We start from the raw sequence: 115,343 nt of genomic DNA, 5'->3' as shown, positions 1-115,343 counted from the left end.
TTGCAAAGGATCGCCGTTCAGAAAATGCCGGCGGTGAAAGGTTCTCGAAACAATCGGCTGTGATTCGATGAATGATGATGAAAAAAGCGTGCTTTCTGCGACGAGGCCTGTGAGGTGGAAACGCTTGGTCTGGGGCGGTGTGCTTTTGCTTTTTTGTTATGCGGGGTCGTACGCCGTCAATACTTGGGGCGGGGGCTACTGGGACAGGCTTGAACGGGATGGGAAGGACCGATATGGCTTCGGGCTGAGCATGCCGACGGCCTTGTTGTGGCAGCCTCGGTTTGGGTATTGGACGCCGTTTTCTTCGGATGCGATCGGGCTGTTTTTTTCGCCGCTGATCCGGCTGGATCGCCGGTTCGTGCATGGGACGCATTATGCGACGGATGCGGGTTTTGAGGCGTGGATGAATAGCCGTGCGGTGGATGAGTGGCATCCGCTTTTTAGGGGGCGACTTTTAGAGATGAGAGGGCGGAATGGGGGCGATGACGGGGGGAATGAGGTAAAATGATGCTGGGTAAAATGATTTGGAGTTTGAGGGCTGGGGGATTTTATTTTTTGTTTTGTTCATATACCACGAAGAACCAGAATGTATTGGGGAAGGTTTTTTGTGGGCGAGGGGCGTGGGCAATGAAATGATTGCGCAATGGATTTTTTGCGTGCGGCTATAATAGGGATGGCCGGTCGAGATTGAAAATATCAATCTGCTTGCTCGCGAAAAGGTCTTCCAGCGCATCGCTGCCGTTTGATTCTGCAAATCGATATTCATTCTCTGAGACAGGCACGACCATGAGCCAAGCCACGGTCTTGTCGCTCAAACGCTGTGTTGTCAGTTTGTCCCAGAGAAAAGGGGAGGAAAAAAGCACGTGCTTCATTTCTGACCTTTTCCGATACATGCTCACGACGTCTGGAAAAATGACGCCTGGTCCAATTTTCCATTTTGAATTGATGACACAAAAGGCTGCTGTGGAGACGATGTTGGCTGCTTCTTCAAAGGCGGATCCGAATGCGGCAACAAACTCGGTGCGAAGGTCAGATCCGCTCCCGTTGTTTACCAATGAGTGGTCTGACAGGCCGATGGTGGCATGGGAGGTGACGCCCTTTTGGGGCGCATTTTCACATGACAGGATATCGACCGCACTGATTTTTTTCTCGTCCCAGTATCGGAAGACTTGAGGAGTTCCTCCAAACACGCCGACGACTGTTTTTGCCAATTGTTTGTTTGATTCAGATATTTTCACGCCTGTTTCGTGGTGAGGTGTAAGTGACCGGGAGGAGGACTTGCCGGAAGAGTAGGAGATAGCGGACGGAGGGTGAGGATGGAAATTTGTGGGGGGCTCACTCGTTCTTCTCCTGCGGATGCTCTTTCTGAAACTCCTTTACAAGTATTCGGGCTTCTTTGATCCGCTTGGAGGCTATGGCTATGGCTATGGCTTTGGCGGAGGTCAGGGCAGCGGAGGCAATGGGGGCTTCGTCTTGGTTTGCGGCTTTCTATTCGGTGTTTTTTGCGTCCTGGACTTTGGGGTAGTACCAGTCGTAAAGCTTCTTTAATTCGGGATTGTCCTGCCAGAAGGCCCAGTGGGCTTCGAGAAGCTTCTTGCACTCCCACTTGCGGTCGAGTTCATAAAGGGTGCGTGCGCGCAGCATGAGGATTCCCGGGCGGATGTTTTTCTCTTCGTTCGCAAGCTCGATGGCGCGGTCGATGGGGGGCAGGGCTTCTGCGGGCTTTTCGATTCCGAAAAGGGTGATGCCTAACAGGGTGAAGGCATCGATGTCCCGGGGGGTGGCTTTGGTGTGTTCCTGAAGCAGGCGCACGATCTCGGGGCCTTTGCTCGGACCTTGCTTGTAAAGCTCGCGCGCTTGCTCGTAGAGCGATGCATCTGCTGCGACCAGATGGGTGGCACAGAGCAGGCAGATCAACAGCAGGGGAAGGTTCATGAGGTGAGGTTGTGGAGGAGGGACGACACGGAATAGGAAGGAAGAGCCGGACCGGTTAAAGCCGGTACCACAATGCGTAGAGGCTGGTGGAGTTGGCGGAGTGGTGGAGTGGTGGAGTGGTGGAGTGGTGGAGTTGCTTGGAGGGGTGAGTTTGTGGCGGGGGGCCTTGGTCGAGGACGAGTTCGAGTAGGAGGACGAGGACGAGCCGGAATAGGGAGGAAGAGGAGGAGTAGGAGGAAGAGGAGGATGAGGAACGCGGAGTGTGAGGAGGGAGGTGTGTGAGGGGCTCACTCGTTTTTCTCCTGCGGATGCTCTTTCTGAAACTCCTTCACGAGCTTTTGGGCTGCTTTGATCTGCTTTTCGGTGAGGGTTTTTTGGAGGGCTTTGGCGGAGGTTTGGGCGGCGGGTTCGGGGTTGTCTCCGGCGGAGGCGAGGAGGTACCAGGAGAGGGCCTGGACGGGGTCTTTTTTGACGCCGGTGCCGTCGCGGTAGGCATCGCCGAGGGCGTTTTGGGAGAGGGCTTTGTTTTGCTGGGCGGCTTTGCGGTACCACTCGATAGCGGCGGCGGGGTCGGCGGGGGTGCCGAAGCCGTCCATGGTGCAGTCGCCGAGGCGATGCTGGGCCCAGGGGTGGCCCTGGGCGGCGGCTTTGCGGAACCACTCGACGGCCTGGGGCGGATCGTCGGGGAGGACTTCGGCGAGGTAGTGGGCCTGGCCGAGCTCGAACTGGGCGTCGGCAAGGCCTTGCTCGGCGGCTTTGCGAAACCAGGGGATGGCCTTGGCGGGATCTTTCGCGATACCTTCGCCGTATTTGTAGCATTCGCCGAGGTGAAACTGGGCGAGCGCGAGGCCCTGCTCGGCGGCTTTGCGGGTCCAGGAGAAGCCTTGCTGCGGATCTTTGGTGAGGCCCTTGGCCTGGCCTTTGGCGGGGCCTTGGAGGTAGGCATCTCCAAGGGCGTCCTGGGCGATGGGGAGACCCTGGTAGGCGGACCTGACGAGCCACTCGATGGCGGTGATTTCGTTTTTCTCGGTGCCCTGGCCAAGGTGGTAGCAGAGGCTGAGCTGGAACTGCGATTCGGCATGGCCTTTTTCGGCGGCTTTGCGATACCACTCGAAGGCTTGGGCGGGGTCCTTCTCAAGGCCTGTGCCGCTGGTGTAGCACTGGCCGAGGGCGAACTGCGCGGGGGCGTGGCCTTGGAGGGCGGATTTGCGATACAGGGCGGCTGCGGCGGCTTGATCGACGGGCATGTGATCGCCTTTGAACTGGGCGTTTCCGAGCTCGTACTGGGCGCCGTAGTGGCCGTGCGCGGAGGCTTTGGTGAGCCAGCGGATGCGGTCGGCGCTGTCTGTGCTGTGGAAGAGGGCCATGCTGTACTCAGCGGTGGGGTAGTCCTGGTCTGCGGACTTGCGGGTCCATTCGGCGGCTTTTTCGGGATCTTTGGCGAGGGCGGTGCCGGAGCCGAGGCGGTAGTAGGAGCCGAGATCGTACTGGGCGATGGCGAGATTTTGTGCGGCGGCTTTTTTGAGCCAGCTGATGCCGGTGGCGGTGTCCCAGGAGGTGCCGCGGCCTTTGAGGAAGCAGTGGGCGACGCGGAACTGCGCGCGGGAGTGGCCCTGCTCTGCGGCGCGGAGCTGCCAGTCATAGTACTCCACCTCCTCCAGGGCGTAGTGCTGGGCGAGGAGGTACTGGGCGTGGGCGGTGCCTTTTTCGGCGGCCTGGAGCAGCCATTTTTCCGCAGCGACGGGATCGGGGGTGTAGTGCGGGCTCTGGAGGTAGCGGGGGTCTGCGGCGCCGAATTCTTCTGCCAGAAGCTGGTATTTCCTAGCAGCGGCGCTGTCCTGCGGGAGGCCCTGGCCGCTCTCATAGAGCTGGCTGAGGGTGCGGAGGGCATTGGCGTCTGCGAATTCGGCGGCATAGCGCAGCCAGAAGGCGGCGGTGGCGGGGTCTTTTTCCACGCCTTCGCCCTGGAGGTAGCAGAGGCCGAGGTGATAGCTGGCGGTGGCATTGCCACGGTCTGCAGCGCGGCGGAACCATGAGGCGGCGGCGGCGGGGTCTTTGTCCACACCGATGCCCTGCTGATACATGAGGCCGAGCTCGAGCTGGGCGGCGTCGCGGCCCTGGGACTCGGTGCTGGTGCTTTCGGCGGCTTTTTGAAACCACTCGATGGCGGTGCCGATGTTTTTGGAGACGCCCTGTCCATTCTGGTAGCAGAGGCCGAGCTGATACATGGCGTGGGTGTAGCCTTGGTCGGCTGATTTGCGCAGCCAGTCGAGCGCGGCGGAGTAGTCGGGCTCGGTGCCGCGGCCGCGGAAGCAGGCGACGCTGAGGTAGTACTGGGCGTAGGACTGGCCCTGGGTGGCGGCGCGGCGGAACCAGGTGACGGCGGTGGCGGGATCGAGCGGGGAGCCGCTGCCTTTCCAGTAGCTGAGGCCAAGGCGGTACTGGGAGTAGGGGAAGCCTTGGTTGGAGGCTTTGAGAAACCACTGCACGGCCTGCTCGGGATCGTAGGGGACGCCTTCTGCGTTCATGTAGCAGAGGCCGAGGCGGTTCTGCGCATAGGCGTCTTCCTGCGCGGCGCCTTTGCGAAACCATTCGATGCCGGCGGCGGGGTCCTTGGTGACGCCGATGCCGTCCAGGTAGCAGATGCCGAGGCGGAACTGCGCGGTGCTGAGATTCTGCTTTGCGGCGAGCTGGAACCAGCGGACGGCGGCGGCGGGGTCTCGCGCGATGCCGACGCCATCGCGAAGGTGCTGGCCGAGGGCGGTCTGGCCGTAGGGCTCGCCCTTTTCGGCGGCTTTGCGATACCATTTGATGGCTTCGGCGAGGTCTTTCGGCACGCCTTCGCCGGTGGCGTAGGCATTGCCGATGCCGTAAAAGCCGAGGGGGTCCTGTTTGTTGGCGGCGAGCTGGAACCACCGCAGCGCCTCCCTGCCATCGCGCGGTGCGTAACGGCCATCGCAGAGGGCGAGGCCGAAGCGGCTCTGGGCCCTGGCATCGCCCTGCTCGGCGGCTTTGCGCAGCCACTGCATGCCGACGGCTGGGTTCTTCTTCACGCCGTCTCCTTTGAAGTAGGCGTCTGCCGCGGCGAGCTGGGCCTGGAGGTGGCCCTGAATGGCGGCTTTGCGATACCACTGCATGGCATCTTCTGGCACTCTGCGGGTGCCTTTGCCTTCGTGGATGCGCTGGGCGAGGGCGAACTGCGCGGCGGCATCGCCCTTTTCAGCGAGCTCTCGGAGTTCGGCGATGGGGGTGGTGTCGGAGGCGGGGGCTGTGGGTGTGGCTGTGGGGACTGGGGTGTCGTGCTTGGATGGCTCGGGCTGCTGCGCCGGGGCTGCTGATGCGGCGAGGAGGAGCAGGCTGAGGAGGAGCGCGCTGAGGGCGAGGGGCTGCGGGGCTTTGGAGTGAGTCATCATGGGGCCGAGGTGATGAGCGAAGCAGGGAGGGGGGAGCAGTGACAAGATTAAAGCTGGAAACGGAGTGGCGGCCTACGGAACACACGGAACAAACGGAAAATCAGACAAAGATCCCCGGGTGTGCAGCGGGCGATTCATTCTCGTTTTTAGGTTAAAGCTAGGCGGAGAGATGGGCGAAAAAATGGGCCGGAGGGGTGGCCGCAAGAAGGCGCAAAAGGGACGCAAAAAGGGGGGGTGGTTTTGGCGGGTGTGTGGATGGATGGGGGGAGGATCGAGGACGAGGCGGACAGGGAGGAAGAGGAAGAGGAAGAGGAAGAGTCGGATGGGCTGCTGCGGAGTCGCGAAGCGAACCCCGAACTACGTACGAAGAGGCTGGCGCAGGGGCGAAGTGGTGAGATGCTTTGAGGCGCGGATTGTGGCGGAGCGAAAGGAGCGAGGACGAGTTCGAGTAGGAGGACGAGACGAGAGGGACCCGTTCTTTGCTCTGCGAGCTGCGAAGGGCTCGCTGCGCGAGGGAGATCACTTGGCGTGGGATTTTTGGAACTCCTGGACCATGCGCTCGGCTTCTTGGATTTGTTCGGGGGTGAGGGATTTTTGGAGAGTGGTGGCGGAGGTGAGGGCGGCGGGTCCTTTTTGGGCGGCGGCGAGGAGATACCAGTGGAGGGCGGTGACGGGGTCTTTCCCGACACCTTTGCCGTCGCGGAAGGCATCGCCGAGACGGTTTTGGGCGAAGGGGTCGTTCTGGTCTGCGGCTTTGCGGAGCCATTTCACGGCTTCGGCTGCGGCGTATTCATTGGCGGCACCGAGGTAGAGGGTTTCGCCGAGGGCATACTGAGCCATGGCATAGCCTTGCTCGGCTGACTTGCCCAGCCAGAGGAGGCCTTGCTTGACGTCTTTCTCCACGACTTCGCCGCGCAGGTAGTCCTGGCTGAGGACGAACTGGGCGTGGGGATGGCCCTGCTCGGCGGCTCTGCGGTTCCACCGATGTCCTTCTTTGAGGGACGTTGGCACGCCATCGCCCGTGGCATAGCATCCGGCGAGGGCGTTTTGGGCGACGGGATAGCCCTGATGGGCGGCTCTGGTCAGCCACTGGATGGCGGTGGGGAGGTCTTTGTCCACGCCGTCTCCCATGCGGTAGTGCAGGGCGAGTTCATACTGGGCTCTGGCCTCGCCCAGTTCGGCGGCCTGGCTGTACCAGTGCACGGCCTGGGCGGGGTCTCTGGGGGCGTCTATGCCATTGGAATAGATGGAGGCGAGGGCGAACTGCGCGACGGTGTTGCCCTGGTTGGCGGCTTTGCGAAACCAGGCGATGGATTGCTCCATGTCCTTGGGAGCGCCTTTGCCTTCATGGTGGGCATTGCCCAAGGTGAACTGTGCCATGAGAGAGCCGTGATCCGCGGCGCGGCGCAGCCAGTTGAGGAAAGCTGCTGCGCTGGTGCTGAAGTGTTTGCTCATGGCGAACTCGGCGGGTGCGTAGCCCTGGAGTGCGGCTTTGTGTTCCCAGTTCCGCGCCTCCTCGAGATCGTTGGCCACGGCATTGCGCTGCCGGAAGTGGCCACCGAGCTCGTGCTGGGCGATGGCGAGGTCCTGGTCTGCGGCTTTGCGCAGCCATTGCAAGCCTGCCTCGCGGTCTCCGGCTGTGCCGCTGGCTTTGAGGCAGCATTGTGCGACCCTGTACTGGGCGTGGCGATGGCCCTGCTCTGCAGCTTTGAGATTCCACGTGTAGTATTCCACATCTTCGAGGGCGAAGTTTTGGGCGAGGGCAAACTGGGCCTGAACCTCTCCCGCCAAAGCGGCTGCGCGGGTGAGCTTTTCGGCGGCGACGGGGTCGGGGGTGTAAGCTGGGCCGTGAAGGGCCTGAGTGTCTGCCAGGCGAAGCTGCGCGGCTTCTAGAGCGAACTTGCTGGCGGCGGCTTCGTCCTGCGGGATGCCATCGCCGCCCTTCGAGTAGAGCTCGCTGAGGGCGAAGAGGGCATCGGAGTTGCCGAGTTCGGCGGCGTAGCGGATCCAGAAGAGGCCGGTGCCGGCGTCTTTGATCACGCCCTTTCCCTGGAGGAAGCAGAGGCCGAACTGGTGGCAGGCGGCCGGGTAGGCGCGGAGGGCGGCTCTGCGGAAATAGCTGGCTGCGAGGGTGGGATCTTTCTCGACAACGATGCCCTGCTGATGGCTGAGGCCGAGCTGGTACTGCGCGTCCTCGCGGCCGTGGCCGTCGGTGCCGGGCTGCTCGGCGGCTTTGATGAACCACTCATGGGCCGTGGCGGCATTCTTCGCCACGCCCTGACCCTGCTGGTAGCGCATGCCGAGGAGGTACTGGGCGGTGACGTAGTCCTGCTCGGCGGCGCTGCGGAGCAGCTCCATGGCGGTGACGCGGTCTTCCTCTGCGCCGCGGCCCTGCCACAAGGCCACGCTGAGGAGGAACTGGGCGAAGGCTTCGCCACGCTTTGCGGAGAGGCGCAACCAGTGGACGGCCTTTTCTGGATCTGCGGGCACGCCATCGCCTTTCCAGTAGCAGAGTCCCAGGAGGTATTCAGCATAGGAGTAGCCCTGCTTCGCGGCTTTGCGATACCACTCCATGCCGGCGGCTTTGTCCTGCGGCACCTGGTCTCCATTCATGTAGAACATGCCCAGCCGGGTCTGCGCGGGGGGATGGTCCAGCTCGGCGGATTTGCGCACCCACTCGAGGGCCTTGGCTTTGTCCTTGGGCACTCCGTTACCGTCCGCATAGCAGAGGCTGAGCTGAAACTGGCCGGTGGCAAAGTTTTGCTGCGCCGAGGCGAGGAGCCAGCGGACGCCCTCGGCGGGGTCTTTTTCGACGCCTTTGCCCTCCAGATAAAGGTAGCCGAGGGAAGTCTGCGCATGGGCATCGTTCTTCTCGGCGGCTTTGCGATACCATTTGAGGGCTTCGGCCATGTCCTGCTTTTCGCCTTCGCCGGTGGAATAGGCGTGGCCGATGCCGAACATGCCGAGGGGATCGCCCTGCGCTGCGGCGAGGCGGAACCACTTCAGGGCTTCGGCGAAGTCTTTCGGACCTGCGCGGCCCTCGGCATAGGCGAGCCCAAATTCGGCCTGCGATCTGGCGTGGCCCTGCTCGGCGGCTTTGCGCATCCATTGAAAGGCGACGGGGAAGTTCTTTTTCACGCCATCGCCGGTGAAGTAGGCGGTGGCTGCGGCGGCCTGGGCGAGGACGTGGCCCTGATTGGCGGCTTTGCGATACCACTGCAAGGCCTCGGCGGGCTCTGCGGGGAGGCCATCTTTACCCTCATGGTAACGCTGGCCGAGGGCGAACTGCGCGGCGGCATCGCCCTTCTCAGCGAGAGTGCGGAGATCGGCGATGGGGGTGGTGGCGAAGGGGGAGGCTGTTGGAGACGTGGGTGTGGGTGTCGGTGTGCCTGGTGCTTCGGCTTTGGCCGTGGGGGCTGATGTTGGTGCTGAGGGCTTTGGTACCTGGGCCGAGACGGGGAGCGCTGAGGGGAGGCTCAGAAGGAGCGCGGTGAGTGCGAAAACCTGCGGGGCTGTGGAGGAGGATGTCGTCATCATAGAGCCGAGGTGAGGAGCGAAGCAGGAAGAGGGGTGAGTTACAAGTTTTTGGTACGAGTTTTGGATGGTGGATGGTGGATGGTGGATGGTGGATGGTGGATGCTGGGGCGCAGGCGTGGGGCGGAGCTTTATGAGGACGCTGCTGGTGAGGTGCAGATGTGGCGAAGCGATGGGTTTGCTTCCCGGTTTGCGTGCGGTGAACCCAGGGGAGCACTCGCTAACGCTCGGCACCCCTGGGCTGAAATACGGAAGGCCGTTGGCCTTCGAGGCAATGGGGGGCACACCGACCGCGTTGCTCAGCTATTTACTTTTAACGCCTTCATCCTTCTTTTTGGCGGCATCCCGATCTGCATTCGCCTTTGCAAAAAGAACGGCCAAGCGCGGAAAAGCGTCAGTGGCGGCTATTTTCATCAGTCCGTCGTACATGAGGACTCCTTTCATCGGCTTCAAGTTTCTGGCATCAATCTTTAAATTTCTGATTACTTCGCGGGCGTCGGCATAAGTATAACCTTCGAAGAAAAACAAACCTGCTTTTTTCTGCTCCTTAAACCAGCAGAGCATTAGGATAGAGTGCTGAAAGTTTTGACCGAACGCGATGTATGACTCCTCCTTCCATAGAGGGTAGGCGTCTTGAGCGTGAGTTCGGACGTATTCATCATCATTTTCCTCCAGCAATTTGAGCAATAACAAATGCTTTTCTAAGGCAAGATTGACCAGTTCCTCTGTGCAGTCGGCTGGAATAAAATCCGCGCATTTATGGCTCACGAAGTCCTCAGCATTCGCCAGTTGCGTCGTCGAACAAAAGCCGATGAAGAGAATTGCTTTGATGATTGAGTTCATGGGTGTGATGCATTCTTCCAAAGGTATGACGCAATGCTCACTCCTTTGCAGAGGCTGGGAGGAGAGGGGCTTTTTGGCGGATCAGGGTCAGGGCCTGCTGGGTGCGGGAGCGAACGGTGGGGCTGGGGTCTTGAAGCAGTGGCCGGAGGGCCGCGACGGCTTCGGCTGCGGTGCCGTGGGCCTGATGTCCAAGAGCGAGAAGGAGGTGGCATTTGACGGCGTCGTCCTTGGAATCGTGGAGCAGCTGCAGCAGGTCGGGGATGACTGCATCGGCGGCCTGCTGGCTGATGCCTCCCAACACATCCACGGCGGCAACCTGCACTTCTCTGCTTGAGTGCTGGAGCAGCGGGAGCACCGCACGGGCCACGGCGGGAGCCTGCTCACTGCCGATGCTGTGGAGAATCTCCACGGCGTTCTTCCGCAGCCCGATGTCGGTGGTTTGAAGCATGGGCAGCAGTTCTGGGATGAAGGGCGCTGCCCGCCCGCCCATGCGGCGCAGCACATCTCCGGCGAGAGATGCCGTCCAGAACTTCGGATGCCTGAGCAGAGGCGGCAGGTCTCTGGCCAGGGTGGGCACGGCTTCCGGGCCGAGTCCGGCCAGCTGGTAGATCGCGACGTGGCCACCGCCTTCGCACAGCAGCTCCAGCAGCGCACTGGTGACCTCGGGGGTGTATTTCGGCCCCATCTTCTGGAAGAGTTCGCACGCGGAGCTAATGTCTGATTGCTCTGCTTCGGGATCCAGGGTCACCAGTGCCTGGAAGCATTCTTCGTAGGTGCCTCCCAGGTCTATCAGCGCTTCGGCTGCGTAGCATCTTGTTGCGAGGCTGCGGTCCTGCAGCAGCCCCCGCATGGCGGAGAGGGCTGCGGGTCTGGCCGTCTCATCCAGCGCCACCACTGCGTATGCGGCACGGTATGCCACGAAGAAGTCGGGATCACGGAGCAGGGGCAGGACGTTCTGGACGGTCCCTGGAGAGGCGGCCTTGCCCTGTAGCCGCAGGGCATGCAATGCATCGCCTCTCACCCCGGCATCAGGGTCGCGGAGCAGGGGCAGGATGGCCTGAATGACCTCTACAGGTGCGAACGGGCCCTGCGCTCCCAGTGCGACTAAAACAGCCCCTCTTACGCCGTCGTCGTTGTCATGGAGCAGGGGCAGCAGCTCCGGCGTGTAGGTGGCTGCGGCGTTGCCGGCAAAGCCCAGCGCTTCTACCACGAGGAATCTCACCCTGTCGTCAGGATCCTTTAGCAGCGGCAGCAGTGCCGGGAGCATCTTGGGAAAGGAAGCGGGCGTCATCACCGCCGAGGCACATAGTGCTCCCCATTTCACGTCTGGATCAGCGTCCTGCAGCAGTGGCAGAAGCTCTTTGTCTGTGATAAAACGTGGACTGACCCAGCTCAGATTTCTCATGGATAAGATCGCCGTGTGGCGCACTTTGGGGTCTGCATCCCGCAGCAGCGGCAGGAGGGCTGGACCCAGTGTGGGGATGGGAGTCTTATCGTTCAGCGTTTCGAGCACTTTGATCACGTCGCACCTGACCTCAGCGGAGGGGGCCTGCAGCAGCGGCAGCAGGGCTGCTGCTACCTGGGGCGTGGCCTGCGTCTTCTCGCCGATCTCCCTCAAAACCTCCACGATGCGGCGCTGGTCAAGGGGGCTGGCTTCTTTGAAAAAGGACAGCACTTCATCGATGAGCGCAGGAGCGTCCACCCTGCTGATCTGCACGAAGGCCTTCATCACCTCCAAATCGGCAACTCTTTGGAAGGTGTAATGGCCCAAACTCAGCGACGGCAGCAGCTTGTGAACATGGGGGATGGCGGCCCGGCCCAGTTGCCCCAATGCCATTCTTGCGCTCGCTTGAAGGTGCATGTTGCGATTCTGCAACAGTGGCAGAAGCAAGCCCAGAACGTGAGGGGCGTCCTCCTCACGGGAGATTTTTACCAGCGCTTCCACCACCGCTACACACACTTCGTTGTTCGTGTCTTTCAGCAGCGGCTCCAGCGCCGGGATGAAGGGCGCGGCCCCCGGACCCATGCGGCCCAACGCCTTTACGGCGCGATACCTCGTCAAATGATGGGAGCCTTGGAGCATTGGAATCAGCTCGCCGGCATGCGCCTGAGACTCCGGGCCGATTTTGTCCAGCGCCTCTGCAGCACTGCCTTGCAGGGTCAGGTGGGTTATGTCGGAATAGATGTAAAGATCAGAAACCCGGGCACTGTACTCCTGCCGCAGGTATGGCAGCACGGCCTGGAACACCGCGGGAGGGCAGCCCTGCACCACTTCTCCGAGTGCGGCTGCGGCGGTGCCGCGCAGGTCTGCATCTGCATGGTGCAGCAGCGGCAGGAGGTCCTCCATTTTCAGGCAGTGACGCGCCCAATGCTTCTGCAGGCAGGACTCAAGCGCCTGGAGACGCACCGGAGTGGAGGCACCTGCCAATGCTGCACGGATGGCCGCGATCTGCTCAGGCTCCGGCTGCGATGAGTCTGCTGCTTTCTTTTTTTCCGCCGTGGCTTCTGGGGCTGCAGCTCCGCACAGCGTGCCTGCAGTACCGAGCGAGAGGAGGCTCAGCAGCCACACGCGGCGCAAGAACAGGTGAAATGCCATGCGTGGCATTCGAGCAGAAGTTGCCGGGCCAAGGCAATCACTAAGATGAAGAATGTGGGTGCGTGAGGTGGCGGGGGCCTTTGACTCCTGAAGAGATTCGTGGGCGGAGGATGTGGTGCGGGCTGCTGCGCTGGGGCTGTGAGCGGCAGGGCGATGAGGACGCTTTCTCTATGAGTACAGAGCCGTCACGAGCTGCTGGGCGGCCTGCTGGGGGAGGGTTTGAATGGTGGCGTGGAAACGGGTGCCGCTGTCTTTGACCCATTCGCGCAGGGTGTGGGCTTCGCGGGACTTGGTGTCGAAGCTGGCCTCCCACAGAATTTGCGGCGCTCCGGGACGGAGGACTTTGCAGTGAGTGTGAAGGACGGGGCGCAAGGTGTGGGTGCCTTCGAGGAGGCAGCTGAGGTGCAGTTCGATCACGGAGTCCACTCCGGTGCCGGCCAGATCGGGGTAGGCATAGGTGCGGGAGTAGGCGGGGGCGTTCTGGGGTGGAGAGGGCGGGACGAGGCGGACGGGGGAGGCTCCGTGCTGCCGGGCTGCGAGGTTAAACGCGGAGAGATATTGGTCTGTCCACTCGGTTTCGCCGTGGCGGCCGCGGGAGATGACGCGGGCTTTTTGGAGGTCGGCAGCGGAGGGCTGCTTGTGGGCGGCTCTGCCGGCGGTGGCACGCAGCAAAACGAAGGGAAAGAGCGCCAGCCCGACCAACTGCCAGGGGCCGGTGCCCTGGCCGTCGAATGTGGATTCATATTTTTCCATGGTATCGCCCTCCCAGATTGAGTCATCGCCGTCCTGCAGGATCCAGGCGCAGCCGCTGCCAGAAGGGAGGCTCATGGAGAGCGCGGGGCGCCGGAGCAGTTTCTGAAAGCCGTTCTTCGGGGGTGCGGGGATATACCCGTCGGTTTTCTTTGAGGCGCACTGGCAGAGCAGGCTGCCGGCCAGGGAGGCGATGAGGCTGCGGAGCGTGACGCGCCCGTCGCGATGACTCGAAGGAACCTTGGCGTGGAGCGGCATCCTTCCTTTTACGTGGAAAGATGGTGCGGTTTTCATGGTGCTTGCTGTTAAAAAAGAGTGGGAAAGGCGGGATAGTCTAGCTGCGGCTTTGCCACGCTTCATTCGGAAATTGGGCCGATGGGGGCCCTGGAGCGTGAGGTGGATTTTCAGCGGGCGTAGAGCGAGGCCACGAGCTGTTGCGCGGCCTGCTGCGGGAGTGTTTGCACTGTCGCACGGAATCGCGTGCCGCCGTCTTTGACCCATTCCCGGAGGGTGTGCGCCTCCTGGGACTTGGTGTCGAATGCGGTCTCCCACAAGGTGCGCGCGTCTCCCGGGCGGCGGACGTGGCAGTAGGTGTGTAGCACTGGCCGCAGGGTGCGGGAGCCTTCAAACCGGCAGCTGAGCTGCAGATCGATCACGGCACCCACGCCTGTGCCTGCGAGATCGGGGTAGGTGTAGAGATCCACGAAACCTGGGGACGCGGTCTGGGATGTACGCGGCGGTACGATGCGGACGGAGGTGGCTCCGTGCTGAGCGGCAGCGGCCTTGAATCCGGACTGGTAATGTTTGACCCAGTCTGCGGCGTTGTGGCGGTCCTGGCAAATGTCCCTGGCCTGACCGCGCTCGTCTTCGGAAGGTTTTTTGTAGGTGGCATTGTAGGTCATGACACCCAAAAAGAGTGCGGGAGCGGCCATCAGACAGGCGACCAGTTCCTGCCCGGATCCTGCACGGCTTAAATCCAGATCATAGTCTGCCAGCGCATCGCTGTCCGAGAGGATCCACGAAGAGCCGGAGCCGGTGGGGCGGCTGATGGACAGAGCAGGACGTGTGAGCAGCTTTCGAAGGCTTTTGTCTGGGGCGACGGGCAGGTACACATCGTTTTTTTTGAAGGCGCACTGGGACAGCAAGGGGCCGGCGAGCGAGGCCATGAAGCCGCGGCGCGTGAGGCGCGTGGCGCGGCCGGTGGGAGGAGTGGAACAAGCCGTGGCTTCGTGTGTACTGAGTGCTTCGGACAAGGATGGGATGGTCTTCATGGCGGCTGCGATTTGATTTTTTGGGAAGGGCATTGCACATGCGCCTTCACCTTCACCACGCTTCATCCGGATGTGCGGAGGGATGGTTACATGAAGAGTGGAACAATCTGCGGGGCCGGTTATCCTGACGATCCTATGATGTGGTGGAGACGGACGCCGGCGAAGATTTTGGAGCAGCCTGAGGCGCGTGGGCGGTGAATGAGCTGTACTCGCGCATCAAGGGGGATCGCACGTTTGCGCAACTTTCACGGGCGGAGCAGGTGCTGGTGCTGACGGTGAGGCTGGAGCGTGAGGTGCTGAATGGGACGGTGTGGCAGTACATGAGCAACTCGTCCGGGGATCTGTTTGATAATGCGGTGCGGGCGCTGGATGAGATCGGCGCGGATGAATGCAGCGGTGCTTTGAGTGAGATCGCCACGTGGTTTGAGGAGGGGGTGGTGCCGAGGGAACGTGCGGCGCGGAATGTGCAGATGGCGGGGATCGAGGATGGGACGACGGAGATGGAGCTGGAGAGGCGTGTGAGGGAAGTGAACGACAAGCTGAGTGAGGGGTTTCCGAAGATGACCAGGCTGCTGGTGGAGTATTTGAAGGGGAGGGTGGAGGAGATCAGGTGAGGGGCGTTGGGTGGTAGTTTGTGGTATGGGGAGTGTGGAGGGGCCCGCTGTTTGTCTGGCGAATGCTCGAAGGACGGCGAACCTTTTAGACCATGGGGCAGGCTTTTTCAGAACTGAGCTACCTCCAAAACGGCGGCGGCTTGCTTGGGGCTGGAGGCGAGGGTGAGGGAGTCGCGGAGAAGCTGGCGCTCGGCGGTGGTGGGGAGGTGGGCGTCGAGCTGGGAACGCCAGGTTTCCGCAGCGGATTGGCCGGAAGACGCTTCTGGAAGACGGGATGTGCGAAGCGGGCGATGGGTTCGCTTTCCGGATTGGATGCGGGAACCCAGGGGAGCACTCGCTAACGCTCGGCACCCCTGGGCTGCATGACGGAAGGCCGTTGGCCTTCAGGACAGAGGCATGGGTCTAAAGGGCGATGAACTTTTTCAGGGGAGCCGCAGACCGGTGGAGCCAATGACGATTCGTCTTAACGAAGAGGCGTTCATGGCTGGGAGCACTTTCGGAAACTTAGTGATTCGAATGAACGTTGTAAGGGGATTCTGTCACTCCGTGAAACGATGAACCGCAGGCGATTACTTGTCATTGGAGGGTTGATTTATCTCCTGGTTTCGGGCGCGGCTTATTTGCTCGTTTCGAATCGGTGGCGTGGTTTAATGAACGCCAAGCCGATGGAATTGACCACCAATCAAATTGTGCAGCTTCGTAGTGAGGGAAGAGTTTTGCCGGGGATGACCAAGGCGCGGGTGATTGAGCTGGCCGGGCTGCCTTACAACCCGGTGGAGGAGGACGTTTGGATCTGGTCGTTCGACATGCGCCGGCCTTCGGCACCGAGTTCGTGGAGAAAATATGGAGACGGTGGTGCGTTGTTTTTGGTTTTTGAGGATGGGAAGACGATTTCAACCTTTTGTGCCTCGGGCTCGGCATCGCCCCAGGAATTGTATGCGGCGAAACGGGGCGTTGAGGAGGGGAGGGTGCCTGAGCGTTATTGTCTGGAGGTCGGACGGAAATGAGGGGAGTGCTGTGGTAGGTTATGGTTGTTCGTGGTATGCGGTGGGCTGGGTTCCGGAGGGTGGGAACACGGATGGCACGGATTGACACGGATGCCGGAGGCTGGGGGAAAGAGGGAGGATCTTGGCTGGGGAAGGGCCGGAGATTTTCAACGCAGAGCACCCGAACTCGAGGCGGCTGGATCGTGAAATGGGGAGAAGCTTGTGCGAGCTTTTTTGTGAACCGCTCGCACGAAGGAAGCTTCCAGATTCCGGCTAAAGCCGGTACTACAAAACGAAGAACCAGAGCCGGACGGGCTAAAGCCCGAGCCGAGTGAAACGAGACAGACGAACGTAGTGAGTCCGAGGGGTGGGCAAAGCGAATCAACTACGTACTAAGAAGCAGGTGCAAGTGGCGAGTTAGTTTATAACTTATAACTTATAACTTACAACTCCGAGCGTGGCGTTGGGATCGAGGACAGTCGAGCGACGCGAATCAACTGAGAGTAGGAGGACGAGAACGAACAAGAGGAGCCGAAAAAGGGAAGAAGAGGGGGCAAGTTTATGCCTTCCGTCCTCAAGGAAAGAACGGCGGGGAAAATCCAAAGCTTCTTTCAAATGGATCTTTTTCGCCACAGCTTGCATTCCATAGCATGGCAGCCACCCCAAGGATTATTCGAAGATAGGATGACGTAGGTTGCGTTGGGGTGAAAAGGCTCTGATTCGAGCCTGTTTTTTCTGTGCTACATCAATCTACTGCGGCGTTTTTTTTGAAAAATGGGTTATTCTTTCCATGGCAAATCTGGCTTAGTGTCATCGGACCAGCCACGGATTCGGTCTAATGTACTCTTGATCTCAGACCGCAACCGAATGTTTTTCACCAACGGGTATTTGTAATGAATATCCCTCAGCCCGGGAGGATGTCCAGCCTCACCAATCCAGAAGGTCGCTGGGTTTAAAACGTCTATGGCGAGGTATGGCTTCATTTGGTTTAGTTTGGCAAGCAAATGTTCAACGCCTTGATCACCCGCCCCTAGAAAAACCCCATCGAAATAATATTCGAACGACTCATACCCCTCTAACACGATCTCACCCCCTGCAATATCATGATTCGGGTACACTCCAACGGTGATTGTCGATTTACTTTTTGAATCAGCGACACCTTTCCCCTCCGTGAATGTGCATGTTTTTACCCAATCCCAAACCATGATGGGAAGAAGAACGGCAATCAAAAGAATGGAAAATATTTTCAGGGTTCGTTGCATGCCGATTTAATCAATGCCGTTAGCGTTCTATCATTTTGACTGGATCTGGTGCTGAGGTCGGTGCAACGCAGCATAAGAAGGTGCCAGGCGTTCTGCGCCCAGTTGGAAGACTTAAAAGTCATCTGCAATCTGGTCTTCAGTGCAATAGGCGAAGAGGGCTAGTAGTAGGCGGACGAGGACGAAGAAGTCGAGCCCGAAAAGGGAGGAAGAGGAAGAGGAAGAGGAAGAGGAAGAGGAAGATTACTTGGCGTGTTGTTTCTGGTACTCCTGGAAGAGGTGATGGGCTTGGGCGAGTTGCTTGGGGGTGAGTTCTTTTTTGAGGGTGGCGATGGCGCTGGTGGTGGCGGTGGTGATGGTGGCGGTGGTGATGGTGGCGGGGGGGGCTTTGGCTTTTCCTTTGGCTTTGTCCTTTGGCTCTTCCTTGTCTTTGTCCTTTTCCTTTTCTTTGTCTGGATCTTTGGCGTTGTTTTTGGCGGTTTCTTTGACGGGGTGGGTGGTGGCGAGGATGAGGTACCACTTGAGGGAGAGGACGGGATCGCGGGGGAGGTGGGTGCCGGTTTGGAGGTTCTGGGCGAGGGTGAACTGGGCGCGGCGGTGGCCCTGATTGGCGGCTTTTTGGAGCCAGTCGATGCCGGTCTCTGTGTTCTGCATGGTGCCGCTGCCTTCGAGGTAGCACTGGCTGAGGTGGTACTGGGCGGAGGGATCGTCCTGCTGGGCGGCTTTGTGAAACCAGCTGGCGGCGGTGGTGGCGCTCCTGAGCACGCCCTGGCCGGTGAGGTAGCAGAGGCCGAGGGCGTCCTGCGCGGGGGCGTAGCCTTGCTCGGCGGCTTTGCGGCACCACTGGGCGGCTTCGGCTTCGTTTTTGGCGACGCCTGCGCCGCTGCGGTAGGCGAGGCTGAGGGAGTACTGCGCGGCGGGGAAATCCTGCTCGGCTGCTTTGCGATACCAGCGAATGGCAGCGGCGGGATCCCGCGGAATGCCCTGGCCTTCGGTGTAGTAGTAGCCGAGTTCGTACTGCGCGATGGCGGAGTCCTGCTCGGCGGCTTTGCTCATCCACCGGACGGCTTCGGCGGGGTCTTTTTTGACGCCTTTCCCCTGGTAGAGGGCGCGCGCGAGGTCGATCTGGGCGCGGGCTTCGCCGCCGGCGGCGGACTGCCGCCACCAGCGCACGCCTTCGGACTGGTCCTGGGGGACGCCTTCGCCGTGGTAGTAGGCGCGACCGAGGTAGAGGCTGGCGCCGGCTTCTCCCTGCGCGGCGGCTTTGCGGAACCAGGGGAGGGCGGCGGCGGGGTCCGGCTCCATGCCGATGCCGAGGTAGTAGGCGCTGCCGAGCCAGACCTGCCCGGCGGGGTCTCCCTGGTCGGCGGCTTTGCGCCACCAGGCGAGGGCGGCGTCTTTGTCCGGGGAGACGCCGTTGCCGTGGTAGTAGCTGAGGCCGAGGAGGACCTGCGCGGCGGCGTGGCCCTGGTCTGCGGCGGTGGTGAAGTACTTCATGGCTTCGGCGGGGTCTGCCTCCACGCCGATGCCGTCCTGATAGAAGCGGCCGAGCTCGGTCTGGGCGAGGGCGTCTCCCTGCTCGGCGGCGGCGGTGAGCCAGCGGGTGGTGGCGGCGATGTCCTGCTCCGCGAGCTCGCTCTGGGAGTGGGCTTTGCGAAACCATTGGATGGCTGCGGCGAGGTCTTTTGGAGTACCGGTGCCGGTGAAGCAGGCGCGGGAAAGGGCGAGCTGGGCGGTGGGGTCTCCCTGGTCTGCGGCTTGGCGGTACCAGCTGACAGCGGCTGCTTCATCGTGCGGGAGGCCGGTGCCGTTTTGATAGGCCTGCGCGAGCTGGATCTGGGCCTGGATGTGCTGCTGGTCGGCGGCCTGCCGGAGCCATTTGACATAAGCGGCGGGGTCGGGCTCCACGCCGGTGCCGTTGTGGTAGCACTGGGCCAGGTGATACTGGGCTTCGGGGTCGTTTTTGGCGGCGGCTTTCTGAAACCACTGCACGGCGGCTGCGGGGCTCTTCTGGATGCCGACGCCTTTGAGGTAATGGAGGCCGAGGCGGTACTGGGACTTCGCGTCTCCTTTGTCTGCGGCGAGGCGGAGCTTTTTGACGGTGGCGACGGCGTCTGGTGCGGTGGCGGTGGCGGGAGTGGAGGTGGTGGGGGAGGATGGACCGGTGCCGGAGGGGGAGGAAGAGGAGGAGGAAGAGGAAGATGAAGCGGCGGCTAGTGCTTTTGCGGCGAGTGCGGATTTGGCATCGGCATCTCCCTGGGCGGCGGCTTTGCGGTACCAGTCCTCGGCGGTGGTGGCGTCCGGGGCGAAGAACTTGCCCATGGCGTACTGGGCGGAGGCGAGGCCCTGGTCTGCGGCTCGGCGCACCCAGCGCTCGGCGGCGGCATCGTCCTTGTGAGTGCCGATGCCCTGAAAGTAGGCGTGGCCGAGCTCGAGCTGGGCGGGGGCGAAGCCCTGCTGGGCGGCTTCTTTGAACAGCGTGAAGGCGGTGTGGATGTCCTTCGGCACGAGGGTGCCCGATGCATAGGCGTGGCCGAGGGCGAGGAGGGCGTGGGGATGATTCTGCGCGGCTGCTTTTTGATACCAGAGCATGGCATCCGCCGGGTCGCGGGCAAAGTAGCGGCCCATGGCGTCCTGCGCGCCGGCGTCTCCCTGCACGGCGGCTTTGCGCGCCCATTTTTCAGACTCCACTTTGTCCTCAGGGACGCCGGTGCCGCGGAAGTAGGCGCCGGAGAGCTCCGCCTGCGCGCCGGCGTGGCCCTGCTCTGCGGCTTTGCGGATCCACTGCATGGCGGTGGCGGGGTCCTGCTCCACGCCGGTGCCGCCGCGCAGGTAGAGGGTGCCGAGCACGGCCTGCGCGGTGGCATCGCCAGAGTCTGCGGCTTTGTGGTACCACTGCATGGCGGCGGGGAGGTCTTTGGCCGTGCCCTGGCCGCCGAAGCAGGCGTGGCCCATCTCCAGCTGGGCGAGCGCGAGGCCCTGGTCCGCGGCTTTGCGCAGCCAGAGGAGGGCGTCTTTTTTGTCCTGTGCGAGATCGGCGGCCTGGGTGGGGTCTGTGATGTGGGCGGGGTCCGTGATCTGCGCGACTGCTTTATGATACCATTCAATGGCATGAGCTGTGTCCTGCGCCATGCCGGTGCCTTCAAAGCAGGCGCGGGCGAGCGCAAACTGGGCGCCGGGGTGGCCTTTTTCGGCGGCGTTGCGCAGCCACTCGACGGCACTGTCGACGTCCTGCGGCGCGCCGTTTCCGGTGAGCAGGGCGCGGCCGATCTCATACTGCGCGTGGGCTTCTCCCTTGCTGGCGGCTTTGTGAAACCAGAGGAGGGCGGCGGGGGGATTGACCTCCACGCCCTGGCCGCGGGAGTAGCAGCGGCCGAGGCAGTACTGCGCGTAGGGCAGGCCCTGCTCTGCGGCTTTGCGGTACCAGCGCGCGGCGGCGGCGGGATTTTTCGGGATGCCGACGCCCTGCAGGGAGGCGCTGCCGAGCGCGAGCTGCGCGGTGGCGCTGCCCTGGAGGGCGGCCTTCTCAAACCACACGGCGGCTTCGGCATCGTCCTTCGGCAGGCCGATGCCCCGGAAGAGCGCGGTGGCGAGCGCGAGCTGGGCCTCCATGTGGCCCTGCTGCGCGGCTTTGCGGTACCACTCGGCGGCTTCGGTGGCATCGGTGGGGAGCCCGCCGCCGGCGGAGAGGCTGAGGGCGAGGGTGTACTGCGTGGCGGGGTCTCCCTGCGCGGCGGCTTTGCGGTACCAGCGCAGGGAGTCGTCATAGTCCCGCTCCACGCCAAGGCCGACGGCGTAGATGTTTCCGAGCGCGAGCTGCGCGACATCGTCTCCCGTTTCTGCGGCGATGAGGAGCCACCTGAGGCCTTCGGCTTGGTCCCGCTTCATGCCGGCACCCTGGTAGCAGGCGCGGCCGAGCTGGGTCTGAGCCATGAGATCGCCCTGCTCTGCGGCGTCGCGAAAGGCCTGGAGCGCGGCTTTGGACTCGGGAGTCGTCGGGTCGGCGTCTTCGTCGGCGTTTTTGGCGGCTTCAAAGAACCAGTGCAGGGCATCGTAGGTGCTTTTTGGCATGCCTTCGCCATGGAAGCTGGCGGTGCTGAGCGCGAACTGCGCGGCGGGCTCGTCCTGCTCTGCGGCCTGGCGATACCAGCCGATGGCTGTTTCGAGGTCTTTCTTCACGCCGGTGCCGGTGGTGTAGAAGCGGGCCATTTTTACCTGGGCGGAGGCATCGCCATTGCGGGCCTCCACGAGCAGGCACTCGGCGGCGGGGGCATCGCCGGCGGCACCGGCTCTGCGGAAGCAGCGGAGGGCCTCTGCGGTGTCTTTGGAGACGGCGTCTGTGTCGCGAAAAAACTGGTAGCCGAGGGCGATGTCTGCCTGCGGGATGCCTTTGCGCGAGGCTTCGCGGAACCAGTACACGGCGGCCTTTTCATCCTTGGCCGTGCCTTCGCCGAGGGCGTGGGCGCGGCCATAGCTGTACTGCGCGAGGGCGTCTTCCTGATTGGCGGAACGGCGCAGCCAGACGAGGGCTTCTTTGGCGTCCTTTTCCACGCCGCCTGTGCCCTGGACGTAGCGCAGGCCGAGCAGGCGCTGCGCGGTGGCGTCTCCTTTCTCCGCGCGCGTGCGCAGGTCTTTCAGCGGGGCGGTGTCTGGCTCTGCGCCGGGAAAGCTGCCGGGGAGCGGCGGAGCGGGCAGGGGCGTGAGCTCGTGGTGGGGCTTCGGACGCGGGGCCGTGGGGGCGGGGACGGTGAGTGGGACGCTGGGGGCAGGCGCGGGCTTGGTCTCGGTGGGCGGGGGCGTGGTGATGGCCGGTGCGGCGGGCGGTGCGGCGGGGCGGATGAGATCTGTGAGCGGGGACTTGGGAAGCTCCAGCGACTTGGGGAGCGGCTTGTCGGGAGAGAAAGGATTGGGCTTCTGCGCAGGCGCGGTGGCGGGGGCAAGCAGGAACGCGACGAGAGTGAGCGCGAGGCTGAGCTGGGGGATGCGCCGCTGAGGGGAGAGAGGGGGCGCGACGGGTGCGGTGAGCGGATGGGCTTTTTCCCTATTTTCGAGGCGTGGAGGGGACGTGTCCGAAGAGGCCAGCGAAGCTTTGAGGGAGGGCATAGAACCGTGAGTGTGCAGCGAAGCGTGTAGGAAACGCGCAGTGCTGCCGGGTGTTGCATTTTGGGTGTTTTTCGGTGCGGGGCAAGTGAGGCGGGGGTGGTGGAGAAGGGAAGGTGTGGCTGCGGGTGGGAATGGAATGGCAGACCTGGCGGAGGGTTGCGGGACCAGGATGGTCCCGCTCCGGGCGGAGCTTTGCTAAGCGCGGGACTTGGAGGAGAGGGGGGCGTGCGGCGGAGACACATGCTGCCTGCTTCGGCGTGGCGGGAGGACGCTGCAGGGGGACGCGGAGTGTGAAGAAGGTGCTGGGTTTGCTGCGATGCTGCTGCTGGTGCTGAACCCAGGGCGGCGCTCGCATAGGCTCGCTTTGCCCAGGGCTACGCTAGGCCGCACCTTTGGTGCTAAAAGCTGGAGGCAAAGCCGACGATAACCCAGATTAATCAAGTGCCACGTCAGTCGATTGTGCAGCTCTCAAGAAGTGTTCCATTCGTGTGCGACGGGGTGGTTCAAGGATCCGGCCGCTCAACGCTGCATGAGTGCCCAGCGGGCCGTGTTGGTGCACGGTGTGGGTGTTGGAATGCTTCGTGCTGCTTTGTGCTTTTTCATGCTTCTTTGTGCTGATTTGTGCTGATTTGTGCTTTGCACGGCTGCATTTGAGGCCGTGATTTAAAACCGCGTGGTGAACTGGTGGACGATGACGGGCGGGGCGGATGCGTCGGTGAGGGCGCGGAGGATGCCGGCTTCGGTGTGGTGTTTGGGAACGAGAAGCCAGAGGATGATGCGGGTGTCTCTGAACTGGATGAAGACGCGGTGTTCGGTGCTGCTGGCAGCGAGCGGGAAGTTGCTGCCGGAATGCACGATGCCGCCGAACAAGTTGTTCCTGTCGTGAGTCAGGACGGGCAGGGGCTTGTTGCGATGGAGCCGATGGCGGAGCGCAAAGGCTGTCCTGGCGATTTCGAGCCTCGATCTGAAAAGGAGCAGCCGCTGATGGGCGGCGGCAGCAGGGGCAGCGGTGTGTGCGTGCCTGGGTGTGGCGGAGATGTGTTTGCCGGGAGGCGCGGGAGGCGAGGGGGACTGAGGATTTCGCTGAAGCTCGCGATCGCACAGGGCGATCAACGCAGGAAGGTCCTGCTCTGTGAAGACACGGTTGAAAATGCGTGCGTCCGCGGGCAGGGAAAACGGATCGTCCTCGGCAGAATGGAGGGGCGGGGAATAGACGTCTCCCAAGGAGGGCGCCCAAAGCCATACGAGAGTGGAGTCGTCCGCCAGCGCCTTCATGAGGGCGGGCTGGTCTGACTTTTTGAGGGTGGGAATGCCTTGCAGGGGAGACAGCGCCGGCAGTGTGAATTTGAGAGAGGACGTTCCTGAATGCGAGGTGCTGCATGAGGCCAGAACAAGGCTGAGCAGGAGCAGGCGGAGGAGTGGCATGGGGGCGGGAGGGATGGAAGCGGACGGCGCTAGTATGGCAGCGGAGGTGGGCTTTTATAACACGATCCTTTGAAAATGGCTGCGCCGTGGGGGTAAGATGGCGCTGAGAGGCGGGTGCTTTCGAAAAGGGAGAGGGCGCTTAGGCTGCAGGTTGCGCTGGGACGAGAATTCCAGGGACGCGCGCAGCGCATCCCTACCAGCGCTGGGTGGCGAGGGGGGCATGACCCAGAGGTGAGCGCGGTGGGTTTGTGCCTTGATGGCGCTGGGAGGGCTGTTTTTTTTGGGGGATCATCCCCCCAAGGCCCCCCCCAAATGAGGAGGGTGAAGGATGTGGGGGCTGCGGCGAGTTTTAGGGAGGGTTGGGGGGCGCTTTCTGCTCAGGAGTGCCTCCAGCCTGCACTGCACTTTATCCGCCTCTATTTATCCCTCTTTTTTTTCATGTACGGACTCGTCAACAAAGCTATCGAAGAACTGGTGATCTCCAATTATGGGGAGGAGAAGTGGCGGGTGATCAAACAGAAGGCGGGGGTGGATGTGGAGGTGTTCATCAGCAATGAGGGGTATTCGGACGAGATCACGTACAAGCTGGTGGGTGCGGCGTCCGAGGTGCTGGGGGTCACGGTGCGGGAGGTGCTGGTGGCTTTTGGCGAGCACTGGGTGCTGAAGACGGCGCTGCACGGCTACGGGGTGATGATGCGCTCCGGCGGGACTTCGCTGAAGGAGTTTCTGATCAATCTGCCGAACCTGCACACGCGGGTGCAGATGATCTACCCCAACCTGATGCCGCCGCGCTTCGAGTGCCATGATGTGACGGACACCTCCATGAGCCTGCACTACCACACGCACCGGCCGGGTCTGACGGACTTCGTGGTGGGGCTGGTGCAGGGGCTGGGCAAGATGTACCAAACGCCGGTGACGACGGAGGTGGTGGCGCTGAAGACAGAAGGGGCGGACCATGACGTCTTCGCCATCAACTGGAGCCTGCCCGCGGCATGAGCACGGGCGCCAGCAGCAGCCGGTTGACGGGCAGGATTCCCAGCGAGGAGTTTCTGCGGGCCTTTCCGTTTTATTTTGTGTGGGATGAGCATGACCGCCTGGTGGAGACGGGGCCGTCCCTGGCGAAGGCGTGCCCGAAGGCGGTGCCGGGCGCGCGGATGCAGGAGGTCTTCACGGCGGTGCGTCCGGCGGGGGAGTTTACCGATGCGCTGGCGAGATCTCTTTCAGACCACCTGCTGCTGCTGATCTGCCGGGAGACGCAGTGCACACTGCGCGGGCAGGTGATCATTCTGGACGAGCCGCGCATGGGCATCATGCTGGCGACGCCGTGGCTGACGGACCCGGACCAGGTGGAGCAGCTGGGGCTGACGATGGGGGACTTTGCGGTGCATGACCAGACGATGGACCTGCTGCAGGTGCTGCAGGTGCAGCGCATGGCATCGGAAGACCTGATGGAGCTGAACAAACGGCTGACGGAGCAGCGGGCGCTGCTGCGGCAGCAGGAGGCGAACTCGCGCAAGCTGGCGCTGGTGGCGGCACGCACGGACAATGCCGTGGTGGTGACGGACGAGCAGGGCCGCATCGAGTGGGTGAACGAGGGCTTCACGCGCATGACGGGCTGGAAGATGGCGGAGGTGCTGGGGCGGAAGCCGGGCTCCTTTCTCCAGGGGCCGGGCACGAGCGCGGAGACGGTGCGGCTGATAAGCAGCTCGCTGAAGGAGAACTCGGGGGTGAAGACGGAGATCCTGAACTACCACCGCTCCGGCCGCAGCTACTGGACGGCGCTGGAGATCCAGCCCATCCGCGATGAGGACGGGGAGGTGGTGAACTTCATGGCGATCGAGAGCGATGTGACGCAGCGGAAGCTGGATGAAAAACGCCGTCGGCTGGAGTTTGGCGCCAGCCGCATCCTGGCGGAGTCCGGCTCCATGCGGCAGGTCTGCGCCAGGGTGATCCAGAAGATCTGCCAGCAGCTGGGATGGCCCGCGGGCTTTCTCTGGATGCTGGAGGAGGACGGCCGCACGCTGCGGCTGGCGGAGCTGTGGCATGATCCGCTGAAGGACATCTCCGAGCTGGTGGTGCTGAAGCAGGCGGCGTCCTTTGCGCCGGGGGAGGGCATGCCGGGCCTGGTGCTGGTAAAAGGGCAGAGCAGCTGGTGCCAGGATCTGGCACATCATACCGACAATGCACGCGCGGTGGCGGCGCTGACCGCCGGGCTGCGAGGGTCCATCGGCTTTCCCATCATCGCCGGCGGGGAGACGCTGGGCGTGGTGGAGCTCTTTGCCGGGGAGGTGATGGACCCGGACGAGGCGCTGCTGCAGGCGCTGGCGGGCATCGGCAACCAGATGGGGCAGTTCATCGTGCGCAAGAGCTCCGAGGAGCAGCTGTGGCGCTCCAATGCGTTCATGAATGCGGTGCTGAACGGCGCGGCGCACACCATCATCTCCGCCGCGCCGGACGGGACCATCGTCACATTCAACAGGGCCGCGGAGCAGCAGCTGGGCTACTCGGCGGCGGAGATCATCGGCCGTACGACGCCGGCGATTTTCCACCTGCCGGAGGAGGTGGAGGCGCGGGCGCGGGTGCTGAGCCAGGAGCTGGGGCGCGAGGTGGAGGCGGGCTTTGAGACCTTCGTGGCCAAGTCCCGCCTGGGCGCGCCGGACGAGTGCGAGTGGACGTATGTGCGCAAGGACGGCTCCCGCTACCCGGTGCTGCTGAGCGTGACCACGCTGCATGATCTGCATGGAGAGGTGATCGGCTACCTCGGCATCGGCTCAGACATCACGGAGCGGAAGCGCGCGGCGCAGGAGCTGCTGAAGGCGAAGGAGATAGCCGAGGCGGCAAACCAGGCGAAGAGCGATTTCCTGGCGACGATGAGCCATGAAATACGCACGCCGATGAACGGCATCATCGGCATGTCCTGCCTGCTGCTGGACACGGACCTGGCGCCGAAGCAGCGGGAGATGGTGGACGCGGTGCGGCTGAGCGGAGACGCGCTCATGTCCATCATCGAGGACATTCTGGACTTCTCGAAGATCGAGGCGCGGAAGCTGGAGCTGGTGGAGGAGGCGTTCCGGCTGGACTCGGTGATCAGCGGCGTGGTGGACCTGCTGCAGCACAAGGCGGCCTCGCGCGCGATCGAGCTGATCGTGCGGATAGCGCCTGACGTGCCGGATTCCTTCCTGGGAGATCCGGGGCGGATGCGGCAGATTTTGATGAATCTGGTAGGAAATGGTATCAAGTTCACCGATGAAGGCAGCATCCGCGTGCAGGTAAAGCGCGTGGGTGGCAGCGCAGCGGTGAGTGGTGCAGAAGCGACCGCGGCTTCCGCAGCGGAGGGCGTGGCGCAGGTGGAGATCAGCGTGACGGACACGGGCATCGGCATGACGGAGGAGCAGCAGCGGCAGCTCTTCCAGGCCTTCACGCAGGTGGACAGCTCCAGCAAGCGGCGCTTTGGCGGCACGGGCCTGGGGCTGGCGATCAGCAAACGGCTGGTGGAGCTGATGGGCGGGTGCATCGGCGTGGAAAGCCGGCGCGGGGAGGGCTCGCGCTTCTGGGTGCGGCTGCCGCTGCGCATCGTGGAAGGCCAGAAGATACCAGCGAAGGATATGATGGAGGCCGGGCGCGAGGAGGCGGCGCACGCTCCGCATGCCGCGAACGGCGTGCGGCCGCGCCTTCTGCTGGTGGAGGACAATGAGGTCAATGCCCGCATGGCCATGATGATGCTGGAGAAAAACGGCTGCCCCGGCGAGGTGGCGCGCGATGGCGAGGAGGCCGTGGAGCGCTTCGCCAGCGGGGTGTATGACGGCATCCTGATGGACTGCCACATGCCGAACATGGACGGCTACGAGGCCACCCGTGCCATCCGCGTGCTGGAGGCCAGCGCGGCGTGGACGCGGCCGCGCTGCCGCATCATCGCCATGACGGCGAATGTGCAGGCCGGGGAGCGGGAGCGCTGCCTGGAGGCGGGCATGGACGACTACCTTTCCAAACCGCTGCGCGCCAAGCCGCTGCTGGAGGCGCTGAGCCGCGTGCAGGTGCTGGCCGGAAACGCGGTGGATGCCGCCTGCGCCGCGGCCCTGTGGACTGACACGGACCTTTCCTCCACGCAGGAGGCGATACGCCAGCTGGCGGAGGATCTGAGCGCGGCAGATGCCGTGGAGCTGATGGAGAACTGGTGCAAGGACACGCCCGCGCGGATTCTCGAACTGGAAAAACTGGCCGGCACGGAGGAACAGCCCGCGCTGCGCCGAACCGCGCATGCGCTGAAGGGCAGCAGCAGCCTCTTTGGCCTCAGCACCTTTCACGCGCTGAGCCGGGAGCTGGAAAAGAGCGCGGAGAAGGACCAGCGCGCCGGGCAGGGCGTGCTGACCGCGCGGCTGAAGCAAAGCTACGAAACGGCGCGCCAGGAGCTGAAGAAGCACATGGCGGCGCTGCGGGAGGGCGGAGAGATTTCGCCAGACAATTCTGACCGGTGATCCGGCAAAGGATGCAGAAGAATGCCCATTGCCTAGCGCGGTTTTCATGCGTTATGGTAATTCTATGGATGAATCCGCACCCGCCAGTCCTGAAGCAGCCCCTGCCGTAGCCGCACCCGCCGCCGTGAAGACGCTGCGTGTGGCGGTGGTGGAAGACGATCCCACGCTGCGGCTTTTCATGCAGAAGCTGCTGCAAAAGAATGGGAACGGTTTTGAGCTGGCCGGTGCCTGGGCCACGGCGGAGGAGGCGGTGCAGCCGGTGGTGGAGAGCGCGCCGCAGGTGGTGGTGGTGGACCTGGAGCTGCCGAAGACCTCGGGCATCGAGTTCATCCGCCAGCTCTCGCCGCGCATGCTCAACACCGCCTTTGTGGTGCTGACGATTCATGACGATCCGGAGAAGGTGTTTGAAGCGCTGCGCGCGGGCGCGAACGGCTACCTGCTGAAAAGCTCGAAGCCCGCCGAGATCGTGGCCGGCATCCGCCAGGCGAGCGAAGGCGGCGCGCCGCTGAGCCAGGAGATCGCGCGGCTGTTGATTCAGTCTTTTCACACGCCCGCCGCGCCGAAGAAAAAGAACATCCCGAGCCTGACGCCGCGCGAGAGCCAGATCCTGGAACGCCTGGCGCAGGGCATGGTGCCAAAGGAGCTGGCCTACGAACTGGGCATCAGCTACGAGACCGTGCGCGAGTACATCAAGTCTGTGTACGCGAAGCTCCATGTGCGGTCACGCACGGAGGCGGTGATCAAGTATTTGGAGCATCAGGGGTAGGGGGGGACTATGCCATGGCACCTTCGCCAAAGCGCTTTTGGAGCGCGGGTCTCCGAACCCGCAGCACTCCGCAAGCACACAGTCGTGCCGCTCCTACCTTTCACCCTCTTCCTGCACGCCGCCACCGCTGCTCAGGACGCTCGTGCTTGCCGCCCGTGGGCAGCCACGCTTCGGCCTGGAGGTGATTGCCACCCGCTGCGGGCTCGGAGGCCCGCGCTCCTGGGGCTGCATGCGGGGGGACGAGTCTCGCACTGCTGAGATGACGCTCTGACATTACAGTCGCGTGCGAGACTTGTATTTGCCAAGGCATCCCCGGGTACGCTTGATTGAGACACTGACCATGGAAGTTCAAGACATACCCATCAAGACGCCGGAGGATGCGAAGCGGTACTTTCAGGCGATGGGCTGCTCGGGTTTTCACATGTGCCGGGAGTGCCCGGAACGGTATGAGGAGTTTTGCCGGCTGAACATTCCCAAAGACCAGCAGCGGCAGTGGGCCGAGGAGTCTGTCTCAAATGCTCTGGCGGAGCTGAGGAGCGGGAGTATCTGTGGTCGGTGCATTCCAGAATGACCGACATCGTGAAGGGATGGGAGCTGACGCCGTTTTTGGAGGAGGTGCAAGAGGTGACCTGCGTGATCGAGAATGCGATGTCTCAGCGGGATCGCCTGCTGGTGGCGGAGACGATCATGGGCAGGCAGGAGCTGAGATACCGGCCCGGCTATGTTTTTCAAAGCCTCGATGCTGGCAAGGCGGCGCTGGCAGGGAAGTTCGCCGCACAGGTGCGCCGTCTGGTGGAGCAGCCGTTTCCGAAGGAAAACCCGGAGCCGCTTTACCCCGGCGAAGATCTGGAGCAGCGGCGGCAGTGTCTGCTGAGTGCTTTGGCGGCCACGGAGCAGGCGTGTGGGATTGCGTGAGCGTGGGATGGAGCAGGGAGCGCTGATCCTTCGCTCCCGGAGGGAGCAGAGAAAATAGCCGGTGGTGAAGCGGAACCGCGAAGCGGTGCAGCGGGAACCACCGGACCCGAGAGCGCCACATGCCTCCTGCAATGGGCGCATGCCGGAGGTATGCGAGAAGCCTTCAGCCGCTCTGCGGGAACGAAGAAACTGCGCCCACCTCTCGCATGCCTCCAGCATGCGGCCTTGGGCTTGAACCCATCGTGTGGGCTGGTCCGGTGGTTCCCGCTCGCCAAGCCTCGCTTCACCACCGGCTAATCTCTCTGCTCCCTCCGGGAGCGGGTGCAAAGGGGTCGTGGTGGGATGGACGCGATGGAATGGAACAGCGCCATGCCTCGATTGAGGGCTGGCTGAGAGGTTTGGCGGAGAAGCCGTTCCCGAAGGAGATTCCGGAGCCGCTTTACCCCCGACGAAGATCTGGAGAAACGGCGGCTGTGCGTCCTGGCCAATCTGGCGGCCACGGAGAGGGCGTGTGGGATTGCGTGAGCGGGGACGGGGGCTGGCATCCTCCGCATGGACTGGGGGGGGGCGCTCGTCATAAGGGTGCTGCCTGCGCGGGGTCCTGCTTTGCTGCGAGCGGCGTCGGCGTAAAAATGTCACGGTGGGCCGGGTCCATGCCGCACCGCCAATTCAAGATAGTGAAGACCTACTTTCTTAAATGACTTCGCGTGAAATGAACCGTTCCGCAGGACGCTTCGAGAATTCTCCTTTTTTCGTCAAATAGAACGCTGAGGCCTGACACGCCAGCCCGAGCTGATTTGTCCCGGAAGATCAGGGACACACCCAGGAACTCCTCGTCATCACGCATGAGCAAAACGGGTTGGGGAATTTCAGCTTTGCCTTTCCAACGTGCTTTGATCTGAGCGCCGCTTGTGATTTCGCACTCAAGCCATGAAAAGCTCAGTGGAAAGAGAAGGACCGGCTTTTGCAGGACGATTTTCAACCAGACTTGCCGGATTCTCTTGTCCGCCACCACTTTCCAGAGCGAACGTAGATAGCCGTGAAAGCCAATCATTTCATTCATGGGCAGTTTGGGAAGGTGGGCGGTCCGTTTTCTCCTTTTGATACATCTATGCTGGATTGGACGGCGGCGTGTAAAGTTTTAGGTAGCGGGGTGCTTTCATTTTTACCATTGGAACGATATACGCCGGGCTATGGGCTGGATCGCAGGTTCAATATTTCCGCGAGCTTGTCGATTTCAGATCTTCCAAATTCAGGTGGATCGCCAATAGATACAAGTTCGCTAAAATCATTTACCTCGTTGAATTCAGCTACTACCGACTTAAATTTTTCCAGTTCGTCATCATTTAACACTAGAAGCACTTCACTAGGTTCTTGAAATTTGACGCAGTGAATCAACCCACAGAAATATTCATGGGTCGAGTAATATCCTTTTCTGTAATATTGATCCCACTTTTTGGCTGATTGAATACGGGTCATGACAGAACGCTTATGCTGAGAATTAATCGATTGTTTGGCGCCTGATGCTAGTTCGTCGGCGGAGCGCAGCGCTCGACTTTCAATACCTCCTTCACGCGGAATGCATTTCCGATCAACGAGCCGACGATCCAAGGTGCTCCGAGAAGGGCGGTGATTTGATATGGGTAAGGGGCAGACATGACTTCATGCCAGCGCGCGCCGGAGTGGATGCTTGTGCCGATAAAGATGACCAGGATGAGCACGGCCAAGGTCCACAGCGCCGTTTCCATGCCCCATCGCAGGCGTCTCTGAGCGTAAAAGCCCCATGCTCCTTCAGCCAGGGGAACGAACAGAATTCCTGCTCCCGCCAAGGATGAGAGCAGCAGTCCCGGGGGAATCAGGGCGATGATGCCAAGGAGCGAGGCGAGGATTCGCAACTGTTTGTTCTTCAACTGCATGGTCGATCATTCAATGGCGGGCATTCTTTCTCCTCGTCAATTTCCAAGGCCAACTAATTCAATGAGTAAATGCTTGGCATGAATGGCGTCTTTTCATTTTGTCCGCTACATTTCACTGCCGGCTGGCTCGTGAGTTCCTTGATCGACTCATGCCCAATAGTTTTGGCCAGTTTATCTACCTCAGTTTTATCAAATACTGGAGGATCGCCGATACGCAGCAGCCTGCTGTAATCTTTTATGGCAGCATATCGAGCCAGGAGAGATTTGAATTCTTCCATGTCATCAGCCGGTAAAAATGAAATGACTATGGCTGGATCATGAAATTTGACATAGCGGATGAGTCCATCAAAAAAGGTCTCTCGTGAGAAAAGGCCTTCCCTGTAAAATCCAAGCCAAGCTTCAGGGGTGTATATTTCTACATTCATTGACCTCTCAGTTTCGGCCTTAAATTTTTTGAAACCCTGCTCGCCTGCGAAAGATGCCCTCAATTCCAGGCCAACTCGATTTTAAAACGAGTGCATGAAAGCCCTGCCCAGCCCCCATCAGCGGAAAGCATGAAAGCCGCGCAGGCCCTCGTGCACGATGCTCTGGGGCTGGTCGGGCGGGTAGGTGAGGGCGGGGCTGCGGCGGGCGAGGGCGTCGTCCCAGCCTTGCTGGAGGAGCTTGAGGTCGGCGCTGCTGAGATCGGTGTCTGCCTTGATGTTGAGGGTGGCGAGCACGGGGAGGAGGCGGCGGCTGAGGTCGTCCTCCGGGATCTCCATCACGCTGTAGGAGGGGAGCGCCTCCTGCGCCATGCGGTAGCCGACGGCATACCACTCGCCCTGCGGATGGATCTTGGGTGCGTTGGCGGCGCGTACGCTCGGCGGGGGGGCATAGGGATTGCGCGGGGTGCGGGGGCTCTCGAGCGCGTTCAGGCTGCCGGGCTGTAGGAACTGCGCGAGGATGAGCAAAAAAAGGAGCGCGAGTGTGGGGCGGGCGCTGGTGCGGAGTGGGGATGGGTGCATGGGGCGCTGGTCCTGAGGGTGGGGAAGGAAAGGGGAGGAACTGGAGCGGGAAGGGCTAAAGCCCGCACGACGTACCTGGGGCTGGAACTGGCGGGGCGCTTTGATCGAGTAGGAGGAAGAGGAAGAGGAAGAGGAAGAGGAAGAGTGGGCTGGCTGCTGCGAAGACGCGATGCGAAACCGGTACTGCAGCACCCATGCGGGGTGGCTAGGCTTTCGGGGGGCGGATCTGGAGGACGAGGAGCTGCTGGCGCTGCGGTGCGGAACCGGACGTGGCCGTGCCGGTGGGAACGTACTCCACGGTGTGGCCGACGAGGTAGTTCACGGTGAACTTGGGGAGGTCGAGAACGGTGACGGAGAGGGCGGAGGGATCGGTTTTGTTATCGAGCGCGATACGTATGCGGTCGGCGGCGAGGACGTCCGGAAGGACGGTCATGATTTGGGGGTCAAACTTGCCGAGGAACCGTTTCAGGGCGCTGATTTCCGGGGCATTGACCGGGGTGCTCTTGGCGGCATCCGAGATGAGGAAGATGACGATGTCCGCGGCGAGAAGCTGGGAGCGGTCATTGAAGGCGCAGATCATGGCGGCCTCAGTCACTGAGCCGCCACCGCCACCGAGCTGCAGGAGCATTGGGGCGGCATCGCGGTATTGGGGGAGTTCAATGAGGCCCGGGTAGTCGGTGCCGAGCACGGGTGGCAGCGTGCCGCCGGCCTTGGCGACGGCCATGGCCTCGGCGGCGAATTGTTCAAAGCTGTCCTTTCCGACGAGGTACTGGCTGGAGGCGCTGACGTATTCGCGGGTGAGGTTGTCCTGGCGGACTTTGCTGGCGGCGGCGTTCTTGGCCATGCTGGCGCGCATTTCCTCCTCGGCGGCTTTTTGCGCGGCGTCCTGGGCCATGCGGGCCTTCTGCATGGAGGCGAGATTGGCCTCGTACTTGTCGCGGTCCACCCAGGCGCCATTGAGGCGGATGAAGCCTTTTTCATAGCGGTCCACCTCCACCTGGATGGCGGCCACGGCGGCCTTTACGGCGCTGACCATGGCGGGGGACTGCTTGGCGGCGGCATTGAGCTGGGCAATGACGTTTTTGCAAAACTCGAGGTGCTTGGGCGTGGTGAAGTCCGCCTCAAACATGGAGCCGAAATTGATCTCGGAGACGAAGAGGTCCACGGCGAGAAAGAAGGGCTTGTCCTGGCCGATGTCGTACTCATACCACACGGGGCCGGGCTTTGAGGAGATGAAGAGCATGCCGCCGTAATGCACGGGCTGGTCGCTGGGCACCTTCTTGAAGATGACAAACCCGCGCGCAAATTTCTGCCCCGCAGCCTGGGAGGTGCCGGGGAGCAGGCAGACTAGGAAAAGAGCCAGCAGGGGGAGGAGGCACGCGCGCATGCGCGGTATGTAGGTAGCGGGGATTTTTTGTCTAGAGAAGAATGGCGGGAAGGGGCCACGGTGGCTGAGGGGAGGAGCCACTGCGCCAACAGGGCGGAGACTTCCGTCTGGCTTTGATTGGCAATGCGATGCAGGACAACGGGAATGAACACGGAGGCTCAGAGAATTCTGTTTCCCGGAAGTCCTCATTCATTGGCCGGATGAAAAAGCTCACGCTGCCGGGAGGTCTTTTCACGTCTGTGACGGCGTCAAGGTGTGACTTCTGTGGCGAACGCAGTGTGCGGTTGCAGTCGGAGGCAATTACTTGATCTCCAGCGTGGTCTGCGTGTCGAGATTGACGACGCGCCTGGCGAGCGTCTGCGGGATGGTGAACTCGGAGGGAGGCACGTTGTCGGCGTGCGTGGCGTGGGCGGGATCGACGCGGATCTCGAAGACGGGTTTCGTGACGCCGCTCTCCAGCAGCGTGACTGTCTGCCGCGTGTGCAGGGGATAGATGAAGGCCGGCGCCTGATTCAACGGCCAGGGCTTGCTCCACTGCGTGACCTCCAGCAGCGTCTGCTTTTTCTCCGGGAGCACTTCGGTGAAAACACGTGCGGGCAGTCGTGCCGCGGCGTCCAGCGTGATGTGGACCCTGCTGCCATACGGTGAAGTGCGCTGCAGCTGCAACGCCGTGCCGCCGGCCTCGCGTGCCAGATCCGGCGCGGCTTTGAAGACACTCTCCGCCGTGGAAATGCCCGGCAGGCAAAACAGCTCCGCGCCGCCCACATAAAACGCCTGCCAGCTGGGGCAGAACCACGGATGAAAGGCCAGGAGCGACGGCACAAACGGTCGCAGACTGGGGGCCGTGGCGTCCTTGCCCATCACGATCAGTCTTGCATCGCGGTGGTAGAGCTGGAAGACCTCGCCGTCGAAGGCCAGCCACTCCACAAGCAGTTCCGGAGTGAAGGCGGGCTGGTTGGCGGAATGGCGGTAGCGCTTGATGTAAAACGATCCTCCACAGTGGCAGAATGCATAATCGGTCGTGGTAGGTGCTGGTAGGTCGCTTTGGTGGTAGAGGACGGTGTAGCGAAGGGAGGCATTGGGCAGGTGAGTGAGGCCGTTGACGAGGGGGAGGAGGGCGGGGTCTTGGGCGGGGAGGGCAGGGGAGCAAAAAAGGGCGCAGAGCAGCAGTGGGAAGAGGGGCCGGAGTTTGTGGGTCATGGCTATGTCACTGTCTGCTTGGTAATGGAGCTGCTATGGGAGGAGCAGGGGAACCGAGCGGAGGATTGCGGATGAGTTCGGCAAGACGCTCGTTATAGGCCCTGACATAGTTTGAGACGATGGTTTGGATCTGTTCATCCGCAAAGCTCCGAATGACACAGTTTGAATATGGCAGGAACTTGACGGGCTGGTCTGCGGGGAATTGAGGGTCTGGAGGACTGCGGGGAAAACTGATCCTTCTGAAATCTTTGGAATAAAACGCCAGCAGGGCGTCCTCGCGGGGATCGGCCATGATGAACGCGAGGATCTGTTCTTCCACAGGCGTGGTGGGCAGTGCTTCATCGTCCATGTAGAGCACCTGCAAGGGCCTGCTCTTTTGTGCGCTAGCCAGCTTGTAGCCCGCGAGAAAAACAAGAGCCAGAGCCAGCAGAAGGAGGACGGGCTTGAAGAATTTCATGAGGCAGGAGTGTTGAGGCTGCGTGGCATGATGGGCTTATAGCGCAGCAGCGGCATAGGCGTCAATGCGCCGCGAGGGGGCTGGAGCGTAGCGAGCCGGGTCATGGTTTTGGGTGAATCGCTGCTTGTCAGACCCGCGCCTTCAAGCCAGCATGCGAGTGCGCGGCAGTAACTGCCGAGGACTCTCTAGCGCTGCGACGCATGAACAAGCCATTCTACCTCTCCAGCGCTGCTATCCTGCTCATGGTGTTTGTGGCATCAGGCTGCGTTCCCGTGGGGTCATTGACCAAGCGCCTGGCCAAAGGCCCTCCGCCGGTGTTGGCGGAGGTGCGGAATGATGGGGGCATGAGGGTGGAAGTCTGGCAGATCAAAGGCAGGCCTTACAAAAAGACCTACATCAAAGACGGGAAAAAAGTGCGGGAGGAAATCTTCACCGAAGATGGCAGGTTGTCCGTTGAACGAGTGAACCTCGCCAGTGGCATTAAGATAAGTAAAATGTTTGATGAGAAGGGCAGGCTGAAGAGTCTTTCCAAAGATGTGCCGGGAAGCCCCGTGTGGCACTTTTTTGAAGTCTATAAACCGGATGGGTCGGTCCAGGTTCCCGGCAGGTGGCGTCCTTCGATCAGTCCGAAGCAGGCGAAAGAGGCTGGAATTTTTGAGCAAGTGAGTCGTGGCTTTGATGAGATGCCGCCGAATGGGGCTGTGCCGATCGCCTCGCAAAACTGGTGAGCACATGGCAAGTGCCCATCTTAACGGCAACAGGGTGCAAACAAGGTGTTTGCAATGGGGAAAGGTATATCCAATAGAGGCATGGCATGATCGTCAATTGTTTGAAGTCTGGCCATGGGGCTGCGGTCCGCATGGATCTTCCAAGTAGGAAGGCATTTCTTGCCATTTCTCTCCGACACCGATTTGAAGAACTATGAACGACGATTTGATATCGGATAAACTAAAGCAGGCGTTGCATTACGTTCAAACGGGTGAAGGTGGTTTTGACACCCCTTTGGACCTGCCAGGCATCACCTTTCAACGGCTTGTTTCAAAGCTGGGAGGTCGCGTTCGTGTTACGGGTCCAACTGGACCAACATCATCTCTTTTAGTAATCTCTGTGGATGGGGTGGAAGATGCAATTTGGTTGAGTTACAATCTAAAACTAGCCGCAATTATTTACTCTGATCAGATTGAAGATTGGGTGCGCAACGAAATTCAGAGTATCTTGTCAGAAGACGGTTGGACCATTGTTCCAGAGTCGGTGGCTTTTTCTGAAATCCCTGGTCATCCTTCTCGAGAAGATTGGTTTTCAGTGCTTTTTGGCTATGATTAAATGAAGCTGCGTAGCTGTCTTCCCAGGTAAACTGGGGGCAAGAATTGGTGTTTTACACGCTCCTTTCAGTGAGGGCTTCGTGAGGGGCGACCAGCGGAGCGAGGGCCATGCGCAGATTCCTCTTGAGCGCTGGGCGTTTGAGGGTTTCTCGCATACCTTCGGCATGCGATCCAGAATGTTTCGTGTGGTTTTGCGCTGAGTCCGGTGGTTCTCGCTGCACCGCTGCGCGGTTTCGCTTCACCACCGGCTAAGTTTCTCGGCTCCTTCCAGGAGCCAATGCGGGGGGGGGCTTGAGGGAGGTGTGGCAGGTGTGAGGCGAAATGAGTGGGGGCTATACCTTCATCCCTGCACAAGGCTCACCAGTCCATTCTCCCCTTCGCAGACAGGCACCACTCTGGCACGAGGCTCACGGGCTTGCTGCCCTGCGGGCGCATTTGTTCGAGGAGGGTGAGGGCGGTTTTGGCTTGTTCGCGGACGAGGTTTTGGGCGTCTTCGTTGTGGGGACCGGGGGTGTCGTAGTTGGTGAAGCTGGGTTTGCTGAAGAAGAGATCCGTGGCGACGGGGAGGAAGATGGACTCCACAAAGGCGGCGGGCACGGGCACGGGCGTGCCGGGATCGCTGCCGTCTTCGTTTTTGACGTCGGCGGTGGTGAGCGTGCGCAGGGCGGTGCGGGCCTGAAACTCGAAGACGGTGTCTGCGAGCACGTAGCCGGAGAGCATCATGCGCAGACGCACCTGGCCGTTGTTTTGCGCGGACTCGATGAAGTAGCGCGGCTCATTGCAGGCGTGGGCGCTGAGGTCTTCGCGGCTGTTTGCCGCAAGCAGTTTGCGCAGGCTGCCGCGGTAGCGCACGGGATCGAGCACGGTGATGATGTCGGCATCCAGCTCAACGGTGTCCACATTGATGGTGGCGGTGCCGCTGGTGTCGGTGGAAAGGTGCGGGAACTGCAGCGTGGCGGTGGTGCCGCTGAGGGAGAGGATGCGGTTCATGGCGCTGTCTCCGGGCAGCTGCACCCAGCAGCCGGCGGACCACGCGGGGAAGCTGCCGGTGGCCGTGGTGCCGCCATGGGTGAGGCCGCTCACGGCGAGCGTGGATGGCGCGCGGAAGTACGCGCTGCGCTGCTGCTTCACGGCGAACAAGGGCGAGAGGGCCGCGAGCTGCTGCAGCGCGGCATTGCACGCATCCAGCGCATCGGGCAGCGGATCCGGGTAGAGCGTGCCGGTGAAGGGGATGGTCTGCTGCTCCGGACGAAGGTAGCGGAGCATGGCGTTGATGGCCTGGCGGAGAGTCATGGCTAGAGTGGGGTGAAGGGCTTGATGCAGGGTTTGAGCGTGTGTGAAGCGGCCTAGTCGAGGATGGCGATGACGTCCGCCTCGACGGCGAGTTTGTAGCTGCGCTCTCCGCGTGGGAGATCGCCGCTGGCGTAACGGCTGACATAGACCCGGGTGCCTGCGCTGAGGTCCGTGCGTGCGCAGTCCGGTCCGCGCGCGACGATGGTGCCCTCCATGCGGGTGCTGGCGCCCTGCACGGCGGTGGGCAGCACGATGCCGGCGGCGGTGGTCTGCTCCTGCGGCGTGACATCGAGCAAGAGGTGGTTGCTGAGAGGATGGATTTTAGGAGTGTTCATAGGGATGTCTGGGCGTGGTAGTTTGTGGTAGAGATGGAAAATAGACGGGGAAAGGTTGACGTTGGATTGCCAGTGATGGATCGGACGCTGCTGGCGAAAGCGGAGCTGCGGGATCGAGGACGATCGCCAGGCTCTACGAAGCTGAATTGCGGGATTCGGTGGTGGACGGTGCACCTGCGGAATCACCGGCCTTCCGGCGCACCCAGCCTGCCATGGCCAGCTGAATGCGGGAGCGTGGGTGGTCGATGGCGGCGCGCAGCGAGGCTTCGGCCACGTCCAGAAGAGCGGCCAGGGCCTTGAGCCGCTTGGGTGGCTCGGCGAGATCATAGGCGGCCTCGTACAAGGGCCTGCCATCGGCGGTTTGCAGCTCTGGGGAACCACTGTCAACGATCGTCAACGACTGCTCAGCCTCCGTTTTCCCCCCGTGAGGGGAGGTGGGCGCAACGGTCGGCTCTGCACCCGGCCCAACCACGATACGGGTGTCTGTGCTCGTGTCCGTTGCGCCCATTTGGGCGGAAATGGTAGAATGTGGTATCCATGGCGGCGCATCTTCGGGCGGTGTCCGCTGCTCCAGGGTCACGACCATGGAGTGCGCCATGTGGCGCTGGTCCATGATGTCGTGCGCCAGGCGGGCCCTGTTTTCCTGCCACAGATGAAGTGGGATGCGCAGCACGTGCCCCTCCAGTGCGGAGTCAAAGCGGAAGATGTAGGAGCGCGTGCCTTTGTCCCGGAAATCATACGGGGCGGTGTTGCCCACGCCGATGAGTTTGACGAGCACGACGGGTTCGCCGTCTTGAAGGAATTTGGCAAGCGTGGAGGAATCGACGCGGTTTGGGAGTGTGGAGGGTGTTTTCATGGAAAGGGGAAGGAGTTACAAGTTTAAGGTTTCAAGTTTGAAGCTGGCTTCGCCTGCTGCGTCGGCGGGTGGTTCTGAAATCTTCCTCTTCCTCCTGCTCCTCCTCTTACTCCCTTGGATTGGAGTCTGGAGAGAGGAGCCCGAGCCGGTGCTACAAAACGAAGAGGCTGGCGCAGGGAAGGTGGCGGCTGGTTACTTGAGACTTCAAACCTGTTACTTAGCGCCACATTTAAAGACGAGCCGGAAAGAGAGGAGGAGTAGGAGTAAGAGGAGGAGGAAGATTGAGGGGGAGGAAGATTGAGGGGGAGATGTGGCCCGCACGGCACGGGATGCGCCGTGCGGGTCACGGGTTTCATCAGGCGCTCAGCGTTGGCACTTCAAGGCCGGGGTGCTGGCCTGCGTGGCGCAGCAGCGAGTAGCCGCTGGTCTTGCCATCCGTGCGGATGCACGGGGCCTGGCCGAAGACGGTCTCATAGCCGCCGCCATCCACGAAGGAGTAGTCGTCCTTGTCGCCCACGAGGAGGTCGTCTCCCACGTAGGCGCGCACGGCGCTGTCCTGGCCGAGGATGAGGCTGCACATGTCCACCGCACCATTCGCATTGCAGGGAATGATGTAGGCGCCGGCGTCGAACTCCGAAGTCCACACGAAGTCGGCGGAGCAGTTGGAGCTGCCGCCGGTGCCACCTGCGGCGCGGGTGTAGGCGGTGCCGCCGTGGTTCAGGCCCCAGGCATCGCCCGTGGCCACGAAGTTCCCCAGCGTGGACACACCGAGGCCGGAGGTGTCCGCGTTGTTGTCCGGATTCAGGATGTGCGTGAGCAGGATCTGGTTGCCGTTGTTGTTCGGCGTGCCGCCATTGCTGCCGGCCCAGCTCACAAAGCCCACGGAGCCGTCCGGATTGATGATCCACGCATAATACGTGGCATCCGCGCTGGTGATGGCGTTGTAGAAGGTCGTCCACGCGACACCGCCGGGAGCGGTGGTGGCGCTGCTGGCGGACTGGCCTTCGTACCACTCATACTTGTAGCCGCCGAGCCAGGCCATGTAGGGCGTCTTGGTGTCGGTGGCATGGCTTTTCAGCACGCAGGCGTTCGCGGCGGAGTTCACGCCGAAACCGGCGGAAAGCATCGCACGCGGGGCCAGCGGATCGGCGCACTGATCGTTCTCAGGATCGACCGACGCATGCTCAAAGAGGCCCACGCCATTCCAGTCCAGCAGCTTGCCGGAGAAGAGCGGGTTTTCCTCATTGCCACGCGCGCCACCATGCATGGCCGCCTGCTCATAGCTCGATGAGTTCTTGATGCTGGCGATCGCCGCATCAGGAATGTACACCATCGGCTTGTAAACCGGGCTGCCGTGCTTGCTCGTCACCACGATGCTGCGTCCGCCGAGGCGGCGCCACTGCGGGATCGCATTGGTGATGCCGGAGGGCGTCAGCGTGTCCAGCGCATTGAGGCTGGCGATGGTCTTGCGGCCATTGGGAAAGATGGTGTTGCCCACGCCCTGGAGTTTGAGCGCCATCTTCATGTCATTCATGCGGCGGCGGCCCAGCTTCTCGCGCAGGGCCAGCAGCACGGCGGACTTCACCCCGCCGCCACCGGCCATGAACTTGAGCTGCTTCTTGGTGAACTTGAAGGCATCGCGCCAGAAGTCCACCACACAGCCGAAGGTCTTGAAGTCCACGCTGGACTCATTGCCGCGCAGAGGCTGCTCGCCACGCGCACCCGGGCCGCGCGGCTGGCTCATGACGGTGAATTTGACCTCGTCGCCCGCATGGGCGTTGGCCAGGTCTTTGCGCACGATGAAAGGCTTGCCGCTGCCTTCGCCGCCCTCAAACATCGCAAAGTCATCCACCGAGCGCGCCCCTTTGCGGAGCTGCTGGGAATAGACCTTGGCGACGACGGACGGATCAGCCGCGACGGCGGCTGCCAGTGTGGATACGATGGATTCTGCGTGATATGCACTCATAGGATTTGTCTCTGAAACGATTGTTCTGGTTTGATTGCCTGTTTGGCTTTGTCTGATTTGAATCTGGCGCCACTTGCGTGGTAGAAAGTAGCCGGACCTAATATTCAGCGGCACGGATCATGGCAGAGAGCTAGTGGCGTGAATGCCTCGAGGTCAGATGATCCAGACTTTGAATGAAAGCGTCCTGCTGCTCAGGAGTCAGCTTGTCGATCTCCGCCATCGCCGTCTCGGGAGACAGCGAGCCGGCGGAGAAGCCGGGGCCGACGGGGGAGCCGGGCAGCCGCACCGAATGTCTCGGCACAGGCGGCACCCAGGACAGGCTTCCCGCGGAGTTTGGGCTGTGCGCCGCGCCTCCGCTGAAAAACTTGTCCATCACCCGCCGGCCGATTTTCTCGGGCCAGTCAGGCTGGTTGAGAATTGGGTCGTTCTTTGCCTCTGCAAGCAAAATTTCATCATCGCACAGCGGCAGAAAACCCGAGCGCTCATCCGCGATGAGGCCGCCGAAGGATTCCATCGCGCGCGCATGGCTCTCGGACTGTTCGCCCGTCCAGGCGTGGCTCGCGGCCGCCTCCTCGCGCCTCGCCTCGCGCAGGTCCAGCTTCACATCCTGCATCTGCTCCAAAATGTCCGTGGCTGCGGGGTCATACGACTCCTTCGCCTGCTGATACTGCTGCTGCAGATAGGTCAGGTGATCCTCCAGCTCCGTCACCTGCGAGTAAAGGCCCTGCTCCTGCGCTGCTGCAGGCGCGGCTTCCACCTCAGGCTCCGAAACCGCCGCCGCCATGGACTGCGGCAGCGCCGAGATGCCAAACACCTGCGCAAAAGCATCCGCCGGAGACTGCCCGGCGCGGATGAGGTCCAGCGCCTGCACCGTGCGCGTGCGATCCTCCGGCTTCAGCGCCTTCAGGGAGATGCGCGAAGGCCCTTCGTCCTGCCGTGCATGCGGCGTCAGCTGTTTCGCCAGCGCCGAGTGCACACGCTCCGGGTCCCCGCTTTCAAAATCCGCCACCTCCGCATCGCTCATCTTCGTGATGTCCGCGCTCTCCAGCACCTGCTCCAGCGTGGGCGGTGCGGCAGAGTCGTCAGGGCCTGAGCCCAGGGCAGGGGATGCCACCGCAAAATCTGCGGCAGAGTCGTGGCTGGCAATCGTGTCGTCTGGCATGGTAGTATGTGGTTGTTGGTGGTATTGGTATCAAAAAAGCGTGGCGGCAGGTGGAGTAGGAGGCGGAGGAAAAGGTCAGCCCAGCCTCAGGCGCTGGCATCGTCCCAGGAGACCGGCGTCCGCCATCATTGAGCGGCTGCGCGGATTCATCCTCTTCATCATGCGGTGGTCAGGCATGGGAAAAGCCTTGGGCCCGTTTTTCAGGAGTCAAGCGGTGATGCGAGATTTTTTTCTTGCGCCTGCGTGATGGTTGAATTGATGGCGCGGCGCCCTCTTCACCTGCAATAGCACTGACACTCGCTCGCAGCTATGGCCGATTGCATGCTGTGCCCGCGCTGAAGTGCCGGTTGCCGCCATGGCAGTTGAGAAAGCTTCTGGAAAAGAATGCGACAAGACCGGAGCGCGAAGCCGCTGCGAATAGGTGGCGAACTTTAACCCCACTCGCCTTATGACGTTTCTTTGGACCCTGCTCATCGGATTAATTGTCGGAGTAATAGCCAAGGCTGTAACCCCCGGAAAAGATCCCGGTGGCTGCCTTGTCACCATTATTCTCGGCATCGTCGGCGCCAGCGTGGCCGGTTATCTTGGTCGAGCTGCCGGATGGTACACCGAAGGGCAGCCCGTGGGCTTCCTCGCCTCCGTGCTCGGGGCCGTGCTGGTGCTGCTCATTTATCGGATGATCACAGGCCGGCGTTCATAATATGATCCAATGTTTCTCTGATACCTCGCGGCATTCCCAGAAGTCTTTCGCTGCTTGCTAAACCACAAGCGTCCTCACGATTTTATTGAGGATTGCGCAATCGACTGACACGCATGGAGCGCAAGTGCATGGAGGAGCCGGGGCGTTGCGTACGGCGGAGACACATGCAGCCTGCTTCGGCGTGGCGGGAGGACGCTGCTGGGGGACGCGGTGTATGAAGAAGGCGCTGGCTTTGCTGCCCTGCTGCGGGTGCTGAACCCAGGGCGGCGCTCGCCAAGGCTCGCTGGCCCTGGGCTGCGCTAGGCCGCACCTTCGGTGCTAACCTGCATTTCTCACACCACTGGGAATCTGCGAACAGCGTGTTGCAAGCTTGGATGTAGCTCGGTATTCCGATACCGAGTCGGCACCTTCGCGGAATCGGAATTGCCTTCGGCTGTCTGACGGCTCCGCGCTACATCGCCGCGTGTCAATGTTGGGAGTGTGAGAAGTGCAGGCTAAAAGCTGGAGGCAAAGCCGACGATAATCCAACTTATTGAGGCTTGCGCAATAAGCTGACACGATCGGAATTCGATTGAGGGGGATGATGCGGGGAGGCAGCGACTGCGTGGCGGAATGGCGAGGCAGACGCTGCTGGAGGGCGCGGTGTGTAAAGAAGGCGCTGGGTTTGCTTTCCTGAAGGATGCACCACGTACCAGGGTAGCCTCGCCGAGGCTCGGCAACCCTTCGCTATGATACGGAAGGCCCTTGGCCTTCAAGGCAGAGGTGTCAGTCTATTGCGCAAGTCTCAATAGTTGCACCCTGCCCCCATTTACGCTCTGACCCCAATTTACGCTAACCCCATTTACGTTCTCCTCCTGCCCGGTGGGTGTTCTTCAACAGCAGTCGGCGCTCCCGTCTTGCCACTGAGGCTGCGACGCTCGTCGGTTCAAAACGTGCATCTTTTCGAGAACGGGCCTGCCAAATACCCGGAAGCACTTGATGGCATCTATTTATCCCTTCGCTTCGGTAATGGCGGACGGCATGTCTTTCTTCCACCCTCACGGGTCGCTCACGAGCACCCGGTAGAACCAGGCGCTGGGCACGGGTGGAAGGAGGGTTGTCTGGAAGGTGTGGCTCCCGTTGGAGCCGAGGTGGCTGTCTCCGCTGGTCCAGTCCGCGAGATTGGGGGAGGTTTGCAGGGTGTAGCGGCGGCCGGTCACGGTGGGGATGGTGATCTGCCACATCCCCCCGCTGAAGGCCGCCTGCGTGACGCGGAAGCAGCTGTTCGCGCTGCCGGGATCTGTGCGGGCCACCCATTCCTTTTCGTTGGTCTGGCCGTCGCCGTCGAAATCAAACGCCGCGGCGCGTTGCTGCGGGCTGGCGGCGGCGGGCAGCGTTTCGTAAACCCAGGCGTCGTAGTCGGTGAACGTCCCCGTCTCATACGCGCCGATGTCCGGCAAGGCGCCGGAGATGGGAAAGCCGCGCTGGTCGGCGATGACGGCGGGATCGAGGATGGCGGCGGCGTTGCGCGCGGGGCTGCCGGGCAGCAGGGCGCGCGTCTGCGTGGGGCCGCCGTAGTCGCCCAGGGGGGCGAGCAGCGGATCGCCGGTGCGGAGCGTGGGCCCGGCGCTGAGGCCGGAGCCGGTGAGGTCGCCGACGAGGTTCTTCCCGGCGGTGGTGTAAACGCCTGTGCTCTCGCTTCCCAGGTTCGGGCTGCTCCCGCTCGTGTTGGTATTGCCGGCCACCACGCAGTTTGTGAGCGTGACCACGCTGGTGGAGGAAGCCAGCACGCCCCCGCCGATGTTTCCGGCGCTGTTGTCGCTCAGCGTGCAATGGATCAGGTTGGTGAGGCTGAAGCTGTCCACGGCTCCGCCCAGAGAGGCGGCGTTGCCGTGGAAGGTGCAGCGCGTCAGCGTGGGGTGTCCGGGCGGGCTGTCCGCGTCATTCTCCAGCACCGCGCCACCGCGGCCGGCGAGGGCGGTGTTCATGAGGAAGGTGGTGTCCGCCACGGCGAGCAGGCCGTTGCCCGTGCTGTGGATGCCTCCGCCAAAGGTGGCGTTGTTTTGCTGGAAGGTGCTGCGCCCCACGGTCAGCACGCCGGTGCTGTTGATGGCGCCGCCGCGCTTTGACCGGCAGGCGGAAAGGGTGCAGAGGTCCAGGGTGAGCTGCCCGCTGTTGCGGATGGCCCCGCCCTCGCCCGAGGGAAGGTCGCTGGCGGGGTCCGCCATGCCGTTGGTCAGGCGCAGCCCGCGCAGCGTCACGGCCAGCCCGGCGGGGATTTCAAAGAGGCGGCTCTCGCCCGCCTCCAGCACATTGTCGCCGTCGGAATTCCCGGAGATCGTGATGCCACCGGGCAAGGCGCTGGCGTCGATGCCCAAACTGCGGCCGGGTGTGAGCTGGCCGGAGGTGAGGGTAATGGTCTGGCCGCCAAGTGCCGGGTCGAAAAGGACGACGTCCGCCGAGGGGGCCGACAGCGCCGCGCGGAGTGAGCCAGCGCCCGAATCTGCGGTGCTGGTGACGATGGCGGGGATCGCCTCCACCGCGCCGAGGTCCACGAATGCACTGCCATTGCCATCGCCATCCACCACGCGGGGCGCGCCGCGCTGGTCGGTCGTGCCCGAGGTGCTGCCGCCCGTGTCAATCGCGGGGCTGCCGGACAGCGGCGGCATCGTCTGCGTGGGGCCGCCGTAGTTCCCCAGCGGGGCCAGCAGCGGATTGCCGCTGGTCAGGTTGCCGGAGCCGGAGAACGTGCCGTAGATTTCTGCAGAGGAAGGTGACGCATTCCCGGCGACGATGCTGAGATTCATAGTCAACGTGCCGGCGTTCTCAATCCCTGCGGCGCGCAAGCCGGCAGAATTGCCCGAGAGGGTGCTCTGGGTAAGAGTCAGTGTGCCGAAGTTGAAAATCCCGCCGCCGCGGCTGGCGGAATTTCCCGAGAGGGTGTTCTGGGTGAGAGTCAGTGTGCCGGTGTTGTAAATCCCGCCGCCGTCGCTGGCGGAATTGCCCGAGAGGGTGCTCTGGGTGAGAGTCAGAGTTCCTGAATTGGAAATCCCACCGCCGCTGTCGATGGCGGAATTGCCCGAGAGGGTGCTCTGGGTGAGGGTGGCGCTGCCGGCGGTGACGGCCAGCCCCGCGCCCTCAAATGCCCGGCAGGCGGAAAGGGTGCACTGATCCACGCTGAGCTGGCCGCTGCTGCGGATGGCCCCGCCTAGGCCATTGTCCGAGACGTCCGTAGGATCAGCAGTGCCATTGATGAGATTCAGCCGGCGGAGCACCACGGTGACGCCCGACGGGATGTCAAAGATGCGGCTCTCCCCCGCCTCCAGCGTGCTGTCGCCGTCCGAGTTGCCGGAGATCGTCATGCCGCCCGCGCCGGAGGCGTCGATGGCCACGCTGCGGCTCAGGGTGAGGTGGCCGCTGGTGAGGGTGATGGTGCCGCCGCCCAGAGGCGGGGCAAAGAAGACGGTGCTGGTGAAGGCATCAGCCAGTACGGCCCGCAGGGAGCCTGCGCCATCATCCGCCAGGCTGGTGACGACGGCCGGGGTGACCTCCACTGCGCCGATGTCCACGAGGGCGCTGCCATTGCCATCGCCATCTGCCACGCGGGGCGCGCCGCGCTGGTCGGTGGGATCGCTGCTCGCGGCTCCACCTGCGTCAATGGCCGGGCTGCCGGGCAGCGGCGGCATCGTCTGCGTGGGGCCGCCGTAATTTCCCAGCGGGGCCAGCAGTGGATCGCCGTCGGTCAGGTTGTTGGAGCCGGAGAACGTGCCGAAGATGTTTGCAGTGAAAGAGGCCGTGTTTCCGGCGACGATAGTGCGGGTGAGGGTCAGTGTGTCGTAGTTTGAAATCCCGCCGCCGTCGCTGGCGGAATTTCCCGAGAGGGTGCTCTGGGTGAGGGTCAGTGTGCCGGTGTTCAAAATCCCGCCGCCTTGGCCGTAGGCGGAATTGCCCGAGAGGGTGCTCTGGGTGAGGGTCAGTGTGCCGGAGTTGTAAATCCCGCCGCCGTAATAGGTGGAATTGCCCGAGAGGGTGCACCGTTCCAGGGTGGCCGTTCCCTGGTTGTAAATGCCACCGCCAGAAACTGGATCGCCGCCGCCCTGTCCACCGCCACTGGCAACACGCAAGGCACGAAAGACAACCGTCCTTCCAGCACTCACATTAAACACGCGGTAGTTGCCGTTTCCAGAAAGTGTGACGCTGTTTGCCAGCGCGGAGGCGTCGATGGTCACGTCCTGGCCGGGGATGAGCTCACTGGAGAGGGTGATGGTCTGGCCGCTGAGCGCGGGCGCAAAGGTGATCACGCGTGTGAGCACGCCGCCGGGCACGAAGGCCGCATCGGCGATGGTCTGGCGCAGGGAGCCGGAGCCGGAGTCGGCGTTGTTTTGCACGATGAGGCTGGCCACCTCCGCCGCGCCGATGTCCGCCGCGCTGCCCTGCGGGCGGGAGAGGCCGCGCTGGTCTGCGGTGCTGCTGCTGCCCACGGCGGCATCGATGGCCGGGCTGCCGGCGTTCGGCAGCAGCGTCTGCGTGGGGCCGCCATTGCTGGCGAGCGCGGAGAGGTTCGGCGCGGCATTGGTGAAAGCCGGGCCGCTCTGCGTGGTGCCGCCGAAGTCCGCATAGTCCTGCACCAGATTCGCGCCCTGCCGGGTCACGGAACCGAGGTCGCAGAGAATGTCCTTTCCATTCGGCACGCCGGAGCCGGCGGTGTTGCCGGCGACGATGCTGTTGCTCAGCGTGAGCGCGGCAAACTCATCGTAAATGCCGCCGCCGCCGCTGTTGATCGCATCGGTCGATGTGGTGCCGTTGAGCGTGACGGTGGCATGCGTGAGGGAGAGCGTGCCCTTGGTGAAAATGGCGCCGCCGCGGAAGCCGGCGCTGTTGCCCGTGAGCGTGCAGTTGGTCAGTGAGACGCTGCCGAAGTTCGCAAAGAGCGCGCCACCATCGCCCGCGGCGCCCGCAGCCGCATTGCCCCGCAGGGTGCAGCGCTCCAGCGTGAGGGTGGCCTGATTGCTGTAAAGGGCGCCGCCGCGGCCGGTGTCAAAGCTGCCGGCGCCGTTGCCAGCGGTGAAGGTGAGGGCCCTGAACGTGGCGATGGTGCCGCTGTGGAGCAGGAAGAGACGCCTGGCTCCCCCGCCGGAGATGGTGACGCCCGCCGCCAGCGCCGTGGCATCGATCGTCACGCCGCCGGTGTCGCTGGTGGCGATCTCGGCGGAGGTGAGCGCGATGGTCTGCCCGGAGAGGGCGGCATCGAAGACGATGGTGTCCGCGCCGCCCGCCGCAGCGGCATCCGCCACAGCCTGGCGCAGGGAGCCGGTGCCCGCATCGTTCGCATTCGTGACGGTGAAGGTGGCGGCGTGTGCGGCGGTGGCGAAGAGGAGGATGAGGGCGGTGAGCAGAGCGTGGCGGACGGTCGTTTTCATGGCGCGTGGAAAATCACGGATCTCGAAGCATTCAGACCCCACCCGCAGAGCACACCGCATGACCTGAACCAGAGTGGAGGATGGCACGACAGCGCGGATTTGGCGAGGCCAAAAATAGAGCCCACGACCCGCCTGGGCGCGCCGGATGCCTACGCAAAAAAACGGTCCGCCACCCTGAGAAAAGCCCCCCGCCATCACTCCCTGCTCGCACCCGGGAAATCCAGCTTCCCATCCGCCCTCGGATCAGATCGCGAGTCCGAGTGAGCATCCGCCTGCGTTTCCGTGCGTGGGTCTGCTCGGTCGTTCACTCGTGGCGATGTCTCGTCGGAGCAGGCATCGCGGCGTGGTGAATCGGTTTCGGTATCGGAGGTGCTCTCGGTGTCGGTGGTGGTGTTTGCAAGATGGTGGCTGATTGCCATCTGACCCCGTTTACCCGTGCTTTAGCGAATGAATGATGCAGTGCCTGCACTGCCAGGAAACTGCCTGACTCTGAATCTGCCCTGCTACATTTCAGGCAGTTTGTCCGCTTCGATCGATGGCTCCCTCTGGCAATTCTTCGATCCACCTATCGGACCAGCTCGAAATTTGCTGCCATTGTCCCTGAAACAACGTGTAGAGCACATCACGACCGAATTCATACACGGCGATGTGATTTCCTTGATGGCGAGGCGTCTCAAGGGTCAGCATCGAGACCAGTGGACCAACATGATCGCCAGATCCGGTCAAGGTTTCACCATCAAAACGAGGGGCCAGTCGAACATGCGTGCTTCGAAATGGCCCGTGTTGGGAACGCAAATGGCTTTTTGAGTGGGAATGACAGAATTGTATCAATGTTCAAAGGGCACGAAGGTGAATTGTGTCGCATTTGTAGCGCAGTCCATGCTTATGAGCGGCTGCGCGAAAATAGACCCCCAGCATATCTCCTGAGGCTGGATTTTTGCACCAATCCAACAGGCTGGTGTCACCCTTGTAAACCACTGGGCCAAAGTGAATCCAGCTTTTGCCAACCTCTTTTATATCAGCGGAAAGCACTAGCTCGTCCTGGGTGTTGAAAAGTTCAAACTTCATTTTTTATCTCCCAATATACTCATTACCAGTTCGAATGTCGAATTGGCTCCTTTATGATCACTCCACTTCGCAGGTCCTGCTCCGCCTTGCGCGAATAACTCCATATACACGGTGGCCAGTTCTTGAGGTGCCAGACTTTGCCCCGTGCCTGTAGGCGGCCTGAAATTCGAGACTTTTCCTGCATATTCATCGATGAAGCTATCGCGCAGAAACCAAAATCCCCGTTGATCGAACTCCGGCTTATCGTTGGCTGTTACTTCGCGAAAGTGCTGCTCCAGATCCCGGCGCCATTGGGCTAGGCGGGGCGGCGCGTCCGGGCGGCCAGCTTCATCCCAGAGCCAGTGGGTCATCTCATGCCATACAGTGGTTCGCAAACGTGTTTCGTCTCCCGCGAGGTCGTGAGAGAGGTAAATGTAGGCTGGAACAATCAGGTCCTTGTCCACACCCAGCACGCGCTGTTTTTTCTTAACATGGCGGGGAAACCACACTCCTAATGCGTCTTGATCTACTTTCGCTCTCAAATCAGCCGCTGATGCCCCGCACATGTAAAAGCGGGTCAGATTGCGCGTGATATCTCCTGGAAGTAGGTCGAGGAAGCTTTGAACGGCCCGATAAGCATGCAGTCGGCCGATGGGGCCCAGATTTTCCATGCGCTCAAGGATCTCGGTCTGGTCAGCGGGATCGCGTACACGTGCGGCGGCCAGCTTGGCATCCCAGGCAGCTACTAAACTAGGGCTGATCCAGCCCGGCTTCTGTGGCAGGTTTCCGGGCGGAGGAATTGCTCCCTGACCCTGAGGTTCATGCACGTCTGATAAAGTCTCCTCAGAAGCTGCTGCCGCCGTGATGTTATTCGACTCCGCAGCCACCACCCTCCGTGCCTGCGCCAGATCTGCCTGCACCTGCGGGTGCCGCTGCTGCTCGGGGCTCATGCGTGAAACATTCTCAATGAGCCGCTGCGACTGGTCCACGCTCTTGGGCGGAGTGGAGGGGGCGACGGTGGGGCGGGCTGACGAGGAAGTCCCAGCATTGGCCTGCGCGCTTGGGGAGGGACCTTGTCGGATGTTGTCCGCGGCTGATGCCTGCGGGTTCCTCATCCCGGGCGCTGCGGCTCTCTCTGACTGGGCGTCTGGCCGCGTGTCCGAACGAGTATCCGGCTGTGCGTCTGTGCGCAGGCTTGGTTGCGTGCCTGAACGGGTGTCCGACTCTGCGTCTGACCGTGTATCTGATGGCGCATCTGCCCGTGCATCTGACTGCGGCTTCGAACGAGTCCGTGCTTGAGGCTCCGCCTGCAGGTCTGATCGAGAATCCGAATGAGCATCGGTCTGCGCATCTGCGTTTTGGTCTGACTGCGTGTCGAACTTCGCATCCGCCTCCGGATCAGATCGCGAGTCCGAGTGAGCATCCGCCTGCGTGTCCGTGCGTGGGTCTGCTCGTTCGGTCGCCCGTGGCAATGTCTCGTCCGAGCTGGAATCACTGCGCGGTGAATCGGTTGCCGTATCGGCGGTGCTGTCGGTGTCCGTGGTGGTGTTCGTAGCGGAGGGGGCGGCTTGCGGTTTCTTGCCGACTTGCGCACCGGGCGCGGCAGTGTCTCCGCGGTTGTTGGCGGCGGATGCAGCGCTGTCCTTGGGCTGCAGGCGGTCGAGTGCGGCCTTGGCATCAGCGAGTGCCTGCTGCTGGGCCTGGCTGGGCGGACCGGGCTGGTTTTCGAGCTGGCGCACGTGGTCCTGCACGACATGCCGGGCCTGGTCGAGGTCTGCCTGCGTGGTGGGGTGCTGCCGCGCCGCGGGCGGGCGGTCCATGATGTTGTGGATGCGCGCCTGCGCCGTGGGCAGGCTGGGCGGCGGCCCGGAGGGCGGGGAAGGGGTGGCGGCATCCTGCGCCACGACCTTCTGCGCCTGCGCCAGATCTGCCTGCTCCACGGGGTTCAGCGGCCGGTGCTCCTGGATGGCGCTGACGTTTTCGATGAGCTTCCGGGACGTGGCGAGGTCCTTGGGCGGGCTGGAGGGCGCGGCGGTGGGCTGCGAAGGACTGCCGGCCTTCCCGGCGGCGGAAACAGCAGCACCCGCAGAGCCAGCAACACCTGTAGCAGCAGAAGACGGCAGCTGGCCCGAGGCGGAGGCGACCTTGGACGAATCTGTGGTAGAAGATGGTATGCCAGAGGGTGGTATTCCGGCCTGCCCCTGCGGCCGGGACTGCGGCGTCGATTGCGGAGATGACGGCGGCGACTGCGACTGCGACTGCGACTGCGACTGCGACTGCGACTGCGACTGCGACTGCGACTGCGACTGCGACTGCGACTGCGACTGCGACTGCGACTGCTGCGGCGTGTCTGCCGCCTGGGGCGTCGCTTGCTGCTGGGACTGGGGCTGAGACGGCGACTGCTGCGGCGCTGCCTCCCGCATCTGCTGCTTTTCATGGGAGCGGCCGATGTGCTCGCCGCCCGCGCATCAGCCAGACGCCGGCGGTTCTTTTAAATAATGACAGGCAGCTTTTTCCGAGTCAGCCGTCAACAGACCGTTCCGGCGGTGGGTCGGACTGAGGGGGGCCTGGATCCAAAAAGCGCATAGCCCATGATGATGACGCATAATGATATGGCGCCGCCATAAGCTCCTCAATGCATTCTTTTGCAGAGCGTTTACCTGAACGGTAGTCATTCTTTATCGCCAACGATTTGATAAAAAGATCACGCTTTTCTTCAGGTGTTAAGGGTCGGGTATTCATATCATTGTAGTCTATTTATTGCCTCGGTGATTTTATCTTTCACTTTTTCCAACGCGGGGCCGCTAAATTGCTCGTGGTAATGTGCGGATCCCAGTATTTTTTGCAATTCTTCCTTGGCTGCCATCGATTCCGGGGAAACGGGGTCAGGGTGGAAAAAATAGACAAATATCCTTAATCCGGGAAGCCGTATTTTATGGCAGAAAGTTGCACCATGACCCCGGTTTCACTTCGCACTCAGCGGCGCGTCTTTGGCCTTGGTCTTGAGGCGGTCGATGGTTTGGAGCGCTTTGCCGCCGTCCTTTTCCCAGGCTTCGCGTGCGGCCCTGGCTGTCTCAGTGGTATGTACTGGTATTCCAGGCTGCGCGGAATCTGGTGGCTGCTAACCCGTCCTGTTCATCAGACTAGCCGCCAGAGGGCGGGCGCAAAGCCGCCTTGCGGGAGTGGCGCAGCAGTTCGTGCAAATGGGTGTCCAGATGGCTTTCGGATGTGTCCTTCCAGTTGTTGCTCATTTTCCTGAGCTGCCATTTGAAGTTTTCCCACATGTCTTGCAGCACGCCGGGCTGCTTGAGCAGGTGGGGGGACTTCTCGGCCTGGCGGGCAAACCATTCGTGCGCCAGTGCGTTGCGGTCGTCCTTCAGGTGCTGGTAGCCTTCCTGTCTGGCGATGCTGTCGAGTTCTTTCTGCGGAATGCGTTGCGTCAATCCCTCCCAATGTTTCTGGGCCTTGCTGTCCTTGGAGCCGAGGAGGGTTTGCAATCCATCGTGCCCCACACGCTCATGGAGGATGACGCGTGTCAGCGCATCGTGCGGTGTTTCACCATGCCGCATCTCCACATTGCCGGCGATGATGGCGCTGTGGCCGGTTTTCGGATCGTGGAAGCCTTCGGCGTTTTGCAGGCCAGCAATATCTTCCTTCGAAAAAGGATGCTGCTTGGCATAGTCGGACTTTAGGAGGTCTTCGACGCTGTGGAAGACGTGGGTCTTGTCGTGGAGAAGACCGGGGACACTTTGATTTAGCGTGTCCACAGTCTGCGCTGTCGCGCCAGCTAGCTGTTTTGAGTCGCTGCCGAAGTGGCCGGCGAGTTTGCGGCCGCTACCTCCGTCTCCGCTCCCTTCATTTGCTCCCCTGGCATCGGGACTGTCGGGCTGCGAGTAAAAGAGTTGTTTATTTTTTCCACGTAGTCTGAATGGCTGATCGCCATGTACATCAACTTCTCCTCGTCCTTGTCCACGAGATTCCTCATGCAACTGATGTCCCACACGACCGCTCTCAGGGGCTTCCACGAGTAACGCGTGTCGTGCAACAAGGGCCCGAGAAAGTGTCGTCGTACCAATTCCGCTTCCTCCGGGGTCCAGTCCCGATACGATTTGTTTAAAATCTCCTTCGGATAGCCTGCGCCCGGTAGGTTCATGAGTGACGGTATCATCCTCAGGGTTCCATTTCAAGTCTGCAAGGCGGATGTTCTCCAGCGGATGAGACTCTGGAAGAGGCGCGCCTCGCTTTGCGGCATCCTCACGTAGGGAGTCGGCCCGATCCGCCCGCTGTCGCATGATATCTTCAACCTTGAAAAGGGTCCGGGGTGCAAATTTCTGACAAAACAGAATTTTTCCCCAGTAAGCCAGAAGTTCTGCAAAGCGGAGGCCCTGACCCATTTACCTGCGCTTTAACTCGCAATAGTCTCGCCTGGAAAACACATCTTCCAGATCTCGTTGAGATGATTTTGCAGCATCCCTTGTGTAGGGTAGTCATCATCACCAGTCCATCTTTCGTACGTCTTGGGAGAAACTGTGCCTGGGACTCGAATTGCACTGCGTAGTTGTTCCCTGAACAATCTGCAATATTCCACAGCGGGGTAGTTTTTTTTGCACCATTCGGCCAATCGCTCTGGGGCATAAATGTCCGCCGTCAAATATGTGGTAAAATTTTCTTTTAACGTCGTTGTAGTAAGTTCAGTCTGGTTCATGGGTGAGTGAAGGTTTGGCATACATGGTGTGGGGTTCGAATTTGCCCGTGGTTGGGTCCTTTCTAAAAACAACAAAGATTGTCCCGTCCCTAAAATTAGTGGAGTGCACGCCTGTAGGAAGAGTGAACGGTCCTTCACGGGTACGTCCTTTTACATGCGACAAATAGTTCGGACCAAAAATCGACTCCAACGAAATGTTTTCCACAACAAAATCGTCTTTTCCTATGGCCTCTGCGTTGGCCCGCGCGGCCCTGTATTCGGCACTGCTTTCCACGGATTTTACGGCCTGCGTCATAGCACGATCACTGGTGAACTGCGATGCAGTCCTTGAACTTTTGTGGTTACTACCCGGATGTTCTCCATTTTCTTTTGTTTGACTAATGGGATCCACTTTATACATGGCCCTGTCACTGAGTTGGCCTTCGGTCACTTCGGGGCCATGACGGCTATGTGCATGGCCACTGGCTTTCAATCGGGCGGTATTCGTCTTGATCTCCTCATCGGAAAGCGCCAGCGCTGTGGGTGTAAAGTCGTGATCTACAGGATGCTCAGCCTTGTCGCCTTCAGGAGGATACCACTCTCGGTGCGCGGCATTGGGTGCGTGCGGGTCATAACCCGCCGGCGGTCCCTTCGGCAGTTCGGTGCCATAAGGAGAGGCTGCCAGGATTGCGCGGAACCGATCAAGCTGCCTTCTTTGCGGGGCGGTAAGTGTGCCGGAGGCTTCGGCCGCTTGAAGATCGTTGACGCGCTGCTGGGCGATGGAGCGCTGTGCGTGGGCAAATTGATGGGCCTCGTCGGCGCTGAGAGTTCCCGCGGTGGCCTTGTCCGAGAGATCCTGAATGGTCCTGCGTGCGTCAGGAACCGGAGGAAGAGGGCCGCGGTCGCGTGGTGCATCTCGTGCGAGGACGGCATTTGCCTTGGCCAGCTCCTGGGCCTGCTGCGCGGTAAGTTTCCCGTTCTTTCTCAGCTGGTCCTCAAGGTCTGCTTTGAGCTTTCCTGCGTCGTGTTTTTCCGCCTGGTCGATCTCATGTGCTTCATCCAATGTTCCCGGTTTCGGACGGGTGAACTTCTTCGTTGACTCAGGAGAGCCGTCTCCGGCGCCATTAGATGGCTGCTCTGGGCCTTGAGGTGGCGGTGGCGGTGATTCTCCGCCGCCCTTGCCGCCATTACCGGCGCCACCATTCATCGGCTGGGGTGGGTATGCGTCCTGGCCGGCGGGCACTGCGGCGGGTTCACCTGCGCCGCCTCCTGGCGGCTGCTCGCCGGAGGAGGGCCTTTGCAAAATGGCCCGCTCTGTTTCCAGCGCCTGGGCTTTGACCGGGTCCAGCCCTTGCGGCCGGTTCTGCTGCTCGGTTTCCAGGTTGGCCACTCGCACGTTGGCCTGCAATTTTTCAGCCTTGTCGAGCTCGTGCTGCTCCTCCGCACTCAGCGGCGCGTCTTTGGCCTTGGTCTTGAGGCGGTCGATGGTTTGGAGCGCTTTGCCGCCGTCTTTTTCCCAGGCTTCGCGTGCGGCCCTGGCTGTCTCAGTGGTATGTACTGGTATTCCAGGCTGTGCAGCAGGCGCCTGCGCGGCCGCCTGCTTGGGGATCTGCATGCCTCCTTGCTCAATCTTATGACGTTCTTCAAAGCTCTGGCCACCCGGCGGATCCGCATCGCCGCGGGGACCGTAATTTGCGCCAGGGGAGACATTGTTTGCCCCTGATCGGTTCTGGAGCGTGTCCGTGACCTTCTGTCCTACCATGCCCTTTGCATGATCCAGCGGCTTCAGGCCGAGGGAGGTGGCGTAGTCTGCGATGACGGCGTTCTTGTGATCCTCAAAATCGGCGTCGGGGTTTTCGATGGTATTTTGTGCCACGGTGCCGCCGATATTCGCGGCGATGCCGGCCCCCCTGCGGAACCATCTGCTCGCGCGGCTGCTGCTTCTGCTGGCACCGCCGATGCCGGGCACGAAGTGGCCTGCGACGGCGCCGTTCGCGCCTTTCATGTCCTCGCTCCAGTCGGTGCCCGTGGCATTGTTGAGGACACGGACGATGGGGTCGTTTTTGAGGCTGCTGGCCCGCTCCTCCTCGGTCTGGGCACGCTGCGGGGTTTTCTTGAGGTTGTGCTTCAGCTCATCCCAGCGCTCTTCATTGCCGGTGCGGATGTAGTCCAGAATCTTGGCGCGGTTCTCCGGGTGGGCGAGCGTGTAGTCCTGCGTGTGGGCGAGGTGTTTTTTCCCCTCGGGCGTGGTGGGGTCCGCAGGGCCCTGCACGGCATCAAACCAATCCTTTCGCTCAGGATTGAACTTGGCGGAGAGTGCGTCGATCCACTTCTCCTGCTCCTCGCCCGGGGCCAGGGGGAAGTTGCCGTTGCGGATGTCCTGATGGATGGCCGCGAGGGCGTCATCGATCTTTTTCTCCGCGGTGGGCTGGGCGAGGCGCTGGGCGGTGTCCTTGGCATTTCTCGCATCGAAGCCGCTCTGAGCCGCCATGTTGCCAGCGGGCCAGCGCGGTTTGCCCTCTCCATCCAAGAAGGAAAGGTCTGCGGCAGCGGCCACATGGGTGGTGGCTTCGCTCTTGGCGGCTTCTTTGACCATGTCCACGCCTTCACCGGCGGTGTCCTTCAGCGTCTTGAGCTCGGCCACACGGTCACGCAGCTGGTGAGCGGTCTCGCGGAACTTGCGATGGTCCTCACCCGAGAAGCCGGGCTGGGAGGAGAGCTGCGCGTAGTGGTCCTGCAGCAGGGTGTCCACGGCAGCCTCGCGCTCTGCGTGGGGGAGATTGCGGATGTCCGGGTGCTGGTCCAGCGTCTCGTAGTCCTCGCGCGTCCACGTGCCGGTGGGAATGTGCGCGGCACCACCGCCCTGGAGGGGAATGCGCAGCAGCCCCGCGGGGCCGTCCTTCGGTTCGCGGCCGGGGGAGACAGCGCCGGGCTTGCCCCATTCGGGATTACCTCCGGGGATCTCGCCGAGCGCGCGGCGCCGGAGCTGCTCCATTCGTTCGGGAGTGGTCAGCAGGTTGTTTTCCGCACGCCTGCTGGTTTGATCGAAGTATTGGTTGATGGCATAGGCGCGCTGCTCCGGCGTGCCCGAATGCAGCCATGAGCCCATCTCCTTGTTCTGCGGCTGAAGCCCCCAGTCATTCAGGGCCATCTGGGCTCCGCCGAGAGTGGCGTTGTGCTCCAGCACATGGTTGAAGTGGCCATTGAGCGCCAGCGCCTGCTGAAAGGAGATCTGGCCTGCCTCCATCTGCTGCCTAATGCCAGCAGGGGAGAGGCCCAGCTTTTCCAGTGCGGCGGCACGCTCCTCCGGCGTGCGGGCGGTTTCATACGCCTGCTGTCCTGCCTGGCTGAGCGCGCCAAACTCCTCCGCCGTCTTGCGTCGGCCATTGCCAAAGTAAACGGGCAGCCCTTCGCTGGCGCGGGGCTTTACTCCGGGACGGCCAGGTGGCACGGCGATGTTTTGCAGCATCTGACGTGTGTCCTCGCTGAGAGTGCCGCCCGCTGCATTTACGGTGAGGGAATTCTGCTTGGGATCATAGATGGCGGTGGGCGCGCCGTCGCCATTGCGTTTCGAGTGCAGGGCAAACGTCCCGTCAGGCTGAGGATGCAGATTGACGTGATTCACATCGGCAATGCCCATGCTTTTCAAGAAAAGTTCGCGCGCGGCCTTGGCGTCCGCCAGTGAAGCCTTGACGCCGCTGCCTGGGGTGCCGCCGGTCGCCGCATCCAGCAGGCTCATGGGGGTGCCGGGAGCGGCCTTGCTGAGCTTTTCTTGAAGCTGGCTCGCGGCTGCTGAGGCTGGCGGCTTTGCGTTTGGCGCTGCACCCTGCGCTGAAGCATCGGCCGTTGCAGAGGCTCCTGGCTGGCGGGGAGGGGCCGGACTTTGGCTCTGGCCCCGCGGTGCAGGTCCAGCCTGCTTGGATGGGGACTGTCCCTTCTGCTCAGGAGGCACCGCTTGCGCCTGCGCTGCCGCGTTGTTTGCCGTGGAGGACACTGACTGCGCATTGGGAGCCGCACCCTTCTGCGGCGTCACTGCGCCCTGCGCTGCGGCGTTGTTTGCCGTGGAGGCAATGGATTGCAGAGGAGGAGCCGCGCCCTTCTGCGGGCTGCCTGCTGGCGGCGGAGGGACCGCCGCGCTGCTGCTGCTACCGGGCGGCGGCTGGGCCGGGGGAGAGCTCAGGAGCTGGTAGGTCGGGGTAGTTTGTGGTAGTCCGCTGCCTGAAGAAGCACCCGCCGCCTGCTGGCCGCCCGAGCGGGCGCGGTGGCGGTCGATCATTTCCTGCAGGGAAAACGACGGAGTCGCAGCATGCGGCTCGTAAGACCGCACGGAGCGCAGGGGCACCGGCGCGGCCTGCGGAGCTTGCGGCTCCGGCTGCGGCATCATCAGCGGCGGCCTCGCTGGTGCGGCGGCGGGACTGAGCGGCTGGCTGCGTGGCAGAGTCGCATTCGGCTGCCCCAGATTCACCCGCTGCTGATTCTGCACCTGCGGCGGCTGAGGCTGAGGCTGAGGCTGAGGCTGAGGCTGAGGAGGCGCAGGTTGGGGCTGCGGTTGCTTCTGTGGAATCTGTGGAGGCAGCGGCTGCGCGGTGCCAGCGGGGAGCTTGCGCGGCGGGCTGCCGGGAGGCGGCGGGGCGGTCTCGGACGCATGCTGGTGCGCGGCGGTCTTCTGGCGCAGGAGCAGGCGGGCGATGGCGGCGGGCGGGGGACGGCGTGGGTGAAGGTAGGAAGACATGACGGATGCGTGGCCGCAGCGCGGCGGTGGCTCCTTCCGTGTTCTTCACAGCGTCCGGTTCGGGTTCTGGTTCTATCAGCCACGACTTGGGCCGTGGCGGACGAATGCAACGAAAAAGAACCACGTAATACCACTCCATGCCATGTCAGTCCGGGATCGCTTCAAACTTGAAACCTGAAACCTGAAACTTATAACACAAAAAACAGGCGCGCTCACAGCCTGGTCGCGCCCTGCTGCACCTTTTCCAGCAGCCGCCGGGAGGCCTGCGTGTCCGCTGCATCCCTGCCCAGCAGCCTGGTGCGGCCCTCCAGCGCACGCTGGGCGTAGGGCAGCGCCTCGGCGTCTTTCTCCTGCTCCCAAAGGCAGCCCGCCAGGCTGTGGCAGATGCGCAGCGTGTTCCCATGCGCAGCCCCAAAAGCATGCTCGTTCGCTGTCAGCAGCGCGCGGTATTCCTTCTCGGCCTCCGCCTTTTTTCCCTGCTCAGACAGTACACGCGCCAGATTGCGGCGTGAGCTCAAAGTCTCCGCGTTCTCAGCGCCGAGCACCTGGGCCTGCGTCGGGATGAGGCTGCGGTACCGTTTCTCTGCTTCGGGATATGTGCCCTGCGCGGCGAGCGTCAGCGCCAGATCGCTCTGGTAGCGCAGCGTTTCGGGGTGCTTCCTGCCATGCACCTTCTCCAGCAGGGGCACCAGCGCGCGCAGCTGCGCCTCCGTCTCGTCCAGCTTGTGCTGAGCGTACAAGATCTCGGTCAGCGTGCCGCGGGTGTACAAAGTGGCCGGACTTTCAGCGCCAAAGAGGCGCGTCTTCGTGTCCAGCAGGGCACGGCAGCGCTTCTCCGCCTCCTCCTTCTGCCCCCGCCTGTGCAGAGTCAGGATCAGCAGATCCTCGCAGCCGAGTGCGTTGCGGCTCTCCGGGCCGAAGCACCGCCTGCTGATGCCCAGCACCTCGCGGATTTCCTCCTCCGCAGCCGCGGGTTTCCCCGCCTCACTCAGAGCTCCAGCCAGGTTCTCGCGCGCTTGCAGAGTGTGGCGATCCTCCGCGCCGAGCACCCGTGTCATGGTGGCGATGAGGGGGCGGAACTGCTCAACGGCCTGCGCGGACCTGCCATTGGAAGCCATGGCATGCAGCAGTGTGGACTGGCATGTCAGCGGCTCACGCTGTTCCGGGCCGAAGACCTTCGTGAGCACCGGCAGCAGCTCGCGCATTCGCATTTCCACCTCGGGTAGGGTGCTGCGGTTGTTCATCGCCGCCGCCAGCAGCAGCCGCGCGCGCAGCGTCTCCTTGTCCTCCGCGCCGAGCGCCTGCGTGCGGGACTTCACCAGCTTCTGCAGGATCTTCTCCGCCTCAGGATATCTGGCCTCCCGGCTCAGTGCCAGGGCCGTCTCATAAGCCTTCGTCCCCGCATCCTCCGCTGCATGCGCCGTGACCGGACCGAGGGTGAGAAGCAGTGCGGCAAAGGTGAATGCGGAGGCGTTTGTGAATGGCGGTTTCATGGCAGGCAGGGACCCTCAAGCCCCCTCCATTAAGCAGAATGGGCATGCCCATTGCAAGCGCGAACGGCAAAACTCCTCTCGGGGAGGCATGGGTAAAGCGCCTAATGAAAGAATCCGCGCAATTCCCTGCGCCGACGGCTCTCTTCACCGCTCGAGCATCGCCTGCGCAGGGTGCCTCAGCCATGAAACGCATGCAGCTCCCCGCCGGAGGAGCTGCAGGGTGGGGTTCCGCGTATGAAAGAGCAAGAGCCTGAAGTCCTCTTCGCCAAACCGTGCCGTTCGACTGGCTGGCCGGTCTCAGCGAAATCCGTTCATTCCAGATCCCGGAAATTCATGGCCAGGATGTGTTGCCTCCCAGTTTTCCTGGTCTTCCTTCACACGTTTGTTGGTGGAAGCCCCCACTTCAACGGTTGCGTCGAAACGTTCACTCCCCTTCTTGCTGCCTTCCGCGCTCACAGTGCCATGTTCTTTGCCCCAGTGAAACAGCTTGCCGATCGCTTTTCCCGCCCGTTTCAGAAAGGGCGGACGCTGCCCCTGGGCATCTTCAGATCCTTGCATGTGATGCCGCGCACGGGCTGTGAGGCGCCTGCCATGGGGAGCGCGTGGAGTAAGGAGGAGGCTGCCAGGTGTATAGGATGGGTTCATGAAGGCACCCCTTGGGTCCGCTTTTCAGTGCGCAAATGATTTCATGCCTTTTCGTGGTAGGAAGTAATACAAAGAGGGGAGGTCTCAAGCCTTGGCGGCATTCTCCACGCATTCCCCCACCATCGCCTTCGCCGCCAGCAGGTCCGGGCCCCCGTTGGCAGGCTCTTTGGCGCAGCCGGCCAGCGCGCGCTTGGCGCCGTGCTTGTACAACAGGGCGCTGGCAAACATTCCGCGCGTGCCTGGCGTGGTTCTGCGGCAAAACGCCAGACGCTTATTCCGTCTTCACCGCCTGCTTAGGCTGCGCTCCCCCGAGCTGCGCCAGCCGCGTGAGCAATGGAAGGGTCTCGCTTCCCGCCACAGCGGGATCTGTCGAGAAGACGTCCTGCGTCGCGGTGAACAGCAGCCGGTTTTCACCCTCCAGCACCACGTGCGCCAGTTCCTTTCCCTGGGCATCCGTCCAGAAGCAGTGCAGGCTTGAAATCCCACGGCTGCCGGAGACGGCCTCGCTGCTGAGGCCGAGGTAGCGGGGCTTTTCTGCGAGGAAGATCTGCCTGAGTGCCTGCAGCGCGGCGCTGTCAGACGCGGTGAAGTCCACATCGTGCGTGGTGTCGGTCTTTACATCCGTGCAATAGCCTTTCATCCTGCATGCGACGGCCTTGGCGAAGAGACCCTGCACCAGATCCTGGTAGTTCGGAGGGGCGGGAGTTTTAAAGTAGCGCGGCAGTGCGAAGCGGGCCGCACGTGTGAGGAGTGTGATGTTGTGCTGGCCTCTCGCCTGGCTGACGAGCTGGAAAACGTCATGCGTGGACTTGAACTCCAGCCTGTCGTCATTCAGCAGGGAGACGCTGCCCAGTTCCTTTCCCTGCGCGTCCTTCCAGATGAAATTTAAGTGTGAGGGGCTGGTGATGTGGATGGGATCCCCGTTGGTGCGCTCCTTGTAGCGGGGTTTTTCAAAGAGAAAAATCTCCTTCAGCGCCAGCAGCGCGGCGGTGTCTGAGGCTGTGAATTTCACATCATAAGGAAGGATCTTCTCGATGGCATAGCTGCCCTCGATGCTGCAGGAGGCGGCCTTGGAGAAGAGATCCTGGATCATGGCCTGGTAGTCCGGCTGCCGCAGATTGAAGGCCTCCGGATCGACCAGACGGGTGATGCTCCGCCACAGGGTGATGTTGGCACCATCACGTCCCTTTGAGTTGGTGCTGAAATAATGGCGGCCATTGAGACCGATCAGTTCTCTGTCCACCAGCTCCGCATAGGCCACCGGAGCACCCTTCGCGTCCAGCCAGGTGAACTTGTAATGGCTGATCCCGTGGGAAGTACTTGTGGCGGCGTCGGTCGCTTTGTCAGGGTCGATCTCTTTGTCAGAGTCGGTCCCATAGCTAAAGAGGGCTTTTTCATGCAGGAAGCTGCGCTCCAGCTCCCGCAGCGCCGCGACATCCGGCGTGATGTAGTCGATCATATGCATGCCTTCCTTTGACATGGTATGATAGCCCTTGATTTTGCACGAGGCCGCCTTCTCAAAGAAACCTCTGACGATGCGGCGGTAGTTCGGTGTGTCGGCAGGGGTGTCGAAGGTCAGGTCGGTGGCAAAGTTCGCCGCCTTCCTGAGGAACCTTAGATTTTTCTCCCCCGGCACCGGGCTGAGGCTGAAGAGCAGACTGCCATTGATGAGGAGCCTGTCTCCCTCCAGCAGCGCGGCGCGGCCCACCTCTTTTTGCTCCACATCCACCCAGATAAAGTTCAGCCTGCTCGATGAATACTCGCCGAGGTGCGGAGGAATCTCCTTGCCGAGATAGAGCGGCTTCTCGGTGAGAAACAGGTACTCCAGCTCCTCCCGGGACGAAACATCCGCCGCAATGGATTCGATGTCGTACCGGATGCCATCCACCACGTAACCGGAGATCTTGACGACGTCCGCCTTTTGAAAAAGCGCCATGATCACGGCCTGGCAGTCCGGCGCAGGCGCAGGCGCGTCATCCGCTGCGTGCAGCGCCGCGGCGGGCAGCAAAAGCAGGGCCAGAAGCCATGCGAAGCGGGATGAGCTAAGAGCGTGCTTCATGGCTTGATGTGTCTGCATTGGAATCAATGACGGGTGCTGGAAGGTTGGTTACTGCTTCTTTCCCTCGACGTACTTCCACCACAGCTGTCATGCTGCTGGATGTCGAAACGCATTGGGGCGGCATGATAATTCAGATGCGATGTTCAGCGCCCCTGCTTCTCAGCCTCTATCGCGGCCGCTGCATCGGCTTTCCCGTAGATCTGGGGAAGAGTCATGAAACCAATGCGGTGGAAGAGCGTGGTATTGCTTTGCCCATTGCCCACCCACTCGGGAGGGCTGGTGTTGAAAATGTCCAGGGTGTCCGCAAAAAACAGGTAACTGTGTTCGAGCAGGGCTACGCGGCAGAGCGTCTTTCCCTGCGCATCAAACCAGGTGAAGTACAGATTGGTATCGCAGTTGGAGCCGAGGCTCCCCCTCTTTTCGTTCACGACGAAATGCGGCTTTTCCCAGAGAAACATTTCCCGCAGCTTCAGCATCTGCGCGGCCTCGGAGGTGGCAAAATTCACGGGGTGAAGCTGCGTGTTCCAGGGCCTGTACCCGGCATAGTGACCGGTGATCTTGCATGAGGCGGCCCTGGAAAAGACGTCTTTCATCCGCTGCTCATAGTCGGGTTTTGGCAGCTTGCGTTCAGCGGCTATTTGTTGGCATGCAAAGTCCGCCGCGCTCGTTTCCAGTGTCACACTTTTGCCGCCGGGCGGGCTGGTGGTGAAGAGCATCCGGTCATTGATGACGAGCATGTCTCCCTCCAGCAACAGCACGCGCCCGAGCTCTTTCCCCTGCGCGTTTTTCCAGGAAAAGCAAAGGTTGTTCGTATGTCTCCGGCCCAGCGATGGCGGGATGTCAGGGCCAAGATAGCGCGGTTTTTCCCGCAGAAACATCTCACGCAGTTTGCCCAGTGACTGCGCATCCGGCGTGGTGAAATCAATGATGTGGGCACGATAGTCCACATAATGGCCCGAGATCCCACAGGAGGCAGCCTGATCAAACAGGCCATTGATTAGAGCCCCATAGTCCGGCGGGGCCTCCGTCGCTGCACTGCGGCAGACTGTCGGGAATGCATTCAACGCTGCAAACAGGCACGCCGCGAGAAAAGGGTGAAGAAAGTGCTTCATGGTCATTGCCCGTTGCAATGCGGGCATGAGAATGCTGCACCTGTTTTCACTAGGGTCAAATCATCTCATTTTGGCTCTGGCCCTGGCGGTGGCCGGTAGCCTTCCGGCTCAAGCACTTGATAGCCCTCAGTCTCATAAGAATGCTCTCTGCCTGCCGTCACCGCATGTTTAAAATGCCCCTCCCGATAGCGCACGTTTTCATCATAGGCATGGATGGTGGGGGCTCTTGTGCCATCAGCATTGTAGTACAGATCGCTCAAGTATTTTATGCCGTCGTAGGCCAGGTAGCGCCCTTCCTTGTTAGTATCAGGGTTCCGATTATTCCATTCCTGCTTTGCGACCTCGCAACCTACAAGTACGATATGACCTTTCGGTCTTACCGAGGAGGTGATGGACTTCCACGCCTGAGAGTGAGGGTCCAGAGCGCCTTTTACAGGGCTGCCAAATTCCTGGTGTGCAGCACCGCCATGATCGAAAATCAATAAAAGGATGCCAGGCATTCTGCACTCGGTTTGGATTCGCTGCGCAGCTGTGGTGCGTTCATTGCTCGGAAACAGATCGAAAGAGGGCCTTAAGTAAGTGCCATTTCACGTTGATCCCGTTTATGCCCCCATTTACCCACGATTTCCCGTCATCGGCATTACGCGCTTTCACGGCACACCGGTCCGCTTCACCTGCCGGAAGAATTGGCCGCCTTGATTGTAGAGGATTTGTTCGTCCGTCAGGCGGGCCCAGGTCCGCCGGTGCAGTGCATCCAGGTCGGGCTGCACCGGCAGCGCCTGGCAGATCGCGTGGGCTCTTCTCACGTGCTCGGCGTGCCGGGCTGCGCTGCGCCCCTTGCCCCAGCGGCCCAGCAGGGAGGCATGCGCCAGCAGAGCCTCTGCAGGCAGGCATTTTCCAGCAGCGGCTGCCTCCACAAGCTGCCACCCTGGTTCCCTGGTATAATATACGGCGCCCTTGATGCGCCGTGCTCCTCACTCGGCGGCTTGCGCGCGATCTCCAGTGCCACCGCAGCGCTGCCCTGCGGTCTCCCCCTGCTCATGACGCACGATCACCTGGCGTTCAGCAGCATGGGTTTTTTGTTCTGATAAACAAACGGCAGGTTGAAGCGCTCAGTTAATAATTTGACGGTCTCTGTAGAGAGCGTCTCTGGTGCCACCCCGTCAAGCAAGCGCCGCCTGGTCGCCTCGTGCAAACTTTCAAAGCATGAAACAAAATCGGCCCTGAAGCTGGTTTCCAAAGATGAAAGCGTTCCCGCCGTCTCTGCATGTCCGGCATCAGTCTTTTGCGCATCCAGATACTCTCGGTAGCGCTGGCGATATTCCACGTCAGGAATCGTTTCCGGCTTCGTTTTGCCTGGTGTGATGAAAGGCTGATCCGTGCGGGTCCGCATTTCATCCGCGAATGCTTCAAGGATTTTGGCCACAGGCCGCCGTTCTTCGTTTAGGCGCATGCGCCTGCTCCCGATGGCCAGGAGAATCCGCAAATAGAACCCGGCCTTCTTCTCAACGGCCTCCTGAGTGAGCACGTCATGGCTTGCTTGAATCGTGGGACTGCCCGGCAGGCTGGGATGGTTTTCCCTCCATAATTGGGCAAGTGCCTGCACATCCCCTGATTGTTCGAAATTTGCCAGCAGTCGTGAACTGTTTTTTTGCAACTCCACATTTTGTGCGAAACAGCACCCGTGTACGAGCAGGACGCATGAGAGCCGGACAAGAAATTTCACACAGGGTTTCATGGGCGTGCGCTGCTCAAGATTCGACGAATGGCATGTCCTGCGGCTCCGCCTCTGCCCGGCCTCACTTCTCCGGCTGGGCCAGCTTCTGGATCTTCGCGGCGCTGCTCAGCTTCTCCATGGCGGCTTCAATCTTCTCCTCGTACTTTTGTTTCTCGAGCAGCTTCACGATGTCCTCCTGCACTTTCTCAAACGGCGGGGTGGGGGTGGGAGTGCGGTAGTCGTCCAGACGCAGGATGATGAAGGTGTCGGCTTGATCAATGAGCTCGCTGAACTTTCCCGTCGCAGTCTTGTCCACCGCTTCACGCAAAGGATCGGTCAGGTCCGCGACCGCCATCCAGTCCCAGGTGCCACCGTATTCCGCACGGCTGTCGCTGCTCCACTTGCGCGCCACAGCTCCGAAGTCCTCTCCTTTGATCAGCTTCGCAAGCAATTCCTCCGCCTCGCGTCGAACCTCCGCGACCGGCTTCCTTGAGGCCTTTGGGATGGAGACGGTGTGAAACTTCACGGACGCATCGCCAGACCAGCGGTCCTTGCGCTTGTCATAGTACTCCCGCGCCTCCTGCGGCGTGACCGCCACCTCACCCGCCAGACGCATCCGCATGACGGCGATGGTCATCATGCGGCCCTGCAGTTTGCGAAAGGACTCGATCGTCTGCCCGCGCGTCTTCAGCTCCGCCAGAAAGGCGGCGTGGTCTCCTTTGAAAGTCTCCTCGACGATGCGCTCCAGCTCCTCCTCCACCACCTCCGGCTTCAGCACGCCGCCCAGGTGCTTGAACTCATTGAGCAGCAGCTGCTGGTCGATGAGCCTGTCCAGCACGCGGTCCCTCAGCTCCGCCAGAGCCTGCGGCAGCCGCGCCGGGGAGTCTGCGTACCGTTTGCGGATCACGTCCTCCTCAGCCTGCGAGGCAAAGCGGAGGTCCGAAGTCCGGATCACCGCGCCATCCACCGTGGCCACGGGCGGGTCGGCCTCCTGCGGAGACGCCACGGCCTTCGCGCCGTTGTCCGGCGCAGCCTCGGCCGCCAGCGCAGCCGAATGAAAAGTAAAAACGAGCGGCAGGCAGGCGCGGAGCAGTTTCATGGAGGGGTGCATGGGCTGAGCCGCCACGATGCTGCGTCCACGTGAGGCGGCAAGTCCAATCCAATCAGTCTGCCATAGGCGGAGCGCTGAGTGGGGAAAGACCACCGGTCTGCTCGTGTGACTCAGGAAACATGCGCTGCACCGTTTCTGGCGCGACTGAAGTTAGGCGCAATGGTGTTAGAACAGGGTATGCAGGGAGCTCCTGCCAGTGAGTCGTCACGCCTGAGGCCGAATCACGCCTTGGCATTTTCTGCGGCAAGCTCATCCACCATCTGCTGAGACCTTTGGGTGGGCGGGTGCTCCCTGCCCGGCGCCTCAAAATTCACGAATTCAACCAAGAGCCGGAACAGGGTGCCACAAAAATGGACGGCACGAGCTTCCTTAGGATGCGGCAGATCATTCGCGATTTCAGTCTGTCAATGGGTCAGCCATCTGCACCCAGGCCCCACATGCAGATGATTTGATACCACTGGGTAAAAGATCGTGGTATGCAGCTGCCACCTGGCATTCTCCAGGCGCACCGTGACGTGCCCGCCGCATGCTCCAGTCATCACGCCCTTGCCTCCGGCTTCGTCAGCCGGTCCACCTGCTCCCGGGACTTATGCGTGTCAGGATGTTCGCTGCCCAGCAGTTTCAGCCGGCCCTCATAGGCACGCTGCGCGTAGCGCAGGGCATCCGCCATCTGGCGGTTTTCAGCGAGACTCCAGGCCAGGCTGTAGCAGGCACCCAGAGCGGCCGGATGATCTGCACCCAGCACCCGCTCCATCACACCCAGCACAGACTGGTGTTCCTGCACCGCAGCCTCCTTCTGGCCCAGCCTGCCCAGCAGTTCGGCGCGGCCCGCCCTGCTTCTCAGCGTTGCCTCATCCTCCGGTCCGAGCAGCCGCGAGCTGATGGCGATGACGCTGCTCAGCTCCTTCTCCGCCTCGGCATATTTCTTTTCCGCTTTGAGGACGACAGCCAGGCTGTTGCGGGTGTTCAGGGTGTCCTCGTGTTCGGCGCCGATGACCCGCACCTGAGTGGCCAGCACGGCGCGCAGCAGCACCTCCGCCTCCGCGTATTCTTCCTCCTGCGCCAGCAGGGTCGCCAGATTGTGCCGGGCCATCAGCGTCTCTTTCCCGTCGGTGCCTTGCAGCCGTTCGTAAATGCCCAGCACCTGGCGCAGGGCGGGCTCGGCTTCGTCGAATTTCCCCAGGTCGCTCAAGGCATCTGCCAGAGCCCCCCGCAGGACCAGGGTCATCGCATCTTCCGGACCCAGCACACGCGCCATCGCGGGGATCAGGGTGCGGCATTCCTTTTCCACTTCGGCCTGCTTGCCCTGCTCCCACATGGCGCAGACCAGGATGCCCCGGCACTGCAGCGTTCGCGGATCCTCCTCACCCAGCACACGCTTCAGCACCGGCAGCAGCGCCTGCGCCTCGGCTTCAGCGGCGGCGTTGTGGTCACGTTTGATCAGCACCACCACCCACTGCATTCTCGCCAGCAAGGTCTCACGATGCTCCGCGCCCCGCGCCTTCGTTCGTGCTTCCACCAGCGTACGGAGCGCCTGCTCCGCCTCAGTGTATTTGCCCGCCTCTCGCAGCGTCACGGCGGCATCATAGGCTTTTTCGCTGATGTCCGCCTCTGCTCCCGCCGCACCTCCGCCTGCCGAAAGGAGAAACAGAAAGGCTGCAGCGGAGAGAGTCTTCATGGGGACGGGAAATGAACCGCACAAAATGAAGGACGCCAGGCAGGTGGCAAGATGAATGTCACTCCAACACCGCCGCGGCCTCCGGCGCAGAAGCAGCCGGAATTCGGAGGCGCCCTGCGTGGCAGGCAGGCCTGGCAATCTCGTGGCCCCGCCTATTTTCCAAAGATCTTTTCCCAGGGAACGGACTTCTTCAGCGAGCCTCCCTCAATCTTCCCGCGTTTGAATTCAAACTCAGGCTCGAGCGGCAGTTCCAAATTTCCCTTCTCGGGCATTTGAATGGCGCCTTTCGCGCCGCCTGCTCGCTCGATTCTACGCCTCTCTTCCTCGGTCGGCGCACGTCGGATCGTGTTCGTATCATCCACAGCGGGAGGGGCGAATTTAGGAATGCTCAGAAGATCGCCATCCACTCCTTTCCATCGTGGATCATGTGGCTCCAGCTGGGAAGACATGGAGCCTCTCGGATTTTGTGGCTGACCCATCGGAGGCGTCGGGCCGCCCGGGCGTGCCGGGTACACCTCTGTCATCTGTCCGCGCAACCCCTGCATCTCCCTGGGAGCGGCACCCTCAGGCTTCTTGTCCTCAGACCCCCGCATGTGGTGCCGTGCGCGGGCTGGGAGGCGCTTGCCATTGGGAGCGCGTGGAGTGAGGAAGAGACTGCCGGGGGGGCGTTTGGGTTCATGAAGAAAAGCCTTGGGTCCATTTCCGCGGCCGCAAATGATTTTACGCTATTAAGTCATACATCACAGCACCCGCCGCAGCCCCGCCCCAGTCGCGCACTTCACGTCTTCGGCACGATCATAGGCCAGGCATGAACAGCACTCGGTCAAGCCCATTCAGCGCCGTCTGACCACCGCAGCACCAAAACAACACCGCACCTTCCGTACTGGATCGGGTGGCCCCGACGGGATTAGACCCGTCGAGGCTCCCACACCACCGGACGTGCGGTTTTCCGCATCCGGCGGTTGGAGACGACGCGGGGCTTGTCCCGCGAGGCCAGGTCGGCTGGCGTGATCAGCCCATATCTCTTCAAGGTGCGGTTGTTGAGCGCTTCCTGTATCACGGGGTGCCTCCCCATTTCCCGCCTTCCGGCTTCTTCTCTGGGAAAAAGTCTTCCAGGGAGTGTCTTTCGATGATTTTGTTGATTCGCTCCTCGTCCGTGGGCGGGGGGAGCAGCACACCCGCGCCGGGCACAGCCGGAGGGACGTATGCGGGATTGCGAACAATGTCTTTATCTGCCGGAGTCCATTTTGGGGGGGTGGGCAAAGTCGGAGGCTTAGCTTAAAAAGCTTCAGCTTACGGTTCACCCTCTGCCTCCTGCCTTGGCCTGTGCCGTCCTATGTTATACCACACGGTTCAGTGTGCAAAAAAATGACAAAGGCCTCTGGTCGGCGAGGTCAAATTTCCTGTCATGAATGGCATTCAGTTAAGACAGCTTTTCGTTGGTTCACAATGCCCGCAACTCTGCGTTTTCCTGCGGTGGTGAAGCACTCTTTGTTCACCCCGCTCCGCGACACACCAGCCCTGAATGGGCTGCGGATTACAGCCCAGGGTCAGCCGAGCCTCAGCGAGGCGACCCTGGGCAGGGCAGCAAGCAAGCGGAAAGCAAACCCAAGACTCCGCCACGGCCCCCGCCCACCAGCAGCGTCTGCAAAGTGCTCCGCCACGAGCCGAACGTGCCGAAGCTCCAAAGCCATCGAACTTCGTCCTTAACTGGGTGCCATTCTTTCCTGTCATATATTTGCACCCTGATCCCGTTTGACACCTCACCTCACCTCACCGCGCTTCCGTCTTCTCAATCACAGCAGCCTTGCGCAGTTTCTGGATTTCTTGCGCCACAATCTGGCGGGCCTTCTCCACCTGCGCCATGGCTTGCAGGCCCTCCTTCAAAGCATCAAAGTCTGGCACCAGCATGTCCTTGTAGTCTGTCAGACGCACGATGACCCATGCCCCCGGCTGCTCGAGCAGGCCGCTCACCTCGCCCTTCTTCATCTTCGCCACCACCGGGTACAAATCTTCGGCAAGATCATTCAGCTGCATCCAGCCCCAGTCGCCGCCGTCCTTGGCGTAGCTGTCCTCGCTATAAGCGCGCGCGATCGCGGCAAAGTCCGCGCCTTCGAGAATCCTCTTGCGCAGATCCTCCGCCACACTGCGGGCGTCTGGAGTGGGCTTGCGCACCATCACCGTCTGGATCTTCACCTGTGACGGCCTGGTGAGCCCCTGCTTCTCCCTCTCAAAGTAGGCCCGCACCTCTTCATCCGTGACCCGGCTTTTTTCTCCGATGATTCTCTGGCGCATGAAGACGAGCCTGATCTTGCGTTCTGTCTCCGCACGGAACGCGGACAAAGGCACGCCGTCTCTCTCAAGCGAGGCCATGAAGGCATTGCGGTCTCCTTTGAAAGTGGTCTTGATGATCTTGCTCACATCCTCGTCCACCCATTCCGGCTTGATGACGCCGCCGAGACGCTTGAATTCGTTCAGCAGCAGTTGCTGATCGATGACCGTGTCGAGCACGGTGCGCTTCACGGCAGCGATTTCTTCCGCCCGCTTGTCCGGCTCCATCGGATGGTCCAGGAGGATCTGCGCCTCCTGCTCGCGGATTTCCGCCCGAAGGTCCGCCGGCATGATCGGCGCTCCATCCACCGTGGCCACGGGCCGCTCCTCGGCCAGGGCCAGGGTGGAGGAAAGCCAAAGGAGGCAGGCGAAGGCGCGAATCATGGCGTGAGAAAGCAGAGGTTTCATGAATGAAAAGCGGCGGTTGCAGGCCCACGCTAGCGGCGTGCGGTTCCGCGGGCAAGCGTGAATCACCCGGGGCATCGCGGCCATAGTGCGATGCCACACCGCCCAGCCCGCAACCGCCAGCATCGGCATGCATCAATCAGAACGGGCGGCGGCCTTGGATCAGCCTGCCGTCACTTTTCCATTTTGCCCCAGCTTCGTTTGATAAAGGCGTCTCTGGCATCTTTTTCGTCAAACGGTTCGAACGGCATGTGTGGGTTTGTTTTGAAAATGATGCCGGCACCCAGCTCGCCCCGCTCATCCATGCCAAACAGTTTCGAGTATTCTCCGCCGACCGCCATGTGGTTGTTCATCTGGCCGTCCCCTCTTTCCTGCGTCTGCTTTGGAAGTGTGCTGTTATAGCGGTTTCGTTCATTCCATGTCATTGAGCCGGGGTCTTGATATCCTGCCTGCCTGGCTTTTTCGCTTCTCTGCCTCATCTCTTCAAGATGTCTCGCCGTGGCAAGGTCCTGCTGGGTGACCAGTGGTTTCTTATCCGGCGCAGGCACTTGGCCGGAAAGCTCTTTCGGAGCACCCGGCTGTTGCAGGGGGTGCTGGCTGCTCAAGTCGCGCGGCACATCATTTTTGAATGCTGGCTTCCCGGCGGGTCCCGCTGCGTCAGGCCGATTCGCCATCATCTGTCCGCCAATGCCCATCTGTTCCCTGCCTGAAAGCTTGGGTTTGTCATTGCCATCCTCAGACCCCCGCATGTGGTGCCGTGCGCGGGCTGGGAGACGTTTGCCATTGGGAGCGCGTGGAGTGAGGAAGAGACTGCCGGGGGTGTAGTTTGGGTTCATGGAGAAAAGCCTTGGGTCCGTTTTTTGGAGTGCAAATCATTTCATGCTACTTTGTAAAAGAACATGGTATGAACCTGCCGCCATGGCATTCTCCACGCCCACCGGGGCGTGCCCGCCGCTCCTCACGCCTTCGTTTCCGGATTCGTCAGCTCGTCCACCAGCCGCCGGGACTTCTGCGTGTCAGGGTGTTCTTTGCCCAGCACCTTCAGCCGGCCGGTGTAGCTGCGCTGCGCGTAGGGCAGGGCTTCCTTGTGCCTGCCCATTTGTTCCAGGCACTGGCTCAGGCTTAAGCAGGTGAAAAGAGTAAACGGGTGTTCCGGACCGAGCACCCGCTCCTCAATGCTCAGCACGGCAAGGTGTTCCTGCAATGCCTCCTTCGTCTGGCCCAGCATTCGCAGTTCCCCGGCCACATTATCCCGGGTGATCAGGGTGCGAGGATGTTCCGGCCCGTGAATGCGCGTCTCAGCCGCCAGCACCGCGCGCAGCTCCTGCACAGCCTCGGCATATTGCTTTTTATTGTGAAGCACATTCACCAGATTGTGGCGGCTCGACAGTGTGTCCGGATGTTCGGGGCCGAGCACCTGCTTTCTTTTGGCGATCACTTCGCGCAACAGGCGCTCCGCTGCCTGCTCATTTTCCTGCTCCATCAGCACCAAAGCCAGATTGTGCTGGATCATCAGGGTCTTCGGAGAAGCTTCGCCATTCACTCGCTTGCTGATCTCTAGAAGCTGACGGTATTCCGTTTCGCACTCCTCCAGTTTTCCCAGGACGGACAGGGTGCAGGCCAGGCCCGCGCGCGACTTCAAAGTCACGGGGTCCTCCGGGCCAAGCGCCCGGCTCATGACCGGGATCAGACTCCGGCTGTCCTGCTCAGCCTCAGCCCAGAGGCCCTTCTCATATTTGGCCACAATGATCAGCTCGCGGCAGTCCAGCGTCTCCTTGTCCTCCTTTCCCAGCACACGCTCCATCACCGGCAGCAGGGCCAGCAGTCGGGACTCCGCCGCGGCATCTTTGTGCCTTAGTATCTCCATCAAAAGAAGGGCCTTTCTGGGCAGCAATGTGTCACGATGCTCCGGCCCCAGCTTCTGCGTGTGTGCCTTCACCAGTTCCGCAAAGGCCAGCTCCGCCTCAAGGTTCTTGCCCGCATCCATCAGCGCCACCGCCGCATCATAGGCCTTCTGGTTGATGTCCGGCGCAGGCTCTGCCGCACTGCACCAGGCGGCGAGAAGGCAGAAAAGCATGGCAGCCAGGACTTTCATAGGCACAGAGTTTGTTTCCCCATGGAATGCATGAGACAAGCAGCGGCGGCAAGCCCGATGCACCCCCTCAGCCTGCACCCGCCATGCAGCGGAGCCATGGGGCCATCGTCTGGTACTCTGCACACGCTGGCTGCGCATAGATCGCCGCCATGTACTCCGCCCCCGTGCAGGTTTGGCTATTTTGGCTTTCCGAGTTGATGGCCGCCTTGCAGCCCAGCTCCCTACAAGTCCGCGCCGCGCTACATCACCACTTCAGCTTTTTGCAGAGTTTCCGTCAGCTGCCTCAGCAGAGCCTCCGCTTTTTCCGGGGCTTTCTTGAGAGCCTCCTGCGCAAGACCGATTGCGGCCTGAATTTTTGGAGAGGCCAGTCTTGGATCCTTCTGCATCTTCTCCAAAACCTCGCGCACATCCTCCAGAGAGACCTTCCATCCTGAAACCTCTTTCGGCGTGAGCACTGGGGATTTGAAAACGATTGCTGGCAATTTTTTCGCGTAAGCCTGGGCATAGGCCTCGCTGGCGGCATCGTCCTCATCGTCAATGAGGTCAGTGATGCGCTTGAGTTCCTGAAGCTGCTGGATTTGTTTTGAAGAGAGAGCCGCTTTCAAAAGAGACTCGCGCCGCTCCTCGGCCTCCTCCACCCGCTTGTCATTCGGATCTTTCCGATCCCGCTCATTGTACGCTTTTCGGATCGGATACTCGCACTCCGCCTCAGCTTGCGCGGCCTTGGTGATGGACCCGACATCCCAGCCGGCATCAGCGCACAAAGGCAGCAGGTCCATGGTCATTTGCAGAACGTCCTGGCAGCGATACATCTCGATCGTTGCAGGGGCAAATTTGGGATCTTCTGCAATCGCGGAGCTCAGGCAAAAACAAGCAGCACTCAACAGCAAGGCCTGGAGAAATGAAAAGGTTTTCATGGTTTGATAAGATGCCACAGATGTTGCACGGCAGCGACCAGCACGTCACGCGGTATCTGGAATGAAACAAGCTTTCTGAAGCTTTGCGAAGCTTTCGCGCTCAATTGAACAATCGCCATGGTCGTGATTGCCTGGCTTCGCTACCTCTCATGAAAAGCGGGACAAGGAGCTAAAAAATGACAAAAATGCGGTGCGCTTTGAAGCAGCAGCTCATGCCCGAGTGCAGACTATCGATGGACCAGAAGTTTGAACCCTGACCCGATAGGACCCTCGATTTTGTCATGCCGGAAACGTTAGCTTAGTCACGAAGGAAACTCAAAATCACGGCAGCCACCGCGTCATTTCTGCTTCTCACCGCGGCTCACTCTTTGGCCTGCGCTGCAGCCTGCGCCTTGCTCAGGTCATCCACCAGCTGCTGGCTGGCCTTGGTCCTCACATCGTCCTTCCCATACACCTTGGTGCGGCCGGTCAGGGCGCGCTGCGCATAGGGCAGGGCCTCGGCTTTTTTTCCCTGGGCGCGCAGCACCTCGGCCAGCTGGTGGCACAGGCGCAGCGTGTCCGCGTCTGCAGCACCCAGCGCGCTCTCGGCAGCAGCCAGTGTCTTGCGGAAATCGTTCTCCGCCTCCACGTAGCGGCCGTCCATCATCACCGCCCGCGCCAGCTCCCGCCGCGCGGAGATCGTCAGGCGGTTCTTCGCGCCATACACCTCGGAGATCCGCGGTATCTCCGCGCGAAACTGCGCCTCGGCCTCGGCATATTTTTTCTGCTGGTACAGCGACTCCGCCAGCATCATGCCCACATGCAGCGTCAGCTTGTCCTTCGGGCCCAGCGCGCTCTCCGCCGCCGGCAGCAGGGCGCGGCACTCCTTGGCGCAATCCTTCTCCTTGCCCAGGTGGTGCAGGAGCTGCGCCTCATTGCTCCGCGCCAGCAGCGTGTCCCGGTCCGCCGCGCCGATCGTCCTGGCATACGCGGCGATCAGCCTGCGGTTCAGCTTTTCAGCCGCGGAATGTTTGCCCTGCTCAGACAGCGCCGCCACCAGCGTGGTCTGGCAGTTCAGCGTCTCCCGGTCCTCCGCGCCGAAGGCCTTCGTAAAGAGCGGCAGCAGCGCGCGCGCCTGCACCTCCGCCTCAGCACTGCGCCCCTCCGAGTAGAGGATCTGGGCCAGCAGGTGCCGCGCCTGCAGCGTGCCTTTTTCCTCCGCGCCCTGCGCTTCCGTGCGAGCCTCCACCAGCGCCGTCGCAGCCTTCTCCGCCTGCGGCAGTTTGCCCGCCCTTTGCAGCAGCACCACCGCGTCCCAGGCCTTCTCGTCCGGCGTCGCCTTCGCCTTCGCCGCAGCCTTGGCCTCCCCCACGCGCGCCACACCGCAGCACGCAAACAAAAGAACAAGGAAACAAACCAGACCAAAAGGGCGGAGCAACTTCATGCGGGGGCAAGGGGCGATGTTAGGCTTCCGGACTAATGAGAGCGCCCAGAGGCAAAGCAAGTTTTTTGAAGGCCTCCACTGCCACCAGCCGCGGCAAATCCGGGCACCCGCAGCACGAGTGAAAACGGGGCAGGGGAGAGCATGGACTGCGAGACCCAGATCATGCCAAAAAATGCAGTCGCGCAGATCCTTCCATGTGCGTAGTCTTGCATGTCACCGCGCTCCGGAGCGCCAGACACTTTCCTTCTCTCATGTGCGGACGCCTGAATCAGAACCAGCTGCTTTCTCTGGAGAAAAAGGAGCTCAAAATGGAGCGCCGGCTCAAGAAAGCGAAGGAGGACAAAAAGTCCGGCCTGCTGGTGCTCAACAACATCTGCCCCACGGATTACGCCGATGTGCTGAGGCTGGAGGACGGCGTGCTCTGCGGCGAGCGCATGCGTTTTGGCCTGGTGCCCGGCTGGGCCAAAGGCACCAAGGCGGAGGCCGGCAAAAAATTCGTCCACACCTTCAATGCGCGCTGCGAGAGCATCTTTGAGCTGGCATCCTTTCGCGGCCCCATCCTGCGCCAGCGCTGCCTTGTCCCTGTGCGCGGCTGGCATGAGTGGCCGGACCGCAAAACGCCCTACTTCATACACCGGACAGACGATGCACCCGTTCTGCTCGCGGGCATCTGGGATGTCTGGGAGAGCCCCTTCCCGGAGGATGTTGAAAGCGGTCCCGTCATCACCTCCATGAGCGTGGTCACCACGCCCCCCGGGCGCTACATGGCGAAGTTTCACGACCGCAGCCCGCTGATTCTCGATGACGAAGCAGCCCTCGCGTGGCTGCAGCCCGGCCTGAAAGCCGAAGACCTCCGCGCCCTCTTCACCCCCAGCGAGAGCGAATACCTCGAAGCCTACCGCGTCTCCACCGCCGCCAATCAGGCCCGCAACAAGAGCGAAGAAGTGCTCCAGCCGATCGCTCCCCCCGTGCCCCAGCATGGCACCGAACCCCTCGCACCGCTGCCTGCAGAAGATCCAGTCCACCCCCTCCTCCCCGGCCTCTCCTCATAAAACCCCACGTGCAGGAAAAACGGGGTCAGGCAAAAAATGGAGCATCCGACAGCCCGCCCTTGTGGGAAAACATGCCCGGCATCTTTGGTTTGCCAGCGAGTGGCCCGATGTCTCCCCTATTGGGTGATTTTCTCGGCAGTCATGTCCTCGTTCTTATAGCTCTTGCCTTTCATTTTCCCTTCCTTGGCGGGCAGGTCGAACTCTGCCCAAGCTCCGTTCGAATAATCGACACGAAGGGTGTTCCCGACAATTTTCCATTTACCGGGAATTTGGGGTGAGACGACAGTTCCATCGCGCAGAAGTTCTTTATTCATGGCGAAATCCCCGGCTTTGAATATCCACCGTCCGACCAAGGCGTTCTCCCATTCCATGTTCCGCGGGCTGGACGTGCCAGCATCTGCCGCCTCTTGCTTCTTCGGTTCCGTGGCAGTGGTGGCATCGGTCATCTTCACCAGCCCTTCGCGTAGTTGCTTCACCTGGAGGGCGCCCTCCACATTCTGGGCTGCGGTCAGTTCATCCTGAATCTGCCCCAGTCCTTTGTCATAACGCAGCTTGGCGTCTGCCAGGCTCCTCTTCATGGCTGGCTCGATCTTGGCCAGTTCGCTCTTGTAGGCGCTATAGACGTTTTTGAGGGAGTCAGGTGGTGGTGATTCCGCACCTGTCAGCAAGAGCCCTTTCTCGATGCGTTCCAAGTCTGCCTTGATTCGCACCAGGGTATCCAAATCCTTCTTCTTTGCCGCCATGGTGCTCTCTCGCTCCAGGGCTGGTTTGACTTTGGCATTCAGCGCTTTGAGACCTTCTTCATACGGAGTCTTCACATTTTTGAGCACAAAGGAATCAAAGCCCGACTTCAGAGCCTCCAGGCGCTGTTGGATATCCAGAGGCAGGGCTGCAGGTTCCGCTGCATGCACTCCCCATGCCGCTGCCAGGGCATGGATCGCGAGAAGGGCCGGGCGAAGCATATTTCTCAAATGGCTCATGGGCCTAAGAAGCTCAATCCAAGCCTCTAGTCAAAGACGCTTTGGAACTTCCTGTATCATCGCGTTTCCGCCGTCTCTTGGGAAAACATGCCCGACATGAAAGGCACTCAATAAGACAGCTTTTCGTTGGTTCACAATGCCCGCAACACTGCGTTTTCTTGCGGTGGTGAACCACTCTTTGCTCACCCCGCACCGCGACACACCAGCCCTGAATGGGCTGCGGATTACAGCCCAGGGTCAGCCGAGCCTCAGCGAGGCGACCCTGGGTATTGCAGCAAGCCAGCGGAAAGCAAACCCAAGACTCCGCCACGGCCCACGCCCACCAGCAGCGTCTGCAAAGTGCTCCGCCACGAGCCGGACGTGCCGAAGCTCCAAAACCAACGAACTTCGTCCTTAACTGAATGCCATTCATGCCCGGCATCCTTTCTCCATATCGCGGGCCGTAACTTATAACTTTAAACCTGTCACTTCAAACTAGCTTCCCCCGTCACGCCTTGGCCTCCGTCTTCACCAGCTCATCGCACAGCGCCTGGGAGGCCCGTGTGTCGGCATGGCTCCTGCCCAGGACCTTCTTCCGGCCTTCCAGGGCGCGTCTGGCATGGGAGAGCGCATCGGAGATTTTGTTTTGAGCGGCCAGGCATTTCGCCAGGCTGTGGCATGCGCTCAGAGTGTCCGGATCTTCAGCGCCCAGCGCATGCTCGCATGCCGGAAGCACCGCACGGCACTCCTTTTCAGCCTCAGCCAGTTTTTCTTGATCACGCAGGAAGGAGACCAGCCGCCTGCGTGCCCGCAGAGTGGCGCGGTCCGTCGCGCCGAGCACGCGTGTCCGCAGCAGAATCAGACTGCGGCATTCCTTTTCCGCCTCCGCGTATTTGGCCTGATCACTCAGCGCTTCCATGAGTTCTGCCTTGGCGCTCAGAGTCTCGAGGCTCTCCTTGCCAAAGGCTTTCGCCACATGGGGCAGCGCCGCCCTTGTCTGCGTTTCAGCCTCCGCATGCCTGCCCTGTTTAGTGAGGATCTCGGCCAGCATCATTCCAACCTCCGCCGCAAGCCGATCGTCAGGTCCCAGCGCGTGCTCGAGCCGCGGCAGCAGCACGCGGCATTCCCTTTCTGCCTCCTTCACTTTCCCCAGACGCCACAGCGCCTTGACGTAATTGCTGCGCGACTGCAGCGTGAGTTGATCTTCAGCCCCGAGCACGCGCTCCTCCACTGGGATCAGTCCGCGCAGCAGCTTCTCGGCCTCCGCGTCCTTGCCTTGTGCATCCAGTGCCGCACCGATGGAGTTTTGACAATTCAGCGTGCGGGGATGTTCAGCGCCGAAGACCTTGGCCATGGCGGGTTGCAGCTTGCGCAGAAAAGCCTCCGCCTCCGCGCTTCTCCCGTTCTGGCAGGTGATGGCCTGTCCCTGCAGCAGGCGTGCGTTGAGAGTTTTCTTGTCCTCCGCGCCGAACTTCTGCGTCCACTCCGCCACCAGCGCCTGTGCCGCCTTTTCCGCCTCGGCATCTTTGCCCGCATCCATCAGAGCCACCACGCCCTCGTAAGCTTTGTCCTCAGCACTTTTCTTCTCCCCATGGGCCGCACCACAGCAGGCAAAAAAAATCATCAGGAGGCAGGCAGGAGCAAAAGGCGTCTTCATAGTCAGTCAGCGCACAGGCACAAAGGTTGGGCGGCCCGAATAAACGAAGCACTCGATGGCCTGTCGATCAAAAAAATAGATCAAAAGGAGCATGGCTTGTTCTCCGCCACGTCGAGGTCTTTGACCACGGCGGCATAAGCCTTCTCGCCGATGTCCCCCGCCGAATCCTCTGCGCCCAATCGATGTGCGCTGTTAGTGGAAAGGAAGAACAAGGCCACGCTAACGAGAGAGACAAAAAGGCTGTATGGCAGCGGTGCCAGCGCGGTCTCCGCCGAAACTTTCAGCGAGGGATAAAGAATCCCCAGAGTGCAAGCGGCCCCTCTTTGCAGCCGCCTCTTCTCAAACAGCCACGATCTGCTCCCTCAGCCCCCTGCGAGTCACGCTACAAACCCCGGGGGCTGAAACAGCAGAGACCGTCAGTCCTCAGCGCGAGGGCTGTTTATAAGGCACATGCTCGATGGAATAATGAGTCTGCCCGTTCTTTTGTTCCTTGATCAGTTTGCCCAGCTTAAAGGGGCCGTTGCTTCCATGATACACACGGTTTGCGGGGTCCGACGTGGGGGGGCGACGCTCAGAGTTGTCATTGCCTCCTTCAAGCTGGGCATCCCTCATGCTGCGTGCCACATTCGTGCCTCTATGTGCATCTATAAATTTTGTCCTGGCCGCTTGCTCATCATCTCCTGTGGATGCCTCATCGCCTCCCATGTGCCAGCCTAACTCCACACTGCTGGAGGGTTTTTCCCCCCTGTTTTTTTCCCCTTCAATGTTGCCAAACAGGTGGCCGCCAGCGATGGCTTGCCCCATCCGTTTAAAAAAGCCAGGAGGCTTCGGGGCATCTTCCGAGCCGTGCATGTGATGCCGCGCGCGGGCTGGGAGACGCTTGCCATTGGGAGCGCGTGGAGTGAGGAAGAGACTGCCGGGTGTATAGTGCGGGTTCATGAAAACACACCTTGGGTCCGGTTTTCAGAGCGCAAGACATTTCATGCTATTTATTGCTAGTTCCTCCCATGAAGCAGCACCCTGGCCCCCTTCGTCACCGCCACCTCCGCCGCTCACGCCTTCGCTTTCGCTTTCGCCGTCAGTTTCACAAGTTCATCCACCATGTCCTGGGCCGACTGCAAATCCGCATTGCCTTTTCCAAGCACTTTCCGATAGCCCGCCAGCGCACGCTGCGCGTAGGGCAGGGCCTCGGCGTACTTGCCCTGCTTGCTCAGCGCCACCGCCAGGCCGTGGCAGGCGCGGAGGGTTTTGAGGTCCTTCGGGCCGTGCACACGCTCGCAGAGCGGCAGCATCTCGCGGTATTCCTTCTCCGCCTCAGCCGTTTTTCCCTGCCGGGAGAGGAGAGCGCCAAAGTTTCCGCGTGCCGTCAGCGTGTAGGGATGCTCCGGCCCTAGCGCGCGCGTCTCTGTGGCGATGAGGCGGCGCAGATTCTTCTCCGCCTCCGCATACCGGCCCTGCGCACTCACGGCCAGAATCAGTTCCAGCTCAAACTCCAGCGTGTCCTGGTGCTCCCTGCCAGAGGCCTTCGCCAGCCTGGACAGCACCTTGCGCATCAGCGGCTCCGCCTCCGCATCCCGGCCCTCCGCCTGGAGCCACTCCGCCAGCGTGATGCCAGCATCCAGTGCCGTCTCATTGCCAGCGCCCAGCACACGCTCGGTGGTGGTCATCACCTCGCGGATCTCCTTTTCGGCCTCCGCCTTTTTCCCCTCCTTGTACAAAACGATGGCAAAGTAATAGCGCTTCACCAGCGCCCCCTCAGACTCCGCGCCGTATACCCGCGCATAGGCTGGCAGCAGCGCGCGATATTCCTTTTCCGCCTCTGCCAGCTTCCCCTGCTCAGTCAGCGCACGGGCCAGGCGACCGCGTGTCTCCAGTGTGGCGAGGTCTTCAGCGCCCAGCACCTTGGTCTGCAGCGGGATGAGGCGGCGGCACTCCTTTTCGGCCTCCGCGTTTTTGTCCAGCGTGATCAGTGTGGCGATGATGCCGGCCCGGCAGCGCAGCGTCTCACGATCCTCAGCGCCGCAGATCTTGGTCAGCACCGGCAGCAGCGCGCGCAGCTGTGTTTGCGCTTCAGTCTCCTGGTCCAGCAACATCAGGGACTCCGCCAGCAGCAGGCGCGCCCGCAGCGTCTCCCTGTCCTCCGCGCCCAGTGCCTGCGTGCGTGCCTCCACCAGGGCCTGCGCGGCCTTGATGGCCTTGCTTTCCTTGCCCGTCGTCTGCAGTGCCGCGGCAGCATCGTAGGCTTTCGCGCTGATGTCCGCCGCCGCCTCCAAGGCGCCGAGAGTGGAAAAAAAGACGACACAGACAAGCAGTGGCTTCATGCAGGGCAGAAAAAGGTTAGGTTCCCGGAGTAAAGGAAGCGACGAGGCAGGTGGCAAGCTCCATCGCATAGGTCCCTGTCCTATTCTTGGGCTGCTGCCGCTGCTGTTGCCCTGGTTCCGCTTTTCAGAACACAAATGATCGGATACCACTTTATATCACATCACATGACTGCCAGGAGCGGGACCATCCTGAATCCTTGGTTTCGCGAAGGATGTGAAGCCAGACTCGGAAACCACTTGTCGAACACTGATGAAAGAAAAATGAGGTCAGAAAAATGGGAAAAACGGGGTGCAAAAAATGGACGAAATGCAGTGCGCTTTGAAGCAGCAACTCATCCACGAGTTAAGTCTGTCAATGTGACAAAAATTGCCTGGCCCCGGTTTCCCGCAGTTCCCTAATAATTCTTGTAGAAGTAGTACAGCACACCGCTTTTGCCGTCGGCATTGGGAGAAAGCATGTAAAGGCGTGTGCTATGCATATCTGGCCGGTGAAGGATCACGGCCTTGTCGTTCATTTTCAGCCGCGTTGCATCCACCTTTCTTCCACGAGGGGGGGCACCGGAACCGTGAATGGGCGCGCCTTTCATGAACTCGTCAATGTTGAATGGCTTGGCCTTCGGGTCTGCATCCGCCTTGTCTTCAGCTTCAAGTATAAGATCAACGGTGCCTTTCCAGGTCTTTTCATCAATTTTGCCTGTCGTCCATGGGTTCAGCATGGGATGGCCGCCGGATTCGAGCCGGGTCCACTCTTCAGGAGTCAGTTGAATGGATGCCTGGATCACGTCGAAGTACCCCCGGATGCCATCATAAATCCCATCGACCTGATACTCTTTAAGTGTTTTGAATTTGAGGCCCGTCAGCCCGGCATGCGCCGCCAGCTCTTCCCAGCTCAGAAGGTTCTCCGACTGCTGGCGCTGGGTGGCCGGGTGCTCCTCGGCTGGCGCAGGAAAGACTGCGCAAAAAATAACTGCGACTGCGATGATACTGCAGTATGGGAGACTCGTTTTCATCACCACAGTGTAAGGGCGGCACCCCTCACAGCAAAGCCAAAAGTACAAGGCGATCTTGCGGGGCAGGCGCGGCTATGGGACTGGTTCGGCTGTGGGGCTTGGCGCGGCTATGGGACTTGGCGTAATCTTTCTAACCTTAAAAGGGCCGCCGGGCTTTTCCTGATAAAATTCAAGCGTCATAGTCTCGTAGGGGGCTTCAACATCAAGGTAAACGGGGTCAGGGTGGAATGCCACTTACTTAAGGCCACTTATCGACGTGTTTTCGTCTGTATTTACCAGGACGAAGTCAACCATTGGCTCCGTCATTGAGGATTGCGCAATCGACTGACACGCATGGAGAGCACGTGCTTGCAGGAGCCGGGGCGTTGCGTGCGGCGGAGACACATGCTGCCTGCTTCGGCGTGGCGGGAGGACGCTGCTGGGGGGACGCGGTGTGTGAAGAAGGCGCTGGATTTGCTGCCCTGCTGCTGGTGCTGAACCCAGGGCGGCGCTCGCCAAGGCTCGCTGGCCCTGGGCTACGCTAGGCCGCACCTTCGGTGCTAAAAGCTGGAGGCAAAGCTGACGACAACCCAACTTAATCACGTGCCACGTCAGTCGATTGTGCAACTCTCAATAAGTAAGTGCCATTTGGGTCTGGGTGCAAAGGATTGACAAACAAAGAATTTCATAACCAGTGCTCTACTGTCAAGTATCTGCACCCTGACACTGTTTCCCCCTTCAGTTAAGACAGCTTTTCGTTGGTTCACAATGCCAGCAACTCTGCGTTTTCTTGCGGTGGTGAAGCACTCTTTGATCACCCCGCTCCGCGACACACCAGCCCTGAATGGGCTGCGGATTACAGCCCAGGGTCAGCCGAGCCTCAGCGAGTCGACCCTGGGTACGGCAGCAAGCCAGCGGAAAGCAAACCCAAGACTCCGCCACGGCCCACGCCCACCAGCAGCGTCTGCAAAGAGCTCCGCCACGAGCCGAACGTGCCGAAGCTCCAAAACCAACGAACTTCGTCCTTAACAGAGTGCCATTCATGCCCGGCATCTTTTCTGGAAGCTGCCGCCGTGCTGTCCCGCTCACGCCTTTGCCTTCGCTTTCAGCTTCACGAGTTCATCCACCATCTCCCGGGCCGCACTACATCGCCACTTCAGCCTTCGGCACGGTTTCTGTCAGCTGTTTGACCAAGGCAGACGCCTTTTCAGGGGAACTCTTGAGGGCTTTTTGCGCAACACCGATGGCGGACTGAATTTTAGGTGTGGCCAGATTTGGATTCTTCTTCATCTCCTCCAAAACCTCGCTCACATGCTCCAGGGAGACCTTCCATCCTGAAACCTCCTTCGGCGTGCTTTCGCGCTCAATCGAACATTCGCCATGGCTGTGGTTGCATGGCTCCGTTACCTCTCAAGCTATCGATAAGTAATGTCCTGCCACTCGATCACCAGTCCACGCGACCTGATCCCGAACACTGGACGTGCCTCAAAGCTCCAGACGTCCTCAGCCAGCACCTTTCTAATGTCAGCTTCATCCACGCCAGCCAGTAAGACAGCGACCCTATTTATGTTACGACTATGAGTATGACTATGAATTGTAAGTGCATTGCAACGTCTGGCATATGATATCCTCCGGATATTTATTTGAGAATGCCAGGTGCCTTTAATCTCGGGGAACAGCAAAATAGGTGGAGGTTCTGCTGAAGCAGGCTTTCTCTCGACCAGTAGTTTTTTGAGCGAGTCAGCCTCCGTGGGATACACGCCCAAAAAGTCTGCCACTCCCCATCCGAAGACGGTGTTGCGCACACTTGATGGCAGGATGCAGTATGAAGTAACACCCATGACCAGCACCGCTGTCAGCGTGATAACATGATAAAACAGAGGCAAGACCACATCCGGGATATCCGTGGGCTTTTTCTTGCGGAAAACAGGGGTCGCGCTCAATGCCGCCACCAGCGTTGTAAAAGCCAGCACGGCATAGCTTTGAGCGTCGGTGAATTCGAGCGCTAGATCGGCCTCTCCAAATTTCCACCCGTGAAAATAATCCATCAAAAAACCCAGGGCCAAGCCTGAACCCAGGGCTGCCAGAAGCAACCCGCCGAAAAGAAGTTTGGCACCCGGTTTTATCATGCCGGAAACCTTAGTTTCATCATGACGAGAACGTCAAACTTTAGTTTGAAGGATCACGGCGGCGTTCTGGAGCCGCTCCTCATGAAGAAGAGTTTTGAATGCGGGGTCTTCCTCCACTGCTTTCGTGGCTTTGCGGCAGGGGCGGGTGTCATGAGATTCCAGCCCTTTTGGCGCGCATCTGCATATTTGTAGCCGACCCAAAACCAGATTTGCCGGTCTAAGTTTAAAGTTTTCATTTTCGAGGGGATCTCCGCGAACCAGGCGATTAGAAATAGCCGCGCATGAAGCTCGATATACCCCGCAATTCGAATCCACTGTCCAACGACATAATAATTGATCTCCCATCCAAAATAGGGGTCAGAACGGCCCCTCGCCATGAAATCTAAAAAGGGATTTTTAAACTTATTGAGGCTTGCGCAATAAGCTGACACGATCGGAATTCGATTGAGGGGGATGATGCGGGGAGGCAGCGACTGCGTGGCGGAATGGCGAGGCAGACGCTGCTGGAGGGTGCGGTGTGTAAAGAAGGCGCTGGGTTTGCTTTCCTGAAGGATGCACCACGTACCAGGGTAGCCTCGCCGAGGCTCGGCAACCCTTCGCTATGATACGGAAGGCCCTTGGCCTTCAAGGCAGAGGTGTCAGTCTATTGCGCAAGTCTCAATAGGTTTCGAGCTTTTCTCGAGAGAAAAACCAAAACCTCGAAACCCCTCATAGCCCTTATGGTATTCCCTGTTGAAAACATGTCCGGCATGATTGGCAGTCAGTTATTGAGAGTTGCACAATCGACTGACGTGGCACCCGATTAAGTCGGGTTATCGTCGGCTTTGCCTCCAGGATTTAGCACCGAAGGTGCGGCCTAGCGTAGCCCTGGGCAAAGCGAGCCTTGGCGAGCGCCGCCCAGGGTTCAGCACCAGCAGCAGCAGGGCAGCAAAGCCAGCGCCTTCTTCACACACCGCGTCCCCCAGCAGCGTCCTCCCGCCACGCCGAAGCAGGCAGCCTGTGTCTCCGCCGCACGCAGCGTCCCGGCTCCTCCATGCACATGTGCTCCATGCGTGTCAGTCTATTGCGCACTCCTCAATAAGTAAGTGCCATTCCACCCTGACACTGTTGCCCCCTCCGTTAAGACAGCTTTTCGTTGGTTCACAATACCAGCAACTCTGCGTTTTCTTGCGGTGGTGAACCACTCTTTGCTCACCCCGCTCCGCGACACACCAGCCCTGAAGGGGCTGCGGAATACAGCCCAGGGTCAGCCGAGCCTCAGCGAGGCAACCCTGGGTAGGGCAGCACGCAAGCGGAAAGCAAACCCAAGACTTCGCCACGGCCCACGCCCACCAGCAGCGTCTGCAAAGAGCTCCGCCACGAGCCGGACGTGCCGAAGCTCCAAAACCAACGAACTTCGTCCTTAACTGAGTGCCATTCATGCCAGGCATTCCTTGGCTTTCCGGGATCATCCAAACTCCATGTCGATGTATTGTGGAACGGGAGTGACGACGAGGGGGAGGTAGCGCGGGCAATCCTGCCCGCGAAGGGCGCGCACGCCACGGTCAGGATGGCCCGTGCTGCTGCCGGCTTGCGATGGGAGTCCGCCGTCTCACCAGGAAACGCTTCTTTTAAACCCGAACTCCGCCTCGTCCTTCGGGCGTTTGAAGTAAGGTTTCAGCCAGGGGCTCAGCCATTTGGGCGGTCTTGAAGTCCTCTCCACGGGGCTTGCGGCCTCGTCAAATCCCAGGGAAACCGGCGTTGCCGCCTCAGGCCGAAGCACACGCGCACCCGCCGCTTTTTCAGCGACCGGTTCCGCATCCGAAGAGCGGGGAAAAGGGAGGAGGCTGGGGGAATGGCCGGGACGTTTCATGACGCACCCCTTGGGCCGCTCCCTGAGAGCGCAAATGGTTTCATGCTATTTAATAGCATGCCATGGCACCAAGAAAAAACAGCATGGAAGAAGCCCCAACTACAAACTTTTAACGCCGGAAACGGAAATGACGACCTGCGAAGCCGGTGAGACGAGGCAGACGAACGAAGCGAGCCCGCAGGGGGATTGATCGCTAACCAATCCACGGAACAATCCGAAAATGAGACAAGAAACCCAGTCCCTTGGACCGCTCTTTTGAGCGAGCGGTTTGCACAGATCCCTTTCCGGGTATTCCGCAGTCCACCCATCCCGGTTTCAGGTTAACCTCTCGCTTTAAACTCTAAACTTTAAACTTTAAACTTTAAACTTTAAACCTGGAACCACTACGCCCTCTTCGCGCCCTTCATCAGCTCATCCACCAGCTTCTGCGCGGCCTGGGTTTCGGAGTCATTCTGGCCAAGAGTTTTGAGTCTTCCGGCCAGGGCACGTTTCGCGTAGGGCAGGGCTTCGGCGGTCTTGTCCTGGTCCCGCAGGATCACAGCCAGGGTGAAGCAGGTGTCCAGCGTGTCCGCATGCTCCGGGCCGCGGGACCGCTCCTGCGCCGTCAGCAGGGCACGGTACTCCTTCACCGCTTCATCCTTCTTTCCCAGTTGCAGCAGCGTATCGGCCAGATTGCCATGAATGCGCAGCGTGTCCGCATCCTCCGCGCCCAGCATGCGCACCGCGGTGGGCAGCAGGCGGCGCAGTTGCGTCTCAGCCTCCGCATCTTTGCCCTGATAGTGCAGCGCCGCCAGCAGCTCAGACTCGCAGCGCAGCGTCACGCCGTCCTCCGCGCCAAACACGCTCGCGATCACCGGCAGCAGCGGGCGCAGCACCGCCTCCGCCTCCGGTTCCTTGTCCTCGCTGTTTAAAATGCTGCCCAGCAGCAGCCGCGCATGCAGCGTGGCGCGCGGCTCGGAGGCAGCGGGCTCTGCCACCGGCAGCGCCAGGCGCAGCTCCTTCTCTGCCTCCGCCGCGCGGCCCAGGGCCTGCAGCGGATAGGCCATCTTTCGGCGCGCGTCCCGCAGCATCTCGGTCTGCGGCGGGCTCATGCCCTGCAGGTCTGCTACCAGCTCGTGGTAGGCTTTCACGGACTCCTCCAGGCTGCCGCGCTCGCACAGCAGATCCGCAAAATGCAGGCGCGCCAGCAGCGTCTTGGGGCTTTCCGCGCCATGCACACGGGCGCACAGCGGCAGCACCGCGCGATACTCCGCCTCCGCCTCCTCTCGCTTGCCCGCGGCAAAGAGGATCTCCGCAAAATTCAGCCGCGCGCTCAGCGTCACCGTGCTCTCCGCACCCAGCGCCTTGGCGCACAGCGGCAGCAGCGCCCGGCTCTCCTTTTCCGCCTCCGCCTGCTTTGCCGGGCCGTCCTGATTCGTCAGCGCCAGCGCCAGATTGATCCGTGCCGAAAGAGTGGCCCGGTCCTCCGGTCCCAGCACCCGTGCCAGCGTCGGGATCAGGCGGCAGTACTCCTGCTCCGCCTCCGCATGGCGCCCCTGCGCGGAGTAGGTGAAGAGAAGGTACCTGTGGCAGTCCAGAGTCTCCGGATCCTCCGCGCCAGCCACACGCGAAAGCAGCGGCAGCAGCGCGTGCAGCTCCTTCTCAGCCTCCGCATACTGCCCCAGGTCAAACGTGGCCCGCGCCAGCAGAAACCGCGCGCTCAGCGTCCGCCTGTCCTCCGCGCCCAGCGCCTTGGTGCGCGACTGCACCAGCGCCCGCGCCGCCTTCGCAGCCTCCTCCGGCTTTCCCGCCTTCAGCAGGTCCATGGCCTCACCCTCAGCCTTATCATCGGCGCCCGCCGCCTTGCCCTCGGCCTTCGCCGTGGCAGCCTCCTTCGCGCCCTTTTCCGCCCCCATCAGACGCGACATTCCTCCTCCTACCATGAAATGCCAGATGACAGTAGCGACAAAAAAACGAGCGGCGGGGTGTTTCATACGCGGTGCAGAGGTGGTCAGTCAGCCAAAGTAAATAGGCGTCGTAGGGCCGACGCAAGATGAAAGGAAAAAACAAGAAGCCCGCATGCTCCATCACGTGCAGCAGAGCCCGCGCCTCGGTTTCCGCCCCGGCGTCCTTGTTCCGCCGGATCCCCATCTCCAGGAGTTTCATTCTGGCCAGCAACGTCTCACGATGCTCCGCACCCAGCTTTTGCGTGCGTGCCTCCACCAACTCCTGCAGGGCCATCTCCGCCTCGGAAAGCCTGCCCGCATCCTTCAGCTCCATCGCCGCATCATACGCCCTCTGGCTGATGTCCGGCGCGGGCTCTGCCGCGATGCACCAGGCACCGAAAAGGCAGACAAGCATGGCAGTCAGGGCTTTCACAGGAGCAGAGTTTGATTCCCTCCCGGAATGCATGAGACAAGGCGCGTCGGCAAGCCCAATGCCCCCTCAGTCAGCACCGCCATGCAGCCAAGCCATGGGATCATTGCCTGGCATTCTGAGCATGCCGCTGCGCACCGGCGGGTATCCGCCGCCGCCTCACGCGCGGCCGTCAGGAGGTTGCTGCTGCAGTGTCTCCAGGATTTCCGCGATGGAATAGGACCGCAGAGACAGAGTCTTGTAGAAGCAGTCCACCTCATTGGCCACGGGGAGCCAGCGCAGGATCCCGCACCCGCTCTCCACACAGGCCCGCAGCTCCGCGAATTCTTGGCGCAGAGCCGTCAATTCCGCGACGCTAGGCGGCACCCGCACGAAACGAAGCTCCATGAACCTCCTCAGCGCCCTCTCCGCCGCGCTCAGCAGCGAGAGCCGGAAGTGACACCGCTCAGGAGCCCGCCCGCTCAACCGCGCAACCAGCCGCCCCCGCAGCAGCTTGAGCGCTCCCACACTCCCACCCTGTGCCGGCGCCGAAATCCACTCGCGCAGATTCTCCACGAATCTCCGCATGCCGGCCATCTCCTTCGCGGAATAGTATTCCATGAACTGAATCCACAGGCCCTCTTCCAGGCTGAACAGACTCCTCTCGCAAGCCCTCAAGTGGCAGTACAGCAGCACCGTCTGCTCCCCGGACAAAGCCACCACGGCATCCCACCTGAAATCCCGCCATCGTTGCATCAGACTCGCGGGATGATAAAAATGCCCGCTCCGCACCGTCTGCCTGGCATCCGCCGCCGACGATGCCGTCTTTGTGTGGGCAAACAGCCTCATGCTATCGTCAATCCTTTCCTTCAGCTCCTCGATCGAAGGATACCACCCTGGGCTCGTTGAAATCTGCAGGCATCCAGGATGCTGCTTGATGGTCCTGTGTTGCTCCCACTCGTCAGGCTGTTCCTTGTAACGATAAACCGCCACCACCTGCCCGTCACGATCAAACAGCAGCAGCCCGTGCCGCGAAGCATACCGCCGGTGCGACTCCTTGAAGTCAAGGTTGTTGATCAGAATGACAGCGTCTTCCAAAGTCATAAATACAGAAGCGCCCAAGAGGCCGCCCTCGCCACCGAGCTTTCCCGAAAACCCGCCTCGGTGCAAAGCCAGACCGGTGGAAAAAATAGATTTGCCGCCGCTGCCCCCCTGCGTGGCGCACTTCATCGTCGCATCCCCATCAATGTTGCACCGTCATGACAACGTCGCCGTCCTTGAACTCGACCCACGCTTCCCTTTGATCGTCTGCCTGCATCCGGGTCAGAGTGCCGGCAGTGTTGGTGTCATGCCTGGCAAAGCCACATTTCGCCAGCCAGTCCACACACCTTTGCATCATGGCCGGATCGTATTCTGAAACTCGAATCACGAGAGTGTTGGCACTCCTGCCCGAAGGCTCGCCATTGCAGTAAAAATAGCGTTTCTCACCGTCAATGAGGCTGGCAGGAAACGAGCGGATGGGACCACTGGTCAGCAGCAGCTCCCCGAGAATCGTGCCACGTTTCAGCTCCTGGGCCCCGTCAATCCCGAACGTCGCATACCCGAGCAGCAAGCCGTAGGCGGCCACAGCCGTCGCCACCAGCCAGCCTGCCATCCGAATGATCCGTCTCATCATGATCCCGCCATCCATGCGTCTCCACATCCGTCATGCAATTCGTTTCCCACTCCGCATCCACTCCTCCCGCCTCCCTGCCAGCCACCACGACCGCATCGCTTGAAACTTTATTTATGGCGATGGAGAGCCATGCCGAATCTTCTTGCGGCTCTGCGCCGCAGCGTATCTTCGCGCAGCCTCAACCACACCATGAAAAAAGCTCTCCTCGCGCTCCTGCTCGCCACCGCAGCACTCACCTCGACCTCATTTGCAGACAGCCCCGCACAAATCGCCACAGACTACCGCAAGCAGGCCGCCCAGGCCGTCGAGCGCCTCAATCAGTCCCTCGAAAAAGCCACCACCCCTCTCATCACCAAACTCGTCTCCAGCGGCGATACCGATGGAGCGAAACAGCTCACTGAGCAGCTTAAAGTCAAACTCACCGGCGAACCCGTCGCCGATCCCCAGCCCAGCGCCGCACAGCTCTTCACCATGTACGATGAAGCCCGCGCCAAAGCCCTCGCCCCCGTCCAAAAGTCCAGCATCGCCCGCATCGACAGCATGCTCAAATCCGCCGCTGGCTCCAAGCTGGAAACCGTGAACGAACTCACCAAGGTGCGCGCGGAGATCGAGGCCGGGAAAGTGGGGCAGCGGCTGGCGCCTGCCATCGTGCCGCAGCTCTGGACCTACCACATGCAGCCAGGGGACAACAATTCGCTCGCCAACATCGAGCTGAAATCAAACGGTGACTTCACCATGAGCAACACCGCACCCGGAAAATGGAAACGGGCCAAGGGCACCGACACAATCAACATCACCTTTGCTGACAAAACCACCTGGATCATGACGCTCAACGGCGACGGCACAGCCATGCTCGACCGTCCGGACACAGGCCGCCGCTACATGAAGGCCGTGGCCGAAAAGCGCTGAGCGCGCTCTTTTTACCGCGACTCTGTTCCGCTGAACTGGCCGGCGCGAATGGCTAGACAGGTGGCATCCACAAAAGCCTTTCCCAGATGGCTGCGGAAGTGCTCGATCATCGGCTCAGGATCCAGCCCCAGCTCCGCATGGCCAAGCAGGTAGTTGTGAATGCGGTCGTCCCAGCGGTTGGGGTAGGGGATGCCTCCCGGCCTTGCGAACCGGTGTAGCCAGCGCAAGAAAGGCAGGCACAGAGTTTTGCGGCCTGCCCGGCGGAATTTTTCATGGATGTAGCATTCCTCTCCGCCGAATCCGTGAAAGTCTTTGTTAAATCCCAGCCACGACTCTTTGCGGCAGGCAAACAGCCCCATGCCGTGCGCAGGAATTTCAAACGGCGGAGCTTCGATGTCATCGCCACGCCTGTCATGCCCCCAGATGCCCCACATCCCCTCCCGCCACACCGGGTCCATGTGCGTCTGCAACTGGTCCAGATTGTCCATGATCAGCGGGCCTTGCAGCAGGTTTCCTTCATCCAGGCCGGCATTCATAAAGTCGATCAGCTTTGCCAGCGCTCCTGGGGCCAGCATTACATGCGAGTCCAGGCACAGGACATACGGCGTCTTTGCCTGCTCAAAGAGTGCGTCGCGCAGTGCGGTGCCCGTGCGTCCGGTCATCGGCACATAGCGCACTGGCTGGCGCACCCAGGCCGTCAGATCACGCACCGCCTGTCCATGCGCGCTTTCACTGTGGTTGTCGAGTATGAGAAACTCCACCTGCTCCATCGCTTCGGGGTGGTGCAGTCGCAGGCTTTGCACGGTGAAGTACACGCCGTCAAAGTCGTCATAAGTCAGCATGCCAATGGTCAGGGATCGTTTCATAGAAAATGCAGCCGTCCTTCCGCGGTCAGTCGCTTGATGCAGTCACGCTCCAGTTCAGGCCTGTGCAGCGTGCCGCGGATTTCCTGGTCATTGTAGTGATGCTGGGTCCTTTCCCACCAGTCGAAGCCCGTGATCGTCACATCAGCATGCTCCTGCAGCATCATCCAGATGGCGAGAAGTCCGGTGGACCAGTAGGTGAACCCCGCTTCGAAATAGTCCGAGATTTCGGTCAGGATTTTGTGATCGATCTTTTCCACGGCATAACCTGCCTCAGATGTGCGGTGGCTTTGAAACACCTCGCACTTTTCTGCCTTCGGCTCCCATGAGTGGCACCATACCTTTTTCCATGGGTGCCGGGACTGAACGGCCGACAGACATACTGGACGCACCGTAAACCAGACATCGCAGCGCGACCCGGTATGCCGGGCGAAATCCCCAAGCGTGAACCGGTTGAACCGCACCACCTGTTCATGGGAGTCGATCTCTATTCCGCGTGCCGAGTCGAGCACGCTGGGGCCATTTCCGACGAGAATACAGGTGCTTTTCATGGAATGAGCGTGGTGGTCGGTGGTGGTGTGGTGGTCGGCTCCGGAGTCGTGGTAGTTGGTGGTGGCGTGGTAGTTGGTGGTGGCGTGGTAGTTGGTGGTGGCGTGGTAGTTGGCGGTGGCGTGGTAGTTGGCGGCACTGTCGTCGTCGTCGGAGGAACGGTGGTGGTAGTCGTCGTCGGAGGAACGGTGGTGGTAGTCGTCGTCGGAGGCACAGTGGTGGTCGTAGTCGTCGGCGGCACAGTGGTGGTCGTTGTCGTCGGAGGCACAGTGGTGGTCGTTGTCGTCGGAGGCACAGTGGTGGTCGTTGTCGTCGGAAGCACGGGGGTGGTCGTTGTCGTCGGAGGCACAGTGGTGGTCGTTGTCGTCGGAGGCACAGTGGTGGTCGTTGTCGTCGGAAGCACGGGGGTGGTCGTTGTCGTCGGAGGAACGGTGGTGGTGGTCGTTGTCGTCGGAGGCACGGTGGTGGTAGTCGTTGTTGGAGGCACGGTGGTGGTCGTTGTCGTCGGAGGCACGGTGGTGGTCGTTGTCGTCGGAGGAACGGTGGTGGTGGTCGTTGTTGGAGGAACGGTGGTGGTAGTCGTCGTCGGAGGAACGGTGGTGGTAGTCGTCGTCGGAGGCACAGTGGTGGTAGTCGTCGTCGGAGGCACAGTGGTGGTCGTAGTCGTCGGAGGCACAGTGGTGGTCGTAGTCGTCGGCGGCACAGTGGTGGTCGTAGTCGTCGGCGGCACAGTGGTGGTCGTAGTCGTCGGCGGCACAGTGGTGGTGGTCGTTGTCGTCGGAGGCGGAGTGGTTGGAGTGGGCGTCCCCCCATCAGCTCCCAGATCCACCCCCAGGCTGATCAAAAACCCCGACCACAGTCCTCGCGTCGCCCCCGTAGCCGGTGGCGGCACGCTGACCTGCATGGAGTCAGAGCCGCTTTCGTAGTTCACCTCATGCTGCGCAGGCTGGCGCAGCACCATCCCGTTCTGGCCGATGCCAGACACGCTCTGGATGCCATCCTGCCCGACGATGCTCTGCCTGGCCAGCCAGTGGCCTTCGGGCGGTGTTGGACGGTCGGGAATCATAAAAACTCAGAAGGGAAGGGGATCAGTGCTCGGACGTGGTAGAAAATGGTATTAACAGCAGAAACAATCTGCGGCGCTCCTTTGACCTCAGCCCGTGCTCTCCCGGTCATCGATCGGCGGGTAGGCCTCCACCAGCTGGCGGTAGTACATGCCGCTCACCTGGTAGCGGTTGTCCTCGATGGCATGCTTCTCCCAGTCCGTCATCGCCGTGGGAGGGAACTCCTGCGCCACGATGTCGCTGCCCACCTCCACCGAAGGCGTGCCCGCGCCAAACACCACCTTCCCGCTCGTCTGAAACTGCGGAAAACGGCAGCCCGGGTGCAGGCAGTCCGGAAAGCTCCCGCTGATCCCGTCGAACGAATAGTTGATCGTGTCCGTGATGGGAATGATCGAGTGCACCTTCGCAAACGGCCGCTCCGCCAGAAAGTGGCTGATCTTGTGCCACGTCGGGTAGATCGCTCCGCGCCGATACTTTGAGCGCTCATACACCCGCTTCGCACTCTCGATGCTCCCGCTCGCATCCACCGCCGTCAGCGGCAGGTTCCCCTCCTCAAACCACAGCTTGTACAGCACCGTCGGCCAGTCCTTCGGCCGCTTCACCCACTCCACCTGGTAGGGCGTGTTTCGCTCCTCCACCGTGCGCGTCCTGCCAAAGATGAAAGTGCGCTGCTGGTAGCCCGCCTTCACCGCATGCACCAGCGTGTAACCCTGCAGCGCCGCCGGCACCACCTCCGCACGTTTGATCCACGCCGGGCAGTCGCTCCACAGCACCACGCCATTGATGAAGTCCGGAATCTCGCACCCCGCATCCTCCTTCGCAGTGATGGAAAAGCACCGCTCAGCAGGATTGGGCGTGTCCACCCAGTCAAAGTTTTGATCGAGCAAAGGCATGATGATCTTGAGTGCGCGTTGTTGGATTATTCAGACCGTGGTTTGGCCCCCCAGCCCAGCACCAGATCCTTGCGGAACTTGTACGGCAGGCCGTTTTGAGAAGTGAAGATCAGCCACGTGGAGACCCGCGTGTACTGCCGCGGCTTCACGTGTGCCACCTCATCGGAGAGGCGTCCCTTGCCACTGTTGGCCACAGTGCCCGCTTCATCAGGATAGAAGGCGGACCCCGTGCCACCGGACACAAACGGGATCATGTAAAACCCCACGCCATAGCTGCCGTAGTTTTGCGTCACCGTCGAAGAAGTGAAGATGTCCCGATACGGCTCGCTCACCTCCTTGCCCGCCGTGCCCAGGATCGCGCCGCCATCGCCCACCATGCCCTCCTCCGTCAGCGTCCCCGTCCACAGCGGCACAAAGCCATCCCCGCGTCCGCCTTTGAGATAAACGTACGTGTCCGCCGGCACACCCTCCACATACAGGTACAGGTTGTTCTCCGCGCTCGCGCCCGCCGTCGCAGTCACCACCACGCTCGCCGTTCCCGCAAGTCCCGCTGGCGCGATGCACGTCAGCGTCGTGTCATTGATCACCGTCACACCCGTCGCTGGCATGCCGCCAATGCTCACACCCGTGGCCCCCGTCAAATACGTGCCCGTGATCGTCACACTCGTCCCTCCGGCCGCCGTGCCGATGGGCGGAGCCACGCTCACCACCGTCGGCAGCGCCAGCACATACGTGAAGAGCAGATTGTCCGCGTTGTGTCCGTTCGGCGTCGTCACCACCACGCTCTTCGCGGTCCCCGCGCTGCCCGCAGGCGTGATGCACGTGATCGTCGTATCATTCACCACCACCACCCGCGTCGCCGCCGCGCCGCCGATCGTCACGCTCGTGGCCCCGGTGAAATTCGCACCCGTGAGCGTCACACTCGTGCCTCCGGCGGAAGTCCCCAGCGCCGGAGAAATGGCGCTCATCACCGGCGGCGTCAGCGCATACGTGAAGAGGCTGTTGTCAGCATTCGTGCCGCCAGCCGTCGTCACCACCACACTCGCCGTGCCCACACTCCCCGCGGGAGAAATGCAGGTCAGGCTCGTGTCACTGTTCACCACCACATTCGTCGCCGGCACACCGCCGATCGTCACTCCCCCCGCACCGGTGAAATGCGTTCCCGTCAGCGTCACACTCGTGCCTCCCAGCGTCGATCCGGAAGTCGGCGAAACACTGCTCACCGTCGGCGGCAGCGGCACATAGGTAAAAAGTCCGTTCGCCGCATTCGCACCGCTCGGCGTCGTCACCACCACACTCGCAGCACCCAGGCTGCCCGCCGGAGTGGTGCACGTGATGCTCGTGCTGCTCACCACCGTCACACCCGTGGCCGCCACGCCGCGAAACGTCACGCCTGTCGCCGCCGTGAAATTCGTGCCCGTCAGCGTCACCGCCGTGCCACCCGAGTTCACTCCGCTGGTGGGAGAAATCCCCGTCACCGTCGGCGCCGCCTGGTAGGTATAAAGCGTGTTCGCCGCATTCGTGCCGTCCGGCGTTGTCACCAGCACGCTCGCCGTTCCCACGCTGCCCGCCGGCGTGGTGCACGTGATGCTCGCGCTGCTCACCACCGTGAGGCTCGTCGCAGCCGCCCCCCCGATGGTCACGCCCGTGGCCCCGGTAAAATTCGTTCCGGTGATCGTCACACTCGCTCCCCCGGAAAGCGGGCCGCTGGCTGGTAAGATGCTGGTTACAGTAGGTGCAGGCATGGGTTCTGATTCAGTTGAGGTTCAGTATTGAAAAAAATTCGTGAAAAAGTGCTATAAAGTAAAAGGAACTACCACGGGTGCTTCAGTCGAAATCAAAATCCTCAGGTTCCTCCGCAGCATCCCGAGACACATCCCGCGCCTTCCGGTCCCCCAGCAGCCTCAGTCCCCACAGAAACAAGGCCCCCGCCGCGATTCCGAGCAGCACATTCATGGCCTCACCTCCCGTCCCGCATTCTTCGCGCTGGCCACGCCCCGCTGCTGGTCCAGCACCCGCTGCAGCTCGGGGATGTTCCTCACCTCCTGCGCCGTCATCGCCGCCACTGCCGCATCGCCATCGCCTCCGGACATCAGCAGAGCCCCGCCGCCCGCCAGCAGCACCTTCTCCACATCCCCGATCACCTGCGCCCGCACCGCCGGCGTGTTGATCTTCATCGCCGGATCCGCGCAGCCCGTCAGCCCCGCCATCGCCAGCACCAGCGCTGCCAGAGGCATTAGTCTCATCTTTTTCATGGTGTCTTGCCTGTTCATGGTTTGTTCAAAAGTCTGAATGCCTGATGCCCGGCCCGCGCCGCCATGGACCATTCCATCCCTCATCACCAGACCTCCCCCGCCGGAGACAGCATCGTGGTATGAACTGGTATTCGTTGATCCAGAAGATCGTTCAGCTTGATCGCCTGCATCAGGTCCTCAAACCGCTGCCCGCGCCGCAGCCAGGTGCTGTGCCCGCAGGCATCATCGCTGTGGTCCTTCACCACCTCCGGAAACAGCGCCTCAAACTCCCGCCCCCGCAGTCCCAGGCTCCCATAGCCCAGCCCCAGCCAGCCGATGAGCCGCCGCGTCACACACGCAAACCTCAGCGCCCCGTCATTGCGCGAGCCATAGAGGTGAATGCGCCGGATCAGCCCCTCACGAATCGCCTCCGCAAAATCCTCCTCATCCGCCGCCGGAGAAATCAGATGCGCCGCATCGATCTCCGCCCCGCACGCCTCCAGCACCCGCGCGATCAGGTCGCACCCGTTCGAATGTCCCACCAGCACGATGCGATAACCCGCCCTGCGGTAATAGCCCACCTTCTTGCTGATCGCATCCGCCCGCTCCCTCTGCCGCAGCCTCCGCAGCAGCGCCGAGCAGTAATACTCAAACTTCTCCGCCACCACCCCGTCCGGCAGCCGCGTGTTGATCCACGTCACAAACCGGTCCGTCCACCCCTCCGCATCACCCGGCCGTGTCCGAATCCCATTGATCGCGATGTAGCACGTCCGGTTCATGATTTTGCACCTCCCGTTGAACTCGCCAGCGTCTTGTCCCGCAGCGCATCAAAACTCAGCGCCTCCAGCTTCTCCACCCGCTTCGTTTGCAGATCGATCAGCCTTGCGATGTGGTTCGCCTGATTCTCCAGCGCATCGCTGAACCGGTTCACCGTCTCAATCCCCTTGCCCCACACCGCCCGCAAAATCAGCACAATAAACATCGCCAGCGCAATGATGAACCCGATCAGCACCACATGCAGCGGCTGGATCGCCAGCTCCTGCGGATCAATGCTCGCAAACCTCACCATCCACCCCGCCAGTGTCGCCCCCACCACCCCCAGCGCACTCAGCGCCGCACCAATGATGCAGGTGCACAGAGACCACGGCATCTCAAACTGGGCAGGATCAAAAGTAAATTTCATATCGGTTATTTCAGATGGTCCAGCAGCACCTCCAGCACCGCCGGCGGCACCGGATTGTCATCATGCACAAACTCCGCCATCGGCAGCGCGATCACCGGCACCCCCTCCACCATCACCGCCTCCAGAGCTCGGATCTCTTCAATCGCCCTCGCTCTGTTTTCACACACCACCTGCTCCTCCCACGGCCCGCCCATCTGCTTCACAATCCCGCTCACCGCCGTCTTGTGATCCTCCACAAACGGCGTCAGCACCCGCACCGCCTTCGCGATCGCCATCCGCGTCGCCCCCGTAAATCTAAAATGCGCCTGCACCGGCCTCCCCTCATGCATATGAGTGACCGCCCCCGACAAGCTCGACAAAGCCGCATGCAGCTGAAGTATTTTCACGAGTTTCATAAGCAGTTAATAGAAAAATGAAGCTTTTACATCCGCACCATCACACTACCGTCAGTACACCCCCATTGGAATAAAGGTCCCCCGCAGACAGTCCCGTCGCCGAAGTCGGAATCCCCGCCACATTGATCACCCCGCTCGCCTTGACGGTCAGCCGCGCCACCGCCGCCCCATCAGTCGCCGAAGTCCCCAAAATCACCTCCCCACCCGCCACACTCCCCTTGCCCCCCGCAATTGTCAGACTAGCCCCTGTGCCAGTCGTCACGTCATGGGCCTGGATGCACTGGTTCGTTGCTGCCGTTGCATGGTTTTTCCCTAGCTGCAAGGTGGCAGAAGACGACCTGCATAAAAACAAATCAGGAGCATCATATGAAGGACCTGTTGAACTCCACCCAAGGTACCACGACTGTGCCAGATTGATGCCACTTTGGAAGTATCCAAGATTGATGGAATGGTTGGCAATGTCCATTCCTGCGTAGGTGATAATTCCATACGCTCCAGCGATATAGGAAATGTTGAAAATGTCTGTGGTGCCTGAAGATCCGGATCTCACTCGGAACAGGCTGGAGCCTGATCCCAAGTTCGAATGAATCAACTGCAGGTCAAAAACGTTCACAGCGCTGGTGGTATTGAGCGTGCCTGCCAGAGATACCATGCTTGCATCCTCCGCCCCCGTCACCTCATACCCCGTTGACGCCAGCACATTCGCATTCGCACCACCCGCAATGAACGCAGACTTCCCCGCCTCCGTCGAGATCGCCCCCAGCCCCAGCGCCGTTCTCTGCTCCGCCGCCGTCGCCGCCTCCACCAGCGCCGCGCCCTGGCCCGACAGCGTAAATTTCCGATCAGCGCCCGATTGCGTTCCATAGATCAAACCTCCCGTGGCAGGAGTGGCGGCAGTCAGAGAAGCAAGAGTTTTGTCAGACATAAAGAGAGGAAAGGTAGAAGGTTTAGTAATTCAGAAGCACAAAGCCGGAGCCATCCGCCAGCCGCAGTCCACCCGGACCATCCGCCAGCAGCAGCACATCATCCGCCCCACCAGGCGTGGTATCACCTGGTAGGCAGCCAGAACACAGCGTCAGTCCAAGTCCAAGAGCGATCATAAAATCAAAGCGCCACAATGTTCGTTGCCGTCGTCCCCGTCGCATTCACCCGTCGTGTCACGATCGGCAGCACGCACCCCGCCGGCACCGCCGCGAAGGTCACCGCCGCCCCGTTCTCGTTCACCGCCGTCACGTCCCCCGCGCCCCCCACATACAGCGCACGCGCAGGCCCGCCCTTCATCGGCACAGTGTCAGACGGCGTCACAGCGCGGAAAGAATCATTCGGTACCATCTCCTGCAGCGCACCCGGCGTGCTTTGCGGATCCAGAGTCATTCGGCGTTTAGTCGTAGGCATAGGGTTTTTAGGTTAGTTAGTTGTTGTTATAAAAAATGGCCCGCAAAAGACGTTTATGTTAAACTACCATAAAGAAGCAAAACATGGTATCCATGAAGATCAGCCTCGCATCGAGTTAGGATCCGCAGCCCCCGAGCCCGCGATACCAGCCGCAGCCGCAGCCCCAGTCGCATCAGCACCCGCGGCCCCCGGCGCACCAGCAGCCGCGCCCAGGGCAGGGGACCCACCCGCCGCCTGCTGCCCAGGCTCAGCCTGCTGCCCAGGCTCAGCCTGCTGCCCAGGGTCAGCCTGCTGCCCAGGCTCAGCCTGCTGGCCCTGCTGCGCATTCGCCAGCATCCCCTTCAGCTTCTCCGCCTCATCCGGCGGCAATATCGAAAGGCAGCTCTCCACCGTCAGCATCGGCTTGCGCACCATCTCCTCCGCGTTGGAAAACTCCAGCGCCTTCAGCGCCTGCACCATCCCCACACGTACCCCAGCCTTGTCCACCTCCGGCAGCGCCGAATACGTCTGCTCCATCTGCATCATCGCCTTCGCACCCTCCAGCTTCGTCTGGTTCTGCTCCTGCGTCAGCAGCATCACCACATCAATGTCCAGGTCACGCACATGCTCCGGCGTTATCCGCACCAGCTCCTTGTTGTGCCCCTCACCCCACACGAAGGCCTCCTCACGGTCAAAGTTCGCGTAATACAGCTTCACCGCATAGCTAAAGCCCCGCCCCTTCGCACGCCGCAGCCTGCGCACCGGCTTCTTCAGCAGCACCGCCGCACGGCTTATCAGCGATCTTATCCCTGTCGCCGTATTACTCTCCGGCACAGTTGATAAATCCCCCTGGCTCGCACTCGTGATCCCGCTCCGCAGCTGCGCCAGCTGCATCCCCACCTGAAACAGCTCCATGCTTCGCGAATCCGCATCCGGCAGCTGCGCAAACTCCACGCAATCCCCCAGCCGCTTCCCCGCCTTCGGCTTCAGCGTCCTTCCGGGCCCGATCACCACATCCCCCCCGTCCTCATCCATCAGCAAGTTCTCCTCGTGGATCGCCGTCAGCGGATTCGCATGCATCTCATTCCGGAAGTGCACCTGATTCCACAGATTATCCGTCCCCGTTTGCAGATACGCATACTTCGAGAAAAAACCCCGCCCGTAAAGCCTGTGCGGCACCGGCTCCCACACCTCACACTTGATCGGCAGCTCCGCATTCGGCGACACATTTGCCAGGTAATCCGCCCACACAATCCAGTCCTCATGCAGCGGCGGAAACACAATGCACATCCGCGCCTCCCTCCCCGTCCCCGTCACATCCGCCCGTATGTATCCCTCGATCAGCCTCACCCGCGTGTTAATGAGTTTGTCCGCCTCCTCCTCACCCAGCGCAGTCTCCTCCGGCGCACCCACCGCACACGCATCCGCAGACCTCTCACGCTGCACCTCCTCATCCGTCCGCGTCCCCGCCACCGCGCACCGCGCCAGCCTTATCGCATCCTCCTTCGAAAGGTCAAACCTCCGCATCGCCTCAAACGTGCTCATCTCCACGCTCACATACACATTCGTATGCCGCAGATCCAGCTCCGGCGCATCCTCACGAAAAGAAATGTCATTAAAGTGGATCGGCATCGCCTCCACCCCCTCACGCAAGATCACCCTCCGCGTCTCATACGCATCCTTCCACTCCAGCCTGCCACGCATCTTCCCCAGCCCCGCCACCTGCGCATCCGTCGTCACATGTTCGCCACGCCCGTCCATCACCGGCTTCCCATCCGCATGCAGGCACGGCGTCACCGCCTCATACACATCCACATCCACCGCATACAGCGTCTTCATAAAGCACTCCCCCAGCGTCACCGCCTGGTCGATCCCCAGGCACTGCGCATCCACATATCGTCCATCGCGAAACACCCACTGCAGGTGGTGTTGAATGTCATCCGCCAGCTTCCCATCCGTCCTCCCCACAGGATTCGCCGCGAACCACGGCTCCCCGCCATAGATGTCCTGCTCCGCCTGCGCCGCCGCAAACTCCGCCAGAGACGCCACCACATTCACCGACTCATTCGCCACCTCAAACACGCTACCCGCCTCCTCCACATCCATCCTCTCCCTCCGCGCCCGTGCCCGATGCTCAAACACATCCTGCGCCTCCTGCGCCCACTTCACCCTGTTCGCCCGCCACTGCACCAGCCCCGCATCATAGTTCGCCTTCTGCGTCCGCGCCCACTGCACCAGTCGCACAGCACGCGAGCCACCGCCAGCCGCCAGTGCATCCTCCAGTGGCGTCTTCCTCCGCTTCCTCACCAGCGCCGCCTTCGCCCGCAGCGCAGCCAGGATGTCCGCCGAAGCAGAACCATTCACCGAAGGATGTGGAATCAAAGGCATGCGAGAGAAAGAAGAGGAGAAGAGTTCAAATCGAAAGTGGACAAGCCCAAAAGCCCGCCGGCAGTCCCCACGCCCCCGTTCATCAGCCCACCATCCCCGCACCACCCCCGGAAAAAATCGGGAACAGCACATCGAGGAACAGAGCGCAAAGAACAGCGAACCGGGAACTCAAAGCCATCTCCCTCCGAGTTTTCCACTCCGTCAGGCTGACACCTCCCACTCCTTGGGTCTCCATTTCACACCGCAACAACTTTCTTTTCCGCCCCAGAAAAAAACTTCGCGCCATCGCAAATCTCGTTCGTTGTTTTCAAAATGCGTCTGCGCCTTTGTCCTCGCGGTTGACTCGCCACGCTCACTCTCAGCGCATCCTGCCGCCGTCTGCCTCGCATCATGCGGCCGTCTGCCTCGCCTCACTCGGCTGGCCTCGCTCACAGCGTCAGCCTCTTCGTCTTCAGTCTTGTTCACTCACCCTTCGGCCTCACTTCGTTCATCTCTCTCGTTTCGCTCGCCCCGTGCTCGCATGTTCTTCGTAGTTTTCAGCGCCAGAGAGTCGCAGCTCGCCAGCATGGCATCGATGCGCGCTATCGCGGTTTTTTGGGCGGGATCAAGCGCCTTGCTTCGGGCTGCATCGTAATTTTTGAACAAAGCAATCGCGCTGCTCTGCGGCTCCATTGTCCGTCGGCCCCCAGCCATGCTCGGTTTATGCGTTTCCGTGCATCAAAAACGTCTTTCCATTCCTGCTTTCTTCCACCTCTGCTCTCCAAGAGAGTACAGTGTTTGAAAAGAATACCAGCCAATACCACAAAAGATTATGGAGAGCCATAAATCGGCCTGCACCATTCGGGCCATCTCCCTTCACGCCCGGATCCCGCAGCTGGCATTGCTCGCAGCACCGGGGATGGGATGCGCACATGCCACGCACTTTTATACCTCAATGCAGGTGCCCTCTAAATTTTTATTTAGGGGAGCGGAATAAGATTGGAAAAATGAAGGAAACATCCAAAGATGTAAAAAAGAATACATAACAAAATAGCGAAACGCTTATGCAAAACAAATAAACGCTTAAGAAACAAACTATTACAGAGTGGCATTCAATTTTCATAGTTTGTGGTCGAGTCCACTGTCTGTAGCAGACCTGCATCTCCCCTTCGGGATCATCCCATCGCACGCCGTCACCGCCCGTTCATCTCATCCTGAATGCGCGAGCGCCAGATCCATTGCGGTCCCTCGCGCTCTCAGCCCAAGTCCCCCAAAGCAAGGAAAACCAAAACATAGACAAGGAAACCATAATACCATGAAGAATGAAGACATACCACCCATGCACACGCGCAGGCGCCGCCTGCAGCAGCCTCCCCTGGCGCGCCTGCTTCAGTCAGGCCTCATCATCATCCTCATGCTCATCGGCATGCAGCTCCACTCCTTCGCCGTCTGTGAGAACTGCTGGAACCGGGAGTATTGGACGCAGCAGGCCGGAAGTGCCTCCGCAGCAAAAGACGTCATGGAGACCTCGCTCGAGGCCGCTCAGGACGCTCTCAATCTGCAGCTCTATTTCGAAGACCCCGACTACGATGAAATAGCCAACCTCAACACGCAAATCAGTGAGCTCACCGCCTCCATTGCCCAGGCCGACTCGATCATCGCCACCGCAGCGCAGATGTTGCAAAGCATCCCTCAGTGCACGATGAATCCTCCCTGTGGACAGGGCGTCCCCCAGGATCCCGCCTATGAAGACCCGCCGCCCGCTGAAGACCCACCTCAGGATCCTCCCCAGGATCCTCCTCCCTACAATGGCGATCCCATCCCCGTCTATGATCCTCCCCCTCCGCCCGATGATGACCCTACCGACCCCCCGGGTGATCCAGATCCCATCCCAGTCTGATGGCGTTTAGAGCTCCCTGCCACACGCCTGCCAGTCCGCCCTCAGGGCTGACTGGCAGGCTCATCGCCCACATCCATTCACACGCCGCACTCACGCACGCACCCATGAAAAATCCACTGCTCACCCTCGCGCTGCCCCTCCTGCTCCTCGCCGCCGTTTTTTATGGCATGCGCAGCCCCTCTCCCGCTCCCGCTCCCATCGCCTCGCCCACCCGGTCTGCACCCGGTGTCACGCAGCCTTCGCGTCTCGCCATTCCTTCGCAGGCCGATCAGCAAGCCTCCTTCGACGCTGCCCGCCAGAAAATCGAAGCAGCCAACGAAAAGCTCCGCGAGCACGCCACCAAGGCTTTCGCCTCCATGACCCCCAAGACCGAGCGCCTCCTCGTCGATGCCGTCATGCGCTTTCGCGAGCCCCGCTGCCGTGACCTCTTCAAAACTTGGAATCTCGATGCCGAAACCGCGGACACCGCCATCAAGCTCATCGCAGAGCGTGAAGCCGAGGTCATGGCCCGCGGAAGAGACTTCCTCAGAGCCGGCATTGACGGCGCCGCAGACTACCGCACTCAGCAGAGCGTCAACAAGGCCCTTGCGGATGTCCAGCTCACCGCTCTCCTCGGCGAAGCCCGCTCCGCCGAACTGCGAAAGCTTGAAAAACAGCTCGACGCCGAATACCGCGTCCGTGCTCGCGCCAGTGCCAATGCCCGCGCAAACGCCAACGACTAAACGCGCCCCGCATCAGACACCTCGCACCAACCACTCACCAGAAACAGCCCCTCTGAAGGCCGCCGAGATTCCCCATCTCCGCGGCCTTCTCCTTTTCTCCAGACCCGTTCTCGAAAAGAGAATCATTTTGACCGGCGATCCCGGCGAACCCAGCGGCCCCAGTGGCAAGGCGGCAGCGCCGCCCGCTATTTGACAACAGCAGGCAAGCGACCAACGCAGCCGATGGAGCAGCTCCGCCGTCCGGGCGATGTGACAAGATTTTTGAGAGCGGATCTCGCCCACCCGCCCCACCTCGGAAAGAAATCTTCACACGCTAAATTTTGCTACCCAGACCACCACCCACCACCCACATACCCCTCTAACAAACAGCTAACAGCTATTGAGACTTGAGCAATAGACTGACACCTCTGCCTTGAAGGCCAAGGGCCTTCCGTAACATAGCGAAGGGTTGCCGAGTCTCGGCGAGGCTACCCTGGTACGTGGTGCATCCTTCAGGAAAGCAAACCCAGCGCCTTCTTTACACACCGCGTCCCCCAGCAGCGTCTGCCTCGCCATTCCGCCACGCAGTCGCTGCCTCCCCGCATCATCCCCCTCAAGCGAATTCCGATCGTGTCAGCTTATTGCGCAAGCCTCAATAAAAGCTAACAGCTAACAGAGAACAGAGAACAGAGAACAGAGAACAAAAATCCTCATGCTCACCCTTGGCTCCATCCCCCGCGCGCACGCCGCCCTCACCTTCGATTTCCTTGCCGAAGACTACCGCGGCCGTCGCACCGCCATCCGCGCACTCACACATGGCACGCCCGAGTACGTCTTCTGGATCTATCCAGACGGCCGCCTGCACGATGCCCGCACCAGCCACGCCGCGTATCCACCACGCGGCTACGAGCACATCGTCAAGGACGAGCCCGACTACGGCGGCTTCCTTCGCGGCCGCGTCGTTCGTCATCGCGGCTCCCAGCTCATCGTCGTTTACTGTCGCAGCGAAGCCCTCGCCACCGCCACCCCCGCGCTCCGCCAGCTCCTCACCGGCCTCGATCAAATGCCCATCCCCATCGACGCCACCGCCCTCATCATCAGCGACAACGCCGACCTCTACGGCAGCCTCACCGACCTCTGGACCCGCACCTACCAAAACACTTCCTCATAAAAGCCCCCGTTCAGGACCGTGATACGGGCTGCCAGCCCGTCACTCATTCGCTCACTCATTCACCCACGCACCCACGCACCCACGCACCCACGCACCCACGCACCCACGCACTCCCATCACCCTCAGCCGACCAGCCCCTCCATCACGCCCCACCACCTCCCATGCGCTAGTCAAAATCAAACCGACACCACCTGCCATGCGCACGACCCTCCGCGTTCTCAGCCGCCTCCTTCTCATCCTCGGCACCCTCTACGGCATCTGCCTCCTCGGCATCTGCCTCATGATGGAAGGCATGCGCCACAATACCCCTGAACCAGGCACCTACTTCCGGCTCTACTTCGAAGTCAGCTTCCCCCTCGCCTACTTTGCCTTCCTCCTGCTCACCACCCTCATCCGTCGTTTCTCGCCCCTCTTCATTCAGGCCGCCGTCCTCATGAGCCTCTACACCCTCATCTGGATCATCAACGACTTCCGCCAAGCCATCCAGCTCCCCGAATTGACAGACGGCTGGCAGATCGCCACCACCGATGCCCTCGTCATTCTCCTCGCCCTCGCCGCCACCCACTACCTCCGCGCCACCCGTCCCCACCGCCCCGCATAGACCCGTTTTCGAAAAGAGAACCATTTTGACCAGCGAACCCAGCGTCCCCAGTGGCAAGGCGGGAGCACCATCTGCTATTTGAAAATACCAGACAAGCGACTATAGCATCTTAAATAAGAGTGTGGTCGTCCCCAAAGCTGAAAAACATCCACGGAGTTCACGAAAGAGGCGCCAGCAAAGTGGTCCGCTCAGTCCTCTGAGCGGATATCGCCGTCACAAAACGCTTGTATCACCCCACTGGAAGCTGTGCGGCCCATAGATGTGCCGACCCTTCGCCTGCTAGCTCGCACAGTTTCAATAGGCTATAAAACATTTCAAAATGCTTTAACGCAGCCCATTGCCCCCCCTCCGCCTTCCGGGCAATGGGAGAATATTTTTGAAAGCTGATCTGAAAGACAACGCCATCCGCCCCAGAGCAAAAACGCCCCCACACACAAATCGTCACCCCAAACTCTGCCCCACCCCATTCCCCTCCGAAATCCCAAATCATAAACCTCCCTCTCCTCGCGCCCTCCACCTTCCAGCCTCCCCCCTCACCGCCATCCACGGCACCGCCCTCATCATCAGCGACCACGCCCACTTATACTCACCCCTCACCGGCCTCTGGACCCGCGCTAATGGAGACGATTCCGATCCTTGAGGGATGCGTTCATGAGCAAGCCCTGCATGCGAGGTTTCACGCCATCGTCGTTTCCTGCACCTTTGGCAGATGTTTCCTCACCGCAGCGCACACCCGTATGTAATAGTCCTCGATGTCCCCCACCCCTGACCATGCCGCAAAGTGGCGGATGTTGACCATCAGCGCCCCGTGCCCACCGCTGCGCAGCCAGTACACCTCTGCCGATCCCTCCTTGCCAGGGCTCTCCATTTCTCCCAGCGACTGCAGGTGTCTCCCCAGATTCATCGTGATCACCAGATGCGGCTTCAGAATGGACACCTCCTCCTCATTGAACCAGCGCTTACCGGTCCGCAGTCCGGGCCGGTAGGCCAGCTCCAAAGCACCCCATATGAAAAAGCAACTGCTCACCCTCGCTCTGCCGCTGCTGCTCGCAGGCGGCCTCTTCCTTGGCATGGTGCAAAATACCATAAGTCCCCAGCCCGCACCGCCTCCCGTCGCACAAAAAAACACGCCGCAGATCAGCCCGAAGGTCATCACCGACCCCCAGGCTCTGCAGGCCTATTTGGACAACGCCAGGAAAAAGTTTGAAGACACCGACCAAAAGCTCCGCGACCACGCCGCCAAAGCCTATTCCAGGATGACCCCCCAGATGGAGCGCCGCCTCCTGGACACCGTCATGCGCTTTCGCGAGCCCCGCTGCCGCGAACTCTTCACCCGGTGGAATCTCGATCCCGAAACCGCGGACTCCGTCATTAAAATCATCGAAGAGCGTGAAGGCGAAGTCATGGCCAGAAGGAGAGACTTCCTCAAAGCCGGCGTCAACGGCGCATCCGACTTCAGCAATCATCAAAACGTCAATCAGGCCCTCGCCGAAGTGCAGCTCACCACGCTGCTCGGAGAAGCCCGCGCCGCCGAACTCCGCCGGCTCGAAAAGCAGCTCGATGCCGAATACCTCGCCCGAGCCCGCAGCAACGCCAGAGACTAGCCCCGTTCTGAAGCCGCCTCTCAGGGTGCGGCGCTCCCTCAGGAGCCCTGGCCGCGGTGCCAGTGCCGTTGCGGGAGCGTCATCTCTCATGTGAAAACACCAGGCCCGCGATCAACTCTGCCAGGGGAACCCCTCCGCTTGAGACCAGGTCAGCGCCATCCTCGTCAGACAGCCACGATCAAACACACACCAGAAACGCCCATCCGAAGGCCGCCGAGATCTCCCAGTCTCTGCGGCCTTCCTCTTTTCCTGCACCTCCCGTCCCGCAACACCCGACCCTTCAGTAAAAAAATCATCTTCCCTCCACGCCTCAGTCACATCCCATTCACCCCACACCATCCTCCAGAACAAATCTTCCTCCCCAGCGCCGTCACCCCACAGCTCCCGGCAGCCCCAAATCCCAACCTCTGAAAAAAAATCTTTTGGGCCTAAATTCCTTTACCATTTCAGATCCCGCCTCCCCGTTACTATCCCTCCCAGGAAACAACCATCAAATACCAACTCTCAGCATCTCTCTCTTTTCATTCGCCAACCCCCACTCCCCATCACCCATCCTCGCCCCGCCACACATCTCCCAGTCCGCCCATCTGCCCATCTCACTGTCCCACTGTCCCACTGTCTCACTGTCTCACTGTCTCACTGTCTCACTGTCTCACTGTCTCACTGTCTCACTGTCTCACTGTCTCATTGTCTCATTGTCTCATTGTCTCATTGTCTCATTGTCTCATTGTCTCATTGTCTAACCGTCCCATCATCGCCGCCGCCAACCTGTGTTGAACACCCCACCACCCCGCGTGTCTCATCCAGCCACCATGAGAGCCAACATCTTGTCCTTGTCAGCCACCCTCGTCCTCAGCGTCCTCACTCTTTTCAGCACCTCCTGCAGCACCCACACCCAGAAGCTCGACCACCGCACCATCGAAAGCCTCGGCGGCATCGCCCTTGGCAAACCCAGGCTCGATCCCCGCGGCCACATCATCCTCCCCATCGACTGCGACGTCTCCGGCACCCGCGCCATCACCACCACGCCCACCCGCCTCGAGTCCGCCCTCGCCTGCCTTCCGCCCGAGATCACCCGCAAAGACCAGACCATCTGGCTCACCCTCAAGACCCGCACCACCAAGGCCGGCCTCAGCTCCAAATGCCCCGACCTCGACCTCGGCAAGCTCTCCCCCGAAACCTACCTCGTTTACTACCGCGACCCCGACGGCTCCGAGCACCCCATCGGCGTCGTCCTCACCAAAAACCTCCGCTGGTAACCCCCACGCACAGCCTCTCCGTATTGAAGTACCGTCTTTAGCCGGTCCAATCCGTCCTCGAACTCGAACTCGAACTCGAACTCGCCTTCGAACTCCGTGCCAGCCCCTTCGCAAGCAGCTCATCCGCCTTGCCCCATCCATCGCTCACCATTCAGTCCTCCATTTGCCTCCACTCATGCCGCACCGCACAGGTCAGATGCCAATAAACACCTGGTAAAAAGTGAAGGGTAAAAAAACAGAAACCCCTTCCGAATCTTTTACCATCCATCTTTTACCAGCCTCCGGCCATCGTTTAAAACCAAACATCCCCACCACTCCCCAGCACCCCACTACCACAACCTACCATCCTTCATAATTCATAATTCATAATTCATCCTTCATAATTCATAATTCATCCTTCATAATTCATCCCCCCTCCCACATCACCAGCCGCCAGAAAAACACCACCACCGCCAGTCCCCATAGCAGACCCGCCACAAAGACCAGCATCGCCCCCGCCACCTCCAGCATCTGCACCAGCGTCATCCCATCCTTTCCTTCCTCCTTCTCAGTCATCCCCCGTCCGCAGATCGTAGCCAGCACCCGATACATCGGCATCGGCGTCAGCGGCAGCAGCGCCAACGCCGTATTCACCGCCGCCATCACCCCCAGGCCCCTCCAAAAGGAGAGCTCAGCCATCACCGCCACACGCGCCACACAGTCCACCCCCACCGTCAGCGGGTGCAGCGTCCCCGGCCCCAGATGCGCCAGCGCACTGGTGAGGAAATGCTTGAAGCCCTCCTCCCCCAGCAGCAGCAGCCCCACGCTCGCCGTCGCCAGCGGTCCGATCCCCGCCATCAGCACCCGCGCCCCCACCGGGAACCGCTTCATCGCCACCTGATCCACACCCACAAAGCCCCCCGTCGGCAGCAGCCCCAGCGACACCTCGCACCCGCCCACCTGCCACCGCGCCAGCTTCGGCCCATAGAACACCCCAAACTCCGTCACCCCCACCCGCAGCCGCCGGCACAGCAGCACCGTCGCCACATTAAAGACCAGCGTCAGGATCAGCACATAAACAACAAAATACCCCAGCAGCATCATGGCGCCACCTCCTCAAAACCTCGCCTGCTGCCCATCCCTCTTCAGCGCCGGCCACTCCGCAAACGCCAGCACAAACGTCAGCACCAGCGTCCCCAGCGGAATCATCGAAATCAGGCTCAGCCATGGCGACATCCCCGCCTTCCTGCAGATAAACCAGAACGGCACCACCTGCACCAGCGTCAGCACCAGCAGCAGAAAAGCAAAAACAATCGGCGACCCCAGAACAGAAGTCGGCGGAGGGGAAGGGGCAGCAGCCTGAAGCATCATCATAATCAATAAGAGGTGAGATTGAAAAATCGCTCAAATCCGCCACCACCTCGCCCGCACATCGCAGCAAGGCAGCGCACCCAAAAATCAAATCCCCGGCGGCCCGTTCCGTTTCAGCGCCGGCCACTCCCCAAACGCCAGCACAAAGCTCAGGATCAGCACCCCCAGCGGAATCAGCGTGATCAAGCTCAGCCACGGCGACATCCCCGTCTTCTTGCAGATAAACCAAAACGGCACCACCTGCACCAGCGCCAGCACCAGCCCCAGCGCAAAGATGATCAGCAGCTCCATGTTTCCAACAGGGCCAATGGCAAGAATAGAAGGAAGACCGTTCATAAGCATGGTAGAAAATAACAGGTTTGACTAGATGATCTTGGACGAGTGCCGAAAAAAACCACAAGCAATCAGGCAAAAATAGATCGCCACACCGCCTCCCGGCAAGCCCTCATTTCAAAACATCATCATCGCCCCCTTCCGTCCCTCGCCACACGCTCATACCACGGAACTTGAAACAAGTCTGCGCGTTCAGTCCGCTTCCCAGGCTGCGGGCAGAAATGAAAATGCCAGCCCCGGCCGAGCGTCGCGGCCCCAGAAGCATCCCCATCCTCCCAGACGCACCCACGCCACCCCAGCCCCTCCGGCAGGAGAGGGATCATCTTGATCCCTCAACACCCCGCCATCACCCCACGCGCCATGCAGTAGCCAGCTCCTGCCAGCCAGGCCGAAACCTCTTGTCAACGGTCTGTGAAATCAATCACTGTCTCACTCACCAGTTCACTCAGTCAACGGCTCTCTCGCTCACTCACTCACTGTCTCACCGACGCACCGTCTCACCGTCTCACCGACGCACCGTCTCACTCCGGCTCCATCCTCACCAACTTCCAGCCCGCGATCGTATACGAGCTCGACATCCCGTACGCATAGCCCCGGCCCCCGTGCCATTGCTTCACCGTCACCACCGGCCGCATCCCCTCACGGCCCAGCGCGTAGCCAGTCCCCGCAAACGCCGTCTGCTCCGCCTCGATGAGCGACTCCTTGCCCGTCGCTGAAAACCGCCGCAGATCCGCGATCCTCCACAGCCCCTCCTGCCGCCGCAGCAGAAACAGCACCCCCACGCGCGACCTCGTCGCCACCGTCGGCGGAGAAGCCACCGCCAGCACCAGCGCGCACTCCTCGTTCGCCCACAGCTCCGTGCACTCCTGCACCGACTTCGCCGGCACCGGCTTTCCCCGATCCACCTCCCCCATCTCCGGCACCGCAAACAGCCCCGCCAGATCAGACCCCGGCGTCGTCGCCGGCAGAAACGCCCGCCCCGCCGCCACAAACGCCTTCACCGAAGCATGCCCCCCGCCGCGCATCCACACCCCATCCTCCGCCCGCACCCCCGCGCCCACGGCACCCAGCATCAAAAACAGAAACAAACACAGCCTCAAAGTACTCATGGCAAAACACAGCATAAAAAAATAGTCACAAACAAACACACAAGCCCCCACTCACCACCGCACCACATCACACATCCCATCACAAAAAAAATCGAGCCCAAAAAATCTCCAACCCATCTCCGGCACAAAATCTTTTACCCCCCATCTTTTACCAGCCCCATTCACCCCTCTCCTCATCCCCCAGCCCCACACACCCACCGCGCGTACGTAGTTCGGCCTTCCCTTCGCGGCTTCCCAGCAGCCCTCTCCTCATCCCCCAGCCCCGCACACCCATCGCACGTACGTAGTTCGGGCTTTAGCCCGCTCCGGTCATCCGCATCCAGCATCCAGGGTGCAGGTTCAGGACATAGGTAACACATTTGGAGCTCCAAACGAAGCTAAAGTGGCCACATGCCGTGACAAACAAGCACCCCACGCGCCAGCACCCCCAGCGGCGCCGGATCCAGCCTCGTGCTCGAGATGCGCGATTCGAAAAAGCCAAACATAGCTCAGGAGCTTAACTGCGGCCCGACATCATCCGCCAACTCCATCGCAGCCAAAATCTCCGTCAGCCGCCTCTCCCACCGCTCCGCGATCCGCCCCCCGCCATCCACATCCTCCGCCACCAGCGCCCGATGCTCCGCCGAGGCCCTCAGCCTCTCAAACCACTCCTCATGTGGCGGGGTCATCATCCGTCCCACCAGCCACACCAGCGCACTCGCCGCCTTCGCTGAGCGCCCCACCAGGCCCGCCGGCCCAGCCGCCGAATGCCTTTCAGACACAGTCATCCCACGCAGCACAGAGCCGTTCACCGGGCAGTGCGCCAGCAATCGCGCACGCGCATTCGTCATAAATTTCGGATCCACCCGCGCCAGCGTCACCGCGATCTGCGGCACCACCCAGCTCCCCGAGTCCAGGCGATTCCACAGCGTCGCCACCACAGTCTCGTCCCCCTTCATAAACAGCGCCGCCACGCACGCCACCAGCGTCGGCCTCCAGTTAAGATCCTGCAGCAGCGCCACCACATCCCTCTGCGCATCCACCGCGCTCTGCACACACTCCTTCACTCTTTTCACCTCCTCAGCCCCACCACCCAGATGCAGCAGCGCCAGATAGCCGCCCGACTTTTCAAACAAAGGAGAAAAAGCACCAAAGTCCTCATCCATAAAAATAAAGTTATACCCCAATCACCTCAAACCACAGAACAAAAAAACATCCGCATCCGCATCCAGCATCCACCATCGAGCATCCAGCCTCCAGCCCCCACCATCCAGCATCCAGCATCCAGCATCCAGCATCGAGCATCCTGCCTCACTCCACCCCTCGGTGCCCCCACAGCGCCAGCACCCGCTCCCGCACTGCCGCCGCGATCTCCTCCGGCGTCCCATAGCGCCTGCCCACGCCACCATCGTCGTTCCCGTCACCGTTCCCGCCCAGAGCCAGGTTCAAATCATAGAGCTTCGAGAGCTGATCCATCGCCTTCAGTCGCACCGAAAGCATCGTCGCAGCCACCAGCGCCTCATCCACCTCCACCACCATCCCCCCGCGACCACCAAACGCCGCCACCACACCTCCAGTCAACCCCGCAGCCGGAGCAAGAGCCGCAGTTGAAGCCGAATCAGCCGACGAAGACGAGCCCGAAGCCGCAGTAAAAGCCGCAGCCGAAGTAAGAGACGAAACCGCAGTTGAAGTTAAAGCCGCAGCCGAAGTACGAGCCGAAGCCGCAGTTGTAGCCGACGTCGAAATCAAATCAGAAGCCCCAACAGCCGCCCCATCAGCAGCCCTCACCGTCGCACCCAAAGCCATAGAATCAGAATCAGAAGCCGAAGCCGAAGCCGAAGCCGAAGCAAGAGTCGCACCCAAAGCCAAAGCCGAAGCCGCACCAGCACCCGCCCCCTCTGCAGCCCCCGCCTGCGCGACCCCATTCACCGCCGCACCCGCTGCACCCGTCGCATGCAGAGACACCTCTGGAAACGTGCATTCCAGCGTCCGCCACAGCAACAAGCCCAGGTGCTCCCGCATCCCGTTGCGTTCCTCCACCGACTTCAGCGCCCGCGCCCCCATCTCCGCCCGCACCACCTTCCACAGCTCGCACACACGCGCATAGCTCAGGTTCAGCGCCACCGCCACATGCAGCAGCGGCATTCCATGGCGCACATGCAGCTCCATCACCATCTCCCCCTCCGCCATCCCAGCCCCCCGCACC

General features: G+C 61.2%; 96 protein-coding genes and 2 pseudogenes. 19 read left to right on the top strand and 79 right to left on the bottom strand.

Annotated features, from left to right (window positions below):
• The first annotated feature begins 67 nt into the window (after positions 1–67).
• Positions 68–508, top strand: a complete 441-nt coding sequence (locus tag ACILSR_RS25205; RefSeq protein WP_395752578.1) for a hypothetical protein — start codon at positions 68–70, stop codon at positions 506–508.
• A 154-nt stretch (positions 509–662) separates the two neighbouring features.
• On the opposite strand, the gene ACILSR_RS25200 is transcribed toward ACILSR_RS25205, so the two are convergent.
• From ACILSR_RS25200 to ACILSR_RS25165, 8 genes are all read right to left on the bottom strand, one after another.
• Positions 663–1,238, bottom strand: coding sequence for a suppressor of fused domain protein (locus tag ACILSR_RS25200; RefSeq protein WP_395752577.1), 576 nt, complete (start codon positions 1,236–1,238; stop codon positions 663–665).
• Positions 1,239–1,488: 250 nt separating this feature from the next.
• Positions 1,489–1,935, bottom strand: coding sequence for a tetratricopeptide repeat protein (locus ACILSR_RS25195; RefSeq protein ID WP_395752576.1), 447 nt, complete (start codon positions 1,933–1,935; stop codon positions 1,489–1,491).
• A gap of 287 nt (positions 1,936–2,222) precedes the next feature.
• Entirely contained in the window at positions 2,223–5,348 is a 3,126-nt protein-coding gene (locus tag ACILSR_RS25190) for an SEL1-like repeat protein (RefSeq protein WP_395752575.1), read from the bottom strand.
• 519 nt (positions 5,349–5,867) lie between these two features.
• Positions 5,868–8,885, bottom strand: a complete 3,018-nt coding sequence (locus tag ACILSR_RS25185) for a hypothetical protein (protein WP_395752574.1) — start codon at positions 8,883–8,885, stop codon at positions 5,868–5,870.
• Positions 8,886–9,185: 300 nt separating this feature from the next.
• Entirely contained in the window at positions 9,186–9,725 is a 540-nt protein-coding gene (locus tag ACILSR_RS25180) for a hypothetical protein (protein ID WP_395752573.1), read from the bottom strand.
• A 37-nt stretch (positions 9,726–9,762) separates the two neighbouring features.
• The gene (locus ACILSR_RS25175; protein WP_395752572.1) at positions 9,763–12,321 is read right to left on the bottom strand and encodes a HEAT repeat domain-containing protein; all 2,559 of its coding nucleotides are present in this window, start codon (positions 12,319–12,321) and stop codon (positions 9,763–9,765) included.
• A 168-nt stretch (positions 12,322–12,489) separates the two neighbouring features.
• Positions 12,490–13,365: a hypothetical protein gene (locus tag ACILSR_RS25170; RefSeq protein ID WP_395752571.1), complete on the bottom strand. Its 876-nt coding sequence runs from the start codon at positions 13,363–13,365 to the stop codon at positions 12,490–12,492.
• Positions 13,366–13,475: 110 nt separating this feature from the next.
• Entirely contained in the window at positions 13,476–14,342 is an 867-nt protein-coding gene (locus ACILSR_RS25165; protein WP_395752570.1) for a hypothetical protein, read from the bottom strand.
• 194 nt (positions 14,343–14,536) lie between these two features.
• Here ACILSR_RS25165 and ACILSR_RS25160 point away from each other — a divergent pair, with 194 nt between their 5' ends.
• The 3 genes from ACILSR_RS25160 (at position 14,537) to ACILSR_RS25150 (ending at position 15,963) form a co-directional block, all read left to right on the top strand.
• A complete protein-coding gene (locus ACILSR_RS25160) occupies positions 14,537–14,956 on the top strand; it encodes a DUF4375 domain-containing protein (RefSeq protein ID WP_395752569.1) in 420 nt (139 codons plus the stop codon).
• 92 nt (positions 14,957–15,048) lie between these two features.
• Complete coding sequence (locus ACILSR_RS25155; RefSeq protein WP_395752568.1) at positions 15,049–15,297, top strand: hypothetical protein; 249 nt, start codon at positions 15,049–15,051, stop codon at positions 15,295–15,297.
• A gap of 213 nt (positions 15,298–15,510) precedes the next feature.
• Entirely contained in the window at positions 15,511–15,963 is a 453-nt protein-coding gene (locus tag ACILSR_RS25150; protein ID WP_395752567.1) for a hypothetical protein, read from the top strand.
• Positions 15,964–16,721: 758 nt separating this feature from the next.
• Here ACILSR_RS25150 and ACILSR_RS25145 read toward each other — a convergent pair.
• From ACILSR_RS25145 to ACILSR_RS25135, 3 genes are all read right to left on the bottom strand, one after another.
• A complete protein-coding gene (locus tag ACILSR_RS25145; RefSeq protein ID WP_395752566.1) occupies positions 16,722–17,204 on the bottom strand; it encodes a hypothetical protein in 483 nt (160 codons plus the stop codon).
• A 240-nt stretch (positions 17,205–17,444) separates the two neighbouring features.
• Entirely contained in the window at positions 17,445–22,304 is a 4,860-nt protein-coding gene (locus ACILSR_RS25140) for a hypothetical protein (protein WP_395752565.1), read from the bottom strand.
• A 663-nt stretch (positions 22,305–22,967) separates the two neighbouring features.
• Positions 22,968–23,729: a hypothetical protein gene (locus ACILSR_RS25135; protein ID WP_395752564.1), complete on the bottom strand. Its 762-nt coding sequence runs from the start codon at positions 23,727–23,729 to the stop codon at positions 22,968–22,970.
• A gap of 438 nt (positions 23,730–24,167) precedes the next feature.
• On the opposite strand from ACILSR_RS25135, the gene ACILSR_RS25130 reads away from it, so the two are divergent.
• The 4 genes from ACILSR_RS25130 (at position 24,168) to ACILSR_RS25115 (ending at position 29,885) form a co-directional block, all read left to right on the top strand.
• On the top strand, positions 24,168–24,725 hold the full coding sequence (locus tag ACILSR_RS25130) for a heme NO-binding domain-containing protein (protein WP_395752563.1): 558 nt from the start codon (positions 24,168–24,170) through the stop codon (positions 24,723–24,725).
• On the top strand, positions 24,722–28,204 hold the full coding sequence (locus tag ACILSR_RS25125) for a PAS domain S-box protein (protein ID WP_395752562.1): 3,483 nt from the start codon (positions 24,722–24,724) through the stop codon (positions 28,202–28,204). The genes ACILSR_RS25130 and ACILSR_RS25125 overlap by 4 nt, the downstream gene beginning before the upstream one ends.
• 64 nt (positions 28,205–28,268) lie before the next feature.
• Positions 28,269–28,970, top strand: a complete 702-nt coding sequence (locus ACILSR_RS25120) for a response regulator (RefSeq protein ID WP_395752561.1) — start codon at positions 28,269–28,271, stop codon at positions 28,968–28,970.
• A gap of 567 nt (positions 28,971–29,537) precedes the next feature.
• Positions 29,538–29,885, top strand: a complete 348-nt coding sequence (locus ACILSR_RS25115; RefSeq protein WP_395752560.1) for a hypothetical protein — start codon at positions 29,538–29,540, stop codon at positions 29,883–29,885.
• Positions 29,886–30,570: 685 nt separating this feature from the next.
• On the opposite strand, the gene ACILSR_RS25110 is transcribed toward ACILSR_RS25115, so the two are convergent.
• The 8 genes from ACILSR_RS25110 to ACILSR_RS25075 form a co-directional block, all read right to left on the bottom strand.
• Positions 30,571–30,948 carry a hypothetical protein gene (locus ACILSR_RS25110; RefSeq protein ID WP_395752559.1) on the bottom strand — a complete coding sequence of 126 codons (378 nt, stop codon included), beginning with the start codon at positions 30,946–30,948 and terminating at the stop codon, positions 30,571–30,573.
• Between the two features lie 128 nt (positions 30,949–31,076).
• Complete coding sequence (locus ACILSR_RS25105; RefSeq protein WP_395752558.1) at positions 31,077–31,364, bottom strand: hypothetical protein; 288 nt, start codon at positions 31,362–31,364, stop codon at positions 31,077–31,079.
• A 47-nt stretch (positions 31,365–31,411) separates the two neighbouring features.
• The gene (locus ACILSR_RS25100; protein WP_395752557.1) at positions 31,412–31,801 is read right to left on the bottom strand and encodes a hypothetical protein; all 390 of its coding nucleotides are present in this window, start codon (positions 31,799–31,801) and stop codon (positions 31,412–31,414) included.
• 53 nt (positions 31,802–31,854) lie between these two features.
• Positions 31,855–32,226, bottom strand: a complete 372-nt coding sequence (locus ACILSR_RS25095) for a hypothetical protein (protein WP_395752556.1) — start codon at positions 32,224–32,226, stop codon at positions 31,855–31,857.
• A gap of 117 nt (positions 32,227–32,343) precedes the next feature.
• Positions 32,344–32,805 carry a hypothetical protein gene (locus tag ACILSR_RS25090; protein WP_395752555.1) on the bottom strand — a complete coding sequence of 154 codons (462 nt, stop codon included), beginning with the start codon at positions 32,803–32,805 and terminating at the stop codon, positions 32,344–32,346.
• A 205-nt stretch (positions 32,806–33,010) separates the two neighbouring features.
• Positions 33,011–34,192 (bottom strand): hypothetical protein, encoded by a 1,182-nt coding sequence (locus tag ACILSR_RS25085; protein ID WP_395752554.1) that lies wholly within the window; start codon positions 34,190–34,192, stop codon positions 33,011–33,013.
• Between the two features lie 300 nt (positions 34,193–34,492).
• The gene (locus tag ACILSR_RS25080; RefSeq protein ID WP_395752553.1) at positions 34,493–35,392 is read right to left on the bottom strand and encodes a hypothetical protein; all 900 of its coding nucleotides are present in this window, start codon (positions 35,390–35,392) and stop codon (positions 34,493–34,495) included.
• Between the two features lie 7 nt (positions 35,393–35,399).
• Positions 35,400–35,849, bottom strand: coding sequence for a hypothetical protein (locus ACILSR_RS25075; RefSeq protein WP_395752552.1), 450 nt, complete (start codon positions 35,847–35,849; stop codon positions 35,400–35,402).
• A 200-nt stretch (positions 35,850–36,049) separates the two neighbouring features.
• Here ACILSR_RS25075 and ACILSR_RS25070 point away from each other — a divergent pair, with 200 nt between their 5' ends.
• Together ACILSR_RS25070 and ACILSR_RS25065 are read left to right on the top strand one after the other, a co-directional pair.
• Complete coding sequence (locus ACILSR_RS25070; RefSeq protein WP_395752551.1) at positions 36,050–36,577, top strand: hypothetical protein; 528 nt, start codon at positions 36,050–36,052, stop codon at positions 36,575–36,577.
• A gap of 193 nt (positions 36,578–36,770) precedes the next feature.
• On the top strand, positions 36,771–37,172 hold the full coding sequence (locus ACILSR_RS25065; RefSeq protein ID WP_395752550.1) for a hypothetical protein: 402 nt from the start codon (positions 36,771–36,773) through the stop codon (positions 37,170–37,172).
• Positions 37,173–37,528: 356 nt separating this feature from the next.
• Here the strand turns inward: ACILSR_RS25065 and ACILSR_RS25060 are convergent, their stop codons facing one another.
• From ACILSR_RS25060 to ACILSR_RS25040, 5 genes are all read right to left on the bottom strand, one after another.
• Positions 37,529–38,464, bottom strand: coding sequence for a hypothetical protein (locus ACILSR_RS25060; RefSeq protein ID WP_395752549.1), 936 nt, complete (start codon positions 38,462–38,464; stop codon positions 37,529–37,531).
• Between the two features lie 53 nt (positions 38,465–38,517).
• Positions 38,518–38,799 carry a co-chaperone GroES family protein gene (locus ACILSR_RS25055; protein ID WP_395752548.1) on the bottom strand — a complete coding sequence of 94 codons (282 nt, stop codon included), beginning with the start codon at positions 38,797–38,799 and terminating at the stop codon, positions 38,518–38,520.
• Positions 38,800–38,932: 133 nt separating this feature from the next.
• Positions 38,933–39,655, bottom strand: coding sequence for a hypothetical protein (locus ACILSR_RS25050; RefSeq protein ID WP_395752547.1), 723 nt, complete (start codon positions 39,653–39,655; stop codon positions 38,933–38,935).
• A 355-nt stretch (positions 39,656–40,010) separates the two neighbouring features.
• Positions 40,011–41,621: a hypothetical protein gene (locus ACILSR_RS25045; RefSeq protein WP_395752546.1), complete on the bottom strand. Its 1,611-nt coding sequence runs from the start codon at positions 41,619–41,621 to the stop codon at positions 40,011–40,013.
• Between the two features lie 130 nt (positions 41,622–41,751).
• Entirely contained in the window at positions 41,752–42,783 is a 1,032-nt protein-coding gene (locus tag ACILSR_RS25040) for a hypothetical protein (protein ID WP_395752545.1), read from the bottom strand.
• Positions 42,784–43,231: 448 nt separating this feature from the next.
• On the opposite strand from ACILSR_RS25040, the gene ACILSR_RS25035 reads away from it, so the two are divergent.
• The gene (locus ACILSR_RS25035; RefSeq protein ID WP_395752544.1) at positions 43,232–43,483 is read left to right on the top strand and encodes a GlsB/YeaQ/YmgE family stress response membrane protein; all 252 of its coding nucleotides are present in this window, start codon (positions 43,232–43,234) and stop codon (positions 43,481–43,483) included.
• Between the two features lie 1,037 nt (positions 43,484–44,520).
• On the opposite strand, the gene ACILSR_RS25030 is transcribed toward ACILSR_RS25035, so the two are convergent.
• The 21 genes from ACILSR_RS25030 to ACILSR_RS24930 form a co-directional block, all read right to left on the bottom strand.
• Positions 44,521–48,882, bottom strand: a complete 4,362-nt coding sequence (locus tag ACILSR_RS25030; protein WP_395752543.1) for a choice-of-anchor Q domain-containing protein — start codon at positions 48,880–48,882, stop codon at positions 44,521–44,523.
• 834 nt (positions 48,883–49,716) lie between these two features.
• Positions 49,717–49,950, bottom strand: a complete 234-nt coding sequence (locus tag ACILSR_RS25025) for a hypothetical protein (RefSeq protein WP_395752542.1) — start codon at positions 49,948–49,950, stop codon at positions 49,717–49,719.
• Positions 49,947–52,352 (bottom strand): hypothetical protein, encoded by a 2,406-nt coding sequence (locus tag ACILSR_RS25020; RefSeq protein ID WP_395752541.1) that lies wholly within the window; start codon positions 52,350–52,352, stop codon positions 49,947–49,949. The genes ACILSR_RS25025 and ACILSR_RS25020 overlap by 4 nt, the downstream gene beginning before the upstream one ends.
• Before the next feature lie 720 nt (positions 52,353–53,072).
• Positions 53,073–54,323, bottom strand: a complete 1,251-nt coding sequence (locus tag ACILSR_RS25015; protein ID WP_395752540.1) for a hypothetical protein — start codon at positions 54,321–54,323, stop codon at positions 53,073–53,075.
• An 11-nt stretch (positions 54,324–54,334) separates the two neighbouring features.
• On the bottom strand, positions 54,335–54,634 hold the full coding sequence (locus ACILSR_RS25010) for a hypothetical protein (protein ID WP_395752539.1): 300 nt from the start codon (positions 54,632–54,634) through the stop codon (positions 54,335–54,337).
• Complete coding sequence (locus ACILSR_RS25005; protein ID WP_395752538.1) at positions 54,621–59,345, bottom strand: hypothetical protein; 4,725 nt, start codon at positions 59,343–59,345, stop codon at positions 54,621–54,623. Before ACILSR_RS25005 ends, ACILSR_RS25010 begins: the two co-directional genes overlap by 14 nt.
• 212 nt (positions 59,346–59,557) lie before the next feature.
• Positions 59,558–60,838 (bottom strand): tetratricopeptide repeat protein, encoded by a 1,281-nt coding sequence (locus ACILSR_RS25000; RefSeq protein ID WP_395752537.1) that lies wholly within the window; start codon positions 60,836–60,838, stop codon positions 59,558–59,560.
• Positions 60,839–61,567: 729 nt separating this feature from the next.
• Positions 61,568–61,711 carry a hypothetical protein gene (locus tag ACILSR_RS24995; RefSeq protein WP_395752536.1) on the bottom strand — a complete coding sequence of 48 codons (144 nt, stop codon included), beginning with the start codon at positions 61,709–61,711 and terminating at the stop codon, positions 61,568–61,570.
• Between the two features lie 43 nt (positions 61,712–61,754).
• Complete coding sequence (locus ACILSR_RS24990) at positions 61,755–63,542, bottom strand: hypothetical protein (protein ID WP_395752535.1); 1,788 nt, start codon at positions 63,540–63,542, stop codon at positions 61,755–61,757.
• 143 nt (positions 63,543–63,685) lie between these two features.
• Positions 63,686–64,654: a hypothetical protein gene (locus ACILSR_RS24985; protein ID WP_395752534.1), complete on the bottom strand. Its 969-nt coding sequence runs from the start codon at positions 64,652–64,654 to the stop codon at positions 63,686–63,688.
• Positions 64,655–64,719: 65 nt separating this feature from the next.
• Entirely contained in the window at positions 64,720–65,154 is a 435-nt protein-coding gene (locus ACILSR_RS24980; RefSeq protein ID WP_395752533.1) for a hypothetical protein, read from the bottom strand.
• A gap of 150 nt (positions 65,155–65,304) precedes the next feature.
• Complete coding sequence (locus tag ACILSR_RS24975; protein ID WP_395752532.1) at positions 65,305–65,571, bottom strand: hypothetical protein; 267 nt, start codon at positions 65,569–65,571, stop codon at positions 65,305–65,307.
• A 134-nt stretch (positions 65,572–65,705) separates the two neighbouring features.
• A complete protein-coding gene (locus tag ACILSR_RS24970; protein WP_395752531.1) occupies positions 65,706–66,392 on the bottom strand; it encodes a hypothetical protein in 687 nt (228 codons plus the stop codon).
• A gap of 61 nt (positions 66,393–66,453) precedes the next feature.
• A complete protein-coding gene (locus ACILSR_RS24965; protein WP_395752530.1) occupies positions 66,454–67,470 on the bottom strand; it encodes a peptidylprolyl isomerase in 1,017 nt (338 codons plus the stop codon).
• Between the two features lie 550 nt (positions 67,471–68,020).
• Positions 68,021–69,160, bottom strand: coding sequence for a tetratricopeptide repeat protein (locus tag ACILSR_RS24960; RefSeq protein ID WP_395752529.1), 1,140 nt, complete (start codon positions 69,158–69,160; stop codon positions 68,021–68,023).
• A gap of 152 nt (positions 69,161–69,312) precedes the next feature.
• The gene (locus ACILSR_RS24955; RefSeq protein WP_395752528.1) at positions 69,313–69,609 is read right to left on the bottom strand and encodes a hypothetical protein; all 297 of its coding nucleotides are present in this window, start codon (positions 69,607–69,609) and stop codon (positions 69,313–69,315) included.
• Between the two features lie 1,324 nt (positions 69,610–70,933).
• The gene (locus ACILSR_RS24950; RefSeq protein ID WP_395752527.1) at positions 70,934–71,899 is read right to left on the bottom strand and encodes a peptidylprolyl isomerase; all 966 of its coding nucleotides are present in this window, start codon (positions 71,897–71,899) and stop codon (positions 70,934–70,936) included.
• Positions 71,900–72,069: 170 nt separating this feature from the next.
• Positions 72,070–72,501 (bottom strand): hypothetical protein, encoded by a 432-nt coding sequence (locus tag ACILSR_RS24945; protein WP_395752526.1) that lies wholly within the window; start codon positions 72,499–72,501, stop codon positions 72,070–72,072.
• 353 nt (positions 72,502–72,854) lie between these two features.
• Positions 72,855–73,991 carry a tetratricopeptide repeat protein gene (locus tag ACILSR_RS24940; protein WP_395752525.1) on the bottom strand — a complete coding sequence of 379 codons (1,137 nt, stop codon included), beginning with the start codon at positions 73,989–73,991 and terminating at the stop codon, positions 72,855–72,857.
• A 239-nt stretch (positions 73,992–74,230) separates the two neighbouring features.
• Complete coding sequence (locus ACILSR_RS24935; protein WP_395752524.1) at positions 74,231–74,908, bottom strand: hypothetical protein; 678 nt, start codon at positions 74,906–74,908, stop codon at positions 74,231–74,233.
• Between the two features lie 361 nt (positions 74,909–75,269).
• Positions 75,270–76,331: a tetratricopeptide repeat protein gene (locus tag ACILSR_RS24930; protein WP_395752523.1), complete on the bottom strand. Its 1,062-nt coding sequence runs from the start codon at positions 76,329–76,331 to the stop codon at positions 75,270–75,272.
• Between the two features lie 251 nt (positions 76,332–76,582).
• Here ACILSR_RS24930 and ACILSR_RS24925 point away from each other — a divergent pair, with 251 nt between their 5' ends.
• Entirely contained in the window at positions 76,583–77,383 is an 801-nt protein-coding gene (locus tag ACILSR_RS24925) for an SOS response-associated peptidase (RefSeq protein ID WP_395752522.1), read from the top strand.
• A 116-nt stretch (positions 77,384–77,499) separates the two neighbouring features.
• Here the strand turns inward: ACILSR_RS24925 and ACILSR_RS24920 are convergent, their stop codons facing one another.
• From ACILSR_RS24920 to ACILSR_RS24860, 13 genes are all read right to left on the bottom strand, one after another.
• Positions 77,500–78,345 (bottom strand): hypothetical protein, encoded by an 846-nt coding sequence (locus tag ACILSR_RS24920; protein WP_395752521.1) that lies wholly within the window; start codon positions 78,343–78,345, stop codon positions 77,500–77,502.
• 505 nt (positions 78,346–78,850) lie between these two features.
• Positions 78,851–79,999 (bottom strand): tetratricopeptide repeat protein, encoded by a 1,149-nt coding sequence (locus ACILSR_RS24915; RefSeq protein WP_395752520.1) that lies wholly within the window; start codon positions 79,997–79,999, stop codon positions 78,851–78,853.
• Between the two features lie 80 nt (positions 80,000–80,079).
• Complete coding sequence (locus ACILSR_RS24910; protein WP_395752519.1) at positions 80,080–80,217, bottom strand: hypothetical protein; 138 nt, start codon at positions 80,215–80,217, stop codon at positions 80,080–80,082.
• A gap of 205 nt (positions 80,218–80,422) precedes the next feature.
• Positions 80,423–80,851 (bottom strand): hypothetical protein, encoded by a 429-nt coding sequence (locus ACILSR_RS24905; protein WP_395752518.1) that lies wholly within the window; start codon positions 80,849–80,851, stop codon positions 80,423–80,425.
• Positions 80,852–81,051: 200 nt separating this feature from the next.
• Complete coding sequence (locus ACILSR_RS24900; RefSeq protein WP_395752517.1) at positions 81,052–82,320, bottom strand: tetratricopeptide repeat protein; 1,269 nt, start codon at positions 82,318–82,320, stop codon at positions 81,052–81,054.
• Between the two features lie 395 nt (positions 82,321–82,715).
• Positions 82,716–83,336 (bottom strand): hypothetical protein, encoded by a 621-nt coding sequence (locus ACILSR_RS24895; RefSeq protein WP_395752516.1) that lies wholly within the window; start codon positions 83,334–83,336, stop codon positions 82,716–82,718.
• A 1,116-nt stretch (positions 83,337–84,452) separates the two neighbouring features.
• Entirely contained in the window at positions 84,453–84,599 is a 147-nt protein-coding gene (locus ACILSR_RS24890; protein ID WP_395752515.1) for a hypothetical protein, read from the bottom strand.
• Positions 84,600–84,724: 125 nt separating this feature from the next.
• Positions 84,725–85,438, bottom strand: coding sequence for a hypothetical protein (locus ACILSR_RS24885; protein WP_395752514.1), 714 nt, complete (start codon positions 85,436–85,438; stop codon positions 84,725–84,727).
• Between the two features lie 53 nt (positions 85,439–85,491).
• Complete coding sequence (locus ACILSR_RS24880; RefSeq protein WP_395752513.1) at positions 85,492–85,869, bottom strand: hypothetical protein; 378 nt, start codon at positions 85,867–85,869, stop codon at positions 85,492–85,494.
• Between the two features lie 1,804 nt (positions 85,870–87,673).
• A complete protein-coding gene (locus ACILSR_RS24875; RefSeq protein ID WP_395752512.1) occupies positions 87,674–89,197 on the bottom strand; it encodes a tetratricopeptide repeat protein in 1,524 nt (507 codons plus the stop codon).
• Complete coding sequence (locus ACILSR_RS24870; RefSeq protein WP_395752511.1) at positions 89,115–89,630, bottom strand: hypothetical protein; 516 nt, start codon at positions 89,628–89,630, stop codon at positions 89,115–89,117. The genes ACILSR_RS24875 and ACILSR_RS24870 overlap by 83 nt, the downstream gene beginning before the upstream one ends.
• A gap of 174 nt (positions 89,631–89,804) precedes the next feature.
• Positions 89,805–90,854 (bottom strand): hypothetical protein, encoded by a 1,050-nt coding sequence (locus tag ACILSR_RS24865; protein WP_395752510.1) that lies wholly within the window; start codon positions 90,852–90,854, stop codon positions 89,805–89,807.
• Positions 90,855–90,867: 13 nt separating this feature from the next.
• Positions 90,868–91,299: a hypothetical protein gene (locus ACILSR_RS24860; protein ID WP_395752509.1), complete on the bottom strand. Its 432-nt coding sequence runs from the start codon at positions 91,297–91,299 to the stop codon at positions 90,868–90,870.
• A gap of 189 nt (positions 91,300–91,488) precedes the next feature.
• Between ACILSR_RS24860 and ACILSR_RS24855 the strand changes: the two genes are divergently transcribed.
• Positions 91,489–92,208 (top strand): hypothetical protein, encoded by a 720-nt coding sequence (locus ACILSR_RS24855; protein ID WP_395752508.1) that lies wholly within the window; start codon positions 91,489–91,491, stop codon positions 92,206–92,208.
• Positions 92,209–92,219: 11 nt separating this feature from the next.
• Here the strand turns inward: ACILSR_RS24855 and ACILSR_RS24850 are convergent, their stop codons facing one another.
• The 14 genes and pseudogenes from ACILSR_RS24850 to ACILSR_RS24785 form a co-directional block, all read right to left on the bottom strand.
• Positions 92,220–93,074, bottom strand: a complete 855-nt coding sequence (locus ACILSR_RS24850; RefSeq protein WP_395752507.1) for a glycosyltransferase family 2 protein — start codon at positions 93,072–93,074, stop codon at positions 92,220–92,222.
• Positions 93,071–93,640: pseudogene (locus tag ACILSR_RS24845) on the bottom strand (glycosyltransferase family 29 protein); the annotation flags it as partial. The gene ACILSR_RS24850 and the pseudogene ACILSR_RS24845, both read right to left, overlap by 4 nt.
• On the bottom strand, positions 93,619–94,686 hold the full coding sequence (locus tag ACILSR_RS24840) for a hypothetical protein (RefSeq protein ID WP_395752506.1): 1,068 nt from the start codon (positions 94,684–94,686) through the stop codon (positions 93,619–93,621). The gene ACILSR_RS24840 and the pseudogene ACILSR_RS24845, both read right to left, overlap by 22 nt.
• Positions 94,687–94,773: 87 nt before the next feature.
• Entirely contained in the window at positions 94,774–95,577 is an 804-nt protein-coding gene (locus tag ACILSR_RS24835) for a hypothetical protein (protein ID WP_395752505.1), read from the bottom strand.
• Positions 95,578–95,603: 26 nt separating this feature from the next.
• Positions 95,604–97,322, bottom strand: a complete 1,719-nt coding sequence (locus ACILSR_RS24830) for an IPT/TIG domain-containing protein (RefSeq protein ID WP_395752504.1) — start codon at positions 97,320–97,322, stop codon at positions 95,604–95,606.
• Positions 97,323–97,404: 82 nt separating this feature from the next.
• Complete coding sequence (locus ACILSR_RS24825) at positions 97,405–97,533, bottom strand: hypothetical protein (protein WP_395752503.1); 129 nt, start codon at positions 97,531–97,533, stop codon at positions 97,405–97,407.
• Complete coding sequence (locus tag ACILSR_RS24820; protein ID WP_395752502.1) at positions 97,530–97,850, bottom strand: hypothetical protein; 321 nt, start codon at positions 97,848–97,850, stop codon at positions 97,530–97,532. Before ACILSR_RS24820 ends, ACILSR_RS24825 begins: the two co-directional genes overlap by 4 nt.
• Positions 97,851–97,915: 65 nt before the next feature.
• Positions 97,916–98,590 (bottom strand): hypothetical protein, encoded by a 675-nt coding sequence (locus ACILSR_RS24815; protein ID WP_395752501.1) that lies wholly within the window; start codon positions 98,588–98,590, stop codon positions 97,916–97,918.
• Positions 98,587–98,994 (bottom strand): hypothetical protein, encoded by a 408-nt coding sequence (locus tag ACILSR_RS24810; protein WP_395752500.1) that lies wholly within the window; start codon positions 98,992–98,994, stop codon positions 98,587–98,589. Before ACILSR_RS24810 ends, ACILSR_RS24815 begins: the two co-directional genes overlap by 4 nt.
• 5 nt (positions 98,995–98,999) lie before the next feature.
• Entirely contained in the window at positions 99,000–99,380 is a 381-nt protein-coding gene (locus ACILSR_RS24805; protein ID WP_395752499.1) for a hypothetical protein, read from the bottom strand.
• 49 nt (positions 99,381–99,429) lie between these two features.
• Positions 99,430–100,314, bottom strand: a complete 885-nt coding sequence (locus tag ACILSR_RS24800) for a hypothetical protein (RefSeq protein ID WP_395752498.1) — start codon at positions 100,312–100,314, stop codon at positions 99,430–99,432.
• A 22-nt stretch (positions 100,315–100,336) separates the two neighbouring features.
• The gene (locus tag ACILSR_RS24795; protein ID WP_395752497.1) at positions 100,337–100,489 is read right to left on the bottom strand and encodes a hypothetical protein; all 153 of its coding nucleotides are present in this window, start codon (positions 100,487–100,489) and stop codon (positions 100,337–100,339) included.
• A gap of 4 nt (positions 100,490–100,493) precedes the next feature.
• Entirely contained in the window at positions 100,494–100,784 is a 291-nt protein-coding gene (locus tag ACILSR_RS24790) for a hypothetical protein (RefSeq protein WP_395752496.1), read from the bottom strand.
• 99 nt (positions 100,785–100,883) lie between these two features.
• Positions 100,884–103,151 (bottom strand): hypothetical protein, encoded by a 2,268-nt coding sequence (locus ACILSR_RS24785; protein ID WP_395752495.1) that lies wholly within the window; start codon positions 103,149–103,151, stop codon positions 100,884–100,886.
• A gap of 1,294 nt (positions 103,152–104,445) precedes the next feature.
• Between ACILSR_RS24785 and ACILSR_RS24780 the strand changes: the two genes are divergently transcribed.
• The 4 genes from ACILSR_RS24780 (at position 104,446) to ACILSR_RS24765 (ending at position 107,503) form a co-directional block, all read left to right on the top strand.
• The gene (locus tag ACILSR_RS24780; protein WP_395752494.1) at positions 104,446–105,030 is read left to right on the top strand and encodes a hypothetical protein; all 585 of its coding nucleotides are present in this window, start codon (positions 104,446–104,448) and stop codon (positions 105,028–105,030) included.
• Between the two features lie 104 nt (positions 105,031–105,134).
• Positions 105,135–105,752, top strand: a complete 618-nt coding sequence (locus ACILSR_RS24775; protein WP_395752493.1) for a hypothetical protein — start codon at positions 105,135–105,137, stop codon at positions 105,750–105,752.
• Positions 105,753–106,443: 691 nt separating this feature from the next.
• Positions 106,444–106,902, top strand: a complete 459-nt coding sequence (locus ACILSR_RS24770; protein WP_395752492.1) for a hypothetical protein — start codon at positions 106,444–106,446, stop codon at positions 106,900–106,902.
• Between the two features lie 196 nt (positions 106,903–107,098).
• Positions 107,099–107,503, top strand: coding sequence for a hypothetical protein (locus ACILSR_RS24765; RefSeq protein WP_395752491.1), 405 nt, complete (start codon positions 107,099–107,101; stop codon positions 107,501–107,503).
• A 676-nt stretch (positions 107,504–108,179) separates the two neighbouring features.
• Here ACILSR_RS24765 and ACILSR_RS24760 read toward each other — a convergent pair.
• The gene (locus tag ACILSR_RS24760) at positions 108,180–108,440 is read right to left on the bottom strand and encodes a hypothetical protein (protein ID WP_395752490.1); all 261 of its coding nucleotides are present in this window, start codon (positions 108,438–108,440) and stop codon (positions 108,180–108,182) included.
• A 70-nt stretch (positions 108,441–108,510) separates the two neighbouring features.
• Between ACILSR_RS24760 and ACILSR_RS24755 the strand changes: the two genes are divergently transcribed.
• The gene (locus ACILSR_RS24755; protein ID WP_395752489.1) at positions 108,511–109,107 is read left to right on the top strand and encodes a hypothetical protein; all 597 of its coding nucleotides are present in this window, start codon (positions 108,511–108,513) and stop codon (positions 109,105–109,107) included.
• An 812-nt stretch (positions 109,108–109,919) separates the two neighbouring features.
• Complete coding sequence (locus ACILSR_RS24750; protein WP_395752488.1) at positions 109,920–110,366, top strand: hypothetical protein; 447 nt, start codon at positions 109,920–109,922, stop codon at positions 110,364–110,366.
• A gap of 405 nt (positions 110,367–110,771) precedes the next feature.
• On the opposite strand, the gene ACILSR_RS24745 is transcribed toward ACILSR_RS24750, so the two are convergent.
• The 6 genes and pseudogenes from ACILSR_RS24745 to ACILSR_RS24720 form a co-directional block, all read right to left on the bottom strand.
• Positions 110,772–111,449, bottom strand: coding sequence for a site-2 protease family protein (locus ACILSR_RS24745; RefSeq protein ID WP_395752487.1), 678 nt, complete (start codon positions 111,447–111,449; stop codon positions 110,772–110,774).
• 12 nt (positions 111,450–111,461) lie between these two features.
• Positions 111,462–111,719 (bottom strand): hypothetical protein, encoded by a 258-nt coding sequence (locus ACILSR_RS24740; RefSeq protein ID WP_395752486.1) that lies wholly within the window; start codon positions 111,717–111,719, stop codon positions 111,462–111,464.
• Between the two features lie 84 nt (positions 111,720–111,803).
• Positions 111,804–112,058, bottom strand: a complete 255-nt coding sequence (locus ACILSR_RS24735; protein ID WP_395752485.1) for a hypothetical protein — start codon at positions 112,056–112,058, stop codon at positions 111,804–111,806.
• Positions 112,059–112,570: 512 nt separating this feature from the next.
• On the bottom strand, positions 112,571–113,158 hold the full coding sequence (locus tag ACILSR_RS24730; protein WP_395752484.1) for a hypothetical protein: 588 nt from the start codon (positions 113,156–113,158) through the stop codon (positions 112,571–112,573).
• A 488-nt stretch (positions 113,159–113,646) separates the two neighbouring features.
• Positions 113,647–114,303: a hypothetical protein gene (locus ACILSR_RS24725; protein WP_395752483.1), complete on the bottom strand. Its 657-nt coding sequence runs from the start codon at positions 114,301–114,303 to the stop codon at positions 113,647–113,649.
• Between the two features lie 145 nt (positions 114,304–114,448).
• Positions 114,449–115,343: pseudogene (locus ACILSR_RS24720) on the bottom strand (hypothetical protein); the annotation flags it as partial.

Origin of the sequence: Prosthecobacter sp. (assembly GCF_044222565.1) — a bacterium.
In the GTDB taxonomy this organism is placed as follows: Bacteria; Verrucomicrobiota; Verrucomicrobiia; order Verrucomicrobiales; family Verrucomicrobiaceae; genus Prosthecobacter.
This window is presented reverse-complemented; position numbering and strand designations above follow the sequence as displayed.

What these genes read in the sequence shown, in the direction of transcription:
- ACILSR_RS25115 (WP_395752560.1), top strand. Translation starts at nt 29,538, where the DNA reads ATGACCGACATCGTGAAGGGATGGGAGCTGACGCCGTTTTTGGAGGAG.
- ACILSR_RS25100 (WP_395752557.1), bottom strand. Translation starts at nt 31,801, where the DNA reads ATGCAGTTGAAGAACAAACAGTTGCGAATCCTCGCCTCGCTCCTTGGC.
- ACILSR_RS24865 (WP_395752510.1), bottom strand. Translation starts at nt 90,854, where the DNA reads ATGAAGTGCGCCACGCAGGGGGGCAGCGGCGGCAAATCTATTTTTTCC.
- ACILSR_RS25105 (WP_395752558.1), bottom strand. Translation starts at nt 31,364, where the DNA reads ATGACCCGTATTCAATCAGCCAAAAAGTGGGATCAATATTACAGAAAA.
- ACILSR_RS25145 (WP_395752566.1), bottom strand. Translation starts at nt 17,204, where the DNA reads ATGCAACGAACCCTGAAAATATTTTCCATTCTTTTGATTGCCGTTCTT.
- ACILSR_RS24940 (WP_395752525.1), bottom strand. Translation starts at nt 73,991, where the DNA reads ATGAAAGTCCTGGCTGCCATGCTTTTCTGCCTTCTCGCCGCCTGGTGC.
- ACILSR_RS25040 (WP_395752545.1), bottom strand. Translation starts at nt 42,783, where the DNA reads ATGCCAGACGACACGATTGCCAGCCACGACTCTGCCGCAGATTTTGCG.
- ACILSR_RS25005 (WP_395752538.1), bottom strand. Translation starts at nt 59,345, where the DNA reads ATGTCTTCCTACCTTCACCCACGCCGTCCCCCGCCCGCCGCCATCGCC.
- ACILSR_RS24915 (WP_395752520.1), bottom strand. Translation starts at nt 79,999, where the DNA reads ATGAAGACGCCTTTTGCTCCTGCCTGCCTCCTGATGATTTTTTTTGCC.
- ACILSR_RS24890 (WP_395752515.1), bottom strand. Translation starts at nt 84,599, where the DNA reads ATGAAGAAGAATCCAAATCTGGCCACACCTAAAATTCAGTCCGCCATC.
- ACILSR_RS24725 (WP_395752483.1), bottom strand. Translation starts at nt 114,303, where the DNA reads ATGGATGAGGACTTTGGTGCTTTTTCTCCTTTGTTTGAAAAGTCGGGC.
- ACILSR_RS24965 (WP_395752530.1), bottom strand. Translation starts at nt 67,470, where the DNA reads ATGAAACTGCTCCGCGCCTGCCTGCCGCTCGTTTTTACTTTTCATTCG.
- ACILSR_RS25095 (WP_395752556.1), bottom strand. Translation starts at nt 32,226, where the DNA reads ATGAATGTAGAAATATACACCCCTGAAGCTTGGCTTGGATTTTACAGG.
- ACILSR_RS24775 (WP_395752493.1), top strand. Translation starts at nt 105,135, where the DNA reads ATGAAAAATCCACTGCTCACCCTCGCGCTGCCCCTCCTGCTCCTCGCC.
- ACILSR_RS24810 (WP_395752500.1), bottom strand. Translation starts at nt 98,994, where the DNA reads ATGAAATTTACTTTTGATCCTGCCCAGTTTGAGATGCCGTGGTCTCTG.
- ACILSR_RS24855 (WP_395752508.1), top strand. Translation starts at nt 91,489, where the DNA reads ATGAAAAAAGCTCTCCTCGCGCTCCTGCTCGCCACCGCAGCACTCACC.
- ACILSR_RS25130 (WP_395752563.1), top strand. Translation starts at nt 24,168, where the DNA reads ATGTACGGACTCGTCAACAAAGCTATCGAAGAACTGGTGATCTCCAAT.
- ACILSR_RS25025 (WP_395752542.1), bottom strand. Translation starts at nt 49,950, where the DNA reads ATGAAGTTTGAACTTTTCAACACCCAGGACGAGCTAGTGCTTTCCGCT.
- ACILSR_RS25065 (WP_395752550.1), top strand. Translation starts at nt 36,771, where the DNA reads ATGAACGACGATTTGATATCGGATAAACTAAAGCAGGCGTTGCATTAC.
- ACILSR_RS25170 (WP_395752571.1), bottom strand. Translation starts at nt 13,365, where the DNA reads ATGAAAACCGCACCATCTTTCCACGTAAAAGGAAGGATGCCGCTCCAC.
- ACILSR_RS24790 (WP_395752496.1), bottom strand. Translation starts at nt 100,784, where the DNA reads ATGCCTACGACTAAACGCCGAATGACTCTGGATCCGCAAAGCACGCCG.
- ACILSR_RS25125 (WP_395752562.1), top strand. Translation starts at nt 24,722, where the DNA reads ATGAGCACGGGCGCCAGCAGCAGCCGGTTGACGGGCAGGATTCCCAGC.
- ACILSR_RS24960 (WP_395752529.1), bottom strand. Translation starts at nt 69,160, where the DNA reads ATGAAGACTCTCTCCGCTGCAGCCTTTCTGTTTCTCCTTTCGGCAGGC.
- ACILSR_RS25120 (WP_395752561.1), top strand. Translation starts at nt 28,269, where the DNA reads ATGGATGAATCCGCACCCGCCAGTCCTGAAGCAGCCCCTGCCGTAGCC.
- ACILSR_RS24970 (WP_395752531.1), bottom strand. Translation starts at nt 66,392, where the DNA reads ATGAAACCCTGTGTGAAATTTCTTGTCCGGCTCTCATGCGTCCTGCTC.
- ACILSR_RS24850 (WP_395752507.1), bottom strand. Translation starts at nt 93,074, where the DNA reads ATGAAACGATCCCTGACCATTGGCATGCTGACTTATGACGACTTTGAC.
- ACILSR_RS24825 (WP_395752503.1), bottom strand. Translation starts at nt 97,533, where the DNA reads ATGAATGTGCTGCTCGGAATCGCGGCGGGGGCCTTGTTTCTGTGGGGA.
- ACILSR_RS25175 (WP_395752572.1), bottom strand. Translation starts at nt 12,321, where the DNA reads ATGGCATTTCACCTGTTCTTGCGCCGCGTGTGGCTGCTGAGCCTCCTC.
- ACILSR_RS25030 (WP_395752543.1), bottom strand. Translation starts at nt 48,882, where the DNA reads ATGAAAACGACCGTCCGCCACGCTCTGCTCACCGCCCTCATCCTCCTC.
- ACILSR_RS24840 (WP_395752506.1), bottom strand. Translation starts at nt 94,686, where the DNA reads ATGATTCCCGACCGTCCAACACCGCCCGAAGGCCACTGGCTGGCCAGG.
- ACILSR_RS24985 (WP_395752534.1), bottom strand. Translation starts at nt 64,654, where the DNA reads ATGAAGCACTTTCTTCACCCTTTTCTCGCGGCGTGCCTGTTTGCAGCG.
- ACILSR_RS24740 (WP_395752486.1), bottom strand. Translation starts at nt 111,719, where the DNA reads ATGATGATGCTTCAGGCTGCTGCCCCTTCCCCTCCGCCGACTTCTGTT.
- ACILSR_RS24795 (WP_395752497.1), bottom strand. Translation starts at nt 100,489, where the DNA reads ATGATCGCTCTTGGACTTGGACTGACGCTGTGTTCTGGCTGCCTACCA.
- ACILSR_RS25035 (WP_395752544.1), top strand. Translation starts at nt 43,232, where the DNA reads ATGACGTTTCTTTGGACCCTGCTCATCGGATTAATTGTCGGAGTAATA.
- ACILSR_RS25080 (WP_395752553.1), bottom strand. Translation starts at nt 35,392, where the DNA reads ATGACCCACAAACTCCGGCCCCTCTTCCCACTGCTGCTCTGCGCCCTT.
- ACILSR_RS24735 (WP_395752485.1), bottom strand. Translation starts at nt 112,058, where the DNA reads ATGCTTATGAACGGTCTTCCTTCTATTCTTGCCATTGGCCCTGTTGGA.
- ACILSR_RS24750 (WP_395752488.1), top strand. Translation starts at nt 109,920, where the DNA reads ATGAGAGCCAACATCTTGTCCTTGTCAGCCACCCTCGTCCTCAGCGTC.
- ACILSR_RS24745 (WP_395752487.1), bottom strand. Translation starts at nt 111,449, where the DNA reads ATGATGCTGCTGGGGTATTTTGTTGTTTATGTGCTGATCCTGACGCTG.
- ACILSR_RS24935 (WP_395752524.1), bottom strand. Translation starts at nt 74,908, where the DNA reads ATGAAAACCTTTTCATTTCTCCAGGCCTTGCTGTTGAGTGCTGCTTGT.
- ACILSR_RS24870 (WP_395752511.1), bottom strand. Translation starts at nt 89,630, where the DNA reads ATGCTTGTCTGCCTTTTCGGTGCCTGGTGCATCGCGGCAGAGCCCGCG.
- ACILSR_RS24955 (WP_395752528.1), bottom strand. Translation starts at nt 69,609, where the DNA reads ATGTCTTCCCAGCTGGAGCCACATGATCCACGATGGAAAGGAGTGGAT.
- ACILSR_RS24905 (WP_395752518.1), bottom strand. Translation starts at nt 80,851, where the DNA reads ATGCACGGCTCGGAAGATGCCCCGAAGCCTCCTGGCTTTTTTAAACGG.
- ACILSR_RS25150 (WP_395752567.1), top strand. Translation starts at nt 15,511, where the DNA reads ATGAACCGCAGGCGATTACTTGTCATTGGAGGGTTGATTTATCTCCTG.
- ACILSR_RS24950 (WP_395752527.1), bottom strand. Translation starts at nt 71,899, where the DNA reads ATGAAACCTCTGCTTTCTCACGCCATGATTCGCGCCTTCGCCTGCCTC.
- ACILSR_RS25190 (WP_395752575.1), bottom strand. Translation starts at nt 5,348, where the DNA reads ATGATGACTCACTCCAAAGCCCCGCAGCCCCTCGCCCTCAGCGCGCTC.
- ACILSR_RS25010 (WP_395752539.1), bottom strand. Translation starts at nt 54,634, where the DNA reads ATGAACCAGACTGAACTTACTACAACGACGTTAAAAGAAAATTTTACC.
- ACILSR_RS25185 (WP_395752574.1), bottom strand. Translation starts at nt 8,885, where the DNA reads ATGATGACGACATCCTCCTCCACAGCCCCGCAGGTTTTCGCACTCACC.
- ACILSR_RS24730 (WP_395752484.1), bottom strand. Translation starts at nt 113,158, where the DNA reads ATGAGTACTTTGAGGCTGTGTTTGTTTCTGTTTTTGATGCTGGGTGCC.
- ACILSR_RS25015 (WP_395752540.1), bottom strand. Translation starts at nt 54,323, where the DNA reads ATGGGTCAGGGCCTCCGCTTTGCAGAACTTCTGGCTTACTGGGGAAAA.
- ACILSR_RS24755 (WP_395752489.1), top strand. Translation starts at nt 108,511, where the DNA reads ATGAAAAAGCAACTGCTCACCCTCGCTCTGCCGCTGCTGCTCGCAGGC.
- ACILSR_RS25205 (WP_395752578.1), top strand. Translation starts at nt 68, where the DNA reads ATGAATGATGATGAAAAAAGCGTGCTTTCTGCGACGAGGCCTGTGAGG.
- ACILSR_RS24995 (WP_395752536.1), bottom strand. Translation starts at nt 61,711, where the DNA reads ATGTTTGCCAGCGCCCTGTTGTACAAGCACGGCGCCAAGCGCGCGCTG.
- ACILSR_RS24930 (WP_395752523.1), bottom strand. Translation starts at nt 76,331, where the DNA reads ATGAAGTTGCTCCGCCCTTTTGGTCTGGTTTGTTTCCTTGTTCTTTTG.
- ACILSR_RS24980 (WP_395752533.1), bottom strand. Translation starts at nt 65,154, where the DNA reads ATGCCTGGCATCCTTTTATTGATTTTCGATCATGGCGGTGCTGCACAC.
- ACILSR_RS24900 (WP_395752517.1), bottom strand. Translation starts at nt 82,320, where the DNA reads ATGAAGCCACTGCTTGTCTGTGTCGTCTTTTTTTCCACTCTCGGCGCC.
- ACILSR_RS24920 (WP_395752521.1), bottom strand. Translation starts at nt 78,345, where the DNA reads ATGCTTCGCCCGGCCCTTCTCGCGATCCATGCCCTGGCAGCGGCATGG.
- ACILSR_RS25045 (WP_395752546.1), bottom strand. Translation starts at nt 41,621, where the DNA reads ATGAGTGCATATCACGCAGAATCCATCGTATCCACACTGGCAGCCGCC.
- ACILSR_RS24765 (WP_395752491.1), top strand. Translation starts at nt 107,099, where the DNA reads ATGCGCACGACCCTCCGCGTTCTCAGCCGCCTCCTTCTCATCCTCGGC.
- ACILSR_RS24885 (WP_395752514.1), bottom strand. Translation starts at nt 85,438, where the DNA reads ATGATAAAACCGGGTGCCAAACTTCTTTTCGGCGGGTTGCTTCTGGCA.
- ACILSR_RS24815 (WP_395752501.1), bottom strand. Translation starts at nt 98,590, where the DNA reads ATGAACCGGACGTGCTACATCGCGATCAATGGGATTCGGACACGGCCG.
- ACILSR_RS24925 (WP_395752522.1), top strand. Translation starts at nt 76,583, where the DNA reads ATGTGCGGACGCCTGAATCAGAACCAGCTGCTTTCTCTGGAGAAAAAG.
- ACILSR_RS25050 (WP_395752547.1), bottom strand. Translation starts at nt 39,655, where the DNA reads ATGAAAACACCCTCCACACTCCCAAACCGCGTCGATTCCTCCACGCTT.
- ACILSR_RS25090 (WP_395752555.1), bottom strand. Translation starts at nt 32,805, where the DNA reads ATGCACCCATCCCCACTCCGCACCAGCGCCCGCCCCACACTCGCGCTC.
- ACILSR_RS24820 (WP_395752502.1), bottom strand. Translation starts at nt 97,850, where the DNA reads ATGAACAGGCAAGACACCATGAAAAAGATGAGACTAATGCCTCTGGCA.
- ACILSR_RS25180 (WP_395752573.1), bottom strand. Translation starts at nt 9,725, where the DNA reads ATGAACTCAATCATCAAAGCAATTCTCTTCATCGGCTTTTGTTCGACG.
- ACILSR_RS24770 (WP_395752492.1), top strand. Translation starts at nt 106,444, where the DNA reads ATGCTCACCCTTGGCTCCATCCCCCGCGCGCACGCCGCCCTCACCTTC.
- ACILSR_RS25165 (WP_395752570.1), bottom strand. Translation starts at nt 14,342, where the DNA reads ATGAAGACCATCCCATCCTTGTCCGAAGCACTCAGTACACACGAAGCC.
- ACILSR_RS24990 (WP_395752535.1), bottom strand. Translation starts at nt 63,542, where the DNA reads ATGAAGCACGCTCTTAGCTCATCCCGCTTCGCATGGCTTCTGGCCCTG.
- ACILSR_RS25140 (WP_395752565.1), bottom strand. Translation starts at nt 22,304, where the DNA reads ATGCCCTCCCTCAAAGCTTCGCTGGCCTCTTCGGACACGTCCCCTCCA.
- ACILSR_RS25135 (WP_395752564.1), bottom strand. Translation starts at nt 23,729, where the DNA reads ATGCCACTCCTCCGCCTGCTCCTGCTCAGCCTTGTTCTGGCCTCATGC.
- ACILSR_RS24800 (WP_395752498.1), bottom strand. Translation starts at nt 100,314, where the DNA reads ATGTCTGACAAAACTCTTGCTTCTCTGACTGCCGCCACTCCTGCCACG.
- ACILSR_RS24780 (WP_395752494.1), top strand. Translation starts at nt 104,446, where the DNA reads ATGAAGAATGAAGACATACCACCCATGCACACGCGCAGGCGCCGCCTG.
- ACILSR_RS25085 (WP_395752554.1), bottom strand. Translation starts at nt 34,192, where the DNA reads ATGCGCGCGTGCCTCCTCCCCCTGCTGGCTCTTTTCCTAGTCTGCCTG.
- ACILSR_RS25020 (WP_395752541.1), bottom strand. Translation starts at nt 52,352, where the DNA reads ATGCGGGAGGCAGCGCCGCAGCAGTCGCCGTCTCAGCCCCAGTCCCAG.
- ACILSR_RS25110 (WP_395752559.1), bottom strand. Translation starts at nt 30,948, where the DNA reads ATGAATGAAATGATTGGCTTTCACGGCTATCTACGTTCGCTCTGGAAA.
- ACILSR_RS24875 (WP_395752512.1), bottom strand. Translation starts at nt 89,197, where the DNA reads ATGTCGCGTCTGATGGGGGCGGAAAAGGGCGCGAAGGAGGCTGCCACG.
- ACILSR_RS25070 (WP_395752551.1), top strand. Translation starts at nt 36,050, where the DNA reads ATGAACAAGCCATTCTACCTCTCCAGCGCTGCTATCCTGCTCATGGTG.
- ACILSR_RS25000 (WP_395752537.1), bottom strand. Translation starts at nt 60,838, where the DNA reads ATGAAACCGCCATTCACAAACGCCTCCGCATTCACCTTTGCCGCACTG.
- ACILSR_RS24785 (WP_395752495.1), bottom strand. Translation starts at nt 103,151, where the DNA reads ATGCCTTTGATTCCACATCCTTCGGTGAATGGTTCTGCTTCGGCGGAC.
- ACILSR_RS25075 (WP_395752552.1), bottom strand. Translation starts at nt 35,849, where the DNA reads ATGAAATTCTTCAAGCCCGTCCTCCTTCTGCTGGCTCTGGCTCTTGTT.
- ACILSR_RS24835 (WP_395752505.1), bottom strand. Translation starts at nt 95,577, where the DNA reads ATGCCTTTGCTCGATCAAAACTTTGACTGGGTGGACACGCCCAATCCT.
- ACILSR_RS24860 (WP_395752509.1), bottom strand. Translation starts at nt 91,299, where the DNA reads ATGATGAGACGGATCATTCGGATGGCAGGCTGGCTGGTGGCGACGGCT.
- ACILSR_RS25155 (WP_395752568.1), top strand. Translation starts at nt 15,049, where the DNA reads ATGGGGCAGGCTTTTTCAGAACTGAGCTACCTCCAAAACGGCGGCGGC.
- ACILSR_RS24830 (WP_395752504.1), bottom strand. Translation starts at nt 97,322, where the DNA reads ATGCCTGCACCTACTGTAACCAGCATCTTACCAGCCAGCGGCCCGCTT.
- ACILSR_RS25195 (WP_395752576.1), bottom strand. Translation starts at nt 1,935, where the DNA reads ATGAACCTTCCCCTGCTGTTGATCTGCCTGCTCTGTGCCACCCATCTG.
- ACILSR_RS25060 (WP_395752549.1), bottom strand. Translation starts at nt 38,464, where the DNA reads ATGACTCTCCGCCAGGCCATCAACGCCATGCTCCGCTACCTTCGTCCG.
- ACILSR_RS25055 (WP_395752548.1), bottom strand. Translation starts at nt 38,799, where the DNA reads ATGAACACTCCTAAAATCCATCCTCTCAGCAACCACCTCTTGCTCGAT.